Raw genomic sequence first — 115,343 nt, 5'->3', positions numbered from 1 at the left:
CGAAATCGACCCGATGTCGCCAATGGGACTTCAGGGCTGTCTCCACACCTTTCATTCGGCGAAATCAGTCCAGCGCAGATTTGGCGCTCGGTGATGTCGAAAATCAGCCATGGTTTCAAACAGGACGACAGTGCGTGGACCTTTCTGTCTGAAGTCGTATGGCGGGAATTCTCTTACGTCCTCTTGTATTATAATCCGGAAATGACCTGGAAAAATTACAATGACAAATTTGACGACATGCCCTGGCGTTCAAATGCTTCGCGCCTGGAGCGCTGGCAAAATGGACAGACTGGCTATCCGATCGTCGACGCCGGAATGCGTCAGCTCTGGCACATTGGATGGATGCACAATCGCGTACGAATGATTGTCGCGTCCTTTCTAACCAAGCACTTGCTGGTTCCCTGGCAGGACGGCGAGACCTGGTTCTGGGATACACTGGTTGATGCTGATCCCGCTTCGAATTCTGCCGGTTGGCAATGGACTGCCGGTTCTGGCGCAGACGCTTCCCCCTATTTTCGGGTCTTCAATCCAATCACTCAGGGGCAAAAATTTGATGAGACCGGTTCTTACGTTCGCAAATGGTGCCCGGAATTGAAGGACCTGCCGGACAAATACCTCCACGAACCATGGGCCGCCGATAAGTCCATTCTTTCGAACGCCAGCGTTAAGCTTGGCGAAACATACCCCGAACCGATGATCGAGCATTCTGAAGGCCGGGAACGGGCGTTGGACGCGTGGGATACCTTGAAGAAGCAACAGGAAACCGCATGAAAAAAATTGCTATCATCGGCTCCGGTATAAGCGGGTTGGGTGCGGCCTACGCACTCCGGAACACCGCAGATGTAACCGTCTTCGAAGCGCGGTCTCGCGCTGGCGGACACGCGCATACTGTCTCCATAGACTATGACGGTGAGCCCATGGCCGTTGATATGGGATTCATCGTGTATAACGGCCTGAATTACCCGAACCTCACCGGCTTCTTCAATGAACTGGACGTTGCCACCGAAGCGAGTGATATGAGCTTTGCCGTTTCCAATCCTGATGGATTTGAGTGGGCGTCGACGACTAGCGGCATATTCGCCCGGAAAAGGAACCTGCTTCGTCCCCGCTTTCACCGCTTCTGGCGGACAATCCTTCGGTTCAACGACATTGCGCGCGCCGAACTCGCCAATGGCTCAATTCAAGCTGAAAGCCTGGGCTTCTGGCTGGACCAGCACGGTTTCAGTAAGGACTTTCAAGACAACTATATCCTGCCCATGGGCGGGGCGATCTGGTCTACACCCCCGGGCGAAATCCTGCGCTACCCGGCTTTGAGTTTCTTCCGATTCTTCGAAAACCATCGCTTGATGCACCGTGAGCGTCCAAAATGGCGAACCGTTACAGGCGGCTCCAAATCCTATGTCGACAAGATGGTTGATCAACTGGGCGATCGTCTCAAACTCTCGATGCCGGTCAAGTGTATTTCGCCCTTTGGCGAGAAGGTCCGTGTCGAGTTTCAGAATGCGCCGGACCAGGTCTTCGATGATATCATTCTTGCCGTGCATTCAGACCAGGCGTTGAATCTACTCTCGGAACGATGCGACCAACAGCGTTTCCTGCTTCGTTCGATCAAGTACCGCCCTAACGACATCTACCTGCATCGCGACAGCTCCTACATGCCGCGGCGACGGGCCGCTTGGGCGAGCTGGAATGTCATGGGCGACCAGTCTGATGAAACGTCTATTTGCCTGACCTACTGGATGAACCGACTACAAAACCTTCCCGTCGATAAGCCTTTGTTTGTAACGCTCAATCCGGATATCCCTCCCGCTGGCCACCAAACATTTGCGAAGGTGACATTCGATCACCCGCAGTTTGATGCCGCTGCTGACGCCGCGAAACGCTCGCTTGAGCGAAAGCAAGGCGAAGACGGCATCTGGTTTGCCGGTGCATGGCTTGGTTCCGGCTTTCATGAGGATGGATTGAAAAGCGGGCTACGCGCTGCATTATCGCTGGGCGGCGAAGTCGAGTGGGCTGCTGAAGGTGTTGAAACAGTTCCCCTTCCAGCACGCATCAAGCGAAGGGAGGCAGCGGCATCACAAGCGCTGTCATGAACATGCCCCCTGCTCTCAAACTGCACTATGGGCATACGTCCCATAAACGCTTTGCGCCTTTCCAATCTGGATTCCGCTACGGCGTTTTCATGATCGACGTTGACGTCGATCGGCTGGATGAGGCTGAGGACCAATGCAAGCGCTTCAGCATCAACAAATCCAACCTCTTCTCTTTGCGAACAGCGGAGCACGGGAGCTGCGGCCGACAATCACTACGGGCGTGGGCTGAGGCCGAATTTGAGAAGGCTGATATTGATGCCGCTGAGCATCAAATCAGACTGATCACCTTTCCCCGGCATCTGAACTACAAATTTGCGCCTATTTCGCTCTGGGTTGCCTACTTTGAGGGGGCCCCAACCGGTATCATTTACGAAGTCCGCAACACCTTTGGAGAACGTCACAACTATGTGGCCGCACTAGACGGCAAATGGAGTCGGCACAACGCGTCCAAGCAATTTCATGTGTCGCCATTCTTCGATGTGGACGGGACCTACCAATTTTCATTCCAGTTGGCAGACGATGAGCTGCGGCTCGGTATCACGACCATCAAGGATGAAACACCGGTCCATATGGCATCCTTGGCAACGAAAGCAGTCGACGCGACCGATTTGAGGCTCTGGAAAGCCGCCATCGCGCGTCCGGTTTCGACCTTCGGCGTAACTTTTGCTATTCATTGGCAAGCGTTCAAACTGTGGATCCGTGGAGCCAAATATCGTCCCAAGCCACAGGGGCCTCAGCATTCAACGACTGTCGCCAAGGCGAACGGCGAAAGCGGGAATAGGCGTGCAGCATGACCGACCAGAAAAACGTAATCAAAGCGACCGGGGCAACGGTTCGAAATATGAAAGACACACCGGCCAGTTTCAGGCTGGCTGGACTTATGCTTCTGAGAAGCGAGAGAGGGTCGATCCGGTTTGATCTGCCTGATGGCCGTTCAATCCAGTTTCAGGGGCCAGAGCCAGGTCCAAGCGCTGTTGTGGAAGTTCATGACTATGGGTTCGCAAAACGCGCCCTCGCTGGCGGAGACGTCGGATTTGCTGAAAGTTACATGGACGAGGAATGGTCGACGCCTGACCTGACCGCTTTGCTCGAATACTTCTCCGCGAACTTCGAATCTGCGGGGAAACTCGCGGTCGGTGGCTCTGTGGTGAGAGCCATCAACAAAGTGCGCCACATCTTTAACAGGAACAGCCGGTCGGGCGCACGCCGCAACATTATGGCCCATTACGACCTCGGCAACGAATTCTACGCGTCGTGGCTAGACCGCTCGATGACGTATTCGTCGGGCCTGTTTGATCGGCCGAACATGGATCTCGAACAGGCTCAGGCGGCAAAGTACGAACATATCGCAAAGCTCATCGGCGCAGGTCCGAGTAGCCATGTGCTGGAAATCGGATGCGGCTGGGGCGGTTTCGCCGAGCATTTGGCAAAGACCCACGGAAGCCGTGTCACTTGCCTCACCATTTCAGAGGCCCAACGCGAATTCGCGATTGAGCGCATGGAACGAGAGGGTCTGTCCGATCTCGTGGACATTCGGCTTCAGGACTATCGTGATCATGAAGGCCGCTATGACGGGATTGCTTCTATTGAGATGTTCGAAGCGGTCGGCGAATCGTACTGGCCAAGCTTTTTCAACAAGGTGTACGAATGCCTGAAGCCGGACGCGAAGGCCGCTCTGCAGATAATCACGATCCAGGACGATCTGTTTCCCAAGTACCGCAAACGCGCTGACTTCATCCAGCGCTACATCTTTCCGGGCGGCATGCTACCGAGCGAAGCGGCACTGAAGACGAGCTTCACCGATGCGTCGCTCCGCTACGATGGCGTGCACTATTTCGGGCAGGACTATGCCAGAACACTGAAGATCTGGGCTGAAAGATTTGAAGATGCCTGGTCGCGTATTCAAGCTATGGGTTTTGATGAACGTTTCCGCCGGATGTGGCGGTATTATCTAAGCTATTGCGAGGCTGGTTTCAGCAATGGCCGCATCAATGTCGGTCAGTTTCAGGTGTCCCGCGCCTGATCAATAGAGCTCTTCGAGAACGTAATCGATTTGCTGCCCGCGAGCTTTGAAACCAAGCTTCACCCAGCGGTTCTGTTCGTCATACCAAAGGTCCACCGTCAGGTCCGACACCAGCCGGTAATGCGTGGCTTCGACAGACTGCCCGTCGATCGTCAGAACGTCAGTGCCGATCCGCGTAACGTCAGTATCGAGAATCTCACCGTTCTCCGTGGACAATAAGGCAGAGCTATACGCTTCATGAATATTCCAGTGGCTGGAGGCCACGATCCCTGCTGGCGCAGGGCCCTCATAAGCGGTACCGCTGACAGACAATTGACCATTCTTCAGCTCTGCGCTGACGCTTTCCTTGTCGCCGTCATCGTTTGTTTGGCCGCGAACTGCAACCAGCTGGCCGTCTTTCCAGGTTTCTGAAGACGTCAACTCATACTTGAACATGGTGATCGGCCCGAGACCGGCTCTTAGCTCGACATTCGTTGTGGCGGTAAATGAGCCATCGTCTGTGACGTCGAAATCAACTGTGTGGGTTCCGAAATCCTTGCCCTTGCGTAGCACGGAAAAACGAATTCGGTCTCCATCCTCGGGTTGCCAAACGGACGGGGCAGACGCCGCTACAGGCGCACTCATCGACGATGGGGCTGCATCGTCGGCCAAAGCCGGACCACACATTAAAGCGACGGCAGACGCGGAAGCGATCATTCTGATCATGTCAGTCTCCAGAATTTAGTGGACTCTTTCGCAACGTAACAGGTGCATGCACTGTTCCCGCCCGCTGCGGGACGGTGTCGAAGGCCGGGCGTTGCGAGAACAATATCGCCCGGCACGTAGGTGCCCAAGCCGTCTTCAAATACACCCTCAAGCACAACCGTGGCTTCGAGGGCCGAATGGCCGTGCGTGAACAAACTCTGCCCGGGCTTCAGGTGCATTAGCTGACCGCCCGTCGTCGTGCGAGGTGAGTAGTGAACGCCCGATACGCCGCGTCTCCAGGACACTTCGTCGTAGTCGGTGTGAATTAAGCTCAGCGCAGCCTCTATATCGGGATCGAATGATACATCTTCTGAGCCCTGTTCAGACTGTCGGAGAAGCTCTGCCCGGGTAATTTCCCAGAGTTCAGCAGCTTCGTCCCCTTCTGAGGTCATGAGCCGGTGCAGCGTTGCAGCCGTACGCATGGCGGGAGACAGAGCCCCGGCGACATAGTCGAGCATGAAAGCCTGATATGTATCCTGTTGAGTCATTTACGGTCAGCATCCAGAAATTCTAATCAATTTAGTTACGTGTGCGGCTTGCGATTGGATCACTGGCTGCCATGTTGTCAGTCAGATACGACGCAGGTACACGAGACCAGGATTGGAGAACTCGAAATGGTGTTGAATTCTGTCCTAGGGGCAATCGGCGATACGCCACTGATCAAACTTAGGAAGGTATCCGAACAAACGGGTTGCACCATTCTAGGCAAAGCCGAGTTCCTTAATCCCGGACAGTCTGTCAAAGATCGTGCAGCGTTGGGCATCGTCCGCGACGCTGAGCGTAATGGCTTGCTTCAACCGGGCGGGACGATTGTCGAGGGCACTGCGGGTAACACCGGGATCGGACTTGCGCTGGTTGGTAGTGCGCTCGGCTACAAGGTCACGATTGTGATGCCGCGCACTCAAAGTGAAGAAAAGAAGAGCGCCGTCAGACTTCTCGGCGCCAAGCTCATCGAAGTGGACGCAGTTCCATACGCCAACCCCAACAATTACGCCCGCTATTCGGGACGGCTTGCAGAAGACCTCGCCAAGACCGAACCAAATGGTGCCATTTGGGCCAATCAGTTCGATAATGTTGCCAATCGACAAGCGCATTACGAAACGACAGGCCAGGAAATCTGGTCACAGCTAGACGGTAAAGTTGACGGTTTCATTTGCGCGGTCGGTTCGGGGGGAACACTTGCTGGTGTGGCCCAGGCGTTACGAGAAAAGAAGAAGGACGTGAAGATTGGTCTTGCCGACCCAGGTGGCGCGGCACTTTACCAATACTACAAGACTGGCGAGCTCAAATCAGAAGGCACCTCGATCACCGAAGGTATCGGTCAGGGGCGCATCACGAAGAACCTTGAAGGCCTCGAGATAGATCACGCCTATCGGTGCAGTGACACTGAAGCGTTGAACATCCTCTATGACCTCATTCAGGAGGAAGGACTGTGCCTGGGTGGGTCCGCGGGAATAAACATTGCCGGCGCGGTTCGACTTGCAAAGGAACTCGGGCCCGGCCACACAATTGTGACCATGCTCTGCGACTATGGAAACCGTTATCAGTCCAAACTGTTCAATCCGGAATTCCTGAAGTCGAAAGACCTACCGGTTCCCCCTTGGATGAAAGACTGACGACATGACCGACTCTCCTCTCGTTTCTGCTGAGTGGCTGATGGCGAATATCGACGCGCCTGACCTGAGAGTGATTGACGCCAGCTGGTATCCATCCTGGTCGTCACCTTCCAATGCCGGTCGAGAGACATACGCTCGCGGACATATTCCAGGAGCAGTGTACTTCGACATTGATGAGATCGCGGACAGTGAAAGTGATCTGCCGCACATGATGCCGGACTCAGTGAAGTTCTCTTCCCGCGTTCGCAAGCTGGGCGTTGGCGACGGCAACCGGCTTGTCATCTATGATGCAAATGACTTCATCGCGTCGGCCCGGGTCTGGTGGATGTTCCGGCATATGGGGCACAAGGATGTCTACGTGCTGAATGGCGGCCTGCGTGCGTGGCAAGCCGCTGGCGGAGAGCTTGAAGATCTTCCGCCTGTTGTGACGGGTGGTCGTCACTTCACGCCGCGCGTCCGGTCTGATCTGATCAAGACGATGGAACAGATTAAAACGATCAGCACTTCATCGGTCACACCGCTCCTGGATGCGCGCGCAGCTGGGCGATTCAGTGGAGCCGAGGCAGAACCGAGAGAGGGATTGGAGTCTGGACACATTCCCGGCAGCATCAACATCCCTTCCAGCCGCCTTGTTGGTGCGGATGGGAAGCTGGTCACTAACGACATGCTCGACACCTTGCTGGGACCATATAAATCCTCGCACGCCGTAGCGACTTGTGGCTCAGGGGTATCGGCCGCCATCATCGCATTGGGACTGGCTGAACTCGGAAATTATGACGTTGCTATCTATGATGGCTCGTGGACCGAATGGGCTGGACAGTCAGACAATCCGGTGCAGAAGGAACCTGCATGAAGAAGCCTACAAAGCTGATTCATAACAATGCCGGAACCGGTACACGTCGCACCGTCAATCCACCGATCGAGCGAGCCTCGACAGTTCTGTTTCCAGACAGGAAAACGCTCTATTCTGCCACGCCCGGTTATGGCCGGATGGGCCTTGGCGTGCATCGGGAATTAGAGGCGGCAATGTGTACGCTGGAAGGCGCTGCTCATGCTCGGCTGACCCCGAATGGGCTGTCAGCGTGCACGGTAGCGATCGGGTCTCTTGTTGAGGCTGGCGATCATGTCCTCATCTCTGATTCAATCTATGGCCCTACTCGCCGCTTCTGCGAGCGTCGCCTCAAAACGATGGGGATTGATAGTGATCGCTTTTCGCCGAGAAATATTGGCGATCTGCAGTCAAAGCTGCGCGACAACACGAAGGTAATCGCACTCGAATCCCCGGGCTCTCTCACGTTCGAGATTTCCGATACCCGCGCAATTGTAGCGTTAGCGAAATCGCGTTCCATTCGCACGATCATGGACAATACATGGGCTGCTGGCGTCTTCTGCCAGCCGCTCTCGCTGGGCGTCGATGTGTCAGTGCAGGCACTCACAAAATATGTCGTTGGCCACGCTGACGCATTTGGCGGCGCTGTGATGACCAATGATCCCGCGATCTACACGTCGCTGGAGAACATCACTGAGGATTGGGGGATAGCGCTGGCTCCAGATGATGCATACGCAGCGCTGCGTGGCACCAGAACGCTAACCACCCGGCTTCGAGAACATGAAACAACGGCACTCGTGCTCGCTGAGTGGCTTGAAAGCCAAGAGAACGTCACTCAAGTCATTCATCCTGCCCTGCCCTCGCATCCGGATCATGCGTTATGGCAGCGCGATTTCTCCGGTAGTAGCGGTCTGTTCGCCTTCCTGCTCAATGCGGGATCCAAGGACTCTCTCGACGCATTCATTGATGGCATCAAACTATTCAAACTCGGTTTCTCATGGGGTGGCTTTGAAAGTCTTTTCATTCCCTGCGACGACCAGTTGACCCGATTGTCTGGAGACTGGAGCAGATCGAAGGATGGCTACCTGATACGGCTGCATGCTGGCCTGGAAGATGTCGGCGATCTCGTCGCAGATTTGAAAGGTGGATTTGATTCAATGGCGAGCGCAAAAACCACTTGAAATCTCAAAACGAATTCTCTATCTCCCGCCTCTGACAAGCAAGCGAGCTACGACGGTCCCGAAAGGGCGTCAGTACGGGTGAGCCCAACTGTCTTCACTTCATCATCGGCTCCTGGGCCGGTCATGCTTGACGAGGATACTTGGATGACACCGAATCAGTTCGCTTCTGCGACTTCCCATTCTTTGTTGGCCGTGGCTTTTGACACTGGGCTTTATCATTACGTCGATAAGAAATTCGGAGATTATGCGGCTGCGGTCGCTGAACTTATAAGGCCGTAGCGGGCCCTGTAGCGCCCGCCGAACCTTGCCGCGCTTCATACGTTATTGCGTGTGACGCAGTTTCAAAGTTCACCGGCTTGATGCCGGCTAAAAATCCGAATCTCCACCATGTTCAAGACTGACTATGCGCCGTTGGCGCGCCCCGCTATTCTTCCAGACGCTAATAACCGCTCAGGCCTTCCCGCCTTTGCGAGTGTTGGCGACGTCCTTCATGCGTATGAAGGCGATGACGCGATCTTCGTGCTTTACCCGAAGAAAATTGCGGCCGCTGCGCGCACCTTCCTGAATGGTTTCCCCGGCAAGGTTCTGTACGCTGTGAAGGCCAACCCTCACCCAGCCGTTCTCAAAACGCTCTGGACCTCCGGCGTTCGTAATTTTGACGTTGCGTCCACCCGCGAAGTTGAGTTGGTGCAATCCATCGCGCCATCGGCGAAACTCTTCTTCATGCACCCGGTGAAATCACGGGCGGCGATCCGTCATGCATATGCAGCCGGCGTGCGCAATTTCTCATTTGATAGCGCTGACGAGCTTCAGAAGATGTTGGAAGAGACCGGATACCCGGACGACCTGTCATTGCACCTTCGCCTCGCTCTGCCGAAAGGCAATGCCGCTATGCCGTTATCTGGCAAGTTCGGTGCAGACCGTGCCACGGCGGTTGACTTGCTGAAGGCAGCTCGCCCTCACGCCTCGCAGCTGGGCGTGACGTTCCATGTTGGCTCGCAATGCCTGGAAATTGAAGACTATGATCGCGCGCTTTCTTACGTGCGCTCCGTTCTGGACAATGCTGGCATCGAGATCGACTCAGTCGACTGCGGCGGCGGCTTCCCGGTCGCTTACCCTGGCATGAAGCCTTCCCCGATGGCGGACTATTTCTCGGCCATTCGTAACGCACTCACCGTGCACGGATTTGCTGGGCTTGAAGTCCTCGGCGAGCCCGGCCGCGCACTGTGCGCACAAGGCGGGTCTACACTAACCCGCGTGGAGCTTCGTAAGGGCCGCGACCTTTATCTGAACGATGGCAGCTACGGCTCACTTTTCGATGCGGCGCAGTGTGCCTGGAAGTTTCCAGTGAAGCTTCACCGCGCATCCCCCCGACTCGCACAAGCCAATGAAGATTTTCGTTTCTTTGGTCCGACATGCGATAGCCTGGACGTGATGGAAGGGCCGTTCGACCTCCCGGCAGACGTACAGGAGGGCGATTGGATTGAAGTCTGCCATCTCGGCGCGTATGGCCAGGCTTTGTCTTCGCGCTTCAATGGATTTTATAGCGAAACCACCGTCGCCGTAATGGCGTAAGTGGAGCAGCAGGCGATTTGGAGTGCCCGGTCCCGGCATCGGGCATTCTTCGCGTCTGGACCCCCTATTAACCCCTCGTTACAACGCCTCCAGGCAAATGGAGTCCCCTATGGCTGATCAATCAAACCGCAAAGCAGAATTGCTGAGCAAAGTCGTCGAGCACATCGACATGACGTCGTTCGACGCGCGTCCAATCATCGACGCAATGGGCAAGATGTCGTTTTCGTCCCGAGATCTCGCCAGGGCGACAGAGATCTTCAACATGGCGCTGGCGGATGAAGATTGCTCGATCATTCTGACACTCGCTGGCTCGACCTCCGCGGGCGGTTGCATGCATGTCTATCGTGATCTGGTCAAATACGGCTTGGTCGATGCCATTGTTGCCACCGGCGCATCTATCGTCGACATGGATTTCTTTGAAGCGCTTGGATACAAGCACTATCAGGCACCGGAGTCGGTAGACGACAACATCCTCCGCGACCTCTACATCGACCGCATCTACGATACGTTTATTGATGAAGAGGAGCTGCAATCCTGTGATCACATCATCAAGGACATCGCAGACGGCCTCGAGCGTCGGCCTTATTCATCGCGCGAATTTATCTGGGAAATGGGCAAATGGCTGAAGGAGAATTCGAAGAAGAAGGGTTCACTGATCGAGACATGCTACGATCATAATGTCCCGATCTTCGTGCCGGCCTTCTCTGACTGTTCAGCCGGCTTCGGTCTCGTGAAGCATCAGGTCGAAAACCCTGGAAACTATCTTTCAATCGACAGCGTCGCGGACTTCCGGGAACTGACCGATGTAAAGATTGCTGCTGGCAGCACGGGTCTTTTGATGGTTGGCGGCGGCGTCCCAAAGAACTTCGTGCAGGATACGGTGGTTTGTGCCGAGATCCTGGGCAAGGAGTGCGAGATGCACAAATACGCCATACAAATCACGGTCGCCGATACGCGTGACGGGGCGTGCTCGTCGTCTACGCTCAAGGAAGCAGCAAGCTGGGGCAAGGTGCAAACCGTCTACGAACAGATGGTATTCGCCGAAGCCAGTTCCGTCATTCCACTGCTCGCATCCGCCTCTTGGCATGAAGGCAAGTGGAAAAATCGCAAGCCAAGGGAATTTGCGAAGCTTTTCCTCTAGTTCCAGGACTATCGAAACTATGACGCCGGGACAGGGATTGTCCCGGCGTTTTTGTTTGCCCAAAATCCGCGAAAGCAAACCCCGGAGGGAATGGGCATGTCCGATCGTATCTCAATTACAAAGTCCGAAGGCATTGCCGATGTAAAGCTGGCCCGATCAGACAAAATGAATGCGCTGGATGATGCGATGTTCACTGCACTCATCGAAACAACAGAAGCGCTCGCTAAAGATGAGAGCGTTCGTTGCGTGGTTTTATCGGGTGATGGACGAGCCTTCTGCGCCGGGCTCGACATGGGCAATTTCGGCGAAATGGCGCAAGGGCGACGCGGGTCGAGCACGACCGGTCGACAGCCGCTCGTGGACCGGACCCATGGCATAGCGAATCGCGCACAGCAGGCCGTATGGGGCTGGCGCACCCTGCCCGTTCCCGTGATCGCGGCCGTTCACGGTGTTGCGCTCGGTGGTGGTTTTCAACTGATGCTGGGGTCAGACATCCGCATCGCCCACCCCGACACCAAGCTATCAATTATGGAGATCAAATGGGGGCTTGTCCCAGATATGGCCGGTACACCTGTCATGAGGTCGCTCTGCCGAGACGATCGATTGCGCGAGTTGACCTATACCGGCCGCATCTTTACCGCCACGCAGGCTGCCGAATACGGCTTCGTAACGGAGCTATCAGATGATCCTCACACAGATGCCATGAAGCTGGCTAAGGTTATTGCGGACAAGAACCCTGATGCCATTCGAGGCGACAAGCAGATATTCAATCAATTGCAGGACATGACAGACGCCGAGGCCCTTCTGCTGGAGTCAGTGCTGCAGGACAAGATCATCGCGTCGCCAAATCAGATTGAGGCCGTGCAGGCTGAGCTTGGCAAACGTAAACCCCAGTTCACGGATGGACGCTGATCTGCGCAGCGCCAAAGCAATAAGCGAAATTTTGGGAAGGAAGATACGATCTGGCGCGAGTGACGGGGCTCGAACCCGCGACCTCCGGCGTGACAGGCCGGCACTCTAACCAACTGAGCTACACCCGCACAGATCGGTCACCACACTTGGCGGTGAGGCGCCTGATTAGACAAGCCAGTTGCCTCGGTCAAGCACCAACTGCCATGAGTTTGCCACGAGTTGCAGCTAGCGTGGCCTAATCAGTCTTCCAAGCAATGGTCGGAGCATATGAAGCGGTTATTCATCATTGGCGGCGCAGTCATTAGTCTCCTCATCGTCGCGCTGCTCGTCATCCCCTTTCTCGTGCCGGACTCCGTCTACAAAGCGCAGATCGAAAAGTCAGCAGCATCGGCTTTGGGGCGTGACGTTCAGGTTCTCGGGGACGTCTCAATCTCGGTATTTCCAGGAATATCGGCCTCTGTGGAAGACGTAGAAGTCGCCAATCCGGATGGCTTTGCCGAACCGAACATGATCACTGCGGGGGCATTGCGAGGCTCCGTACGCCTCCTACCGCTTTTGTCGCGCCGCGTGGAAATCAACAAGATCGAGTTTGTCGATGCTGACGTCACTCTGACAAAGTTGGAGGATGGGCGCGTCAACTGGATGTTGGGGCCCGATGATGAAGGCGACGCCCCGCGACCGGATAAGGATAGCGCCGGCGGCTCATCTCCAAGCATCGCCAAGATCAGTCTTCAGAACGCATCAATTGTCTATGAAGATCTATCACAAGGCTCTCGCTACGAATTGACTGAGCTTGATGCAGAAACAGCGCTCAGGTCGCTGGAAGCACCGCTGGTCGTCAAAGCGAGCGGTAAATTCCAGCAACAGTCCTTCTCAACTGATCTGATCCTGACAACTCCGAAATCACTCCAGGCCACCGAACAGGCGAATATCAAATTCGATCTCAATTCAGATTTCGGCTTTGTCAGTTACTCCGGCGACGTGGTGACTGGAGACGCAATGTCTGTGTCCGGGGCGTTTTCTGCATCTCTTCCTCAATTGAGCGCTATATCGGACTTTTTCGGTTTGGATTTACCGATCAACATGCAGCCTCTCGGGGCGCTTGAAGTTGACGGCAACGTTTCCGGACCCCTCACTGCGTTGTCATTTGAATTTGAAAAGCTCGCCCTCATCGGAGACGGCCTCAATGCATCTTACTCTGGTGGCATGATATTGGGGGCCGACCCATTGCTTGATGGACGGTCCACAATCACAGTTCGTAATGTTTCCAACCTAGTTAAAAATCTTGGACTCAATCTCCCACAACTGGAACCGCTTCATCAGCTGAACTTTTCCTCTGAATTGACGGGCGCCCTGATGTCCCCTGCTCTGACCGGAGCGGAAATTCGGACGAACAGCCCGACACTCCAGGCCTCGTTTGCTGGTGATATGTCGCTGGCAGGGATGGGAAACGTCGACGGCGATTTCAAACTCGAGTCCAATCAACTGAGAACCCTGATGAGCCAAATTGGCGCGTCTCTTCCAGAAGGCGACCAGCTTAAAGTGCTCAGGGTAGACGGCCGCGCGAAGGGAACCTTTGCAGATCTCGCAATTTCAGACGGAAGTTTTCAACTCGATGATGTCCGGGCATCGGGAAGTGTCGGCGCCGATCTCAGCCGGAGCGTTCCAACCATCAAAGTGGACCTATCCACCGACGATATTGACCTCAGTCCATTTCTTGGCAGCGGTACGTCTTCCCCCGAAGAGACCCCCGCTGGCTGGAGCGATGAGCCGCTAGACTTGCAAGGCCTGAAACTCATCAATGCAGAGATCGACCTTGAGGCTGAAAGCATCAAGTTTGGCGGGATTACGATCTCAGACAGCCTTCTAAGCGCGACGCTTAGCGATGGAGTTCTCAAGTCTGATTTCGAACGGTTTAACGCTTTCGGTGGCGACTGGTCCGGACTGATAAATGTCGACGCATCAAGGTCGTTGCCTCAGTTCGGTTTCAATCTCGATTCCAAAGGCGTGTCGGCGCAATCCCTGCTCGGAACACTGGCTGGGTTTGATGGTATGAGCGGTAACGGCGCCTTCTCGGTCAACGTCACCTCAAACGGGACGACTATAAACCAGATCGTAAATCAGTTGAGGGGCGCAGCATCACTTGATGTGGCAGACGGCGCGCTGAAGGGCATTAATCTTGGCCAACTGGTGCGAAGCGCAAGTTCACTGACGGAGCAACTTGCATCCGGCAACCTTACGCTTGCCAACCTGGGACAAGTCGTCTCGCCGCAGGCCGCTACTGATTTTACAGACTTTGAAAGCGAACTCGCCATCTCCGGTGGCGTGGCTTCAATTCAGAAGCTCGTTCTTGCCAACAATGTTCTAAACGTTTCAGGCGCAGGGCAAATAAACTTGGGAGGTCGCTCCCTCGACATTAAACTGACCCCAGCTATAGACCGTACCGCTCAAGGCGAAGCTTCGACCGTGCAGCTGAACGGTATTCCAGTTCCTCTTCGCGTATCGGGCAACTGGCTGACACCGCAGTTTTCTCCAGATTTTTCAGGAGTCAGAGCAGCGCTACAGCAAAAGGTGCGCGATCGAGCGACTGACGCAATTGCCGGTCAAATCGATGGAGATATCGGAAGTATCATAGCCGGTGCTCTTGGCGGCGACCAATCATCCAACAAGTCTGGCGAAGCCGAAAATAGCGAACCGCTCGAGACTGCCGAAGAGGCCGAAGAAGGAACCGACGTCGAGTCTCGTGAGCAACTCATTGAGAATGCTCTAGGATCGATTTTCGGTCCTAATTGATCAGCCAGCCGCCTTCTTGGACATCAGGTCGACGACACCATTATCGTCGCCTTTTGTTATGTGAGCCCGATCCACCAAGGGTGAAGCGTCTATGATATTGGGCTGAGCGCGATCAGGACCAATGTCTATCAAATGCGCCAGCTTTTCAAGCGGCTGAGGCCTGCTGATCAGGTAGCCCTGCAACTCATCGCAACCAATCTCGATCAGGAAATGCTTTTGGCATTCGGTTTCGACACCTTCCGCCGTGCATTTCATGTTCAGCGCTTTGGCTAGGTTCAGCGTCGCCTTCGCGATCTCGCGGCTGTCCTCATCATGATCGATGTCCTCAACGAAGCTCTTATCGATCTTGATCTTGTCAAACGGGAACCGACGCAAATAGCTAAGCGAAGAAAACCCTGTCCCAAAGTCGTCGAGCGATATCTTGAGACCAATCTGCTTGAGCTGGTTCAGACGATCTAGCGTAAACTCCGTATCCGTCATAAGTACGGATTCGGTGATCTCCAGCTCGAGGCGAGACGGGTCTATTTCATTCGCAGCAAGAGCATTAATGATGGTCGTCACCAAGCTCGCACTGTGTATCTGGAGCGGCGAAATGTTGACCGCGATATGCATGTCCTTCGGTAGGCGACGCGCTTGCGACAGAGCTTCCCGCAAAGCCCAGTCGCCCAAGCGGGTTATGAACCCACTATCTTCAGCATGCTGAATAAAGTTGTCCGGTCCAATTAATCCGCGTGCTGGATGATTCCACCGGATGAGTGTTTCACAGCCGACGATATTGCCTGTCGTTGTGGATACTTGTGGCTGGAAGAATAGCTGCAATTCCGAGTTCTCTACGGCGCGATGCAAGTCAAGTTCCACGGCCCGTCGCGCCTGAGCCCGCTCAGCAAGTTCAGGTGAAAATACGCACCAGGTACGCTTTCCAGACTCCTTCGCCTGATACAGCGCCAAATCCGCATGTTTCAGAAGCGTTTGGATATCCATGTTGTGCTGATCAATCGGGCGTACCCCGATACTTGCGCCACAATGAACGATCGAACCCCAGATATCATAAGGGCTATTCAGGACTTCGCTCATGGTCCGCACCAGATTGATCAGATCATCTTGCTCTGCGACTTCAATGAGGACCGCGAATTCATCTCCCCCGAGCCTTGCTACAACATCAGCGCCCGTAGTTGTTTCATTGAGACGTGTTGCGACCTGGCACAAAAGCTCGTCGCCGGCCGGGTGCCCCATCGTATCGTTCACCCATTTAAAATTATCCAGGTCCAACCACAACAGAGCGCGCGTGCGGCCGTCCTCAATTGGACGAAGTGCTGCTTTTTCAAGGTGTTCGTGCAGACAAGCTCGGTTCGGCAACCCGGTTAGTGGATCAAAGTGCGCCATATAGGCGATACGATCTTCGATCGCCTTTGATTGGGTAATATCGCTGGCGACGCCCCGGAATCCCATGAACTTGCCATTGTCGTCGAATATGGGCTTGCCGGTTAGCTGCCACCAGGTTCCATCCTGACCAGAGACTTCCAGCGCCAAATCGCGAAACCCCTGCTTTCCGTTCAGCGACCGCTGCAGTATCCGTCGCTCTTCAGACGCCTCGAACAGCTCACTAAGGGTGAAACCTGGCGCCATCACATCGAAGTTCGTGGAGTCTCCCAAAGTCGGTATGGGGATTTTGACCAATTCGCCAATTTCATTGGTTTGCCACAGCCAGTCTGACGTGCTCTCTTCAAAATCACGGAGCAGCAGACCAATCAGTTGAGCTTGCTCTTCTACCGCCACGCCGCTCAAGTGCTGCTCAACGAATTGGCGATAAGACCAGCGCGTCGATGTCCAAAGAACAACTGCGTAGACAACTGCCAGCACGGAGAGAAATCCGTTCCTGGGGTCCTGCCCCAGTTGCAGACCGACAATGTAACCGATGGTCGTCGGCACGAGAAATGATACGGCGGCCTCGGGGATGCGCCCGACAAGCAGCACCCCACCGAACATGACACCCGCAATGATAACACTCACGGCCAGCTGACTGGTCGGATCTGTAAAAGGCATGATCAGAAGCGGTAAGATGCCCCAGAGCAGTCCGAGGAAAGATGCAAACCTTGCGTACCGGTCTATGCTCTCCTGCGTGCCTTCAGCCGAATAACGATGTTCAGTGTTCTTTCGACGGCGAGTCTTGGCCGCAATGTGACTGATGACCATGATGGCCGTAGCGATAACGAAGGTCGAACACCAAAGCCCAATCAGGCGATTACCCGGCGTGTTCCAGAATGACGCCACAACGACCGAAGCATTGACGAGGTTTGCGAGGGCAATTGTTGGCGTTAGACGACCGACCGTTTCGAGCTGCTTGGCCCGAATGACTGGCTGCTGTTCCTCGGGGATTTCGACAGGTGTTATGAGGGTCGCAAGCGATCCCTTCTCAGCGTCCGCAATCGGCTGCCGCTCCTTCATCCCCTACTCCTGCTCGATGGTCATCGGAATGCCCGAATCTAGAAAAGAAGCGTGAATATCGGCGTAGGTTAATCGATTAAATTTGATCTATCTGGCCGATTTGGAAACGAGCGACTACGATCAGCAACATGACGAAAACACCCCTCATTCTTTGCCTGGATCAAGGCACCACATCGAGCCGCGCACTGGTCTTTGACCAGACCGGTCAGATCGTCTCGCTCGCCCAGGAAGAGTTTACCCAGCACTTTCCGAAATCAGGCTGGGTAGAACACGACGCTGAAGATATCTGGGACACCACTGTGCGGACAGCCAGGGAAGCGATGCGGCAAGCCGAGAACAACGGTAAAGCCGAGATTGCGTGCATCGGCATCACCAATCAGCGGGAAACAACGCTGCTCTGGGATATTGAAACCGGCAATGTCGTGGACCGTGCCATCGTATGGCAGGACCGACGAACGGCTGACCTCTGCAATCAGCTCAAAGCGAAAGGCCTGGAGACTGAGATCAGCCGGCGCACCGGACTCACAATTGACCCATATTTCTCCGGCACAAAAATCGCCTGGATCTTACGTAATTCTGAGCAGGCGCAACGTCTGGCAAGCGAAGGACGATTGGCATTTGGTACCGTAGACAGCTTTCTCATAAGCCGACTCACCGGCGGCGAACAACACGTCACGGACGAGACAAATGCCAGCCGTACCCTGCTCTACAACATTCAAGATTGTTGTTGGGACGCTGACATTCCAGAGTGGCTCGAAATATCCAGTGTTAAACTGCCCGACGTCAAACCCAGCTCAGCCCGTTTTGGCGATACAAGTGCCGAAATTTTCGGCCGATCAATCCCGATCATGGGTGTCGCCGGCGACCAGCAGGCCGCGGCATTCGGGCAAGCCTGCTGGCACCCGGGAATGGTGAAGAGCACCTACGGAACCGGTTGCTTTCTTCTGGCCAATACAGGCGCAGAGCTCGTTCGGTCGAATAACCGTCTACTGTCGACGCTGGCATGCAGAACCGGCTCCGATGCGCAATATGCAATCGAGGGATCGATCTTCATTGCCGGAGCCGTCAGCCAGTGGCTGCGTGATGAACTACAGATCATCGAATCTGCATCAGAAACCGAAGCCTTTGCGGAGGGGCTCGACTCTAATCACGGCATCTACATGGTGCCGGCCTTTACAGGCCTCGGTGCGCCCCATTGGGATGCTGAAGCGCGCGGCGCAATCTATGGCCTTACCCGTTCGACCAGCCGCGCCGAACTTGTGCGCGCAGCACTGGAATCGGTCGCCTATCAAACCCTCGATCTAAGCGATGCGCTGAAGGCTGATGGTGTACAGCTGAACCGATTAAGGGTCGACGGCGGGATGGTTGGCAATAACTGGTTCGTCCAGTTCTTGTCAGACATTCTGAACGTACCAGTGGATCGGCCGGAGATCATCGAGAGCACGGCTCGAGGGGTTGCGTTTCTTGCTGGCCTGAATGCCGGTATATTCGAAAATACAGATCGGCTCGAAGAGCTGTGGAGCGCCGAGCGAAGCTTTACTCCAGACATAAAAGACTCAAGCCGGGAGATTTACGTATCTGGCTGGAACAAAGCCGTTAAAACCACCCTCTTCAGAGCCAGCCTCGATCGTCACGAATAACTGAAATGGTCGGAGCGGCGGGATTCGAACCCACGACCCCTTGTCCCCCAGACAAGTGCGCTACCGGGCTGCGCTACGCTCCGACTAGCGCTTGCTTAATCGTGCTTATTTTGGATTGCAATCGCTGAAGCTGCGTCACGCAGCTCGCGCGTGTCTGACTGAATCCAGTCGTTGCTTGATATCCTCAAGGTCCGACAGCATGGCTTCAAGCCGATCTCGAGAGGCCCCTGTTGGGATAACGATACGATTAGACTGTTCCGCAGCCGGTACTTCGAAAGCAGCTTGCACGGTTTCTTGCAGTTTTCGGGCAGGGCTTTCGCTTGGCACAGCGTCGCCCGCAAGAGTAAGGATGGCCTGACCAGCCAGCACTTTTTCCACGCCCTGTTCGTTCAACAATTGCTCAGCGCCCTTTAGCGTAAGGCCACGCTCATGAACCAGCAGCTGAATTGCTTTTAGCGCCGTCATGTCTTCGGGCCGAAACATCCGACGTCCATCAGGCCTTTTCAAAGGCTTGAGGTGGCGGGTGAATTTGCCCTCCCAGTAACGAAGCACATGTGTCTGCAAACCAAGTTCGTCAGCCGCCTCGCCAATGGAGCGATAGGCGTCGGCTGATTTTTCGATGCGTTTTGCAGCTGCAGTCATGTGAATTCTCTCTCTAGCTTGTCTCTTCAACCTTGGACTTGAGCATGGGAGAAGGTTTGAACGTCACGACGCGTCGCGCCGAAATCTTGGCTTCAACACCAGTTTTTGGGTTTCGTCCCGAACGGGCGGCCTTCTTACGCACAACGAAGTTCCCGAACCGCGAGAGCTTCACTTCATTTTCATGCTCGAGGCTTTTGCCGATCATTTCGAGCATACGGTCCAGCAAGTCACCTGACTCCTGACGCGTAAGGCCAACTTCGCGAACAATCGCATCGGCCAGTTCTACTCTTGTAACGGTTTTATTAGTCACTGATCAGCTCCTCTGGTTAACAGATAAGGCTGATTTCTTAATGAAAGAATTACAGCCTGAAGAGAGAGGCGCCCCATGAGAAGCCGCCACCCATGGCTTCACTTAGCACAAGGTCGCCAGATTTGATCCTGCCGTCGCTAACCGCAGTATGCAAGGCTAATGGAATCGACGCTGCCGACGTATTGCCGTGCAGCGCGACTGTCGAGACGACTTTGGATTCGTCCAATCCCATCTTTCGGGCCACGCCGTTCAAAATGCGCTGATTGGCCTGATGAGGCACGAACCAGTCGATGTCTTCAACGGTGTGCCCGGTATCATTGAGCACGTGCTGAATGGCGCTCGAGATGTTTGTGACGGCATGTTTGAATACTTGGTTGCCCTGCATCCGGACCTTGCCAATCGTCCCCGTCGACGAGACACCACCGTCTACATACAGCAGGTCGTTTTTGGTCCCGTCGGTACGAATATGGTGCGCTATAACGCCCTCACCTTTCGTCCCATTGTCGGCCTGCAGCACGACCGCGCCGCTTCCATCACCAAAGAGAACGCAAGTGCCGCGATCGGACCAGTCCAGGATACGCGTGAACGTCTCAGCGCCGATCACCAGCGCGGTCTTGAACAGACCTTGCTTTAGCATCGAATCTGCGGTGGCAAGCGCGAACAGAAAGCCCGAGCAGACCGCCTGGACGTCAAAGGCTGCGCCGCCTTGAATGCCCAGCTTGGCCTGAACTGCTGTCGCAGTTGCGGGAAAGGTCTGGTCGGGCGTCGTCGTCGCAACAACAATAAGGTCAACTTGCTCTGCAGAAATTCCCGCATTTTTTAGAGCGTCGCGGGCAGCGGCTGCAGCCAGGTCAGACGTCACTTCATCGTCCGCCGCGATATGCCGCTGCTGAATTCCGGTACGCTCTCGTATCCATTCATCCGATGTGTCGACCATTTTCGAGAGGTCTTCATTCGTCAAAATGCGGGTGGGGAGATAGGCACCGGAGCCTCTGATAAAGCTTGTTTTTTGAGTCATTATTAAACGTTTTCCGGAGATATTCCGAGTTTCGCGACACGGTTCAGACCCGCCGCCACTTCTTCCATATAGCTGCTTTGCGCGAGGTCTGCCGCAAGATTTACAGCCGTCGCAAACCCTTCAGCATCCGTGCCACCGTGGCTTTTCACGATGACCCCGTTCAAACCGAGCAATACACCACCATTCACGCTCGACGGGTTGAGCTTCGCCTTGAGCTTACGTAGCCCCGATGCCGCCAGGGCGGCGCCTGCCTTGGACAGCAAGCTCGAGGACAGAGCTGAACGAATATAAGTAGAGACCAGTCGCGCCGTGCCTTCAGCTGTCTTCAACGCGACATTGCCGGTAAAACCATCCGTCACGACGACATCAACGACACCGCTGGAGATGTCATTTCCTTCGACGAACCCTTTAAAATCGATTCCCAGATCGCGCGTCCGCAACAATTCTGCGGCCAACTTAATGGCGTCGCGGCCTTTCTCCTCTTCGGAGCCGATATTCAGCAAGCCGACGGTAGGCTTCTCCTTGCCGAATACGGCGCGCGCATACGACTCGCCCATTACCGCAAACTCGACCAGCTGCTCAGCATCCGCGTCCAGGTTGGCCCCAACGTCCAGAACGACCGAGCGACCTTTCAGTGTCGGCCAGACCGCTGTCATGCCGGGGCGATGGACACCGGGCATTTTTCGCAATGACATCATGGACATTGCCATGAGCGCGCCAGTATTGCCTGCGGATACGCCAGCGTGGGCCTCGCCGGTCTTTACCGACTCGATCATTCCCCACATGCTCGTGCCTTTCGAGCGACGTAAGGCAGAGGACGGCTTGGCGTCCATGGCGACAACGTCCGCATGATCAATAAGCGTACAGGCGTCTGCCCAGCTCTTTGCCGTCAAAGCCGGTTTCAGCTTTGAGGTCTGACCATGCAGAATGATGTGTGCGTCGGACCGCTTGCTGAAAAACAGGTCCAGACCTTCGATAACCACATCAGGCGCGGCGTCGCCGCCCATGGCATCAACAGAGAGTGTAATGGGTTTCATAATGTCTGATGGGCCAGTGACTCGCGCGGACACTAGCACCCTGCCTTTCCTAAGCAAGCTGCAGAAACCGCTCAGTCTGTCCTTTTTCCAGCGTCGGCAAGACCGGAATGGCCGCTAAGCAATTCGTCATGCGACCGTGCGGAAAGGTCTTGAGCGACCGCTATGATGTAGCGCGCCAGAGTCCGCCTGGATGCCTCTGTCCCTATCTGATTGCGGATGAGCACGCTTTCGACAGCCGTTTCAGGATCGTCCATGCCGATAGCCTCCTGTATGGCGCGCCCTAAACCGAAGAACCTCTCGCCAAATTTCCTCACCTTCCGGGCGATTGAAGCGTCGCCTACGCCGGTCTCTCTCAAGCCAGCGTCCAACCCGTCGAAGACGCGGCGGTAAACGGCTTTGGAAAGAGCCTTTCCACGTTTTCCGCGGGCCTCAAGCTCAGGAAGCAAAACAGACGCATGCAAGGCGATGGCGATGAACCTGTCATCGAGCGTGTCACTCAAGCCTCCGTCAGTGAACAACCAGCGAGCACGACTCGCAGCGACGAGGTCACCGTAAAGTCTCGCTGAAGCTTTGGTGATGCCTGAGCGATTTGGGACTAAACTGCTTACCAACCAGCGCAATTGTGTACTCCGTAACTTGCCAATGGCCTGTCCCGCCCTGTAATCGGGAAGGAAGTAGAAGGAAACCGGAATGGTCAAACGTTCATTCATTGCCAGCCTGGCTGTCGCTTGCCTCGCGACCGGTTGTATCTCGCCGGTAAAGGCCTATCACGGCTATGCTCCGGACGAAGTTGCTCCGAATGCCATTACGCCAGGTGTGGACACACGCTCAACAGTCCTGGCGCAGCTTGGCTCGCCATCGACTGAGAGTATCTTCGACGACAACACATGGGTCTATATTTCGACCGTGCAGGAACGTTTCGCGTTTTATCGCGCACAAATTTCGACTCGTAGCGTGACGGCGATTCGCTTCAGCGAGGACGATATCGTCGAAGAAGTTCTGGAATATGATCAGGAGGACGGCCGCGTTCTCAATTACGCCTCACGCGAAACGCCTACACTCGGTCGCGAACTCGGCTTGTGGGAGCAGATCTTTGGCAATGTCGGCCGCGCAGTTCTTCCTGCGACCAATGAAGCCACACCAGGCAATCCGACCGGCCGCCGCCGATAACTTTAAAGCTTTTGCCGCTTCTGAACGCATAAAAAAGCCCCGGTTCTTCGGACCGGGGCTTTTGTTTGAGTGTAGAGCCGGCGACTAGTGCGCGAGCACAGCCAGCATCAAGAGTGCCACGATGTTCGTGATCTTGATCATCGGGTTTACCGCAGGGCCCGCAGTGTCCTTGTAAGGGTCACCAACGGTGTCGCCCGTCACAGCCGCTTTATGAGCTTCAGAGCCCTTGCCGCCATGATTGCCGTCTTCGATGTACTTCTTGGCATTGTCCCAGGCGCCGCCACCAGACGTCATCGAAATGGCCACGAAGAGGCCGGTCACAATGACACCCAGAAGCATGGCGCCGACAGCGGCTAGCGCTGAAGCAACACCAGCGATTGGCCAAATGACCAGCAGCAGGACGATCGGCGACAGCACTGGAAGCATGGATGGAACAATCATTTCCTTGATCGCAGCCTTGGTAAGGATGTCGACCGCACGGCTATAATCCGGCTTCACTTCGCCCTTCATGATTCCAGGCATTTCGCGGAACTGCCTGCGGACTTCTTCCACAACCGACTGGGCTGCCCGACCAACGGCCATCATGGACATGCCGCCGAAGAGGAATGGAAGCAGGCCGCCGAACAGCAGGCCGACAACCACGTAGGGGTTGGCGATGGAGAAGTTGACCGTCACACCGCGAAGGACACTGCCCTCTGCGGCATTGATGGCAAAGTATTTCAAATCCTCCGAATAGGCCGCAAACAGCACCAGCGCGCCCAATCCTGCCGAGCCAATGGCGTAGCCCTTGGTGACAGCCTTGGTTGTGTTGCCGACTGCGTCCAGAGCGTCTGTGGTCTCACGCACCGAAGCCGGAAGGTCCGACATCTCTGCGATACCGCCAGCATTGTCGGTCACGGGCCCGAAAGCGTCGAGCGCGACAATCATGCCTGCGAGTGCAAGCATTGTGGTTGTCGCAATCGCAATCCCGTAGAGACCGGCAAGATTGAAGGTCAGAATGATGCCGGCCATGATCGTGATCGCCGGAAGCGCTGTCGATTCAAGCGAGACAGCAAGCCCCTGGATCACGTTCGTGCCATGGCCCGACTCAGATGATTTGGCGACCGAACGCACCGGGCGGTATGCCGTGCCGGTATAGTATTCGGTGATGACCACGATCAGGGCGGTGACAACCAGACCGGCCACACCGCAGAAGAACAGATCCATGCCAGTGACGGTCGAAGTCAGGCCGAGCGCTGCGCCAGCCCCCTCCAGAACACCGAAGCCGTTTGGAAGGCCCCAATTGATCGCAACGGCGAGCCCAATCAGTGAGAAGACGCCTGTAGCGATGAGCCCCTTGTAGAGCGCGCCCATGATGTTCGTTGAGCCTTTGCCCAGTTTCACGAACCAGGTGCCGGCGATTGATGCCAGGATACACACGGCGCAGATTGCGAGCGGCAGAAGCATGATCGATCCGAGATAGCCAAGGCCACTAAAGTATATCGCACCAAGAACCATGGTCGCGACGATGGTCACAGCATAAGTTTCGAACAGGTCAGCGGCCATGCCCGCACAGTCACCGACATTGTCGCCCACATTGTCTGCAATAGTCGCTGCGTTGCGTGGATCGTCTTCCGGAATGCCAGCTTCGACCTTGCCGACCATGTCGCCGCCCACATCCGCACCCTTGGTGAAAATACCACCACCGAGACGGGCGAAGATTGAGATGAGCGAGGCACCGAAGCCTAGGGTGACCAGACCGTCAACGACCGACCGGTTGTCCGCGTCATAGCCGACAACACCTGTCAGCAGGCCGTAATAGCCAACAACGCCAAGCAGCGCGAGGCCAACGACAAGAAGGCCGGTTACGGCGCCCGACTTGAACGCCATGTTGAGGCCGCCTGCGAGGCTCTTGCTCGCCGCCTGAGTCGTGCGAACGTTGGCCTGCACAGACACTTTCATGCCGATGAAACCAGCCGCACCCGACAAGACCGCACCGATGACGAAACCTAGCGGCACTTCCCAGTTGCGGAAAAATATTACCAGCAGAACCACAACACCGACGCCAACCATTGCGATGGTCGTGTATTGCCGCTTCAGGTACGCATTAGCGCCTTCCTGAATCGCGGCAGCGATCTCTTTCATCCGATCCGTGCCGGCATCTGCCGCCATGATCGATCTCGACTGCAACCAGCCGTAAAGCACAGCAGCCAGTCCAGCTGCGAGTGCAACGTAAATCCACAGGGTCATATTAGCCCTTCCTCCCTATTTCGCCTTTGATCGAGCATTAAACTGCGACCTTTTGGCTTTTTCATTAGTGTGTCGTCACTGCCAAAGAGCGTGCGTTTAAGCAAGCATCTTCGCGCAAACGGTGATTTCACTGGGAGTGAGCTAGTGCGTGTAACCTTTTACAGTTGGTAAAGGCACGGGCTGACTGGAGCGGTGTAGAGAAAGGCCGTCGCTGTCTTTTGCCTCGCCAATTGGCCAGAACGGCAAGCCCGCGTCGCCGGCGCGTTGCGCAAAGGCATGCATGTTGGCGTTAGGGATTGCGACCAATGCCTGATAGTCATCACCGCCCGTCGCGAGCGCCAGGATATCTTTTGTGCTTTCAGGCGCCCCGGCCCAGGCCACAGCGTCCAGGTCAATTGTTATCGCCAGACCGCTCTCATGAGCCAGATGTTCGGCATCAGCGATCAATCCATCAGAGATATCGATCGAAGCCGACGCAAACTCGGCAATTAGTGGCGCCCATGCAGCACCTGGCAGCTGTGGACGCCGGTACTGGTCCAGAAACGCGCCTTGTGTGCCTGCCAACGCCTCCTGCAGTCCCAGATATGATGCGCCTATTCGACCCGAGAGAACGATAACATCGCCTGACGCCGCGCCGCTTCTCGTCACCGGGCCATTGGTGCCGCAAGTTCCGGTCAACATCAGACTTAGCGTTAATAAACCGCCGGATCGCACAGTGTCTCCCCCAATCAGCGAAATACTCCACCGCTCAAGTTCGGCACCGATACCGTTGCAAAGCGCCTGGAACTGGCTCTCTGAAAAGTCCGGAGGCATTGTAACTGATAGCATCGCCTCGGCAGGCGTTCCGCCTTTGCAAAGGATGTCAGAGACATTGGCTCGAACCAACTTGCAGCCTACCGAGTCCAGAGGGTCAGAGGCCAGAAAGTGTGTGCCCTCGGCGAGCGTGTCCAGTGTGGCGATCTTCACCGTGTCGGCGGCCTGAGCCAGACGTCCAACATCATTCGAAAGCGACATTGCATCCGTAGAGGTCGCAATGGGCTTCAGATAACGATGGATCCAGTTGAACTCATCCATACCTGCCGCGCCCGCTATTCCTCGGGCCGCAAATCCCGGGAAATATTGTCCAGAACCGCATTCACAAAATTAGCTTCTGTCTTGTCAAAGAAGTCATGCGCAAGCGAAACATACTCGTCCAGAATAACCGCTTTAGACAGCTCCTGATGCTTCAAGAGTTCTGAAGTCGCCGCTCTCAGGATCGCACGCGTTGTCGAGTCGAGACGCGAAAGTTTCCAGCCTTTGTTGAGGCGTTTCAGGATGGCAGGATCCACCTTGTCCTGCTGTTCGATCACCCCAGTGACGATCGACTTGAACAGGTCGGGATCGGCCTCTTCGACTGGCTCCTCATCCGGACCAAAGCCCAGACGATCTTCCATAAATTCGCGAATGACGGCTTGTGAACCCTCGTTCGTCTGCTCCATCTGATAGAGCGCCTGGACTGCGGCAAGGCGTGCGCCAGCGCGGCGCGCACGAATGATCTCAAAAGGAACTTTCTGCGTAGTCATCATCCGACGAATTTCTTTCTGAGTTTGATCATCTCTAGACAGGCGACAGCCGCATCCCGGCCCTTATTCTTCTGTTTCCGATCAGCCCGAACGATTGCTTGTTGTTCGTTTTCAACGGTCAGGATGCCGTACCCAATCGCCAGACGGCGCTCTACAGCGAGGTCCATCAGACCGCGCGCGCTTTCTCCACAAACATAATCATAGTGGCTCGTTTCGCCGCGAATAACGCAGCCGAGCGCAATATACCCATCATAGCGCCCACTATCGGCAGCCATCGCAATGATGCCTGGCACCTCAAAAGCGCCCGGGACTTCAATCGTTTCGGCGGTCACATCTTCGCCTTCAAGCGTTTCAGCAACGCCGGCTTCGAGTTCGCGCGTGATGTGATCATAGTAGCGCGACGTGGCGATCAGAATGCGATGAGCCATATCAATCCTCGTTATCGTTCAGGGTCTGCCATCCCTCAATGCTCAGACCGTAGCCTTCCAGTCCAGCGACGCGGGTGGGCTTTGTGTCAGACAGAAAAACCATCTTCCGGATGCCGAGCTCGCGAAGAATTTGTGCACCAACACCATATTCGCGCAGGGGCATAGTCTTATCATCACTGTCGCTCGTTTTGAGGCCAAGCCGCGTTGCCAGCGAATTTGGCCGCATCGTATTCACAAAGACGACGACCCCCGCCTTATCAGACCGGGCAATCAGTTTCATCGCGCGCTCAACCAGATTGGATCGCGGGCCTTTTTGGCCCAGAATATCGGCAAGCACATCCGTCCTGTGAACACGCACGAGCACTTCTTCTTCAGCATTGATGTCACCATGGACCACGGCGATGTGCTCGACACTGTCGATCGTGTTGCGGAAAACAACGGTCTTGAAGCCCTCTCCGTATTCGCTTTGCAGCGGCGCCTCGACGCGGCGCTCCAGATAGCGGTCATTCTTGCGACGCCAAGCAATGAGATCCGCGATCGTACCAATCTTCAGTCCGTGCAACTGGGCGAAGGCAACGAGTTCGGGCAGACGCGCCATGGTGCCATCGTCATTCATGATTTCGCAAATGACACCGGCCGGGTAGAGGCCGGCCATCCGCGATATATCAACAGCCGCTTCTGTGTGCCCCGCCCTGACCAGCGTTCCGCCTTCGCGCGCGATTAATGGAAAGACATGCCCCGGAGACACAATGTCGTGGTGATCCTTTGTCGGGTCGATGGCGACAGCAATCGTTCGAGACCTGTCGGCGGCGGATATGCCAGTCGTCACGCCATCTTTGGCTTCAATTGATACCGTGAATGCCGTCTGCATGCTTTCGCGATTATCTCGCGCCATCATGTCAAGATTGAGCGTTTTTGCACGCTCCAACGTCATTGACAGACAGATCAGGCCGCGACCGAAGCGTGCCATGAAGTTGACCGCTTCTGGCGTCGCATAGCTTGCGGGGATAACGAGATCGCCCTCATTTTCGCGATCTTCGGCATCGACCAGAATGAACATACGTCCATTGCGGGCGTCCTCGATTATCTCATCGATTGAAGAGATGGCTGCGTGAAAATCGTCGCTCATAGTCTACCCGTTTTCTGGAGCGTCAGCCCCAATCATTCGCGCGACGTACCGCGCCAGCATGTCGATCTCAAGATTCACTTTGTCGCCAACCTGTAAATCACCAAGCGTCGTCACCTGCCACGTGTGGGGAATGATGGCCACTTCAAAGCTGCCATCGCCATTGGCTTTGGCGACCGTCAGGGATACGCCATCGATTGCAGCAGAGCCCTTTGTGGCGAAGTAGCGCTCAATATCCTTGGGCGGCTTCACGGTCACGCGATGGCTCTGACCTTCCGGTTCAATCGCTACGATCTCACCAACGCCGTCGACATGACCAAATACAAAATGGCCTCCAAGTTCGTCGCCGAGCTTTAGGGAGAGTTCGAGATTGAGCCGTTCACCAGACTGGCGTTGCCCCAAAGTGGTCCTGGAAAGAGTTTCGGGGACGGCCTCGACATCAAACCAGCTGCCGGAACCACGCGCGCCAAAGTCCACAACCGTCAGGCAAACGCCTGAGTGCATGATAGACGCGCCCATGCTGATGTTGTCGACCGGATATGTGGCTTCAATTCGAAAGCGGCGAAGCCCGTTGCGGTCTTCAACCCGCGCAATCGTGCCCGTGTCCGTCACCAGTCCCGTAAACATGATAAGCCTCCTCGCCGCTCATATATGGAGCGATGATGCTCAGGCCAATCACTCACGTCAGGTCAATCCTTTAAAGGCTCCCAGATTTCAAGGCTGTCGCCCGAAATAAGCTCCCGTTCGGCGAGCGTCCATCGCGATGTATTCGCCATCGTCTCAAGCGCGAGTGGTCCAATCGCCGCAATTCCGTCGCCGCCAATAATGATCGGTGCACGAAACCAGCAAATGCGGTCCACAAGGCCTTCTCGCAGGAATGACGCAGCCAATGTCCCGCCGCCCTCAAGGAATATGCTGTCGATGCCTTCCGCACGCGCGCGCCGGACCAGTTCCGCTGGGGCCACGCGTCCGTTCCCATCGCCAACCGCCCAGTGGTCCACGTCCCGCAAGACCGATGCGCTTGAAGTGTTGCTCGCCGCATGCGCCAGCACGACCCGGCCAGCAGAGGCTGACTGAACCAGGCGAGACGTCACGGGCGTTCGGAGACGACTGTCGGCAACGATGCGCACTGGCTGTCGCTCAGGCAAAGGGACAATACGCGCCGTCAGCAGTGGGTCGTCAGCCAAAACAGTTCCGATGCCTACGAGTACCGCATCATGTTCAGCGCGCATCTGATGAGAGCGAGCGCGTGACTGACTATTCGTGATCCACTGGCTGGTACCGTTCGCCAGCGCGATTCGGCCATCCATCGAGGTCGCAATTTTTAAGGTAACGGATGCGCGCGCGCTCACGAGTCGTCGCTGCCATCTTCCAGAGCAGACGTTTCAATGAAACGGGCAAAATCGCTCGGATCCTTGAAGTCTTTGTAGACGCTTGCGTACCTCACATAGCCGACGGGATCGACCGTCTTGAGCGCGTCCATTACCAATTGCCCGACGTCCTCCGAACTGACTTCGGTTTCGCCGCTGCTTTCCAGCTTTCTGACAATGCCTGAAACAAGTTGTTCGACACTCTCGTCACCGACCGCCCGCTTCCGCAAGGCGATGGTGACTGACTTCGCCACCTTCTCCCGATCAAAGATCGCACGCTTTCCGTCGCGCTTGACGACAACAATGTCGCGGAGCTGCACGCGCTCGAACGTCGTAAAGCGGCCTCCGCACACCTCACAGGCGCGACGGCGACGAACCGCAGTATTGTCCTCGGCAGGCCGGGAATCCTTTACCGCCGTGTTCTCAGCTGTGCAGAATGGGCACTTCAAATTACGCCCCCAGCCCGTTGTAGATCGGGAAGCGCGCCGTCATGGCCTCAACCTCCTCGCGAACACGGGTTTCAACGCCTTCAGACTGTCCCTGAGCGACAGCATCGACAACTTGCCCAATCCACTCGCCGATCTGGCGGAACTCCGCTTCGCCAAATCCGCGCGTCGTCCCAGCCGGTGATCCAACACGGATGCCGCTCGTAATCATTGGCTTTTGCGGATCGAATGGAACGCCGTTCTTGTTGCAGGTGATGAAGGCGCGGCCGAGCGCCTGTTCTGCGTCGCGTCCCGTCACGTTCTTCGGACGAAGATCAACAAGGGCCACATGCGTATCTGTACCATGAGAGACGAGGTCGAGCCCCGATTCCTTGGCAGCATCAGCCATGGCACGCGCATTCGCCACAACGTCGTTCGCGTATTGCTTGAAAGATGGGGTCAACGCTTCCCCGAACGCGACGGCCTTGGCAGCAATGACGTGCATGAGCGGTCCGCCTTGAATGCCTGGGAAGACTGCGGAGTTCACTTTCTTGGCGATGGCCTCATCATTTGTGAGCACCATGCCGCCACGAGGCCCGCGCAGCGTCTTGTGGGTGGTCGTGGTCGCAACGTCGCAATAATCCAGAGGGTTTGGATGCGCGTCGCCGGCTACGAGGCCCGCAAAGTGCGCCATATCCACCACGAAGTAAGCGCCGACTTCATCCGCAATGCTCCGGAATGTGGCGAAATCAATCTGGCGGGGATAAGCGGAGCCACCTGCGATAATCAGTTTTGGCTGATGCTCTCTGGCGAGATCACGAACCTGATCGAAATCAATGAGGTGATCATCTTCGCGGACACCGTATTGGATGGCGTTGAACCATTTACCCGACTGGTTCGGCTTCGCACCGTGTGTCAGGTGACCGCCTGCATCGAGGCTCATCCCCAGTATTGTATCACCGGGCTTGATCAGCGCCTGGAACACGGCCTGGTTGGCCTGACTGCCCGAGTTCGGCTGCACATTGGCAAAATCGCAGTCAAACAGTTGCTTGGCGCGGTCCATCGCAAGGTTTTCGGCGATGTCGACATACTGGCAGCCGCCATAATAGCGCTTGCCCGGATATCCTTCAGCATACTTGTTCGTCAGAACTGAGCCCTGCGCTTCAAGCACTGCTTTGGAAACGATGTTTTCCGATGCGATGAGCTCGATTTCATGTTGCTGACGATGCTGTTCTTTAGCGATCGCTTCTGCCAGCGCCGGGTCGGTGTCTTCCACGCCGGCCGTGAAAAAACGTGACGCATCGAAATTGGTCGATGGGGCTGAATCGGGCATCGGCTGACTCCTATGGCTGAATTGGCTTTCGTTTAAGCCTCATCGCCGCGGTCAGCAAGACAGGGAATGTCTGTCTCGATGTAAGTATCGCTTAAGCGGCCTGTTCGAGACCAAGCTGCTTCCATACAGCGAGAATCGCGGCGACCAGTTCGTCCATCATGGCTTCGTCATGCACCGGTCCCGGCGTAAAACGAAGTCTCTCAGTACCGCGAGGCACCGTTGGATAGTTGATCGGCTGAACGTAAATTCCGAAATCGAAAAGCAGCGTATCAGAGAGTGCCTTGCACTTCTCGGGGTCACCGACCAGCAATGGAACAATGTGGGTGACGCTATCCATAACAGGCAGACCTGCATCGCGGAACTTATCCTTGAGCAGCTGCGCGCTGGCTTGATGTTTCTCGCGCAGCTGAACGCCGTCGTCAGACCGCAATTTGCTCACGCTTCGAAGCGCGCCAGCAGCCATCACCGGACAGGTCGACGTCGTGAAGATAAATCCGGAGGCCATTGAGCGGATCGCATCGATGATCGTCTCATGAGCGGCGATGTAACCACCCATCACGCCATACGCCTTGCCAAGCGTACCTTCGATGATGTCGACGCGGTCCATCAGGCCTTCACGCTGAGCCACGCCTGCGCCTTCAGCGCCATACATGCCGACAGCATGCACTTCGTCCAGATAGGTCAGTGCGTTGAACTCATCGGCCAAGTCGCAAATCTCTTTGATGGGGCCGATGTCGCCGTCCATGGAGTAAACGCTTTCGAACGCGATCAGCTTCGGGCGCTCAGGGTCGTCATTCTCGAGCAACGCGCGAAGATGACCAATGTCGTTGTGACGGAAAATGCGCCGATCTACTCCAGCCCGACGAATACCTTCGATCATCGAAGCGTGGTTCAGTGCATCGGAATAGATAATCAGCCCTGGAAGGATCTTGCCGAGCGTCGAGAGCGTCGCGTCGTTTGCCACATAGCCCGAGGTGAACAGCAGTGCGCCGGTCTTGCCGTGCAGATCGGCGAGCTCTCGCTCTAGATCAACGTGATAACGTGTCGTGCCTGAAATGTTGCGCGTACCACCCGACCCGGCACCAAAATTGTCGATGGCATCATGCATGGCCTGGAGAACGTCATCGTCCTGCCCCATGCCGAGATAGTCATTCGAACACCATACAGTGATATCGCGTTCACCATCTTCGAATCGCGCCGTCGCTTTCGGGAAAGCACCGCGATGACGATGGAGGTCGACAAATACGCGATAACGCCCTTCGTCGCGGATGGAATTCAGCGCGTCTTCAAAAGCCTGAAGGTGTTTCATAATATTATTTCCCTCTTGGGGCGTCTCATTGGGCGACTATATGGCAAACGAAATCCGCTCTTTCCAGACCGTAATTCTACCTATGTGGATTTGTCACACCTGCCATCAGGCGTCATAGCCTGGTGACTGGCGGTCCAGCTTCCGCTTCATTGCTGGCCAGACCAGGTGTTCGGAGAGCGAGCTCATCCCAGACTTCTGACCGGTCATTCCGCCCTGTCTTGCAACTTTCTCCTGCAGATCTTCACCACATTCCAGAACGCCGTTTCGCCCTGCTGAAAGCGCCATGATTTGCATATTGCAGGCTCTCTCCAGGAAGAACATGCGTGTAAACGTCATTGCTGCGGTCGTTCCGCACGTCAGCGTCCCGTGATTGCGAAGCAACATCGAATGCTTCTCGGGCCCGAGGTCCGCAACCAGACGCTCGCGCTCATCAAGGTCCAGCGCAATGCCTTCATAGTCATGATAAGCAACGTCTTCGCGGATCGCCATCGCCGTTTGTGAGATAGGTAACAGCCCCTCTTTCTGGGACGACACGGCGACGCCCTGATCGGTATGGAGATGCATCACCACATTCGCATCTTCGCGATGCATATGAATTGCCGAATGGATCGTGAATCCCGCCGGATTAATGAAGTACGGTGAGTCCAACACGATATTGCCTTCGAGATCGACTTTCACCAGCGACGAAGCGGTAATCTCTTCGAACAACATCCCATAGGGGTTGATCAGGAAGTGATGTTCCGGGCCAGGCACGCGATGAGAAATGTGAGTGAAAATCATGTCGTCCCAGCCATGAAGCGCAGTCAGGCGATAAAGCATGGCGAGGTCGACGCGTGCGGTCCACTCCTCCTCGCTTACTGAATCTCTTAGACTGATCGGCTTCATATCATCTGGCATGGCGTCCTCCGTTCTTTTTTCCATCATACATCAAAACATGCTTCAGACACTAGGCGCGGTTACCGATGACGCTTGACCAAAGCGCTGCACCGTCCGACATGGACGCCATGAAGATCAGTATTGCATTCAGCGCATCGCGCCGACCTGAAGCTCAAGAAGCACTTCAGCGGCTTACCAAGAAATATGGACAGGTCTCAGAAGAGAACGCTGAAGTCATCGTGGCGCTTGGCGGCGACGGGGCAATGTTGGACGCCATGCGACGGCGCTTTGGCGACAAAAAACCTGTCTATGGCATGAACCGGGGTACGGTTGGCTTCCTCATGAATGACTTCGATGAGGAAGACCTGTATCAGCGTATAAACAAGGCCGAGAAGGCCACTGTGATGCCATTGCGTATGGCTGCGACCGACATCCACGGTGAGCTTCACGAATGTCTGGCAATCAATGAAATTTCACTGTTCAGGCAAACGGCCCAGAGCGCCAAGCTTCGTATTCGTGTCGACAGCCGCGAAAGGATGAGTGAACTGACCTGCGACGGCATAATGGTGGCGACCCCAGCAGGGTCAACGGCATACAACCTGTCAGCTCACGGTCCTATCCTGCCGATCGGCGCGAATCTGTTGGCCCTAACGCCAGTGAGCGCGTTCCGCCCTCGTCGGTGGCGCGGTGCCCTTCTTCGTCATGATGCAAAAGTCGAATTTGATATTGTAGAGCCAGAACGCCGACCAGTGGCTGCAGGCGCGGACAATCAGGAAGTCAGAGACATCGCCCATGTGAGAGTGATGGAAGATCGCAGCAAGCCGCTTACCATGCTGTTTGACCCAGGGCACGCTCTCGACGAGCGCGTCCTGCGAGAACAGTTCTCTTTCTGATCAGGTGCCCTGAAAGCCAACGACCTCGCGTTTGGCCTTCTCTCCGCGATCAATCCCCAGCATCAGCACAAGCGCTGACGCAACGAAGATTGATGAATAGGTGCCAATCACCACACCAAAGATCAGCGCAAAGCTCATCCCGCTCAGGACGGTGCCGCCGAAGATGTAGATGCTCAGCAATGCAAGCAGCGTTGTCCCGGACGTCAGGAGCGTGCGCGACAGCGTCTGATTGATCGCAATATCGATCACCTGGCCGAGATCCAGCTTCTTGTACTTGCGTGCCTCTTCGCGGACCCGGTCAAACACGATCACGGTGTCGTTCATCGAATAACCGACAATGGTCAGCAACGCAGCGATAGTAGAAAGGTTGAACTCGAATTGCGTCAGCGCAAACATGCCCATGGTGATGATGACATCGTGGAAAAGCGCCGCAACAGCGCCCAACGCGTACTGCCATTGGAAGCGCACCGAAATATACAGCATCATAAGCGCCAGTGCGACGCCCAGCGCGATCAGACCGCTACGCAGGAGTTCGCCCGAGACCTTCGGCCCGACCGCCGCACTGCTGCGGATGTTCACGCCCGGAAAGGCCGCTTCCAGCGCAGCTCGTACGCTGTTGTTCGCAACCTGCTGAGCTGCTTCCTGGTCACCATCTTCCGCAACCTGGGTCGCGAAACGGATAACAATCACTTCGATGCCTTCGACACCTGTACCGCGAGCCGCGTTCACCTGTACCTCACCGAGGCCCAGTTCACCGACGACGCCGCGAACATCCTGTTCGTTCACATCGACAGGTTGTTCGATTTCGATGACGGATCCGCCCGCGAAATCAATGCCGAAATTCAAGCCTTTGGTGAAGATCATGAAAAAGGACGCCGCAATAAGCACCACGGAGAACACGAGGGCTGGCAGGCGAAACGACATGAATTTCACGTCGGTCTTTTGAGGCCAATATTGCAGAAGCATGTATCCAGCCTCCCTTTAAATCGACAGTTTGCGCGGTTTGGCGAGCCGCAGCCAGACAGCGGTAAACCAACGTGTGACAACGAAGGCGGTGAAAACCGAGGTCACGATACCAATCGCTAGTGTAACGGCAAAGCCCTTCACCGGGCCCGATCCAAGCATGTACAGGATCGCCGCGGCGATAAAGGTCGTAATGTTGGCGTCCAGAATAGTGGATAGCGCTCGCTCATAGCCAGCAATGACGGCCGTATTTGGCGACCGACCCGACCGTTGTTCTTCACGGATCCTTTCAAACACGATCACATTGGCATCGACGGCCATACCGATCGTCAGAATGATGCCCGCAATGCCTGGTAGCGTAAGCGTGGCGCCCAGTCCGGAAAGGGCGCCCAGGATGAGCACAATGTTCGCGATCAGAGATCCGACCGCAAATCCGCCAATCAGGCCATACGCAATGATCATGAAGACGGCCACGAGAACAAGCCCGATGATACTGGCGCGCGTACCAGCCCTGATGGAGTCCGCACCAAGACCAGGGCCAACCGTACGCTCTTCGATAAACCCAAGTTTGCCTGGAAGTTCGCCAGCTTCAATGATTGCCGCAAGGTCCTGAGCTTCCTGCATGCTGAAGCTACCCGTGATCTGGACGTTGCCGCCCCAGATCGGTTCATTGATACGCGGTGCGGACATCACCTTCCCATCAAGAACAATAGCAAACAGCTCGCCGCGATTGTTCGCCGTAGTCCGGCCGAAACGTTCAGCGCCACTGCCGGTCAATCGAAAATCGACAGCCGGTGAGTTGTCATCAGGGTCATAGCCCTGGTTCGCCGTGGCGATATCGCTGCCGGTGACAACAGGTGTGCGGTTAATGAGGTACGAAATACCGTTTTCGTCCTGCACCAGTTCAAAGCCCGGTCGCGGACGGCCAGTCTCAGCGGCGGCGATGGAGGACGGGCTGCTATCGGCCATATTGAAGGTCATGCGCCCCGCACGGCCAAGGATGTCCTTGATCCGGCGCGGGTCGGCCTCGCCCGGCGCCTCAATGACGATGCGTGTGTCGCCTTGCGGCGTAATTGACACTTCGCTCACACCATCAGGGTCGAGACGACGCCTGATGATTTCGATCATCTTGTCCTGAGCGTCGGCGGCCAGAGCCTGCATCGCAGCATCTGAAACCGAAATCATGATCATCGCTTCGCCGCGTTGCTCAATGCTCATGATCTTCTCACCACCAGTGGCGCCGATCGTCGGATTAATCCGACGCAAACGGCGCAGCGCGTCATCCATCTGGTCGGGATTACGAAGACGAATGGGTAGCGTGCTTCCATCCTGCTCGGGCACATCGCGCGTGATTAGCTGGGGATCGTTCAGCACATCCCGGATGTCCGCCTGCAGCGATTCAAGACGATTGGCTGCGACTTCTTCAGGGTCGATTTCAGTCAGCAGGTACACGCCGCCCTGGAGGTCAAGACCAAGGTTTACTTTGCTGGTGGGAAGAAATCCGGGCCACCACGACTGCTCCGCAGCCGCCTTTTGTTGATCATATTCAAGGATCGATTGCGGGTCAGTCGCGCCTGTGTCGCGAGGCTGAATGCCTAGAAAGCCGTCGGAAAAAGCATTGGGCAATGCCAGCAAGCCGCCCCACAGCAGGACAAGACAGATGAGTGCGACTTTCCAGGCCGGAAAATTCAGCATGTTCAGTACCCCTCGTCAGGCAGATCAGGCCGACTTCGTATCGTTCGCGACGACTGGCTCATTCTTGCCGCGAACATCGGCAATCATGCCTTTGACGACACGGACACGCACACCTTCGGCAATATCGACGCTGATTTCCTGGTCCGTCACCTTGGCGACCTTACCGATCAAGCCGCCCGTCGTGATGACTGTATCGCCCTTCACAACGGCTTCGATCATGGCCCGGTGTTTCTTCTGTCGCTGATTCGCAGGACGAATGAGCAGGAAGTAAAAAATGAGGATGAGCGGCACGAAGAAAATAAGCTGTGCCATCAAACCGCCACCGCCGCCGCCCTGCTCTTGAGCCAAAGCGGCCGGCGCTAAAGTTAGCGATGTCAGGCCCAAAGCGGCCAATCTCTTGATCATGTTGTCTCTCCCCGAAAATCAGGCTCGTGGCTATATCTGTGAAGGGCATACTTTGCAAACAAGACACTTCAAGCAATGAGCGCAGTTTCTGAGTAACATCTGTCGTGGCGTTCGCGACAAGCACAGGGAATTGCCTCACGATCTTCACTCCCATGGCGCACGTATTATTTCGCCTCGCCAAACGTTAGTGAGCGCTCACTTGCTTTTTCCGACGATCATGCTATATGATGTTTAACAGAAGGAACTTCGTATGACAGATTCGGCGGTTGAAAAGAAAGTCAGGCGAAGCGCGAAGCCTAAAATCGAGCGCGCAGCCCTGAAGTTATTCGTTCATGACGGTTTTGATGCGGCGACCACACGCGAAATCGCTAGCGAGGCCGGCGTATCCGAAGGCGCGCTATATCGCCATTATAAGGGCAAAGACGAATTAGCGGTTTCGCTCTTCATGACCATCCACAATCGGCTTGGGGAAATGCTCCGTGAAGCGCTAGCGTCCGAAGGGACGATAGAACAGCGCATCAACCGGGCCGTAGAAGCCTATTGCAAACTCGCGGACGAGGACTGGCTTCTGTTTTCCTTTCATCTCGTTTCGCTGAACCGCTATTTGCCAAATGATACCAAACGCGATGACGACCCTGTCAGTATCCTTGAAAGGATCGTCGCGGCGATGATGGCATCAGGCGATGTGCCAAAGGGTGATCCGGCTGTCATTGTTTCGATGTGCCTGGGCGTCGTCATGCAGACAGGTCTTTCGAAGATATACAATCGCATCGATGGCCCGATGTCAGACCGCGTTGACGTTCTGTCAAACGCAGTTCTGGCTGTGTTGATGCAGAAGTGATGCGCCAGTGTTGCGCGGCATCATCTTTACCAGCGTCTATTACGTCCTGTCAGTTATCTACGTATTGGCAGCATTGCCGACCCTGCTCTTTCCAGGACGAGGAGCGACCCAGTTCGTCATCCGGTCCTATACTCGGGCCGTTCGGTATGCGCTTTTAGCCATCGCCGGGATCTCTACCGATATCCGCGGCAAGCACCGCTTACCCGATGGACCATTCATCATTGCAGCCAAGCACCAGAGCTGGGGCGATGGCTTTCTGATCTATCCGGAGGTCCATAATCTCTCATTCGTTACAGGTGACCACCTGGAACGCTTTCCGCTCGTGGGTCGCATTCTGAACAAGCTCGGCGCCATTATAATCGATACGTGCGGTGGCGGTGATCGCAAGGCCAAGTCGCTCGCAGAAGGCATGGTCAAAGCGCGTGCGGAGGGTGTCAGGGTGCTTGTCTACCCTGAAGGCCACCTCGCCGCTCCCGGTACGCATTACCGCTACAAGCCCGGCGTTTGGCACATGCAGAAGGCGATGAACGTTCCTGTGGTCCCAGTGGCAACCAATCTCGGATTGTATTGGCAGCAGCAAAAGCTCGCAAAGACGCCTGGCCGTGCGGTCGTCGAATTTCTCGAGCCGATCCCGCCCGGTTTCGGCAAAGAGGCGTTCATCGAAAAGCTCAGCAACACAATCGAAGACCGGGTACTGGATCTTTATCGTGAGAGCCGCGAAGAGAACGCCGAACCATCGATATTACTGCCAGACCCAAACTGATCTTGAGTGAGATCTTCAGCTAACAGCTGCTGGAACAATGGTGACACTTTCGCCGCAACCGCAAGCATCAGTCTGGTTGGGATTTGAAAAAACAAATTTCTCGTGGAGCATCGTCGTCTCAAAATCGACGACCGATCCGAGCAAGAACAGAACGGCTTTTGCGTCAACGACGATCTGGACGCCTTTGTCTTCGACAACCTCATCCATCGGTCCGGCCGTCTCGACATAGTCCATGACATATTCCATGCCGGCGCAGCCGCCATTTTTCACGCCGACGCGCAGATAACCTGCGCCCTTCTCGGACATGATCTGTTTAACGCGCTCTGCGGCAGCGTCGGTTAGCGTAACGAGTTGTGGACGGGGTCTTCTGGCCATGACGTGTAGATGAGGTCCTGCGTCGAAAATTTCAATCAGAGCATGTTCAACGCAAGCCGGGCTTCGTCCGACATGCGTGATGGATCCCAAGGCGGATCGAATGTCAGTCGCACCTCGACATCATCCACGCCCTCTACCGTGCGCGCCGCATTTTCGACCCACCCCGGCATGTCCCCGGCGACAGGACAGCCCGGCGCCGTCAGGGTCATATCGATGTCGACCTTCCGGTTATCGTCAATATCGACGCGGTAGATGAGACCAAGCTCATAAATGTCGACTGGGATCTCGGGGTCAAACACGGTTTTGAACGAAGCAATGAGTGCATCGGTAAGGCGATTCAATTCATCTTGAGGGATCGGCGAAGTGCTCTCTGAAGCATCCGCCTGCTCAGCGTTCTCTACATTGGGGTCGAGGCTCATATCATCTGCCATGTGTAATCCTTATAGCAGCAATCCACGGGCTTTGTGGAGGGCTTCAATGAATGCTTCCACATCAGCAGTGGTATTGTAGATCGCAAAGCTCGCACGGGCCGTGGCTGTTATACCGAGGTGTTTCATCAATGGTTGTGCGCAATGGTGTCCTGCTCTGACTGCAACGCCGTAACGGTCCAGCAGTTGCGCAATATCATGCGGATGCGCGCCTTCAATGCTGAACGACAGGATGGGACCCTTGCCTTCCGAGAGCCCATATTCAGTAAGACCGTTGATCTTGGACAATTCCGCAGACGCCTGCTCATAAAGCGAATGCTCATGCGCACGGATATCTTCCTTGTTAAATTGTGACAGCCAGTCGATCGCCTCACCAAACCCGATCGCTTGTAGTATCGGGGGTGTGCCCGCTTCAAATTTGTGGGGTGGCTCATTGTAGGTCACGCGGTCCATTTCCACGATCTCGATCATTTCACCGCCGCCCTGATACGGCCGCAGCGCCTTGAGAGCGTCCAGCTTGCCGTAAAGCGCACCAATCCCGGTGGGCCCGTAGATCTTGTGAGCCGTGAGGACGTAGAAATCGCAATCAATGTCCTGGACGTCGATATCGAGATGCACGCCAGCCTGGCATCCATCCAGCAGCACCTGGGCACCAACCTCGTGAGCGAGTCGGACCACCTCCTTCGCATCAACGACCGTTCCAAGCACGTTCGACATGTGGCCGATCGCAACCATCCGCGTTTTGGGGCCGAGTGCCTGGCGATAGGCGTCCATGTCGAGACGGCCATCCTCGAGCAGAGGTACCCACTTCAGGACGGCCCCATGCCGCTCGCGCAAAAAATGCCAGGGCACAATGTTCGAATGGTGCTCTGAAATCGCCAGAACAATCTCATCACCGGAATTAATGCTGTCGGTTATGCCTGAGGCAACCAGATTGATCGCCTCGGTTCCGCCTTTGGTAAAGACAACCGACTCCGGCGAGGGTGCATTCAGAAACGCCTGAATCTTTGCTCGCGCACCTTCGTAAGCCTCAGTGGTCTCATTCGCCAAAGTATGCAGCCCGCGATGGACGTTCGCATAGGCGTGACGCGCCTGATCGCTCATCACATCAAGCACGGTATCCGGTTTCTGCGCGCTCGCGGCATTGTCCAGATAGATCAAGGGCTTTCCATTGATCTCCCGCTGAAGAATGGGAAACTGAGCGCGAATGAGGTCGACGTCGAATGCCATGATGCGCCTAACCTTGTTGACGGAGAAATGCCCGAGCCGCCTCGATCATCGACTCTCTGACAGATGGATGAGCCCCCTCAAGCGCCTCGATGACGAAAGCTTCAATCAACAGTGCGCGGGCTTGATTAGCGGGTATCCCTCTCTGGCGCATGTAAAACAGAGCGGCTTCATCAAGCTGCCCAGATGTGTTGCCGTGCTCGCACTCGACATCGTCGGCATAAATCTCGAGTTCCGGTTTCGCGAAGACTTCAGCACCACTCTCAAGCAGCAGTGCCTGATGCTGCATGTTCGCGTCCGTAAACTGCCCTACTGTTCGTGGGACAAGAAATTTACCCTGGAAAACACCTCGTCCACCTTTGGCGACCGCGCCCTTGGTCAGTTGACGTGTTGTACATGACTCCGCGCCATGACGGACATGACTTGTAAAATCCATGTGGTAGCCGTCGCCGACAAGGTAGGCAGAATTGATCGTCGCACTGGCGTCGGTACCAGCGAAGTCGACATGCGTCTCCACTCGGCTGACCTTTGCGCCGAAGCCGAGCGCAGTCTGCTCAAACGAAGCCCCTTTTTCGAGAGTCGCCGTTGTTGTGACGCCGACAGCCTGGTCTTTAGTCCCGCGTTGAACAATGGTCCGATCCACCGATGCGCCGTCCTGTAGACCAAACTCTAATAAAACCGAGGAAAAACCTGCTGATCCGGCGTACCGCTCAACCGTACTGATGGAACAGCCTGAGCGAACGACGATTGCGAGGCGGGTGAAGGCCAACTCAGCGGCACGTTCGTCGAAGTCGAAGTAAAGCGGCGCAGCCACCTCTGCCGTGACTTCTATCATCAATACGTCGTTCTTGACTGGTTGGCCCGTCATTGAGGCCGTCAGCGCTCCAAGAGGCAATTCCTTGGCTTCACCGACGCCTTGCGCTTTTTCCTTTTCGTAGACGCTTATACCTTCTGGAAGCGACTGCGGAACTTTCCAGTTTTCGCCATCAAATCGCAGAATGGCCGCATCGTCAGGAAAACTAATCTTTTGCTCAGTCCCCGACCGGCCTGGAACGACAAGCTCTGGCACGGCCGCGCGAAAATCGGTCCATTTCCATTGCTCTAGCCGGCGATGCGGCAAACCAGTGCGCGCGAACGCCTGGAATGCGGCGGAGCGGGCCGCATCTGGGTCAAGCGAGCCGAACTTCGCGAAGAGCTGCTCTTCAGCGGTGGTTGGGTGGCGCAATCGGATATCGACGTTGGCTGAGGTCAAGCCGGCTCCCCAAGGATGCCGTCATAGCCTTCCTTTTCCAGTCGAAGGGCAAGTTCCGGTCCGCCTGAAGTCACGATCCGCCCTTTTGCCAGCACGTGCACTTTGTCTGGTTTGATATGATCGAGAAGTCTCTGATAGTGCGTGATAACCAACATGCCGCGATCGGGCCGGCGAAGCGCGTTTACGCCATCCGCAACCGTTTTCAGAGCATCAATATCCAGTCCGGAATCCGTTTCATCCAGAATGGCGAAGCGCGGTTCAAGCATCATCATCTGGAAGATTTCGAGCCGCTTCTTTTCACCGCCCGAAAAACCCACATTCAATGGGCGCTTTAACATGTCTGAATCGATCTTCAGCGTGGCGCCGACTTCACGAGCCTTCTTGATGAAGTCAGGTGCCGATATCTCGTCTTCACCGCGTCGCTTTCTCTGTGCGTTCATCGCCGTGCGAACGAATGTCATCACGGGAACACCAGGAATTTCGATGGGGTACTGGAAGGATAGAAAAATACCTTTTGCCGCCCGTTCTTCCGGGTCCATCGAAAGAAGGTCTTCGCCGTCCAGCGCAGCGCTACCTTCGGTAACCTCATAGCCCTCACGTCCAGTCAGAACATAGGAAAGCGTGGACTTCCCGGCCCCATTGGGGCCCATGATCGCATGGACTTCGCCCTTTGGCACCTCAAGCGTAAGCCCCTTTATGATGGGCTTTGCTTCGTCACCGTCGCCAACGCTCGCGTGCAGATTATCAAGTTTCAACATGCTGCGCATGTAGAGACATCTTGGTCGGATTCAAAGCCCGTTTGTGCGGCGAATGCGCTCGACGGTCAGCGGATATCAGTCAAGCCGAAGAAGTTTTGGCCCGATACAGCCGATTCCAGGTCGACGGGGTTCATCAGCAGCATTCCGATGAAATGCAAGCTCTCTTCTTTGCCGACGAGGACCCGTTTTAGCGCCGTGTTGATAGGAGTCGCTACACCCTGAGGCCCCACAAGGACGAAACTGTCCAGTCCGGGGTCGAAGCCGTAATGCTCAGAGAAATAAGGATTGGCCGCGATGAACGTGTCGAAACGCTGCCAGGTCCACTCAAGATCGGAATTGGCACGGATGACTTCTCCGAGGTACAGGCCAGCAAACATGACCGAATTGTCGCCGCGTCCGTCACTGATCAACGACTCCCCTGCCCTGCCTTGATCGGCCTGCAACCGATTGATCGTGTGGATGTCCTTCAGCCAGTCATCGACGACCTTCAGGCTCTCCAAAGAAAAGTCGAGCTGGGACTTATGAAGACGGTTGGGCAGCAAGATTAACTCATCGCCGGCCGGAGAAAGAAATGTGTCGAGCGCTAAATCGATGTTTGAAACCGTCACATCGCCTGCAGACCAGGCAGCGGGGGCGTGTCCGCTTTGTCCTGTAGGTTGTCCAGACCGAACAATCTTGGCGGCACCCGGACCGTAGCCATTATACGGAATCAAGTATGGTTCTGGCTGTTTCTCAGCGGCGCACCCTCCGAGGAGCAACGCAATTATGATAAACCAGCGCGCCATCTTGTTCCGTCCGACTCAATCAGCTCTCCGCGCCAGTCTATGCGGCGAGATTGATACCGCCAGCCCTAAGCATCGAAATCTCTCATCAAGTCATCCTGCCCCGGCTCAAGCTTGTGCCACCATTGCTGAAACTCACAGCACAGACCATTGCTGTCGAAGCTGGCTTTCAGGATGCCTTCAAGGCGAACCGGGTCGTCGGTTCCCGCGCGCGTAAAAGTATTTTCCCACATCGCCCAGCCAACATTCGGCTCGATTCCGATGACATGTGCGGAGAACGTGCTGTCTTCGCGGACACCAGCCATCTCGTCGATAGCAGAGTGAATGGCAGCGCGTCCTTTTCGAGGCGCATTAAAGGGCGCTTCGAAGAAGACCGCGTCTTTCGTGAATAGCTCAGCGAAAGCCGCACCGTCCATGCTGTCCAGCGTCGCTTTTACCTGCGCCAGCCAATCAGCAAAGGCAGCTTCGTCCATCAACCCACGCTGCCTTCGAGGCTAACTTCGAGCAGTTTCTGCGCTTCCACCGCGAACTCCATTGGCAGGTGTTGCATGACGTCGCGAACAAATCCGTTCACGAGCAAGGCAACGGCCTGTTCTTCGCCCAGACCTCGTTGACGCGCGTAGAACAGCTGGTCCTCTGAAAGCTTCGTCGTGGTCGCTTCGTGTTCGAGCTGCGCATCGAGGCACCGGTTCTCAACATAGGGCACAGTGTGGGCTCCGCAGTCGCCACCGATCAGAAGCGAGTCACATTGAGTAAAATTGCGCGCCTTTTCTGCTTTTTGATGCACTGAAACGAGTCCGCGATAAGTATTGTCCGATCGACCGGCTGAAATTCCCTTGGAAATAATACGGGACCGCGTGTTCTTGCCGAGATGAATCATCTTCGTCCCGGTATCAGCCATCTGACGGCCATTCGTGACCGCAATCGAATAAAATTCACCCACGCTATCGTCGCCGCGTAGAATACAGGACGGGTATTTCCAGGTGACCGCCGAGCCGGTTTCGACCTGCGTCCAGCTAATCTTGGAGCGAGGACCACGGCAATCGCCCCGTTTCGTCACGAAATTGTAAATACCGCCCTTGCCGTTCTCATCGCCAGGCCACCAGTTCTGGACCGTCGAATATTTGATTTCGGCATCTTCCAACGCGACCAGTTCCACAACGGCCGCATGAAGCTGGTTTTCATCGCGCATAGGCGCGGTGCAGCCTTCCAGATACGACACGTAAGCGCCCTTATCGGCGATGATCAGCGTGCGTTCAAATTGCCCTGTATTCTCAGCATTCATCCGAAAATATGTGGAAAGCTCCATGGGACAGCGCACGCCCTCGGGCACGTACACAAATGTGCCATCTGAAAAGACAGCGCTGTTCAGGGTCGCGAAGAAATTATCTGACTGCGGCACTACCGTTCCCAGATATTTTTTCACGAGCTCCGGGTGCTCTCGTAGGGCCTCGGAAATCGACATGAAGATCACGCCGGCCTTCTCGAGTTCCTTTCGAAAGGTTGTCGCCACGGACACCGAATCAAAGACCGCATCCACGGCAACGCGCGAACCGGCTGGCTGAGTTGTCCCTCGAGCATCGGCTGCAGTATCGGCAGCCCCTTCAACGCCGAGCAAGACTTCTGCTTCCCGGAGCGGAATTCCCAGCTTTTCGTAGGTCTCCAGAATTTCCTTCGGCACATCGTCGATGGAATCATACTTTGCCCCGGACTTGGGCGCTGCGTAGTAGTAGATGTCCTGATAATCGACCTTTTCGTACTCGACCTTGGCCCATTCCGGCTCTTCCATGGTCTGCCAACGCTCATACGCTTTCAGACGCCAGTCCAGCATCCAGGACGGTTCACCCTTTTTCTCTGAGATGAAGCGAATGACCTCTTCGCTCAGGCCTTTTGGCGCATACTCGGTTTCGATGTCGGTCTTGAAGCCGGCAGAGTAGTTTTCCGATTGCAGGGCTTTGGCCGCAGCAACCGTACTCGCGTCGATGCCTTCTTTTACTTTGACGTCATCAGCCATGTCAGGCTGTCTCCTTCAATTTGCGCCGGCGCGCTGCTTCCAGCCATGCGTCTGCCGTTAGATCAAAATCTTCTTGTTTGGTCTTCCAACCATAACTGGTGCGTATTGCACACTCCGCAAGAGAGTCCGGGGCGCCCATAGCAGATAGCACCAGCGATCTTTTGACTTTGCCGCTCGAACACGCGGATCCGGACGACACGGCCACCCCCGCCAGATCCATCGCCATGACCTGCGTCTCTGCCCGAAAGCCTTCAATCGCAAAGTTCGACGTATTTGGCAGACGCTTGGCCTGCTCTCCGAATACGGTAACCTGGCCTTCCGCTTTCAAACGCTGCTCCATCGCATCACGCAACGCCGCTAGCCCCTCCATGGCGGGAAGGTCTGTGACAGCCGCTTCAGCGGCAGCGCCAAATCCAGCAATGCCGGACAGGTTTTCCGTGCCGGATCGAAGAGACCGCTCCTGGCCGCCACCATGGAGTTTCGCTTTTAATGGAGCGCCACTTCTGAGCCACAACGCGCCAGCGCCTTGCGGGCCGCCAGCCTTGTGGGCAGACAAGGTGAGATAATCCACACCCAGAAGTGAGACATTGACGGGCAGCTTTCCAAGCCCCTGAACCCCGTCGCAAATGGTCAAACCTCCCGCTTCGCGCACCAGGCTTGCCGCTTCGGTAACAGGCTGAATGACCCCCGTCTCATTATTTGCAAGCATCAGCACAAGAATAGGCGTGCCCGAACGCGAAGTGTCCCATGCCTTCAAGCGATCAGAAAGCGCATTCAGATCAACTTCCCCAGTCGGCAGGACGTATGTCGTTTCAACCGGAACATTCGCGAATCCGGCATTCTTGGCGCTCGCTTCGTGTTCGATGGCTGAAACAATGAGCGTGCAGTCGCCATCCAGTTTGGCGACAGCCCCATGGATCGCAAGCGCGATCGCCTCGGTCCCTCCTGATGTGAAGATGACGTCACTGGCAATACCGCCCACGGCCGTTGCAACCTGGCGCCGCGCGGTTTCCAGGATCTTTCGCGCGGCGCGCCCCGGCGCATGAACGCTCGAAGGGTTTGCGCCAGCATCCAGCGCGACAAGCATGGCACGTCTTGCCTCATCCCTGAGCGGTGCAGTTGCATTGTAATCTGCGTAAATCATAGGTGCCTGTCTAAGATAACACGGGGCGATCTTACACAAAAACTTGCATTTCATTGCTGCTTTCGCCTAAAGCGCCACCTTCCAATGCTCGCAGCGCAAGTCAGAGAGGCGCCTCAAATGGCAGAACTCATCATCCCCGGTCCGGCAGGTCGAATTGAAGCTCGTTACACAGAGCCACCCCAGGAAGGGGCACCCATCGCGCTCATCCTTCACCCGCATCCCCGCGCCGGTGGCACGATGCAGGATCCCATCACCATCCGTCTCTTCCAGATGTTTGAAAAGCGCGGCTTTGGTGTCCTTCGGTTTAATACGCGAGGCGTCGGCCGCTCCCAGGGCGTTTACGACCAAGGCGTCGGCGAACTCGAAGACGCCGCCTATGTGCTCGATTATATGGAAAACCTCACTGAAAGCCCGCGCTTTGTCTGGTGCGCCGGATACTCGTTTGGTGCCTGGATCACGCTGCAGCTACTGATGCGCCGGCCTGAAATCGATGGCTTCCTCGCCATTGCGCCGCCGTGCAACCATTACGACTTGTCGTTCCTGGCCCCCTGCCCGGCTTCCGGCCTGATCATCTCGGGCGAAGCCGACAAGATTTCCGGCCCGAAGGACGTCGAGCGCGCTTTGACCAAGGTCCGTGTGCAAAAAGGTGAAGTCATCGAGCGCGACTCTATCGCCGGTGCGAACCATTTCTTCCAGGGCAAGCAGGATGAACTTCTTGCGCTGTGCGAAACCTATGTCGACCGTCGTCTGATCGAAGATGAGCAAAAGATGCGCGCCGAAGTCGACACCAAGAAAATTCGCGGCCAGGCAGCGATTGCCAATAAAGCCAATGCCGATGAAGACTTGGACGGCGACGACGGCGATATCGACGACGAATAGGTTTTAGTGATGGGTCGCTCAGCGGCGTTTAGCCTCGCTGGGCAGCTCTTCTTTCAGTCTCCTATTCCGTTCTCGACCGCTCCCATGTTAGCAGCGCTCTCGATAATGGAGTTCGATGCATGAGCCAGTACAAATCAGAGTTTCTTCGCACGCTCGAAGAGCGCGGATTTATAAAGCAGATCACTCATCCGGAATCGCTGGATGAGTATTGCCTCAGTGAGACTCCAATCGGCTATATCGGCTTCGACGCGACGGCTGACAGTCTGCATGTCGGCTCCCTGCTTCAGATCATGATGCTGCGCCGTCTGCAGCAAGCAGGCGGAAAGCCGGTCGTCCTGATGGGCGGCGGCACTACAAAAGTTGGTGACCCGACAGACAAGGAAAAGTCACGTCCGCTGCTCACCGATGAGCAGATCGCATCCAACATGGAGGGCATCAAGAAAGCGTTCGAGCCTTTCCTGACCTTCGGTGACGGACCGACCGACGCCATCATGGTCAATAATGACGATTGGCTATCGAAGATTGGCTACGTGGAATTCCTGCGGGACTACGGCGTGCATTTCACAATCAATACGATGATCAAGCAGGAGACGGTCGACCGCCGCCTGCGCAACGAGCAGCCATATACGTTCCTGGAATTCAACTACATGCTGCTCCAAGCCTATGATTTTCTTGAGCTTTACCGCAGACTTAATGTCCGTCTACAGCTCGGCGGCTCAGATCAATGGGGCAATATAGTCAATGGTGTCGAGCTCACGCGACGCGTCGCTGACGGCGAGGCATTCGGTCTGACGTCCTACCTCATCACCACTGCTTCAGGCGGAAAGATGGGCAAGACGGCCGATGGGGCTGTCTGGTTGAACGCTGATCGCAAGTCTCCGTACGAATATTGGCAATTCTGGCGGAATACCGAAGACGCCGATGTTGGCAGGTTCCTTCGCCTTTTCACGGACCTGCCAATCGACGAAATCGAAAAGCTTGAAGCGCTCGAGGGCGCGGAGATCAATACCGCAAAGATCGCCCTCGCTACCGCGACGACGACACTCCTGCATGGCGCCGACGCCGCAGCCGAGTCCGAGCGAGCTGCAGCCGCAGTCTTCGGTAACGGCAGCGTCGATGAAGCTCTGCCAACAACGGAAGTGCCGCTTGTTGACATTCAGGCTGGCATGCTTGTGGCGGCGGCGTTCACAGCGGCGGGCCTGTCACAATCGAATGGCGAGGCTCGACGGCTGATCAAACAAGGCGCGGCAAAAGTGAATGACAAAGCCGTGTCCGATCAGAATGGCGTTCTGACCGAGGCAGACGTTTCTGATGACGGCGTGATCAAACTGTCAGCCGGAAAAAAACGGCACGCCCTGATCAAGCCAATATAGGTCACATCGGCCGCAGGTGGGTTTTGAGGTCTGGAAATTCGGCATCGAACCGCCCCTTGTACTTCTCGCTCAAGGCCACCCGAAGCTCGACTGACCCGTCATCCAGCACAGTCTCTTCGTCCACCGACCCGTGCTCGTAGAGCCATGCGCGCGCAGCGCCGTGTTCGGGCTTGAGTGCGACTCTGAAGCTTGCCAGATCTTCCTGGATAGAGCGCACGATGAGCGCAACGAGGTCGTCAATGCCTTGACCGGTCAATGCGGACGTGACGACGGATGGGGTTTCGTGCAAACCGGACCGCGCAGACATGCCCATGGAATCCTGAATATCCTGCGGTAGGAGATCGACCTTGTTCCACGCTTCAATTATCGGCGGAAGATCCTTGCCCGATTCCTGTTGCAGTCTTTTTAGCACCTTCAAGACATCCTGCTTTCGCTCCTCATCGAACGGACTTGATCGATCGCGAACGTGGATAAGCAGGTCAGCATCCAGCGTCTCCTCAAGGGTCGCACGAAAACTGTCGATAAGGTGGGTCGGCAAGTCAGTGATGAAACCCACCGTGTCGACCAGAGCGCCATCGCTCATCTGGGGCAACTCAATACGTCTGATGGTAGGGTCGAGGGTTGCAAAAGGCATGTCGCGGGCAAAAACATTCGCGCCGGTCATCCTGTTGAAGAGCGTGGACTTGCCTGCGTTTGTATAACCAACCAGCGCAATCACCGGAAAGCCCGCCTGGCGACGGCCATCTCTTTGCAAGGAACGCGTCCGCTTCACATCTTCAAGCTCGGCTTTCAACGATGCAAGCTGTCGATCGAGCATCCGCCGGTCCGCTTCGAGCTGGGTTTCGCCGGGGCCACTCAGAAAACCGCCGCCGCCGCGCTGGCGCTCGAGGTGGGTCCATGTGCGCACAAGCCTGGAGCGTTCATACAATAGCCGTGCCAGTTCGACCTGAAGCTTACCTTCCTTGGTCCGGGCACGAAGGCCAAAGATTTCAAGAATAAGGCCGGTCCGGTCTATGACCTTGGTATTCAGGACGTTTTCAAGGTTGCGTTGCTGCACCGGGCTCAGCGCAGCGTCGATGACGCAGAGCGTGCAGCCCGCCTCCTCGATGTCGGCCTTCAACCGTTCAAGAATACCGCCAGACAGGAGATGCGATGCGCTTGGCTTGCGGATATTTTCGGCACGCAGGAAAGCGAGATTGCATCCCAGCGCCTCGACCAAACCGGTCGTTTCGCTGAGGCGTTCTCGGTCTGGTCGATCAACCAGGTGCGTCCAGGGTATGATGACGCCCGCGCGATCTTCCGCTGGCGTTCGGTCAATGAGCTCTGCGCTCAATCTTGATCCGTTGATTTTTCCTCATCAAACAACTGGACCGGAGCACCCGGTGCAATTGTCGATATGGCATGCTTGTAAACCAGCTGAGGGGGGCGCCCATCACCGCGGAGTAGAACGCAGAAATTATCAAACCACGTAACAACGCCCTGCAGCTTAACACCATTCACGAGAAAGATGGTGAGCGGGGTACGCGACTTTCGGACAGCATTGAGGAAGGTATCTTGCAAGTTCTGTTTTTTATCTGACGACATGATCTTGAGCCTGTTCGCTTTGTTTTTTGCAGGCGCTAACTGCATTATTTGCCATTGGCAAGACCTGCCTTGTTCATCGCCGCCAAAATGAAGCAGTCAGGAGCGGAACGAAGGCAAGAACTTCAAGTCTGCCCAATATCATGCCGAAAATGAGCCAGAACTGCCTCATCTCCTGTCCGACGAGATTCTGAAGGTCAATCAGGTTTCCGGCGTTGGTCAGGCTACCGACTGTGTCTGTAATAGACTCTTCGAATCCCGAGCCGGTGAATGAGAAGAGTAAAAGACCGCAGACTGACGCCATGATGTACGCCACCAGATAAACCCAGATGCCCATAATGGTCCGATCAGACTGGGCGCGCCTGCGAAATGTGAATTGCATCATCGATTGGCGAAAACCCATCCTGAGAAATTCCTGCCCGACCCGTCGGCTGAGCACATAGAGCCGGGCCAGTTTGATGCCGCCCGCTGCCGACAAAGCCGCCCCGCCGATCAATGGCGGTGCAAGCTGTAGCGCAAGCGGAAGAGAGTGCGTCGAAACCGGAGAAACGAGCGCGATTCCGCTGGTTGAGAGCGCCGAGAGCGACCACCCAAGCGCGTTGAACGCCTTGAGCCCCTGCGAAAATGCAAGAAGGGCGAAGATCGTAAGGGCGGCAAAAAATGTCAGAACTTCCGCGTCGACCAGCGTCCGTCGAAACAGCCCCGAAGTCGCCTGAATGATAATAAAAAGGCCCATCGACCCCAGCAACAAGCCCACACTGAGACCGATTGCCCGAGCTTCGCGCGTGACGTCTGATGTCAGGCCGCTCGGATCTACAAGGCCAGTACTGAAGGCACTCACCGCGTCCATAAACGCGATATCTGCAGGAATTCCGCCGATCACCTCAATTGAAAAAACCACCAGAATACAAACAATTGCCACCGCAAGGACCGTTCGAAGGACACGCGGAATTGAGTCGAAAAAGCTCGCATCTGACAAGCTGAATAGATGGTTTCTGTGAATGCCTGGGCCGTCGAGGTTCAAAGCAGCAAGCACCGTTGCAGCAAAGGTGATTGTTGCAACTGCACCCGCGAGATGGAGCACGGCCCGCCAGAGCAGAATTGACGACGGCAATGGACCGTTTCCAAGCGCGCTATGACCGGTTGTCGTCAGGCAAGATACCGCCTCGTGCAGAGCCGTGATGATGCTTTGATTGGGCAAACCAACCAGAAATGGCGGCGCACACATGGCGGCAGAAGCGAACCAGAACACAACCATGAAAGCCAGACCGTCAGAGGGGACTGCCCGCCGTTTTGGTGTACCAGTCAGCACAAGTGTGGAAACCGACACCGTCGACATAATGACGGACGTGGCCAGAAAGGACTTAACTTGTGGGACTTCGCCCGAAATCAGTGCCACAATCGCGCATAGGATCATGGCGCTCGAATAAACGAGGCCGCTGAATGCCAGCATTCGAAAGATCGCGGCGTAATTCATGAGATGAATTCAGGATCTGCCACAGCACGGACGATCAAAAGAAATCCGCACTGACGCGGAAGAACTGTTCGACCTTGCTGGTCATGGACTGCTCATAAAACAGCAACACATGGTCATTGGCCCGCGGCGACACTTCCGGACCGGCAAATATCACTTCTCCATCTCGCAGCACCGCCGCGGCCGTAATGCCTTTGGGGAGATCATCGTAGCCAAGCGCTTTCCCGATGAGCGGAGACGTCTCTAATGTCACGCCCTCAGCAATTTCCGCCGTACCGTCTTCCAGTGATTGAAGCGCCAGGATCCGACCGCGACGCATTTTCATCAGAATTCGGGAGACGGTCAGCGCTTTAGGGTCGAGGACGGCATCCACCTTCATCTCTCGAGCGAGCTGAGCGAGCTCCGGCGCATTGACCAGAGCAAGTGTCCGCTTCGCTCCCATCTGCTTGGCCAGCTTGGAAATCAGGATGTTGGTTTTGTCATCATGGGTCGTCGCGATAACAAGGTCAGCGGTTATCGCGTCGGACTCTTCGAGAATGTTTCGCGTCAGGCCATCGCCATGAATGACGATCGTTCGATTAAGCTCTGACACAGCCCGTTCGGCCTGCCCGATATCGGCTTCGATGACGCGGACTCGAACATCAGACTGCTTTTCCAGACCGCGCGCGACATAGAGCCCAACATTGCCACCGCCGACGACGACGACTTTTCGCATGTCGGTTTCTGGGCGATTGAAGATGCTGTTGAGCCGATTGGACTGTGATTTCAGCACCGCAACATATGCGGTATCGCCAACTTTCAGATGGTCATTGCCTCTAGGAGCGAAGGCGTGCCCTCCCCGGCTGATGCCCACGATGCGGGCATTGAGACTGGGAAACAGGCCTTGAATCTGATCGAGGGCTGTATCCAGGACCGGGCTGTCTGGCAGCACTTCGATACCGATCAACTGAACGTCACCTCGCCCGAAATTCACGCTCATCAGCGCACCGGGCGTCTTGAAGCGTTGCAGAATGGCGTCACCGACTTCAATTTCGGGAGAAATAACCAGGTCGATGCCGAGGCCTTCACGCGAGAAGAGCGACCGCCAGACAGGTTCCAGATATTCCTGGGCGCGCACCCGAGCGATCTTTGTGGGTATGGAAAAGAGCGTGTCGGCAACCTGGCAGATCACCATATTGATTTCATCGAAATAGGTGACTGCAATAATCATATCGCAGCCTTCGGCGCCTGCGTTGCGCAGCACTTCTGGATGCCCTGCGTGCCCCTGGATCCCGCGCACATCGATCTCGGCCTGCACCTGATCGATCAGGCGAGCATCCTGATCAATCATCACGATGTCATGATCTTCGCTCGCAAGTCGACGAGCGATACCCTGGCCTACCCGGCCAGCGCCGCAAATTATTACCCGCATAGCTAAGCTTCCGTACGGTTCGCCGAGGCGTTTACACCAAGAGCCTTCAATTTTCTATGAAGAGCTGACCGTTCCATGCCGATGAACTCAGCCGTTCGGGAAATATTGCCATCGAACCGGGTGATTTGCAGCGTCAGATATTCGCGTTCGAACTGTTCTCTGGCGTCGCGCAAGGATAGCCCAACGAGTTCGGCCGATGCGGACGGACCGTTGCGACCGTCCGGCGTATGGCGCTCTTGGGGCAGCTCATCGACCGACACCGGCCGCTTGGCATCATTGGGAGACAAAATCAGGATACGCTCGACAAGATTTCGAAGTTGGCGAACGTTTCCGGGCCATTCCATCGACTGCAGGACAGCGATCGCTTCCTGGGAGAACGAACGAGGGTTAAGCCCGGTGCTGTCTGCAATTTTCGCTGCAAAGTGGGCGATGAGATCCGGAATGTCATCCCGGCGCTCCGACAGAGGTGGCACTTTGATCGGCACGACGCTCAGACGATAAAAAAGGTCCTCGCGAAACCGCTTGGCCTCAATCTCCTCCTTTAAATCCTTGGTCGAGGCGGACATGACGCGCACATCAACCCGAACATCAGACTTGCCGCCGACGCGTTGAAAGCGCTGCTCGGTGAGCACCCGCAAGATCTTGTTCTGCGTTCCCAGAGGCATGTCGGCCACTTCGTCGAGAAGCAATGTTCCGTCATGAGCCTTCTCAAACAGGCCAATTCGTGTCGGCCGGCCTTCACTGTCTTCTTCACCGAACAGCTCTTGCTCCATCCTGTCTGGAGCAATGTTCGCCGCGTTAACAACCACGAACGGGCCTTCGCTGCGGTTGGAGTGGAGATGGATAAGGCGAGCAGCAAGCTCCTTGCCCGCCCCGGCCGGGCCGACAATCATGACCCGGGAATTGGTCGGTCCGACCTTCCCAATTGAAGACCGGAGATTGGTCGCCGCGTGGCTATCGCCAATCCAGTCGTCGCTACTGCCAACCATGTTGCGCAAGGAGGCATTCTCGCGCTTGAGCGCCGTTGATTCCAGTGCACGATCGACGAGGTGCAGGAGACGGTCAGCCTTGAAAGGCTTCTCAATGAAGTCGTAAGCGCCGCGCCTGATCGCCGCGACGGCGGTCTCTATATTGCCGTGGCCGGAGATCACGATGACCGGAATAAGGGGATCGATGGACTTCAGAAACTTTAGCAATGACAGGCCATCCATGTCACTTCCCTGCAGCCACACATCAAGGATGACGAGCCCAGGCGCACGCATGCGAACTTCCTCGAGGGCTTTTTCTGCGGTTGCAGCGCATCGCACAGCGTAGTTTTCGTCTTCGAGGACCCCTGCGATCAAATCGCGAATGTCTGGCTCATCGTCCACGATCAGAATGTCTGTACTCATTGGTTTGCCTCCGCAAATTCTGGTTCGGCGCTCGCAATACCGTCTGCCTGCTTAGGCAGAATGATGCGTACGAGTGCGCCTCGTTTTCCATCCGCTCGTTCTTGAAGTGAAATTGACCCGCCATGGTCCATGATGATGCGGTTGACGATCGCCAGACCCAGTCCGGTCCCCTTTTCGCGTGTCGTCACATAAGGCTCCAGCAACCGCTCTCTGGCTGCTTCCGGGAAGCCGGGCCCGTTATCTTCGATGACAATTTCGACTGAATCGCCATTGTCCATGGTGGCGACCTCAATCAGACCATCGGTTTCCACGTCCTCAGGGAGCCGGTCAATCGCTTCGGCTGCGTTTTTGATGATGTTGCCGATCGCCTGGCTCAGCAGCCTTTCATCCCCCGTAATCACAAGCGGTCTTACACCGTGCGTAATATCGACCCGGATGTCGGGGCTAACCACATGCTGGGCGAAACCCGACTCTTCAACCAGGGACGCAATATCGAAGCTCTCAAGGGTCGGCTTGGGCATTCGCGCAAAGCCGGAAAACTCTTCAACCATTCGCCCGATGTCGGACACCTGTCGCATGATCGTGTCTGTACACTTCTCGAAGATGACGTCGTCTTCCGGAATGTATTTTGTGTACCGGCGCCTGAGGCGTTCTGCTGACAACTGGATTGGCGTGAGAGGGTTTCGGATTTCGTGCGCGATCCGCCGAGCGACATCCCGCCAGGCCAGCTGCCTTTGCGCATTCACCAGACGTGTCGCATCATCAAAGGTCAGCACCAGACCGCCCGACGTATCCTTTGCCACTTTCAGCCGGAAGTGGCGGTGCCCATTCGGATCTGACACGTCGAGAGACGCATCTATCGGCTGACCCGTGACAAGAGCTTCTTCGGAATAACGCAGAAAGGCAGGCGCGACATCGACGAGGTTTGCGCCCTCGAGTTCTATTTCCGTACCGAGCAGCTGCGCAGCCGACGGGTTCGCCAATGTAATGCAAAGCCCCTCATCGACGCGGATGACGCCGGCGCTGACTTCTGCCAACAGCGTTTCGAGAAACTGCCGGCGATCTTCCGCATCCTCGCGAGCCGACACGAGCGCAGATCGTTGCGCCCCAAGTTGCTCAGTCATGACATTGAATGATCGCGTCAGCGCGCGAACTTCATCCTTGCTGCCTGGCAGTGGGACGCGAATATCGAGATTACCGTCGCGCACGGATTGCGCGGCGCTTGCCAGACGGCCAATCGGCCCTGTGATCCTCCCTGCGGCCTCGAGCGCAAGCCGGACGGCCAACAGAAGCACCAGGATCACGATCTGACCATATGCGATCACGAACAATGCCTGCGACCTGGCACTGACCTCACCTGCCGCCCTGTAGTCTTCCAAAGCCTGTTCCGCCCGGCGCAGGCGCGCAAAAGCTTCCTTATCGAGCGGCTTGGCGAGATACAGATAGGTATTTTCCATCCCATCAAGCGCGATCAGCGATGTCGCGAAGCCATCTGCTTCCTGCAGCGACAGGACGACTTCCCCACGCTCCGCTTCCTCGTAAGCTGATGATGTAGGGCGTCTGAAGTAGCCGCTTCCACTGGTGTTTTCACCAATTGCGAGTGGCAAACCGCCATCATCGATGATGTAGGCAGCCGGCATGTTGCGCACATAGGCTTGTATTCCGAGGTAGGATGAGAAGCGCTCCGGATCGTCTGTCAGGCCTTCCAGGGCGTTGTTGACGTCCGTAGCCATGAGGCGGCTGTCTTCTTCCAGAACGTCGCTGTACTCTTCGACATTCTGGCGCGCGACCGTGGCGGTTTCCTCCACAAGCGTGACGATCCGCTCACCGAACCAGGTGTCGAACCCTCGGGAAATCGCTGCCCACAGAAACAAGGAAACGACCAGCGCCGGAATTGCTGCGGAAATTCCGAATAGAAGCAAAAACCGACGAGCAAGCCGCTCGCCCTCTTCACCTTTTCGCGCCGTCCGTGTTGCGATGTAACGCTGGACGATGATGAGCGCCAAAATGCCGATAATCAGCGCATTGGCGACAAGCAAAACCTGTACGTCGCGATTGACTGGATCGATAGGATCCATGTCGGACACTGCAACAAATGTTACAGTTGCCGCTAGAAATGCCGCGACCAGAAACAGCCACTGGAACAGCGTCCAGCCGGACTGGGAGTTGTTGGACTTCAGGAACCCGACCAAACTCTAACCTCACACACGCGGCTGTGCCCCATCCGCAACACTGAGGATTTAGAGCAACAGAACGACGAAAGGTCAATTATTCGTCTGCGATACCCAGGGAGTTTATACGCGCACGGAGCGTATTTCTGTTGACGCCCAGCAGGGCCGCTGTTCGCAGCTTGTTGCCCGATGTCACCGAAAGCGCGAGCTTGATCAGCGGGCGCTCGACTTGCTCCATGACCTGCTGATGAATCTTGCTGTCGTCCGGCGACGCCTGCAGAAGATCAGCCATAACGAAGCGATGCAACAGGGACTCAATTTCCTTCTCGAAGCTCGAATTGGACGAAATATCCTTCAGCGCTTCAGCCCGCAGCTCGCGTTCGATCTCGCGCTGAGATATCACGGCATCGGGGCTAAGCGCTGCCAGGCGCATAATGAGGTTTTCAAGCTCTCTGACATTGCCCGGCCAGTCATAGGCCATCATCAGATCCATTGCGGCGGGTTCGATTTGCTTGGTCGACAGTCCTTTGCGTTGAGCCCGCAACAGGAAGGCTCTGACCAGCTCTGGAATATCCTCTTTGCGCTGGCGAAGGGGCGGCATGAATATCCGCACCACGTTTATTCGGTAGAACAAATCTTCGCGGAAACGGCCCTCATCAACCAGTTTGGCGAGTGGCTGGCGCGTGGATGCAATGATGCGCGCGCCGCCTGCTTCCCTCATCAGTTTCACAAGTTGAGTTTGCGCTTCAGCTGGCAGATCTCCAATCTCGTCGAGATAGAGCGTTGCCTCTTTATCAAAGGCGAGCCCGGGCTCATCTTCCGTGCCGAACAGATCGCGGCTGATCTGATCAGTTGGCATAGCGGCAAGATCGAGTGCTTTGAACTTGCCGTTCTTGCCGCTGCCGAGTTGATGGATAGCCTGAGCCGCCAACTCCTTGCCTGTTCCAGACTCACCCTCGATCAACACGGTAAGGTCCGTATTCATCACGCGGGAAATGATCCGGTAGACCTCCTGCATGGGGTCTGAGCGCCCTATCAGCGGCAGGCTACCCTCGCCTTCGGTAGCAGCGGCCGCCGCCGCCGTGTCCTTCTTTATCGGTCCTTTGAGCGCACGGCCGACAAGGCTGGAGAGCTGATCGATATCGAACGGCTTCGGAAGATAGTCGAACACACCGTGACGGGCCGCAGACGCAGCGGTCAGGATCGTGTTTTGCCCGCTCATCACGATGACCGGCAATTCTGGCCGCGCCAACTTGATGGAAGGCAAAAGTTCGAAGATTGCTGTGTCGCCGAGGTAGACGTCTGTAACGACGACGTCTCCTTCACCATTGCGTATCCAGCGCTCCAGTGCGTCGGCCGAGCTGGTCGCGCGAACCTGGTAGCCTTCCGTGACCAGCGTCTGGTTCACAACAAGACGGATGCTGGCATCATCTTCAGCGAGAAGGATTGTTTTCTGAGTCATGGGCGTTGGTCCTGTTTCATTGGCAGGAAAACTGAAAAGCGGGTTTGTCCGGGTCGACTTTCAACCTTGATGCGCCCTTCATGGGCAGCGACAACTTCAGAGACGACGCTGAGGCCCAACCCCCTGCCGCCGGCCTTCGTTGAGGAGAACATGTCAAACATCTGTTCACGCTGACGCGGCGCAATGCCTTTACCGTTATCTTCAATGGTAACGCGGATCGCGCGCTGAAGGCGTTTTGCATTGCGTGTCTTGGAGAATGCAAAACCAGTCTCGAAAGCGGTTTGAAGCGTCACCTGCCCCCCTCCATCACTTTCCGCAGCCGCTTCGGCGGCATTGCGGACAATGTTCTGGAAGGCTTCGTGAAGATGATCTTCATCACCAAGTATTTCCGGCAAGGACGGATCGTAGGCGCGCCTCAACCTGATAGCGCCGCCATGCGCTGCCTCCTCGGCAAGCAAGACCTTGTCCAGCAGCTCATGAATATTGAAGCGGTCGCGCCGCGGGGACGAAAAGAGCTCAAACGCGGACAGACGACTCACCAGTCGCTCAATCCGGTGCGCTTCGCTGCGAATAATATCGAGGAGCGGCGCTTGGTCTTCGCTCGCGGATCGCAACAATAGCTGGGCGGCGCCGGAAATGCCAGCAAGCGGGTTCTTTACCTCGTGACCCAGAATACGGCCGAATCCGGAGATGCCAACGGCACCCCCGGCAGGGTCACGTGCAGGCGCCTCGGAAATGACCATGATTGCCCTGTTCGGTGGAACGGGTCGAAGCTTCACATCGAACAAGCGGTTGCCGCCAATGGCAGGCCCCGAGACAGCAACACCATGGGCGCTGACATCACCGTCCTGGCCATAAACCCGGTCCAGCAACTCAAAAAGAGGCGAGTCGTGAAACACGAACTCGCTGAGAGCCTTGCCTCTCAATGTCGATTCTGAATGTCCCAGCACCATCTGCGCTTCGGTGTTAGCCGCCTCGATGCGGCGCCGGTCATCCAGTTGGAGCAAAGCGAATGGAGCCAGATCAGAAAGGTTTAGCGTTGAAATCATGCGGCCAGGCTCCGCTCTTCCAGATAGATATCACGCAGGATGCCGATGAGGCGCTCAGCATCAGGGATCTGACAGACCAGGGCTCTCGTTTCGCGGCGCTCTGCATCGGCCCAGTCGGCATCCAGATGAGCTATCGCCGCCGAGATGTGCTTGCGAACGATACGGGCACCTAACCGCGCTCCATAGAGCGTCAGACTGTCCTCGATTTGCTCAAGCAGGCTATCGAGTTGTGTTTGCCTGTCGGGCGTGTCGAACGATTCACCACGAAGTGCTGCTGAAACAGCGCCCAGTATCCAGGGGCGCCCCATCGCGGCTCGTCCAATCATGACGCCTTCCGCGCCAGACTGAGCCAGAGCATCAAACGCACTGGCAGCGCCATCAATATCGCCATTTGCCAGGACGGGAAGACTCACAGAGTCGACGGTGTCTCGGATCGCCGACCAACTGGCCGTTCCCTTGTAGAATTGACAGCGCGTGCGGCCATGGACTGTGATCATGCAGATACCAGCTCGTTCAGCGTAGCGGGCGATCTCCGGCGCGTTCAGGGTTGTATCATCCCAGCCCAAACGCATCTTCAGCGAGACCGGCCGGTCGCCCGCCCCTTCAAGCGCTGCATCGATAATTGCCTGAGCCAGTTCCGGCTCGCGCATCAGCGCTGACCCCGACTGTCCACCGGTAACCTGACGAGCCGGGCAGCCCATATTTATATCGATCTGATCAACGCCGGCTTCGGCCATTAGACCCGCGCCCGCTCGCATATCCTCTGGTTTGCGAGCTGCCAGTTGCACGATCCAGCGGCCTTTTCCTTCGTGTCGACAGGTACGACGCACCATATCTGGCCGCGCCGAAGCGAGCGCTTCACCGGCGACCATCTCCGACACAACCGCCTCGGCCCCGAACCGCACAGCCTGACGGCGGAATGCGGCGTCGGTCGAGCCAGACATTGGAGCAAGCCAAACACGCTCTGCCAATTTTTTGTGCACTTTACCCATTACAGTTTTCTCACCTAAAATGTTGCATTGCACAATAGGCAAGCACAATTGGGCGCAGCATTTAGCTCGTTCGCTGTGGCCATCCTGCATCAACAGCAGTATTGGCTACCACCATGAAAGTGCACGCCATTATCGTTGCTGCAGGCAAAGGAACCAGAGTTTCTGGGAGCACGCCAAAGCAATTCCGCACTTTGGGACAGCGTCAGGTTTTTGAGTGGTCTCTGAACGTTCTCCATACGCATCCCGAGGTCGACACAATTTGCCTCGTCATGCCTTCATCAGAGGCAGCAACACATATTGCCGACCGTGAAAAGCTAATCATCACAGCAGGCGGTCACACGCGCTCACAATCTGTACGCAACGGATTAGAGTCTCTGGATGCACAAGAGGATGACATCGTCCTCATTCACGATGCGGCGCGTCCTGGTCTCGCACCCGCGCTGATCAGCGCCCTGATATCGTCCCTTGAGACAGCCGACGCTGCGGCCCCTGCCCTGCCCGTAACCGATGCATTGAAGCGGCGGAGCGACGCAGGTCTCGAAAATGTTGATCGGCATGAGCTTTTCCGGATCCAGACACCGCAAGCGTTCAGATTTGGCCAGATTTCTGCCGCGCTCAGCAATACGACAGACGACTTTGTGGACGATCTGGCGGCGATCGAAAGTTTGGGCGCGAAGGTGGCGCTCATTGATGGTGACCGCACGCTGGACAAGATCACCTACGAGAAGGATTTCGACATCATGACGCAACTTCTCGATGTCGGCTCAAGCCCAGTCCGAGTGGGCACTGGTTTTGACGTGCACGGATTTGAACCGGGAGACCATGTCACGATTTGCGGTACGAAGATTCCCCACGACCAGGCACTCGCAGGTCATTCGGACGCTGACGTTGGCTGGCATGCTTTGACAGATGCGATTTTCGGTGCGCTCGCTCTCGGTGATCTCGGTGATCACTTTCCGCCAAGCGACCCAAAGTGGAAGGATGCGGACTCCGGGATATTCCTGTCTCATGCGCTGTCACTTGCAGCCAACGCTGGATGGCAGCTCGACAGCTGCGACATCACCATCATTTGCGAAGCCCCGAAAGTGAAGCCGCACCGGCAGGCCATGCGCGAAGCAACCGCTACGCTCGCACAACTACCCCTCGATCGCATCAGCATAAAAGCGACCACGACCGAGGGGCTTGGCTTCACCGGGCGCAAGGAAGGCATTGCAGCGCAGGCGATCGCAACGCTATGTCGGAAGCCTGCCTGAAAGGACGTCCATGTTTTCTGATCGCATTCGAAATTTGTGCCTGCTCGTAATGGATGAAGCCCGCGAACGGCGGGTTAGAATCGTCACCGCCGAATCCTGCACTGGCGGACTGCTCGCAGCGCTCTTCACTGAATTTTCCGGCTCTTCAGACGTCTTCGAGCGAGGCTTCGTCACCTACTCAAATCGGTCAAAGGAAGAAATGCTCGGGTTGCCCGGCGACATGATTGCGGACTATGGCGCGGTGTCTGAAGCGGTCGCCCGCTTGATGGCAGAAGGCGCTCTGGAGAATAGTCGAGCCAATTTGTCTCTGGCCATCACCGGCATCGCCGGGCCGGGCGGCGGCACCCCGATGAAACCTGTCGGTACCGTCCACATAGCCTGCGCCCGCGAAAACAAGGCGGTGTTGCATGAGGCCTGTTACTTTGGGGACATTGGAAGAGCCGAAGTCAGAATGGCGACGCTGGAGACCGCGCTGAATATGATCCGTCAGCAAATTCCCTAACCGTAACGTCGATCCGCCTCTTCCTTGAAGGCCGTCATGATCTTGGACACGGCAAGGTCCGTATTTGCACGTGCCAGTAGCGACAAGACCGGGTTACGAAACTCATAGTCAATGAAGAAGTCGACGATGGTCGTGCCATCCGAGGCCTCGCTCAGATCCCATCTGTTTTTTAGCCGACGGAATGGCCCTCTAGCGAGATCAACCTTGATCGAATGGCTTTGAGGATCAGCCGCAATGTCGGTCGCAAAGCGTTCGGAAAACCCCTTGAAGCCGACGCGCGCTTCGCCTCTGTAGTAGCGAATGCCGTTAGCTTCCTCGACATCAGAAACCTTTATGTCTCGGATCCACCGGATGAATTCCGGGTACCGCGAAATGTCTGCCACGAGTTCAAATATCTGATCGGGCGAATACGGGATCAGGACTTTCTTGGAGAGTGTCGGCACAATCGGACTAGCTGTTGACTTGCAGCCGGGCCGCTCGCAGCTGTTCGAAATCTTCGCCAGCATGATAACTCGAACGCGTCAGTGGCGACGCGGACACCATCAGGAATCCCTTAGACCGCGCAATCTCTTCATACGACTTGAACTCGTCAGGATGCACGAAGCGATCCACCGCAGCATGTTTGCGTGTCGGCTGCAGGTACTGACCGATGGTGAGGAAGTCGATGCCCGCAGACCGCATATCGTCCATGACCTGCATCACCTCCTCTTTCGTTTCGCCCAAACCGACCATGATGCCAGATTTTGTGAACTGGTTCGGATCTCTCACTTTGACGCGCTCAAGCAACCGAAGCGAATGGTAATAGCGCGCGCCTGGGCGGATTGAGAGATACAGCCGCGGCACAGTCTCCAGATTGTGATTGAACACGTCGGGACGCGCGTCGATGACCTTGTTTTCCCACCCATCCTTACGCAGGAAATCAGGTGTCAGAATCTCGACCGTCGTGCCGGGGGACGCTTCACGAATAGCTTCAATAACTGCAACGAAATGCAACGCTCCGCCGTCTTCCAGATCATCACGATCGACAGAGGTGATCACGACGTGCTCAAGCCCCATTTCAGAAACGGCTTCAGCAACCCGGCGCGGCTCGTCGGCATCGACGGGTGAGGGCTTGCCGGTCGACACATTGCAAAAAGAACAGGCGCGCGTGCAAACTTCGCCCAGGATCATCATCGTTGCGTGCTTCTTGGTCCAGCATTCACCGATATTCGGACACCCAGCCTCCTGGCAGACGGTGACCAGACCTTTGGATCTCACCAATTCCTGGGTCTCGGCAAATCCCTTGCCGGTTGGCGCTTTGACGCGAATCCAGTCGGGTTTGCGCAGGACCGGGGTATCGGGCCTATTGCGCTTTTCCGGGTGCCGGAACTTTGTTTTGCCGTCGATCAAGGTAACCATGGTCTCTAAATGGCCTGCTGCGCCCTACTCATCAAGCCGCATATCCACATGGCAGGGCTGCTCCGTCTGACAGTAGGCGTTTGAATTGAGCACGGAATATGACACTCTAAGTCGAGAAATAATAACAAATTTCCAAGGGTGAGGCCGCATATGCCGAACATTCCAATGGCGATTCCATTTCAGCCGAAACGTGCGCGTACCGATATTTTCTCTGCAATTCTGCGCGCCAAAAAGGAATTTGGCGGATCAAAAATCGCGATCATTGATGGAGATGAGCGCGAACTCTCCTACTCGGAAGTCGTCCGCGCATCGTTTGCACTGGGGTCTGCGCTGAAAGGCATGACCCGAAAGAACGAGACACTCGGCATTATGCTGCCGACGGGTGCTGGGGCCGTCATAGCCTTTCTAAGCGTCTTGGCCGCTGGCCGTACGCCCGCAATGCTCAATTTCACGGCCGGTTCGGCGAATATTCGATCGTCCATGAAGGCTGCGGAAGTCACCAGGATTGTAACGGCACGCAAATTCGTAGACCTCGGCGGGCTGGAACCTCTCATTCAGGAATTAGAGCAAAGCGCCGAGATCATTTATCTCGAAGATGTTCGCGAGAATCTGAGTCTGGGTAATAAAATTGCCGGTGCTCTGGGCCCAATATTCCCGAAATTCTTTCATCCCGGACAGTCCTATAAGAAGACGGGTGTCATTCTCTTCACATCTGGCACGGAGGGTGAGCCCAAAGGTGTTGTTCTAAGCCATGAAAACGTCATTGCGAATGTCGAACAGGTTCGTGCGCACATTGGGCTGAACCCGGAGACCGATTCGGTCTTCAACCCTCTACCGACGTTTCACTGCTTTGGTCTGACAGTGGGAGCCCTCCTGCCCATCATTGCCGGCGTAAAAGCAATCTTCCATCCAACTCCGTTGCAACCAAAGGAAATCGCCAAACGTATTCGCCAGACAGGCGCCACGATCTTGCTGGCGACCGATACTTTCATCTCGCAGTACACCCGCGCTGGCGACGAAGGCGATCTGGATTCGGTTCGTCTGGCCGTCTGTGGCGCTGAGCGCGTAAAGGATGAGACGCGTCAACTGGTGCGGCGGAAATTCGACATCGAAATCCTCGAAGGCTATGGCGCAACAGAGGCGTCCCCAGTGGTCGCCGCCAACCGTCCTGAAATGAACAAGCCCGGCACCGTTGGGCAACTCATGTCCGGCATGGAATGTGAGCTTGTTCCAGTCGAGGGCATCGAAGAAGGCGGCAAGCTGAGAATTCGAGGGCCAAACGTGATGCTTGGCTATATGCGCCCGAACAATCCTGGCGTGATCGAGCCGACCGATAATGGCTGGCACGATACTGGAGACATCGTTGCGATCGACGGAGATGGCTGCATCTGGATTCGCGGACGCGTGAAGCGATTTGCCAAGATTGGCGGTGAAATGGTGTCACTGTCCGTCGTTGAAAACTGTGCCAGTGCGATCTGGCCAGACGACATGCATGCAGCCGCCGCCATTCCTGATGCCCGCAAGGGAGAGCAGATTGTGCTGTTCACCACTGCGAAAAATGCCGACAGAAGCGCCATCATCGCCTGGTCACAATCTCACGGCGTGTCGGAACTTTCTGTGCCCCGAAAGGTCTATCACGTTGAGGAGATACCCGTTTTGGGAACCGGCAAGATTGATTATGGCGCGGTGAACAAGATGGTCCTCGACTACGCCGAAGTCTGAGCAACACCAGGATGACAGTATTTGCCATCTCTTGATCACAATTTGAGTGTTGAAGGACGCCCGCAAGAAAGACCCCAAAGGAATCACTCATGACCCTCAAGAGCCAGGTCGCCGCCCTTCTCGCGATATGTTTCGTCGCGTCTCCCGCAGTCGCCGATTCAGATAGCGACGACAAGCACGTATTGGGCTGGCTGGAACATGTTCGCATCGCAGATCTGGACATTGAACTTGACGCCAAACTGGACACAGGAGCGACGACCTCGTCCATCCATGCTGAAATCCTGTCCAAACCCAATCGAAAAGATTTCGATGACGAGGACGAGAGCCGTGACATCGTTTTCAAAGTCATCAATGAGGATGGCGACGAACGAACCATCGAAACCGAAGTTGTTCGCTGGGCAGCCATCAAAACCAAGAAGGCAGGTGTGATTTACCGCCCTGTCGTGGATCTTGAATTCTGTTTGGGTGGGCGTTTGATCGAAGATGAAGTGACTCTCGCAGATCGCGCACACTTCAACTATGAAACCCTCATCGGCAGAAATATGTTGAAAAAAGCGAGTATCATTGTCGACTCTAGTGAAATTTACACCAAAAAGGCTCGCTGCAGCTGATATCAGCTTATCGAGTCTTTGAGGTCGAAGGGGTCGCCGCGTGAAACGCATTCAATTGTTGATTATTGTAGGAGTTCTGATCGCTTCAGCGCTCGGTATTTTCTTCTACAAGGTCACGCAGCTCGGCTTTCCTGTCGTGCCAGACCTCGATTCGGACACCTGGACACTCGAAGCCAAGGTGTCGTTCCGCGGCGAGGGAGAGCCCGTCACTTTGAGATTGGCGCTGCCGGAATCGGAAGGACAGTTCTCCGTCGTCGACGAGTCGTTCATCGCATCGGGCTTTGGCATCGAAACCACCACCGACGAAACTGGTCGCCGCGCCGTATTTGAGCGCCGTGCTCAGGATGGTAGCGCAGTTCTTTTCTACCGGGCTAAACTCATTTCGGTGGACCGCCGTCTCGGCGCCAACAACGCACGGCCGACGCCAGAAGCCATATCGGACTACCGCCGCTCGGAGCGGCGCCGCGCCATCCAGGAAAACGCGACGCCGCTTCTGGTTGCCCTCGATTCCGTCCTCTCGGAAGCTCTGGAGAAATCCGCGGGAGAACGCAGCTTCATTGCGCAGCTGGCGCGCCTCAGCGCTGATGAAGATGATGACCGTATCACGACCATAATTGAGGGCGGCCCTCCGGAAATCCGCAACGCGTCGGACCGCCTCGTCTTCCTGCTGAATGCGGCAGGAACGCCGGCCCGTCATGTGCAGGGCATCATGCTCAACACTGACACGCGTCAGGCGCCGTTAGAGAGCTGGGTTGAATATTGGCTGAATGATGAGTGGGTCAGCGCCAGCGCAAGATCGGCCGAACCCCTCGACAATTCCCGGGCGCTGCCCATCGTTTATGACCGCGCACCAATCGTCGATGGTGACGGCTTCAGGCGTCTGGGCGTGTCCTGGTCCGTCGCCAGAAACTTTGAGAGCCAACTCGTTCGCGCGATGGAACGCGGACAAGAATACGCGCCCTGGGTGAACGCGACGTCGCTGTTAAGCTTGCCGATCGACCTTCAGCTTGTTTTCCGCGTTCTCCTGCTCATTCCGCTCGGTGCCCTTATCATCGTGCTGTTGAAACAGATTATCGGGATGCCAGCATTCGGAACGTTCATGCCAATTCTGATCGCGCTGGCATTCCGTGAGACGTCGCTATTCACCGGCATGATCCTGTTTATAGGTATCGTCTCTATCGGCCTGTTGTTACGGGCTTATTTCAATCAGCTTCAGCTTTTGCTTGTGCCTCGACTGGCGGCTGTCCTGATCATTGTGACATTCCTGATGATGACGATCGCACTCATTGGCGAAGCGGCTGGAATACAGACCGGGCTTTCAATTTCGCTGTTCCCACTCGTCATCATTACGATGACCATCGAGCGCATGTCGCTAACCTGGGAAGAAGACGGCGCTCAGGAGGCGTTGAAAAAGGCCGCAGGATCATTGGCTGGCGCCGTTCCGGGGTATTACATTCTCACGAGTGAATATATCGAACACATTGCGATCGTCTTTCCGGAATTGTTGCTCATCGTGCTCGCGATCGTCCTGATGCTCGGTCGCTATACCGGCTACAAGGTCACGGAGTTCTTCCGTTTCAAAGTTCTCGCCAATGAGGCTGAACGCGTTGAGGAGCGGTGATGAGACCCTTTACCCGACTCGCCAAAGCCGGCGTTCTCGGCATGAACAGCCGAAATCTGGACTTCATTGCCGCCTATAACCCACGCCGGTACTACCCGCTCGTTGACGACAAGATCATTACCAAGAAGCTCGCCATAGAAGCCGGCGTCACCGTCCCAGAACAATTTGGCGTGATCCGGTATGGCGGTGAGATCGACATCATCGAGCAGATCGCAAAAAAGCGTGCGAGCTTTGTAGTGAAACCCGCTCGCGGCTCTGGCGGCGGCGGCATTATGGTCTTCAACGGGCTGGCAAAAACAGGCCTGCGCCGGATGAGTGGCCAGATAACCCCATGGAACGACGTCAAATATCACATCAGCAACATGTTATCGGGCATGTTCTCGATGGGAGACGGCTCCGATGAGGTATTGATTGAAGAACGGCTGGTCCCCCATTCCGCATTCTCGAAGCTCGCCTTTGGCGGTGTACCAGACGTGCGCGTGATCGTCTTTCGCGGCATTCCCGTCATGGCGATGTTGCGCCTTCCCACGGCCGAATCCGATGGTAAGGCAAACCTCCACCAAGGCGGCGTTGGCGCAGGTATCGACCTTGTCTCCGGCATCACCACGCGCGGCGTACAGCATAACGACGCGGTTGACCTCCATCCCGACTTTGAGACGCCCGTTCGCGACTTCCAGGTCCCTGCATGGCCAGAAATCCTTGAGCTCGCCTCGCGGCTCGGCCACCACATTGGTCTAGGGTATGTTGGTGTCGACATCGTGATCTGCGAACACAAGGGCCCCACCCTGCTTGAACTTAATGCACGTCCGGGCATCGCCATTCAGACGGCTAACCTCCGAGGCCTCCGACCGCTTCTGGTGCCGATCCATAAGATGACATCAATTCCTGAAGACGTTCACGAGCGGATCGATATCGCCAAAGCAAACTGGCGCGGCGAATCGCTCGACCAGTTCATAGCGCCTGGCGAAGAAGCCTAAACGCTACGCTGCGCCTTATCCTTGGCATTCGTGGCTTCGATTGCATCGCGAGCCGCTTTCCATTCTTCGTCACCCCACGCCGTCAGGGCCGCAAAGTTGCCACCGGATGCATTGTACATGGCGCCATCGATCGCAATCGTCTGACCGTTTACATATTCAGCACCGGGCGCCATCAGGAAAACGGCAAGATTGACCAGTTCGTGCATTTCGCCAACGCGCCCCATCGGATTCGCCGCGCCGGAATCCATTCGCTTTGCGCCTTCCTCATCCGGCGCCAGGCGTTTTGACATTCCTTCCGTCGGGAATGGACCAGGCGCGATGGCGTTAAACCTCAATCCATAACGGCCCCACTCTACAGCGAGGCTCTGCGTCATCGTGTTGACCGCGGCTTTGGACATCGCTGATGGCACAACGAATGGGCCTCCATTCCAGACCCATGTGGTCAGAATGGACGCGACATTTCCTTTGCGCTTTTCGGCGATCCACCGCTTGCCTATGTCATGCGTCATATAAAAACTGCCGCGGAAGACGATGTTCGAGATGGCATCAAATCCTCGAATAGAGAGATCCTCTGTTCTCGAGATGAAGTTTCCCGCAGCATTATTGATCAGCCCCGTCAGCGGGCCATGCGATGACCAGATCGCATCATTCATGTCGGTAATCGCTTCAGCGACACGAATGTCACAAGCATGCGGCACGACCTTCCCGCCGTGCAGGTCCATCAACTCGCTCGCTGTATCTTCACAAACGGCACCACGCCGCCCGCAGATATGCACTTCAGCGCCAAGCTTCAGAAAGCCCTCTGCCATCTCTTTTCCGAGCCCCGTCCCGCCTCCTGTCACCAGAATACGCTCGCCTTTGAGCAGGCCATCGCGGAACATCAGCTTTGAGGTGTCCATTTTTTCGTCTCCCTGATTTGAAGAATTCGTATGCGTCGCTGCCTATTTGCGAAACGGCAGACTCGCCAGGCGCCACAAGACCCAAAGCGGCAGCACAATGCTTGCCCCGGCCAAGAGTGGCTTCCAGAAGTTCGTTATGGCCCATATCGCCGCGCCTGCGAGGTTCTTGATCAGATCGGTCAAGGCGCCAAGCACATTCACATCCTTGGCTGCTGGATCGAACTCAAGCGCCAGCAGAAAGAAGCCGACCAGGACGCAAACCACGACGAGTTTGAACCCGCCCCAGATGGACAACCCAAACAGCCTTAGCAGGACAGGCCGTTTGGGCACCTTGGTGGATGTCTTCTTGGTCGAGGCTGGCTCGACAGGCGTTACAACAGGTTCTTCACCAGTTGCTGACACCTCTTATCCTCCCCTGATAACGAGCCGCTCAGCTCGCTTCCTTCTGAACGACAGTACGGTGCGGATATGGAATGGAAATGCCCTGATTGTCGAATTCTGCCTTAACCTGCTTGATCATGTCGAATTTGAGCGGCCAGTAGTCAGCCGTATTGCACCACAGCCGCGCCTGGATATCGACAGAGCTGTCACCAAGATTCACGACTTTGATGAACGGTTCGGGATCCTGAAGAATGCGGTCATCGCGGTCGACAAACGATCTGATGATCGCAATCGCCTTATCCATATCGTCGTCATAATCGATGCCATATGTGATATCGCAGCGTCGCGTCGCGAAACCCGAATAGTTCTTGATCGCCCCGTCGATCGCCTGGGTGTTCGGAACGATGATTTTCACATTGTCGGTTGTAGCAAGGATCGTCTGGAACAGATTGATGTCCTTTACCGTGCCGGCTTCCCCATCAATCTCGATATAGTCGCCCAGTTTATAGGGCCGGAACAGCATGATCATGACGCCGGACGCGATGTTGCCTAGCGCGCCTTGCAGCGACAGGCCGATGGCCAGCGTCAGTGCACCGAGAATGGCGACAAAGCTCGTCGCCTGCACCCCAAAGACTTGCAGCGATGCAATGAAGACGGCCGCTGTCGCGAACCAACGCACCACAGAGCCAAAGAAACTGCCCAGCGTTTCGTCTACGCCGGGGCGTTTGCTGATCTGTTTGCGCACTAGGTTCGCGAGCCAACCGGCAATCCGCAGACCGATAATCAGGACGAATAGCGCGCCAACGACCTTCAGCGCACCTGAGAGAATGATCGGCCAGTATTCGGCCCACAAGGCCGCATAATCGAGGTTCTGGAGTTGCTCCATGATAAGTGTCCTTCTTGCGTAAGGATTTGTTTCTATGCGCTAAACTAGAGGCGCCATCCGGAATTGCCACCACGATCACTGACATCTCGTCTCAGCGTCCGGGCGTCCGCGAAATATACGCTCTGAGTACTCGTCACAAAAATGGAAGGGGACTGCGCGAAACAGGCTGTAACAGCTTCATCAAGAACATTGAGTCCACCTGTAAGCGTTCCAAGCGACGGCATGATCATCTGCTCTCCATCAGTGACAAAGCATTTTCGCCGAACGCTGCGCCCCCGCCCGCCTATTCGCGCGACGGGATGCAGATGGCCAGCAATTTCACCGCGTTCGCCAGCCGGCTCGTGCCTGAAGACACATTCGCCGATCCGCAGCGTGTTTATGCCTGTGCCACCAAGATGGGCTGGCGGGTCAGGGTCATGATTTCCCTCGACCCAGAACCACTCACAGCTGTCTGTCAGCCGCCGGATACGCGCGACATCACAAGCGGCAAGCCGTTCTTCTGATGATGCATCGTGAAAACTGTCGCCGAGCGAAATCACCCGCTCTGGCCTGAACTGAGCCGTCAACCGTTCGACGATGCCGAGTGTCGCGCCTGTATCGTATGGCGGCAGGAGCTGGCCCCTGCGCGCATAACTCGAGCCTTTTTCCAGGTGTAGATCGGAGACGATTAGCGTCTTCTGCGCATCCCACCAGAGCGCGCCTTCCGGCGTTGGCTGAAACATATCGCCGCCAAACCATATGAAGGTCTGCTCATTCATTTTTCGGGCGGCGCTTGGCATAGCCGGAAACTGACCGGGGTCGCCCGCGCCGTCAAGCGGCGCGGCGCTTCTAGATGTGAAGAACTTTGCCGTAAGCGGCGAGCACAGATTCGTGCATCATTTCGGACAGTGTTGGGTGCGGGAATATGGTTTCCATAAGCTCGGCTTCGGTAAGCTCCCCCTGCCGCGCAATGACATAGCCCTGGATCAATTCTGTCACTTCAGCGCCGACCATGTGAGCGCCCAGCAACTCGCCTGTCTCGGCATCGAAGATCGTCTTCACCATGCCGTCACCGGCACCGAGCGCGATCGCCTTGCCATTGCCGATGAACGGGAACTTGCCCACCTTCAGCTTGCGCCCTGTCTCTTTGGCTTTCGACTCTGTTAGCCCAACGCTTGCGACCTGCGGATGCGAATAGGTGCAGCCTGGAACATTCGACGCATCGAATGGATGGGCTTCATTTCCGCCTGCTATGCCCTCGACGCAGATCACGCCTTCATGGCTGGCCTTGTGCGCGAGCCATGGCGGGCCTGTCAGGTCGCCAATCGCATAAAGCCCTTCAACGCCAGTGCGGCCGAACCCATCGACAACGACATGCGTCTTCTCGACTTTAACGCCAAGCTCCTCGAGGCCGAGATTCTCGACATTGCCGACGATACCGATCGCGAGGATGACGCGATCCGCTTCAATCTTCTCCGTCTTGCCGCCGACAGACACTTCAGCGGTAACGCTGTTCTTGTCTTTCTTCAGCGATTTGACCTGCGCGCCCGTGTGAAACTTCAGCCCCTGCTTCTCAAACTGCTTGCGCGCCATCGCCGAGATTTCTTCGTCCTCGACCGGCAGGATGCGGTCCAGCGCTTCGACGACGGTCACATCGCTGCCCAGCTCATTATAGAAGCTCGCAAACTCGATCCCGATGGCGCCGGAGCCGATCACAAGGAGTTTCTTCGGCGTGACATCGGGCACCATGGCCTCGCGATAGGTCCAGATCAGTTTGCCGTCCGGCTCGAGGCCTGCCTGAGGAATGGCACGGGCGCGGGCACCCGTTGCAAGCATGACATGCTTGGCCTGATAGTCCTTTGACTTTCCGTCCTTGTCCTTGACGGTCACGACCGGCGCAGGCTTGCCCTTCTTCAGGCTCGCTTCGCCCATAAGAACGTCGATCTTGTTCTTTTTCATCAGATGACTGACGCCAGACGAAAGCTGTTTCGCGACGTTGCGCGAGCGCTTCACGACGGCATCAAGATCAAAATCCGCCTTGTCGATCTTCAGGCCGAAATCCTTGGCATTCTTCGCCAGGTGCAGCACTTCGGCAGAGCGAAGCAGCGCTTTGGTCGGAATGCAGCCCCAGTTGAGACAGATCCCGCCAAGGCTCTCGCGCTCGACAATGGCGGTCTTCATGCCAAGTTGTGTCGCACGGATGGCCGACACGTAGCCACCCGGGCCTGAACCAACAACAATCAGGTCGTAATCAGCCATAATGGCCTCCAAAATCTAAAGCAGCATGCTTTCAGGGCTTTCGACGTAGCGCTTGAACGCTTGCAGCCATTTTGCGCCTTCCGCGCCGCCGATGACGCGGTGATCGCAGGTCAGCGTCACGGTCATCACGGTCGCCGGAACGATCTCGTTCTTGTCATTGACGACAGGCCGCTTCTCACCGGCGCCGACAGACATGATCATGCCTTCGGGCTGGTTGATGATCGAGGCGAACGTCTTGATGCCGAACATACCGAGATTGGAAAGCGAGAACGTCCCGCCCGTATATTCCTGCGGCTTCAGTTTCCGTTCCCGGGCCCGGGCGGCAAGATCTTTCATCTCCGCCGCAATGGTAGCTAGACCCTTCTTCTGGGCATCAAAGATGACGGGCGTAATCAGGCCGCCATCAATGGCGACAGCAACAGAGACGTGTGCCGACTTGTGATAGGCGATGCCATTGTCCGAATAACTCGCATTGCAATCAGGCTCAGCCATCAGCGCCAGCGCGGACGCCTTGATGAGCATGTCATTGACCGAGATCTTTACGCCCTCTGGCGCAGCCTCATTGATGCCGGCCCGCGCCGAGAGCAGCTTGTCGAGCTTGATGTCCACGGTGAGCGGGAAGTGCGGCACCTGCATGAAGCTTGTCGTCAGCCGCTTCGCGACAGTCTTGCGCATGCCATCGAGCGGTTTCAGCTCATAACTATCGGGCGCGTAAATGCGATCATCCAGCACTTGTGGCAGAATAAGACCGTCAGGCGCGGCGGCCGCTGCACCCGTCGATGAACCAGCAGTCTGGCCAGGTTTCGCGCTCTCGACATCCTTCTTCACGATCCTGCCATGAGGTCCGGACCCTTTGAGAGAGCCGAGATCAATGCCGCGCAGCGCCGCAATCCGGCGCGCGAGTGGGCTCGCCTTGATCCGATCGTCACCGCTTTCGACAGAGGCGAGCTTCATCGGCGTTGATGCGAGTTCCTTGGAGACATCCTTGCCCTGCGCCGACCGCGCCTCGGGCTTCGCGTCAGGTTTCGGCGCTGGCTTGGCATCGCTCTCCACCTTCTTGGAAGCGTCGGCCTTGGCTTCTTCCTTCTTCGGCTCTTCCTTCTTGGTCTCGGACTTTTCGGGAGCATCGCCTTTTGGCGCTTCGACACTATCAACGTCCTCGCCCTCTTCAGCCAGCACGGCGATGACAGAATTGACCTTCACGCCTTCGGTACCGGCATCGATCAATATCTTCGCGACGGTCCCTTCATCCACGGCCTCGACTTCCATCGTTGCCTTATCGGTCTCGATTTCAGCGATGATATCGCCTGAGGACACGGTATCACCTGGCTTCACCAGCCACTTGGCGAGCGTACCCTCTTCCATCGTCGGGCTCAGCGCGGGCATTGTGATGTTGATGGCCATTACATGCCCTCACAGACTGATTTGGCGGCAGCGATAATATCCGCCGTTCCCGGAAGGCTCATCGCTTCCAGATTTGCAGCGTAAGGAAGCGGCACGTCTTTCTGATGGACCCGGGTCGGCGGCGCATCCAGATAGTCGAACGCCTCGTTGACCACGGTCGCACAGATTTCAGCGCCCACACCCATAAACCGCCAGCCCTCTTCGCACGTCACGATCCGGTTGGTTTTCTTCACGCTCTCGATCACCGTATCGGTGTCGAGCGGGCGGAGCGAACGCAGGTCAATCACCTCGGCATCAATGCCGTCCTCGGCAAGCTTTTCAGCCGCCTGAAGCGCAAAGCCAACCATGCGGGAATGAGCAACCAGGGTGACATCCGCCCCACTGCGGCGAACCCGGGCCTTGCCGATCGGGAGAACGTAATCCTCGATTTCAGGGACCGGGAAGCTCTCGCCATAGAGAAGCTCATGCTCAAGGAACACGACCGGGTTCGGGTCGCGAATGGCCGCCTTTAGCAGGCCCTTGGCGTCAGCAGCATCGTAAGGCGCAACGACTTTCAGACCCGGAACATTTGAATACCAGGCGCTATAATCATGGCTGTGTTGAGCGCCCACGCGTGACGCGGCACCGTTAGGCCCACGGAACACAATCGGACAACCCATCTGACCGCCCGACATGTAAAGGGTCTTGGCAGCTGAATTGATGATCTGGTCAATCGCCTGCATGGCAAAATTGAACGTCATGAATTCAACAATCGGCTTGAGGCCACCGAATGCCGCCCCTACGCCGAGTCCGGCAAAACCATGCTCGGTAATCGGCGTATCGACGACGCGCTTGGCACCAAACTCCTGAAGAAGCTCGCGCGTGACTTTGTACGCGCCCTGATATTCCGCAACTTCTTCACCCATAACGAAGACGGTTTCGTCGCGGCGCATCTCTTCCGCCATCGCATCGCGCAACGCGTCTCGTACGGAGGTGTCGACGAAGCTCGTGCCTTCCGGCACTTCAGGGTCTTTCAAGGTCGATAGTTCAGGCGCGGGCGGCGCTTCCGCTCCCTCCGCTTGATCATCAGCGCTGTCATCATCGCCGTCTGCTTCCGGCGCCTCTTTCGACTCGGAGGCTTCCGTCTTGGCCGGCGCCTCACCGTCAACATCCGACGCGCTTTCTCCGTCTTCGGCCAACCTTGCGATGACCGAGTTCACCTTGACGCCCTCAGTGCCTTCATCGATCAGGATTTTGGCCAGGACGCCTTCGTCGACGGCTTCGACTTCCATCGTCGCTTTGTCTGTTTCGATTTCAGCGATGATGTCGCCGGACGAAATCGTGTCGCCTTCCTTCTTGAGCCATTTGGCCAAAGTGCCCTCTTCCATAGTGGGCGACAGCGCGGGCATTAGGATATCAATTGCCATTATACTGACTCCACCTCACGAAGAACGTCGGTCCACAGCTCGCTTGGGTCAGGCTCCGGGCTGTCCAGTGAGAAGTCAGCGGCCTCTTTCACGAGGTCCTTGATTTCCTTGTCCAGCGCCTTGAGGTCGTCCTCAGTCGAGAGCTCTTCTTTCAGGATCTGTGCTTTCAGCCCGTCGATAGGGTCATGATGGGTGCGAATGTCATCAACTTCTTCGCGCTTTCGATACTTGGCAGGATCGGACATGGAATGGCCGCGATAGCGATAGGTCTTCATTTCAAGAATGTATGGCCCTTTGCCCGACCGGGCGTATTTCACAGCCTTCTCGCCAGCGGCCTTCACCGCATAGACGTCCATGCCGTCGACTTCTTCGCCTTCGATTTCAAATGAAATGCCACGCTTGAAAAGTTCAATTTCCGCCGATGCACGAGCCACACTTGTACCCATCGCGTATTGATTGTTTTCAATCACGTAGACGACCGGCAAATCCCATAGGGATGCCATGTTGAACGATTCATAGACCTGGCCCTGATTGGCCGCGCCGTCGCCGAAATAGGCAAGGCAGACATTGTCCGTACCGCGATACTTGTTGGAGAAGCCGAGGCCAGTCCCGATCGGAACCTGCGCTCCGACGATGCCGTGCCCGCCATAAAAATTCTTCTCTTTCGAGAACATGTGCATCGAGCCGCCTTTGCCTTTGGAGTATCCGTCGGCCCGGCCTGTCAGTTCTGCCATGACGCCCTTTGGATCCATGTCGCACGCCAGCATGTGCCCGTGATCGCGGTATCCAGTGATAACCTGGTCGCCCTCTTTCAGGCATGCCTGCATGCCGGTGACAACGGCTTCCTGCCCGATGTAAAGGTGACAGAAACCAGCAATCTTACCCATACCGTAAAGCTGTCCAGCGCGCTCTTCGAAGCGTCTGATCAACAACATGTCTCGGTAGAATTTAAGCGCTTCGTCCCTGTTAAGCTTACTTTTCTTGGTCGAGCTTTTGCTCTTGCTAGGCGCTTTCGCCATGTGACCTCCTGCTTTGATACACCGGTTATGTATCCAGAAGCGGGGGTTCGTCCAGTTTTAGCACCTATGTCAAAATGCAGGTGCGTCTGCGTCGATCATCAGGACGATTTCATCAGGATACACAAACCCAAGGTTTTCGCGCGCTAGAAGTTCCACAAGATCGGCATCAACTGTGCCGGGTGTAAGGCGCGCAATATCCGCTCGTAGGGCGTCATTTGCCTTTTGAAGCGTTGCAAGTTCAGCCTGCTTGTCAGTCAGCCTGGCCTGCATATCGCTCCAGTGGCCGAGCCCCTGCTGTCCCGCAAAAGCGTGATAGGCGAAGTATGCGGCAAGAGCGCTTAATGATGCTGCTACGTATTTCGGCGCCACAATCGACCCTCTGCTGAAAGCGAATCAGCAGTGGAATCGATTACGGTTAACAAAAGCCTAATCAGGCGTTGATCAGTGCGCGCCCTGCATAAAGCGCAGCAGCACCGAGCTCTTCCTCGATACGGATAAGCTGATTGTATTTGGCGAGACGGTCAGAGCGCGACAGGGACCCGGTTTTGATCTGTCCGCAGTTCACAGCGACAGCCAGGTCGGCAATCGTGGCATCCTCAGTCTCACCTGAACGGTGAGACATCACAGCCGTGTACGCATGGCGATGAGCAAGCTCCACCGCGTCCAGCGTTTCGGACAGCGTGCCGATCTGATTGACCTTGATCAGAATGGAATTCGCCGCACCGCGCTCAAGTCCCATCGCAAGGCGCTCAGGATTGGTAACGAAGAGATCGTCGCCGACCAGCTGGCAGCGGTCACCGACAAGATCAGTAAGGGTCTTCCAGCCATCCCAGTCATCCTCGGCCATGCCGTCCTCGATGGAGATAATCGGATAACGGTCAACGAGATCACCAAGATACTTCGCCATTCCTTCGGCATCGAGAGTCGTGTTTTCGCCGGCCAGGACGTATTTGCCATCCTTGTAGAATTCAGTGGACGCCGCATCGAGCGCCAGCGCGACTTCGTCTCCCGGCGTGTATCCAGCCTTTTCAATTGCCTTCATGATGAAGCCTACCGCCTCGTCAGTTGACGCGAGATTAGGGGCAAAGCCGCCCTCATCTCCTACGGCAGTATTGTGATCGGCGTCGTGGAGCAGCTTCTTCAACGCATGAAATACTTCCGCGCCAATCCGCACACTATCGGCGCAGCTTTCGGCGGCGACAGGCATGATCATGAATTCCTGAATATCGATCGGGTTGTCGGCGTGCGCGCCCCCGTTGATGATATTCATCATCGGCGTTGGCAGGATGCGCGCATTCGTCCCTCCGACATAGCGGTAGAGCGGCATACCACAACTCTCGGCTGCGGCTTTGGCCACCGCCATGGAGACACCAAGAATCGCATTTGCACCGAGGCGCTTCTTGTTGTCGGTGCCGTCGAGCTCGATCATCAGACCGTCGATCAGACGCTGTTCGGTCGCATAGATGCCAACAAGCTCATCATTGATTTCGCCGTTCACAGCTTCGACTGCTTTGTGGACGCCCTTGCCACCATAAGCATCTTCGCCGTCGCGCAGCTCATGGGCCTCATAAGCCCCGGTCGAGGCCCCCGATGGCACGGCAGCGCGACCGGTTGAACCGTCTTCAAGTGTCACGTCGACTTCGACAGTCGGATTGCCCCGGCTGTCCAGAATCTGACGGGCATAAATATCGACGATCTCGCTCATGGCGCATTCCTGTGTAGCTTGGCAAATGTAAGTGCGCCCCCGGAACTGGTCCGAGGGCGCCTTGTCGGTAATTCTTGTTGCTGGAAGGCGCAAGCCTTTAGCCGGACTTAGTAGTCCTCTTTTGGCTCCAGCACCTGACGACCACGATACACGCCGGTCTTCAGGTCAATGTGATGCGGGCGGCGAAGCTCGCCGGAATCCGCATCTTCGATGTAGGTGTTGTTGTTAAGCTTGTCGTGCGCACGGCGCATGCCACGCTTCGACGGCGTTGTTTTTCGCTTTGGGACTGCCATGGTCGTGTTCCAGAAGTTTGCGAACCAAACGGTCCGCGTGAATCCAAACCGCGCGTATACTTGCGTGACTCGCCGATTGCAACCCGTCAGACGAGGCGCGACTGTACTTTTGCGGCTTCGATGAAACTCGCAAATAGAGGGTGCGGCTCAAACGGGCGGGATTTCAGTTCCGGATGGAATTGTACGCCAATGAACCAGGGATGGTCGTCGAGTTCGATTGTCTCAGGCAACAGGCCATCCGGCGACATGCCTGCAAACGAGACACCTGCTTTTTCCATCGCCTCGACATATCCCCGATTGACTTCATAGCGGTGGCGGTGCCGCTCAGAAATTTCTGTCGTGCCATAGATCTGCGCGATCTTGCTGCCCTCTTTCAGACGAGCCGGATAGGCGCCGAGGCGCATCGTTCCGCCCTTGTCCGTATTTTCATCGCGCTGAATCTTCTCGTTGCCTTTGATCCACTCCTCGATGAGGCCCACCACAGGCTCATCCGTTGGTCCGAACTCCGTCGTCGAAGCGTCTCCAAACCCTGCCAGGTGTCGAGCTGCTTCCAACACTGACAACTGCATGCCGTAGCAGATTCCGAAGCAGGGAATTTTCCGTTCGCGGGCAAAGCGCGCTGCACGCATCTTGCCGTGCGCGCCGCGCTCTCCGAACCCTCCGGGCAGAAGGACGCCGTGAACCCCTTCCAGAATATCAAGCGGGTGGTGCTCATCGTCGAATTGCTCAGAATCGATCATCCGAACCTTCACGCGCACCTTGTTCGCAAGCCCACCGTGCACCAGAGCCTCGGAAACAGACTTATAGGCGTCTGGAACGTCGGTGTATTTTCCGACCAACCCGATACACACTTCGCCATCGGGGTTATGAATGGTCTGAGCAATCTCGTTCCAGCGCGTGAGGTCTGGCTTTGGCGCATCCTCCATCCGGAAGTGCCAAAGCACTTCGGTGTCCAGACCCTCTGCGTGATAGGCTGCCGGCACATCATAGATATGGCCAACATCCCTCGCTTCGATGACACTGGAGGGGCGGACATTACAGAAGCTCGCAATCTTGCCCTTCTCGGTTTCCGGGATCGGGCGGTCGCAACGACACAGCAGGATTTGCGGTTGAATGCCGATCGATCGAAGCTCCTTGACCGAGTGCTGGGTCGGCTTGGTCTTCATTTCGCCAGCGGCCGGAATGTAAGGCAGCAGCGTCAGATGGATAAAGCAGGCGCGCTCCGGGCCGAGTTCCTGGCCGAGCTGACGAATCGCTTCGAAGAATGGCAGGCCTTCGATGTCCCCCACGGTGCCGCCGATTTCGCAGAGGACGAAATCCACACCCTCGCCCGGATCGGAAAGGACGAATTCCTTGATCGCATCAGTGACGTGCGGAATGACCTGGATCGTGGCACCGAGAAAATCGCCACGGCGTTCCTTCTCGATGATGTCCTGATAAATGCGCCCCGTAGTGATATTGTCGGACTGACGCGCCGAGACGCCCGTAAAGCGCTCATAATGACCGAGATCGAGATCTGTCTCCGCACCATCATCGGTGACGAAAACCTCGCCATGCTGGCGCGGCGACATCGTGCCGGGGTCGACGTTGAGATAAGGATCAAGCTTACGCAGGCGCACCTTGTAGCCACGCGCCTGAAGGAGCGCGCCCATCGCGGCAGATGCAATGCCTTTTCCCAGCGAGGAAACCACGCCGCCCGTAATGAAAATATAGCGGATCATGGGATATCAGTTTGCCCGATTCGCTGCGCGCCGCCATCAGGGCACGCACTTGTTGTTACTGAGGCTGCTCTTCTTCCACAGCTTCTTCGCCTGTGCCGGTCTCCGCGTCCGTTTCCGGAACATCGGCCGCGAGCGGATCATCCGCCTGCGTGTCGGCAGCCAGAGGGTCAGAAGTTTCTGGCGTCACACCGAATGTGTCAGACCCCTCATCGTCAAGCAAAGGCGCTGTCGGATCGTTTAGGACATCCAGTGGGTCTCCAGGGGATGACTGACCCGTCGCGTCCTCTTCCAGCTGCCTCTCGATCGCAGAGCGATCGTCGCCCAAATGACGTGTCGCGAATGTCGTCAAGACCAGGCTGGTAATGAAAAAGATGGCGCCAAAAATGATAGTGGTACGAACCAGCGCACCGGCAGCGCCTCGTCCAGACATCAGTCCACCGCCACCACCGCCGCCGCCGCCGCCAACGCCAAGTGCTCCACCTTCGGAGCGCTGCATCAGCACGACAACGACGAGAACGATGCTTACCAGGATATGGACGACAAGGATGACGGTCATTTATGTCTCTTCCGGAATGCTTGACGCGCCGGATAAGCCGTTAGGGCCTCCGCGCCAAGCCCCCTAACTCACAATTGGCTTACGCAAGCGGCGTAGATGGCGAGAAAATCCGCGGCTTTCAAGCTCGCTCCGCCGATGAGGCCACCATTTACGTTCGAAAGTGCCAGCAGGCCGGCTGCATTCTCAGGTTTCATCGAACCACCGTAGAGGATCGGTGTGCCTGCGCCCTGCGCACCAAAGCGGTTTTCCAATGCCGCACGGATCGCGTCATGGATCTCGGCGACCTGTTCAACCGTCGCGACTTTTCCTGTCCCAATCGCCCAGACAGGTTCATATGCAACGACGAAATCGGTGCCCGACGCTTCATCAGGGATCGACACGGCCAACTGATCACTGACGACATCAAGCGTCTTGCCCCCTTCTCGTTCGTCCAGCGTTTCGCCAATGCAGATAATCGGCGTAATGCCAGCTCTGAAGGCTGCTTTCATCTTGGTTGCGACAATCTCACTCGATTCGCCATGATCAGCGCGGCGCTCCGAATGACCAACGATGACATAGGATCCACCCGCGTCAGCGACCATCTCAGCGGCGGTGTCCCCAGTATGCGCTCCCGACGATTCGCTATGGCAGTCCTGCCCGCCCAGTTTCAGCCGCGAAGTGCTCTTTTCGGCGGCCATGGACGCAAGAAGGGTCGCCGGTGGACAAATGAGACAATCAGCCTTGTCCTGCAGCGACGACAGTCCACTTTCCATCTCACGCATGATGTCGAGTGAGGCCAGAAGACCGTTCATCTTCCAGTTCCCAGCGATAAGTGGCCTGATCATACAGTGTTCCCCATCTTGCAACTACCAGCGGCCTCGCCTAGCAAGCAGTTCGGTACGAGACAAGACAAACGGTGAGGTCATCCGCAAATGCTGACCCTGATCAGGAATATGCTCCGCACGAAACTGGCGGGACTACTTTTCCTTCTACTTATTATAGCCATGGGCGCATGGGGCGTGACGGACGTGTTTTCCGGTGGCATCGGCAACAATATGGCCGTGGCCGGAAACACCAGGCTCACTGAAGCCCAGCTTGACCAGGAGATTGAGCGGGAGCTGCGCACGGCGACTGATGACCGTGGGCGTGCCATCAGCAAGGCTCAGGCGGTCGAACAAGGTATTGTCGATCAGATTTACCAGCGAGAACTGTTCCGCACCACGATGATGGCCTACGCGGACAAGCTCGGCGCAACCGCCACCGATAACGCCGTGCTAAAGATCATTCGCGAGGATCCTTCCTTTGCCAGTGATACCGGTAATTTCGACCCTGCTCGCTTCAATCAACTGCTGCAGGCCAACGGCTTTTCGATTCCGATGTTCGAAGCCTTCCTGAAGCGCGACATGACGATTTCCCGGCTGACGGGCGCGTCACAGACGGCGCTTCAAGCCCCGCAACCGATTGCGGCCCTGCAAGCCGCCTATAATGGCGAACTGAGAAAAGCGTCGTGGTTCATTCTGCCTCGTTCCGCATTGCCACCTGCTGAAGATGTCACAGACGAAGACCTGCAAACCTATTACGATCAGCAAAAGCAAGCCTTCGCTCAGCCGCAAAGACGCGCGGTCAGCCTGATCCAGCTCAAGCTGGAGGATTTCCTTAACCAGGCCGACCTCACCGAGGAAGATCTGCGCGCTTACTATGAGGCCGTCAAAACGCAGCAATATGCGGGGCCTGACACGCGCACCTGGACCGAATTCACCTTCGCCACAGAGGCGGAAGCCCGTCAGGCTCTTGGCCGGATTGCTGGCGGCGCCACTGCGTCTACAATTTCAGGTCTGGCTAATTCCGCTGAACGTTCAGGCCCTCAAACGAGCATGGCGAGTGCAGCCTTGGCGGAACGTGTGTTCGGCCCCTCGGCTCAACCAGGTGGCATTTTCGGGCCAGTACAGACGGGTAATTTCTTTACAGTCGCTCGTCTAGAGTCGATTCAACCGGGTGAGGTTGAGGCGTTCGAGACGGTCCGTGATGACATCACCGATTCCCTGTCACGGGAGCAAGCGATTGGCCTGTATTATGACTCACTGAGCCGCCTCGATAACCTCATCGGCACAGGTGCCGGTATCGAGGAAATCGCTGCAGAAATGGGCACACCTGTGTTGAGCTTCGTCGCTGTCGACCGTTCCGGGGTGACTGAACTTGGCCTTGCGCCATCAATTCTGCGAGCCGATCCGGAGATTCTCACACGCGCATTCGACCTGACCGAGGGCGCCAAGACCGCCCGATTTGGTCAGGATGAGACCGCCTACATGCTCCGCGTCGATGCCATCGAGGAAGCTCGAACACCTGAATTTGACGAAATTCGTGATGATTTGCGGACAGTGGTTCAGGCACAGCGCAACAGCGAATTGCTCGGCAATAGCGCTCGGCAGATCAAGTCCGATATTGAAGCTGGAACTATGACATTCGCTGACGCTGCTGCAGAGTACGACAGCACGATCAGCTCGCCGGATACGGCGTTTACCCGCCGAACCAACAACGCTTCGGCCATTCCACCGCAATTTGTGGCAGGCGTTTTCTCGCTCGCCGAGGAAGGCGACATCTACATCGCGCCAATGCAGAACAGGGACGAAGTGGCGATTGTGCAGCTCGTCGCGATCGACCGCGCTTCTGCCGAGGAAATGAATGCCATGGCGACCGCTTCGGGACAGCAGATTGTGCAACAGCTGGTCAATGATGTGTTCGAGGCCTTCGCCACCGAAATCCAGAAAGACGTCGAGCTTGAAGTGAACCAGCGGTCACTGGAAAGCTACAAGTCCCGGGTGAACCCAGATTCATGACACGCGACCGCCTGATCGTACGACGGCGGATCGGAGATATCGAAACGCCAGTCTCAGCCATGCTGAAGCTGGACCCGGAACAGGCTGGCTCGTTTCTGTTTGAGTCTATCCATGGTGGAGAACGCCTCGGTCGATACTCCTTTCTGGGCGTTCGGCCGCTGAAATGGTTCCGAATCCATGACGGCGTCGCCGAAGTTGCCGAAGATGCGGACTTCACGAACGCTGAACGTCTGGACATGTCCCCGATAGAAGCACTGAGGCACTTCGCCGAAGCTGGTCGAGCCGACACCGACGAAACCGGACTTCCCCCCATGGCGTCCGGAACCTTTGGGTATATCGGTTACGATATGATCCAGTACGTCGAACCCGTGACCATTTCGGCGCCCGACCACTTACATGTACCGGATGCCTTGCTCGTCATTCCTGGCGCTGTTCTTGTCTTTGATCACCTCTATCAGGAACTTCTCCTGATCGCCCGTCACCCGGACGGTGATGAGGCGTCAGCAAACAAGCTGCTGGATGAGATAGAGGCGTCGCTGGAGAAGATTGCTCCCCTTTCGCCTCGAGAGAACAAGGCTGATGATCTCAACTTCGTTTCAAATACGAGCAAGGCGCGCTATTTTGAGATGGTCGAAGCCGCGATCGAATACGCGAGAGCCGGCGACACTTTTCAGATTGTACCGAGCCAAAGGTTTTCGGCTCCGTATAACCGCAGATCAATAAGTCTCTACCGCGCCCTGCGGCGCCTGAACCCTTCAGCCTTCATGTTCCACATGAACCTCGGCACGGTGCGCCTGGTCGGCTCCAGCCCCGAAATCCTCGTTCGTGTGCGCGACGGACGCGTTGCCATCCGGCCAATCGCCGGCACCCGCCCGCGGTCCGGCGACGCCGTAGAGGACGCGCGGCGGGCTGCAGACCTGCTCGCAGACGAGAAAGAATGTGCAGAGCACCTCATGTTGCTTGATCTTGGCCGAAATGACGTTGGCAGGGTTGCGGCCTATGGTACTGTTGAGGTCAGTGAGCAGTTCATCGTCGAACGCTATAGCCACGTCATGCATATCGTCAGCCACGTCGAGGGTGACCTGCGCGAAGGCCTCGACAGCGTCGACGCCCTGCTCGCTGGCCTTCCCGCTGGCACAGTCTCTGGCGCCCCGAAAATCCGGGCCATGCAGATCATCGATCAGCTGGAGGCATCCCGCCGGGGCATTTATGGCGGCGCCGTGGGATACTTCGGCTGGAACGGCGACATGGACACCTGCATCGCGCTCAGGACAGCCGTGCTGAAGGACGGACAGATCCACGTTCAGGCCGGAGGCGGCGTGGTGCTGGATAGCAAGCCGCAATACGAGTTTGACGAAACGGTCCATAAGGCAGGCGCCCTGAAACGCGCCGCAGAACTCTCAGCCATCTATGAGTTCGACCAATGATCCTCGTCGTCGATAACTATGACAGCTTTACCTGGAATCTTGTCCATTACGTCGAGCAGGCGGGCGGGAAGACCAGGGTTATCCGAAATGACGAAATGTCTGTCGACGACGCGCTCGCCCTGTCGCCTGCGGGGGTCGTCTTGTCTCCAGGTCCCTGCACCCCCCTGGAAGCGGGCATTTGCGTAGACCTCGTCAACGCCGCCCCTGACGATCTTCCGATACTAGGCGTATGCCTTGGTCATCAATCGATCGGCCATGCGATGGGTGAGCCCGTGGTCCATGCGCAGGCAATCCTTCACGGCAAGATATCGCGTATCAGGAACGCCCGGACCGGTCTGTTTGAAGGTCTCCCAGAGGAATTCGATGTGGTTCGATACCATTCGCTCGCCATACCGATGGACAGATTGCCAGATGCGCTGGTTGCTGACGCCTGGACATCAGATGGGGAAATCATGTCGGTACACCACAAGACACGGCCGATATTCGGCGTGCAATTTCACCCGGAATCCATCAAGACCCAATATGGGCACGAACTGATCCAGAACTTCCTGAAGCTGACATGATCGATAACCACCAGCCAGGGCACCGCGACCTTGCATTGGATCTCGCGATACTGTCCAAAATACCCCAACGCCTTGATAGTTGAGCTCTTGTCCGAATGACCGTCTCTGCCCTTGCCGATTCCATCAAAGCACTCGCTCGAAGCGAAGAGCTGCAGCCAGACGCGCTGGAGGCGGCGTTCAATACGCTGTTATCGGGCGAGGCTGCACCGGAACAGGTCGGCGCTTTTCTGATGGGGCTCGCCGTTCGGGGCGAAACGTCAACTGAACTCTATGCTGGTGCCCGCGTGATGCGCCAACATGCACGGACGGTCGATGTCGCCGGACCAACGCTTGATACATGTGGAACAGGCGGCCTTCCCTGGACGTCGCTCAATACATCCACGGCCAGCGCGATCGTGATTGCAGCAGCTGGCGGAAGAGTCGCCAAGCATGGCAATCGATCTGTCCCCCCAAAGACAGGCTCCGCCGACGTTTTAGAAGCGCTGGGCGTTGAGCTGGACATCCCAAACGCGCGTTTTGAAAAATCCATTGAAGATGCCGGCGTCGGCTTCCTGTTTGCCCGCAGCCACCATTCCGCGATGCGCCATGTCGCGCCCATCCGGTCGACGCTCGGCATTCGAACGATTTTCAACCTTCTTGGGCCGCTATCCAACCCGGCCAATGCCACGCATCATATTCTCGGCGTTTACGAACCAAGGTGGCTGATGCCAATGGCGGAGACGCTGCAGAAGCTCGGCGTCGTAAAAGCCTGGGTTGTCCATGGCGTGGACGGCGTCGACGAACTGTCCATCTCGGGGAAATCCAAGGTCGTTGAAGTCACACCCGACGGCCTCAGATCCATGACAGTGACACCTGACGATGCAGGGCTGGAAACCAGTCCATTGGGAGCGCTTGAAGGCGGAACGCCAGAGCAGAATTCAGCTGCGATACGAGACTTGCTGGAGGGCCGACATGGGCCCTTCCGGGACATGGTCTTGCTCAACGCCGCCGCAGGTCTGCACGTGCTGGGCTTGTCGGAAGATCTGAAATCTGGCGCTACGAAGGCCGCCGAGGCAATTGACAACGGCGAAGCGCTGAAGACGCTGAACAAGCTCGCCGCGATCAGCCATGGGATAGCATCTGAATGACCACTGCCCTTGATCGGATCATCGACTATAAACGGGGCGAAGTGGCGACGCTGAAGGCGAGCCGCTCCGTCAATGACTTCATGATGGCGGCCCAGGATGCTGACGCCCCTCGAGGGTTCGAAAAAGCGCTGGCGAACACAGTTTCAGAAGGCGCAAATGCGCTGATCTGCGAGTTGAAGCGCAAATCTCCATCGGCGGGCGTCATCGAATCAGGCGCCGATCCGGTCAAAGTCGCACAAGACTATGAAACAGGCGGCGCGGCTTGCCTGTCTGTCCTCACGGATGGACCGAGTTTTGGAGGCTCGCTCGACGACCTGACAGCGGTCCACCAAGCCGTCGCGCTGCCCATCCTTCGCAAGGAATTCATCATAGACGTCATCCAGGTTGTCGAGGCCCGTGCCTACTCTGCAGACGCCATCCTCGTCATTCTGTCGGCCGTCGATGATGCCTTGGCTCACGACCTCCTGGGGGCGGCATCGGACCTCGGAATGGATGCGATCGTTGAAGTTCATGATGAGGCAGAACTTCATCGGGCGAATGCTCTGCCTTGCACGCTTGTTGGCGTGAACAATCGCGATCTCAAGCGGATGGTCACCGACCTTTCGACAACTGAAACGTTGGCGCACATACTTGCCCCCGAAAAGACACTGATCTCCGAAAGCGGCATTTCGACTCCGGAGCACATCATAAGGCTGCAGGACACGGGGGCACAACGCTTCCTGATTGGGGAAAGCCTCATGAAGTCAGATGATCGAGTGACAACTTGCAAAAATCTGCGAAACGCTTCCACAAGTTGACCCGAAACGAGAACGCATGTAGAACATATGTGAACAACTCTAGTCGATTCGGAGAGCCATCGTGCTGACAACCAAACAGAAAGAGCTCCTTCTCTTTATTCACGAGAGAATCAAACAGGATGGCGTTTCACCGTCTTTCGACGAAATGAAAGAAGCCCTGAACCTCGCCTCGAAGTCCGGCATTCACCGCCTGATTACCGCGCTGGAGGAACGGGGCTTTATCAAGAGACTGGCCAACCGTGCCCGCGCTCTGGAGGTCCTGAAGCTTCCTGATTCAGCAACCCCGTCCGCGCCTCCACGAGGCCGCCAGGTCTTTCGTCCAAGTGTTGTCGGAAGTGCAGCGCCGAGGCTTGCCGATCATACGATTCCCGTTCTTGGCCGCATTGCTGCGGGTGTGCCGATTGAGGCAATTCAGCATGAAACCTCTCGCATCCGGCCGCCAGATGATTTGCCGGAGGGCGATGATCACTTCGCTCTGGAAGTCAAAGGCGACTCCATGATCGACGCCGGCATCCACGATGGCGACCTCGTTATTTTGAAGCGCACCGATGACGCTCATAGCGGCGATATTGTCGTGGCCTTGATAGATGAGGAAGAAGCAACGCTGAAGCGTCTGCGCAAGAAAGGCGCTTCGATTGCGCTGGAAGCGGCGAACACCGCCTATGAAACGCGGATTTTCGGCCCTGATCGTGTGCGCATCCAGGGCAAGCTCGTTGCGCTGGTTCGCCGGTACGACTAGTCGGCATTTCCGGCTATTGAAGGCACGGCGACCAGGGACGTCGACCGCATCGGGGCTTTCGTATTGAAATTTTCCCGAGTGCGGATCGGTAGACCGACACTGGTGCATCTACTGCCGTAAACGAAAGAACGCCGTCGGAGATACATGTCTGGCTGATTGGGGACGTGGTAACGACCACGCGCACGGCTTCACAATCCGATTGCGATATCGCTTGACCGCTGATCAGAATGGGCCCGAGCTTGGTGTTCAGCATGCACGCTTGCCCCGAACAATCGCCCGCCGGTTCCAGGTCGGCGTATCGAAGAGGCGGCAACCCATCTCCATCCGTCAATTTCATTCTTTGAACCACATCCTTATCCTCGGTGACAAACACATCGCCTGACGCTGAAATGTGCAGGATCTGGATCGGTGAATAAACAAAAGCCAGAAACGCCGAGACAGCAGTAATCCCGACCGCGACGGATTTCCTGATCACTCCATCCATCAAGCAGGCGAGGGCAATCGCGACGACGAGGCAGAGGAACGTAATGTCTGGCATTGCGCGGCCGAGCTGGAAGCCGTCTCCACCACCCGCCGCAGCCCAGGCCGCGATGTCCTGAATGCGCTCAAGGGACCACCCGAAAACACTCAGGAAGATGTCAGACAAACCAAGGGGCCAGGTCAGCAATGCCAAACCTGCAGCCGGCGCACTCACAAACGTGAAAATAGGCATCGCCAGCAAATTTGCCGCAAGCCCCAAAGGCGCAAGTCGGTCAAAATGGTAAAGTGCAAACGGTGCCGTGGCAGCAGCCCCCACAACGGATGTCAGCACAAGCGACTTCACCACCATGCCGATTCCTCCGCCAAACTGACCGCGATCGCGGCGATACCTCGTCCAGGCTTCGAAGCTCGCGATCAGACCTCCGGTGGCCGCAAATGACATTTGAAAACCAGGTGACATGACACTTTGCGGCTCAAGAATGAGCACAAGGATCATCGCAATCGCAAATGACCTCAGACTGAGGGGCGAGCGATCCAGTACGATTGCTCCAAAGAACACCGCTGCCATGATAAAAGCGCGCTGGGTCGAGATGCTCGCTCCGGACAACACCAGATACGCTGCGGTTGCCACAATCGCTGCGAATGCAGCGATCTTCTGAACCGGAAACCGGACAGCCAACCACTCCCACAGCGACAGGCCCCGGCGGAAAGTAAAGTAAACCAACCCTCCGACAAGGCCGAGATGAAGCCCCGAAATAGCCAGAAGGTGCGCCAGTCCCGACTTCCTCAGCGCCTCGACATCCTCTGATGGCATAAAGCTGCGATCCCCAGACGTCAGAGCCGCAGCAAATCCACCCGCGTCGGTAGCCGCCCTCGCCACGACATGTTTGGCAAGCGCCCGCCGCCATTGCGCGACCTGGCTGGACAACCCATCAAAACCGTGCCGGACACCACTCAGTGCGCCGGCTCTGCATCGCCCTTGCACATAACCAACCGCGCCAAGACCATCGAAATAGGCTTGGCGGCTAAAATCATAATCACCGGCAATGGCGGGTTGTGGCGGTGGGCGCAGCACGCCCCAGCATCTTACAAAACGCCCGGGTTCGACGTTCAATGACAGCGCGTGGGTCATGCGAACCTGGTGCGGCAGATCAGCGCTCACCTCGCCGCCAATTGCTGTCACATCAATGCGCAAGCGGACGCCGTTCGATCCCGGCTCAACGTCAGCAACCCACCCTTCGATCATTGTCGGCCCGATCGTCCGACTGATCACAGGAGACGAGCGCCACTCGGTCTGCACTTTGCCAGCGAGCATACCCGACACGGCTCCGACCGCCAGGATAACGATCAACTGAACGAAATTCGGCAATTGCAACCGGCGCAGGACCGTCGCCAGGACAGTCACACCGGCAAAGCCGAAACCAATCATGAGTAGCTGGGGCTCAAAAGGAAGCGAGAAGTATGCCGCTGCCCCGGCACACATGCCGAGTGCGAAGTAGACGGGTCCCTTCAGAATTCGGCGTGCCTGGATTCGGTTCTCGTCCGCCTCCTGCCCTAGATCAGTATGCCCCTTGCTTGAAGCCACCGGAGCGTGTTGATGGCCCTCAAACTGTTTGGAACCCTGAACTAGCGACCCAAAGTCTGACGTATGACGACGATTACCCGTTTTGCCCCCTCCCCAACCGGAATGCTGCACATTGGCGGCGCCCGCACTGCCCTTTTCAACTACTTGTTTGCGCGCCGCAACCAGGGAAAGTTTCTTCTGCGCATTGAAGATACCGACAAGGCACGGTCCACGCAGGAAGCAGTAGATGCCATCCTTGACGGAATGAGCTGGTTGGGACTCGAAGCCGGTGAAGAGCCAGTCTTTCAGGCAGAGCGTGCTGATCGTCATGTTGAATGCGCGGAACAGATGATAGCGGCGGGCAAGGCATTCCGGTGTTACGTCACGCCCGAAGAGCTTCAGCAGCGCCGCGAAACGGGCGAGGCAGCCCGCGCCAGCGCCAAAGAAGAGGGAATTAGCGAGGCGGAAAAGAACGCCAGACTGGCCAAAGCCAACGAATTGCTCGCGCCGTTCAGATCGCCGTATCGCGATGGCTCTGCGCCCAAAGATGCGAATGTCCCCTCAACCGTTCGATTGCGCGCGCCAGATGACGGAGAAATCGCTGTGGCCGACAAGGTCCAGGGCGACATAAGCATCCAGGCCAAGGAAATCGACGATCTTGTTCTTCTTCGCGCTGATGGCTCTCCAACCTATATGCTTGCTGTCGTGGTGGACGACCATGATATGGGCGTTACGCATGTGATCCGGGGCGACGATCACCTCCGCAACACGTTTCGCCAGGTGCCAATCTACCAGGCAATGAATTGGGATGTGCCGATCTTCGCGCACGTACCCATGATCCACGGCGATGACGGCGCCAAGCTGTCCAAGCGCCACGGCGCTCTCAGCACGACAGCCTATCGCGATATGGGCTATTTGCCCGAAGCGATGAACGCATACCTCCTGCGACTTGGGTGGAGTCACGGCGACCAGGAAATCTTCACACTGGACGAAGCCGCCGAGGTCTTCTCCCTTGAGGCAATCAATAAGTCACCGGCACGTCTTGATCTCGCAAAGCTCAATGATGTGAACGCCCACTTTATCCGGGCATGCGACAATGATCGTCTGTTTGCATTGTTAAAGCCATGGTTAAAACAACTTGCCGGGGATGCGCTAACTGCCGCGGTACAGGACAAGATCCAGACAGCGCTTCCAACGATGAAGGACCGGGGTTCCACCTTACCCGAGCTGGCCGAAGCTTTCAGGTTCTTCTGGACCGCAAACGCCGACAATCTGAACAAGAAGGCGAGAAAAGCCCTGTCAGGTGACCGCCTCGAACATCTCGCTCGATTGCGGGAAGTCATTGCCAATGCTACGGAATGGAGCGATACCGCATTGCAGCAATTGCTGACGTCTTATTGCGATCAGAATGACCTCTCGTTTGGTCAGATCGGACCGCCGATCCGCGCCGCACTGACGGGCGGATTACCTGCACCGGACCTCGCTCCCGTCATGGCCTGGTTGGGTCGCGACGAGACGATCGCACGGATAGATTTTCACCTCGCTTCATCTGAAGCGCAGGACGAGTAACGAAGGAAAAAGAGGGCTGATATGGAAAACAAGACAAAGCCGGCGGGCACCGCGAAATTTGAGCTCGAAGGCAAGACCTACGACCTACCTGTTCTAAGCGGCACACACGGCCCGAATGTCGTCGACATCAATAGCCTCTACAAGCAGGCGGGCGTATTTACTCTGGACCCTGGCTTCACCTCGACGGCCAGCTGCGAGTCACAGATCACATTCATCGATGGTAATGAGGGCATTCTGCTCCATCGCGGATACCCCATCGATCAGCTTGCCGGCCAATCTGGCTATCTCGAAGTCTGCTATCTTCTGCTCAATGGCAAGCTGCCTAATCAGGCCGAATTCAAGACATTTGCGCGTGAAATAACCGAGCACACCCTGCTCCATACGCAGATGGATCGCTTCTTCGAGGGTTTCCGCCGAGATAGCCACCCGATGGCGATGCTGACCGGTACGGTCGGCGCACTTTCTGCTTTCTATCCAAGCTCGATGGACAGCGCAGACCCGGAAGAGCGCCGTCTCGCGTCAATTAGACTGATCGCAAAGATGCCGACGCTCGCCGCACGCGTTTATAAATACTCGATCGGCCAGCCTTTCGTGAATCCGCTCAATGAGTTGTCGTACGCGGAGAACTTCCTGCGCATGTGTTTCTCGGTTCCGGCTGAGGACTACAAGATCAGCTCCACACTCTCCAAAGCGATGGATCGCTTCTTCATCCTCCATGCGGATCACGAGCAAAACGCTTCCACGTCGACTGTGCGCCTTGCGGGCTCGTCAGGCGCGCATCCATATGCGGCCGTAGCGGCGGGTGTTGCTTGTCTCTGGGGGCCGAGCCATGGCGGCGCGAATGAAGCTTGCCTCAATATGCTTCATGAAATCGGCACCATTGATCGCATTCCGGAATTCATCGAACGCGCCAAAGACAAGGATGACCCGTTCCGCCTGATGGGCTTTGGTCACCGCGTCTACAAGAATTACGATCCACGCGCGAAAGTGATGCAACAGACCGCTCATGAGGTACTGGATGAACTCGGCGTGCGCGATACGCCGGTTCTGAAGGTCGCCATGGAGCTCGAGAAAATTGCGCTGGAAGACGACTACTTCGTCCAGAAGAAACTCTATCCGAACGTCGATTTCTACTCAGGCATCATCCTCGATGCGATGGGCTTCCCAACCGAAATGTTCACCGTGCTCTTCGCACTGGCCCGGACCGTTGGTTGGGTATCGCAACTGAACGAAATGCTGGACGATCCGACGCAGCGTATTGGCCGTCCTCGCCAGATCTACACCGGCGAAGCCATGCGTGATTTCGTGCCGGTTTCGCAGCGCAGCTGATCAAGCCAGCGACAGGATTGCGTCCGCCGCAATCTCAGCTGAATTCTTATCGCCCTCTCCCATTCGGGAGAGGGCTTTGTTTTGTGCCTCCACCTGAGCGGCCCGGGCCTTGGGGTCATCCAGCATTTGCTCAGCGATGTCGGCCATCAATTTGGCATCAAATGTGGTCTGGACAAATTCCGGCGCAATCTCGGTGTCATCTGCGGCCACATTGAGAAGTGTGACATGCTTGGGCTTGAACAGAAATCCGCGCGCCAGAGCCCACGTGACCCAGCCTGTCTTATACCCCACGAGAAATGGGATGGACTGCATGGCGAGTTCGCTTGTGACCGTACCGGAACAGGCTAGCGCATAATCTGCCGAAGCCATGACATCGAACCGGTCAATGGAACCCGGGCTTACTTTGGACCACGTACCCACATTTGGAAAACTCGCCTCAAACTCACGGCGAACAGAGGCTGCAGGATGGATGACAATTTCAGTCTCTGGTCTTCGTTTTTTGACCTCTCGCGCAGCCTCAACCAGCTCCGGCGCTACATTTTTAATTTCGCTGGGACGGCTGCCAGGAAGCACGAGTAAAACGTCAGCGTCTGGCGCAATCTGCAAGGCCTCCCTGCCCCTCTTCCTGAACCCTTCATATCCCCGGGAAAGCGCGGGATTACCCATCACCGTTACCGGCAGGCCAAAGGGCTCATAGTACGGCACCTCCATGGCGTGGATGCAAACGAGGTGATCAACAACGCCAGCGAGCGTTTTTGCTCGACCTGCGCGCGTTGCCCAAACCTGAGGGCCCACGACTTTGACGATCTTTGTATAGGGTGCCCGGGCCTTGATCCGCTGTGCTACGCGAAGGGTAAAGCCCCATGAATCCACCAGGACGAGAATATCGGGCGCGAAGGACAAAATTTCATCGGCGGCCTGATCAGCCAGCGCTACTACTTTTTTGTAAACTTTCAGGCCCTCAATCAGGCCAATGACCGACAGCTCCGACACATCGATCTCGGAGCGAACCCCTCGGGCCGCCATATCTTCCTTCCCGATCCCGCGGATCACGGTGTCAGGGGCGTTCTTGCGGATTTCATCAATTATTTCAGCGGCTAGCAGGTCTCCGGAGGCTTCAGCCGCTACGATGAAAACTTTCGTCATGCTGGGCCTCAATCCCATGCGGGCGTGAAGCCGTACACGAATACGCCGTGTTGCTTACACAGCGCTTCAATGTCAGCGCGGTTCAGCAGCAAAGCCCCGCCTTCTTCGACCCCAATTCCGACCAACCCGGCCTCGACCGCCTTCTGAACAGTTGCCGGGCCAATCGTCGGCAAGTCGATGCGACGCTCCTGAATTGGCTTGGGTCGTTTGACCAGGACGCCTTTCGGTTCGCGAGAGCTGCCCCTCAGCTCGGGCTCCAGATCAGCGACCCTCTGCAACATCCTGTCGGTGCCTTCCTGCGCTTCAACTGCCAAAATCAGCCCATCGCAGACGACGGCTCCCTGGCCAATATCCAAGCGCCCGATTTCAGCGGCAATGTGTGCGGCCTTTTGCATATCCGCAAACGCATCGTCCGAAGGGGGCGGGCCGAACAGGAGGCCGGAGCCCGCCTTCAAATCGGATGCAGCATCTTCCGCCGCGATAATCTTGAAGCCTTCGGTTTCCAGCTCATCTACGATGACCCGCAATAGCGCATCATCTCCGTGCCGGGCTGCCTTGAGCACCTTGGGCAGCAACCGGGCGCCCCTCAGGTCCAGTTTGATATCTTTGAAATTCGGGCGTTTCACGATCCCGGCAAAAACAATTTCGCTGCAATTGGCTGCTCTGAAGCGTTTGATCGCCTTGCCGATCTGACCAATGCCGACCGTTTCACCAGGAAACTCTGCGAGGCGAGGTTCTTCGAAGCCCGCGAGTTTCAGGATGTATACTTCATCGCCGTCGGCGACACGCGCCTGCGCTATGCTGACCGGCAAATCACCCAGTCCGGCGATTATACCTAGTTTTGCCATTGGTTGATTACTCCGGCAAACACAAGGATCGGCTCTTGCCGGACCTGATAAACTCAATCACCTCAACGAGTTCAGGGCAATCGCCGTAAGTTTCTTCAGCGTCGGTAACGCGCTCACTGAATGTGCCTTCCTTGGCAAACAGCATGCGATAAGCTGCGCGAAGATCGTGGATCGATTTGCGGCTGAATCCACGCCGTTTCATGCCGACAATGTTCAAGCCGGCGAGATGAGCATGGTTTCCGATAACCGAGCCATACGGAATGACATCAGCAACAACGATTGCGCCACCCCCAACAAAAGAATGCCGGCCGATCCTGCAGAACTGGTGGATTGCCGCCAAGCCTCCCATCCAGACCTGATCACCAATAACGATGTGACCGCCGACCTGAACGCCGTTTGCAAAGACGCACTTATTGCCGACATGACAGTCATGAGCGATGTGTGAATTCACCATGAGAAGACAGTCTTCGCCAACCGATGTCAGTCCTCCATGCGCTGGAGACCCTCCATGCACCGTCACATTCTCACGCAGAATGGTTCGGGCGCCGATCGTGACACGAGATGTGCCGTCATCCTTGAAACCGAGTATTTGCGGGGCGCAGCCAATAACCGCCCCTGGGTAAACCTCAACATCAGCGCCAAGTTCTGTCTGACCCATCACTGTCGCGCGTTCATGAATGTGACAGCCGTCAGCGAGGGTGACCTTCGGCCCTACATAAGCGAAAGCACCGATCGTCACGCCTTGGCCAAGTTGCGCGCCGTCTTCCACAATCGCCGTCGGATGAATGTTTGCTTGTGTCACTTCTTTTTACTCACTTCGATTTGGCGATTGAGCCAGGCGACTTCTTTCATCCATTGACGCAAGGGCTTCGCCGGTATCCCACCCCAGGTTTCTCCGGCGGGTATTTCCCTGAACACTCCGGCAGAAGCCGCGATCTGGGCGCCTTCCCCAACGACTACATGATCGGCAATACCGACGCGCCCCCCGAGCATCACACCGTCACCGATCGTGACCGTGCCAGAGATGCCTGCAAAGGATGCCATCAAGACATTGCGCCCCACCACGACGTTGTGTGCGATCTGGCATAGATTGTCGATCTTGGTATGTTCGCCAAGGATCGTGTCATCGAACGCACCACGATCAATGCATGAATTTGCGCCAACGGTCACGAAGTCCTGCAGGATCACTCTTCCAAACTGAGGCGCATCGGTCGCTCCATCCGGGCCCGGCATGACGCCGAATCCGCTCTCACCGATCCGTGCCCCGGAGTAGATTTTTACAGAATTGCCTACCAGCGCACTCTGCACGCTCGCATTCGCTCCGATCTGGCAATCGCGCCCCACCTGGACGCCCGGCCCAATCACCGCGTGAGGACCGACCACTGTGCGGTCACCGATCGCGGCCCCTGCACCGATCACCGCAGTCGAATGAACGCGCGCAGATTCATGGATGCTTGCCGCTCCATCATCTGGCCCCGTATCAAACCAGTTTCGATACCGAATGAGTGAATGGGCAGCCACATAATGCGCATAGCGCGGAAGCGGCACAATGAGCGGGGCCACGCCGGGTGGTAGCGCATCCGCAAACTTCTCAACAACGAAACACGCTTGCGCATTCGGGCTGACATCGGATGGGGTCGGGGCCTTCGACCCTTCATAGTAGGAAACCTCGGATGGCCCTGCAGAATGCGATGCGGCGACGTCCTGTATCAGGACGTCGCCGTCACCTTCAAACTTAGCGCCAGTCAGCGAGGCGATTTCGGCGAGCGAGATCGGACCAATATGGTCGTAGAACCGGCTATCGACCGCCATCAGTCTTTACTGCTGTTGCGGCTGGGTCGGCATCTTCTGACGAACCACATTTACCGTTGGCAGTTTTGCATTCATTTTCGAGATGACGAGATCTGTCGCATCGACAGATGCGCCAGCCCAAACAGCGTCAGAGCGGTCAAGCATGACGTCGGCGCCCTTTTCTGTCACCACTTCCTGAAGAACAGGCTGCATCGCAGTGAAAAAGTCGCCCCAAGCCTTGCGCTCTGTGGCTTGAAGTTCCGCTGCAGCGATCTGGCGCTTACGATTAAAATCTTGCGCCTTGCGGGCATAGGCCTCGACTTCGGCGCGAAGCGCTGCATCGGCGCTAATCGCTTCCATTGTCATATTGGCGGTCTTCGCCTCAAGCGCCTGACCTTCAGCAGCGATGCTTTCAGCGGTTGGCTTCAGTTCATTCTGCATCGTGGTCTCGATGCCGTTCACCTTGCTGATGATGTCTTTGCCACCTGCGCTGTCACGCATGATCTTTGCCTGGTCGATAACAATGACGTTGGTACCTTGAGCCACCGCAACTGGTGCCGTGACCGCTGCGCCCGAAACAAGCATCGCAAGTGAAGCCATTGCGGCTTTAAAGAGTTTCATTCGTTCCTCCTGAGAACTTTAGAATCGTGTCGACGTGCTGAACCGGAATGTCTCGGTTCTGTCGTATTCCTCCTTGCGGAGGATGTGTGAGAAATCAAACCGGATCGGTCCGAAGGGTGAGTCCCAGCCCACTGAAAGACCTGCAGAGGCACGAAGCCCCATGCCGTACTTGTAGAGTTGCGCTGTGGCAGTGCCGTCATTGTTCACAAACGCGGACGGTTCTCTGACATCGATATCGTCGAGACGTCCCACTGAACCAGCCTCCACAAACAACGCAGTATCAATACCATATTCCTCGGGCAGGAAGTTCGGCAATGTCAGTTCCGCTGTGCCCTGATAGTAGGCCTTGCCGCCGAGGGCCCGGCCCCGTCTCAAACCAACCGTATTGCCATCTGCGTCCACCGTACGGAAGATTTCCCGTGGCCCGAGACCCGCGACGTCAAAGCCGCGGAATGAACTGCCGCCCCGGAAGAACCGGTTGTTGATACGGATGCCGTCGTCTTCGTTAAACGGCATGATGTAACCACCTGAGAGGCGGACGCTCGCACGTACACCCTTGAACACGCCCTTATAGGTCGCTGCAGACGCTTCTGTGCGAAGGTATTGGACATCGCCGCCAAGGCCGGCCACATCCTGGCTGAATGACATGTCAAAGCCGCCCGTCGGCTCAATGGGGTCATTTCGACGGTCCCAATTGAAGGTATATCCCACAATCGAAGATATTTCCGACCGCTCCTGACGACAGGCAGCAAAATCGCGCGCCAGGTAGAGCGGCGAACACGATTCCACGATGAGCGCATCGGCCGGAAGCAAATCACCGTCCGACGGGAAGGCTATACGGTCAAACGATGTGTCGTCACTTGGATCGTCGGGCGTGCCGTTATCATTTTCGACCGTAATTACGGTCCGCGAACCGTCCGGATTGATGACCACTTGACCAAGATTAAGGTCCAGTGAGTCCGATTGAAGACGATATCTGAGCCCCAGATTTGTGTTCTCGGTCAGAGGGAAGCCGAGGTTAAACCCGGCACCAACTGTATCCGACGTAAAACCACCGAGCCCGATATCCCCGAAATCCGAACGGGACGAGAAGATGTCGATACCCGCTGCGAGATTACGATCCAGAAAGCGGGGCTCCCGGAAACGCAAATCGACATATTGTTGGCGCTGCGAGGCCGAAACCCGCGCGATAACCGACTGGCCACGACCGCGAAGATTTCGCTCCGAGACACTCACGTCGAAGAGGAAGGCATCAACAGAGGAGTAACCCGCCGCGAAAGACAACTCGCCCGTTGGTTGCTCCTGTACCGCGACATCGACAACAGTCCGGTCCGGCTTGGAACCAGGATTCTCGGTGATCTCGACTTCCTTGAAGTATCCCAGCGCACGAACGCGGTTACGCGAACGGTCAAGAAGCACGCGGTTGAACGCATCTCCTTCCGAAACGCGCAGCTCGCGCCGGATGACCCGGTCGAGCGTCCGTGTATTGCCAACGATGTTGATCCGTTCAACGTAGACACGCGGTCCCTCGTCAATTCCGAAGGTGACATCGACCGTATTCGTATCCGGGTTCGGTCGGAGATCAGGCGTGATGTCGACAAAGGCGTAACCCGCGATACCGGCCGCATAAGTCAACGTATCGATCGAATTCTCAATCTGGTCGCCTCGGAATAGATCACCCTTTTTCATGGAGAGGGTTGCGCGCAGAGCGTCAGCGTTAAGCTTGTCCAGTTCCGTTTCCACCTTGATGTCACCAAGGTTGTACTGGTCGCCCTCCTCCACCGTATAGGTGATGTAGAAGTCTTCCTGATCTGGCGTCAGGTCGGCGACCGCGGACACGACACGAAAATCGTAATAACCATTGTTCTGGTAGAATTGGCGCAGCAATTCACGGTCATATTCCAGGCGGCCGGGATCGTAGTTGTCGTTGGAGCTGAAAAACCGCCACCAACGCGATTGGCGCGTGACGATTTCGCTGCGCAGCCGACGGTCCGAATATTCTTCGTTGCCGATGAAGTTGATCGCCCGCACACCGGTGACCGGACCTTCATTCATGACGAACACGAGATCGACGCGGTTCTGTTCAAGCGGCTTGTACTGCGGCTCAACGGTAACGGCAAAACGACCAGACTGGCGATAGAGTTCGAGTATCCGCTGAACGTCGGCCTGAACCCGCGCCGCCGTGAAGATGCCGCGCGGCGCGACCTGAATTTCTTCGCGCAGCTTGTCGTCATCCAGCGCGCGGTTACCTTCAAAAATAACGCGGTTAATAATCGGGTTCTCAACGACGCGCACAATGAGATCCGGGCCGGACTTCTCAAAAGAGGCGTCGGCGAACAGACCTGTTGCAAAGAGCGTCTTCAGCGAGAGATCGATACGCTCGGAGTCAAACGGATCACCCGGCTCGACGAGCAGATAAGACTGCACCGTCCGGTCTTCGATGCGCTGATTGCCTTCAACCAGGATGGAGCGGATCGTTTCGCCTGGTTGCACGTCCTGTGCGTTTGCAGTTGGCGCTGAACCCGGTGCCAAGGTCGAACCAAGGGCAGCTGCGAGACTCATCATGGACACGGCGAATACTGATCGCATTTGGGTACTCTCGAATTACTTTGAAGATCGGCTATCAGCCTTGGGCGGAGTTGAACAGTCCTGTTTCCAGTACATCGCCCCACGTGATAAACACGAACATTCCCAGCAATAAGACCATTCCTGCCATCAGAGCACCCTCCTGGATACGCGCCGGAAGAGGTTTTCCGGCTATGGCTTCATAGCAATTGAAAACGATGTGGCCACCGTCGAGAACAGGAAATGGAAGTAAATTAAAGAAACCAATTCCTACAGACACGGCCGCGCAGATGGTCAGCATGCTCCAAAATAGCGATTCGACCCGCTGCCAGAACGGCACGCGATCATTGCCCATCGTCTGATTCACGATCCGTCGGCTGACATCGCCAATCGCCACAGGCCCGCTTAGAGAGCTCAACGCTTCCTTGCCTGTCACCATGCGCCCGATCATGTCAGTCGTCATGACGAGCGTTGACCATGTCTGGGTGCCGCCCTTCGCCAGCGCTTCCGCAGGATTGTAGGTTATGTGATGCGCGCCATCGGAGACTTGTTGCAGCGTGACACCGATCGTTCCAAGCTGCTGCATCTGGCCAACCGCGTTCTCCCGCAGCTGACGCTTTGGTGTCACCGTCAGGTCAACTGTGTCCGCGCCGCGTTCAACTGTGACAGGAAGAGCCGTGCCGCTCGACATCGAAACGATCATTTGCAACTGGCCAGGACCGGTAACCGGCTTTCCATCCAGCGATACGAAGACATCACCCGGCTCGATTCCCGCCTCTGCGGCGGCACCATCCTCAATAACGCTGCCAACCCCGATGCGCGATTCATAGGTCCCATTGGCCCAGAAGAATGCAGCGAAGATAATGGCCGCCAGAAGGAAATTGGCCGCCGGTCCAGCGGCGGCAATAATGGTCCGCCCCAGCACACTCACTTCGTGGAATGGTTTGCCGACCGGGCCCTGCTCAACTTTGCCAACGTCACCTGGCAGCTGGCTCTCACCGACAAATTTGACGAATCCGCCAAGCGGTATCCAGTTCACCCGCCAACGTGTGCCGCGCTTGTCCTTGCGCTCGAAAATCGGTTTGCCAAAGCCGACCGAAAATGACTCAGCAGCAGCTCCGAAAAAACGACCTGCGAGGTAATGGCCATACTCATGAACAACGACGACGATGCCCATCATGAAAATGAGGCTGATCAAGAATATCGGGCCTTGGCTCAACATTTCCATCATTGCGCTTCGCTCCTCGATCGGGCGTTCAGGCCCTCAATCAATTCATGACACCGATGCCGGCCTTCCTGATCCAGCGCAATGACATCGGACAGGCTGAATTCTTCGCCTGAACCAGTCGTCTGCGCAATATCCAGACCAAGTGCTTCTTCCACAACTGAACTTATGTCGGTAAATCGGCATTGGCCCGCCAGAAACGCAGCGACAGCGACTTCATTGGCGCAATTCATCATGATGCTGGCCGACGGGCCGACATTCAAGGCTTGCCGGGCCAGCCGGATAGCTGGAAACCGCTCATCGTCCACCGCCTGGAAGCTTAGCTGACTAATGTCGAGAAGATTGAGACGCTTGACGTTGGTCGCCGTGCGCCGATCCGGCCAGCTCAACGCATGAGCAATCGGCGTTTGCATGTCTGGCGTACCAAGCTGAGCAAGCGTTGATCCGTCTCGATATGCGACAAGCGAATGAATGATCGACTGAGGATGCACCAGAACGTCGATCCGCGCTTCCGGGAAGTCAAAGAGGTACGACGCCTCTATGAGCTCCAGAGCCTTGTTCATGAATGACGCACTATCTACGGATATCTTGCGCCCCATCGACCAGTTCGGATGCGCACAAGCCTGATCGGGCGTCACATTCGCCAGTTTGGTTCGCGGCGTCGCGAGGAAAGGTCCGCCCGATGCCGTCAGAATGAGGCGCTCAACGTCTTCCGGGCGCTCGAGCACCTGAAAAATAGCATTATGTTCGGAATCCGTAGGCACGATGGCCGCACCATTCTTGCGCGAAAGCGCCGACAAGAGCGGCCCGGCGCAGACCATGCTTTCCTTGTTCGCCAAGGCAACGCTGTTGCCGGCCGCAAGCGCCGCATAGGTCGATTTCAGCCCCGCAATACCAACGATTGCCGCGAGCACCCGATCCACAGGCAACTGCGCCACATCGGCGAGCGCGTCCGAACCGCTCATCGCCTCGATGCCGGTCCCCGACAGTCTCTCTTTAAGCGTCGCGTACTGCGCGGGATCCGCAATGACGGCACGCCTTGCATTGTATTCGATCGCGAGCGTCGCCAGGCCCTCGCAATCGGTGTTGGCCGTAAGCGCTTCGATCGCAAAGGCTGGGTCAGCCGCCGTATCATTGGCATGCCGGACGACGGAAAGTGCTGACCGACCTACCGATCCCGTCGCTCCCATGATCGTCAAACGCTTGGTCAAAGTCAGGACTCCAGGCCCAGCAGACCCGGAATGTCCGCTACCAGGGTCAGTATCAGAACTGCAGCAACACAAGCCATGCCCAATCCGTCAACGCGGTCCATCACGCCGCCATGTCCCGGCAGAAAGCCGCTCGTATCTTTCACGCCAAAGCGCCTTTTCAGCGATGATTCAAACAGATCGCCCCACTGAGCAGCGATCGAGATGCATATACCTGCTACCAACCATGGCATGCGAGGCGCATCGAGCAGGCCCGCTGCGATTAGCCCGCACAGTCCGCTGCACAGGATTGCGCCAAAAGCGCCGCTCCACGTTTTGGATGGCGAATCCTTCGGCGACAATGGCGGACCACCAAAGCCTCGGCCGGCAAAATATGCCCCCGAATCCGATGCCCAGACCGTGCCCATCAGGATCAAGGCCGCAGCCTGGCCATTCCAGTCCCCTGACCTCAGCAAATACAGACCAAGCGGCAATCCTGCAGAATAGATCAGTCCGAACGCGCTGATGACCTTTTCGCGTAGATTAGCCGGATGCAGCGCGCCCACGATCAATGAACAGACCACCGCTGTCAGCAGCGCCACCTCCGGGTCAAAGTAGATGGCTGCGATCAATGGCAATGCAGCAAAAATCGCTTTGACGGGCATGATTGGCGACGCCGTCATTCGCGCCCATTCATATCCCATGACCGCCGCAAACAGAGCGCACGCCCAGCCAAGCACCGGCCCGCCATACGAAACCACAAGAAGCGCAAACGGAATGAGGAGTGCCGCTGAGATCAGCCGCAGAATGAGTTCCCGGCTCTTATGGCTTGCTGGCGAAGAGGCGACCATATCAAGCCGCCCCTGATTTCAAACCACCAAACCGTCTTTCCCGCGACGAAAACGTTTCCATTGCGGCAACGAGTTCTGCCTCACCGAAATCCGGCCAAAGCACGTCCATGAACAGCAACTCAGCATACGCCGCCTGCCAGACAAGGAAATTGCTCAGCCTATGTTCTTCGCCCGTCCGGATAATGAGATCAGGGTCGGGGTATTGATGTGTGTCGAGCGCGGAAGACAGCATATCCTCGGTGATATCTGCGGCGTCCATGTCACCGGCGCGCACCTGGACAGCAAGCTCACGAACCGCCCGCGCGATTTCCTCGCGCCCGCCATAGTTGAAGGCTATTCCAAGATTGAAGGCGCTGTTGTCGCGCGTATCATTCACGGCCTTGTCGAGCAGCTCCAGGATGTCATCAGGCAATCCAGCGCGGGTTCCGAACACGGATATCCGCACACCTTCCCTTTTGAGGCGCGCCAGGTCCTGCTTCACAAAGGTTTTGAGCAACCCAAACAGAGCACTCACTTCCGAGACAGGTCGTCTCCAGTTCTCAGTCGAGAACGAGTACACGGTAAGATAGTCCAGGTTCAGCTTCTGCGCCGCCTTGACGGTTCGGCGAAGTGCTTCAACGCCGCGCTCATGGCCGACAGCTCTGGGCAGTCCATGCCGGGTCGCCCAGCGTCCATTGCCGTCCATGATTATTCCGATATGCCGCGGCATGTCAGTCGCATCCGTATTCTTAGCGACGGACTGCGAAGAGGAGGCGGAACTTGCCGTCAAACCTGCATGATCTCCGCTTCTTTGTTCTTCACAACTTCGTCCACGCGGGCGATGTGGGCATCCGTCATTTTCTGAACGTCATCGGCCAATCCGCGAGCAGCATCTTCGCTGATCTCACCGTCTTTTTCAGACTTCTTGATTTCGTCCATACCGTCGCGGCGCACGTTGCGCACAGCGACACGGGCCTGCTCGGCATATTTGCCTGCCACCTTGGTGAGCTCGACGCGGCGCTCTTCGTTCAGCACAGGGATCGGGATCCGGAGGTTTGTTCCATCCGTCACCGGGTTCAGTCCAAGACCAGATTCCCGGATTGCCTTGTCGGCGGCGCCAACAACTGACTTGTCCCAGATATTGACCGCAATGGTGCGTGCATCGAGCACTGAGACCGAGCCGACCTGGTTGAGTGGAACTTCAGAGCCGTAAGCCGGCACCATGACCGAGTCGAGGAGGTTGACGGAGGCGCGTCCGGTTCGAAGCCCCGCAAGGTCCGATTGAAGTGACGTGATTGCGCCGTCCATCCGGCGCTCAAGATCTTTTTTGTTCAAACTCATGTCTCTATTCTCGCATGTTATGAAATGACCGTCGACGTACCTTTGCCGGTCAGCACATCTTGCAATGCACCCTTATTATGCAGCGAAAATACGACAATCGGAATATTCGTGTCGCGCATCAAGCTCACAGCTGAGGCGTCCATGACGCGAAGGTCGCGAGCGAGCACTTCCTGATATCCCAGCTGATCGTAGCGCTCGGCGCTGGCATCTTTCTTTGGATCGGCAGAGTAAACGCCATCGACCTGCGTACCCTTGAACATTGCGTCGCAATTCATTTCGGCCGCTCTGAGCGCTGCGCCAGTGTCGGTCGTGAAGTACGGGTTGCCAGTGCCGGCGGCGAAGATAACGACCCGGCCCTTCTCCATATGCCGGATAGCACGGCGGCGAATATACTGCTCACACACAGTGTTCATCGGAATAGCGGATTGAACGCGCGTGGGTACGCCGATCTGTTCAAGCGCACTTTGCATGGCCAGCGCGTTCATGACCGTTGCTAGCATGCCCATTGAATCGGCCTGCGCGCGCTCCATACCATTCGCGGCGCCAGCAAGGCCGCGAAAGATGTTACCGCCGCCAATGACGAGGCAAAGCTCGACGCCGGTTGCTTTGAGCGCAGTGGCTATTTCTTCTGCAAAAACAAGGCAAGTCGGCATATCAATGCCGAACTCGGATGGCCCCATCAAAGCCTCACCCGACAATTTAAGGAGAACACGTTTATAAACGAGATCGTCTGCGGGTTCGGTATTAGACGCCATATCAAACTCCTGAGCCGGATTGCTGGTAAAGGATTCCCGGCTGCCTGTCATGGGCAGCCGGGCTCTTTTTAGGTGCAAATTCGGTGGCTTAGGAGCCGGAGGTCATCGAAGCAACTTCTGCTGCGAAGTTGTCTTCAGCTTTTTCAACACCTTCGCCGAGCTTGAAGATCACAAAGCCGATCAGCTTCGCGCCCTGCTCTTCAATGAACTGACCAACTGTCTGGTCTGGATTCATCACGAAAGGCTGCTCAACAAGGACGACCTCCTTGTAGAATTTTTTCAGACGACCTTCGATCATCTTTTCGATGACATTGTCAGGCTTGCCGCTTTCACGGGCCTGATCAGTCAGAACCTGGCGCTCACGCTCAACCAGGTCCGGGTCGAGATCAGCAACCGTGGCAGATGCAGGGCTGGTTGCGGCAACGTGCATCGCAACCTTGCGGCCAGCGTCTGACGTCTTGTCGGCATCGGCGCCTTCGAGGGCGACGAGCACACCGATCTTGCCCATGTTCTCGGCTTCCGCGCTGTGCACGTAAGCGGCGACCTGGCCATTGGGCGCTTCGATTTTTGCCGTGCGGCGCAGCGTCATGTTTTCACCGATGGTCGCAACCAGCGCAGTGATCATGTCACCAACCGTGCCTTCACCGGCTGGCGAGGGAGCATTGGTAACAGCTTCAACGCTGCCATCAGTCGTCATCGCAACGTCGGCAATTTGCTTGAGCGCGGTCTGGAACTTCTCGTTGCGGGCAACGAAATCGGTTTCAGCATTCAGCTCAACAAGCACGCCAGACTTGCCGTCGTCAGAGACAACAGCGGCGACAAGACCGTCGGCCGCAGCGCGACCAGACTTCTTGGCAGCTTTGGAAAGGCCTTTGGCGCGCAGCCAGTCGACGGCGGCTTCCATATCGCCATCATTCTCGACGAGCGCTTTCTTCGCGTCCATCATACCTGCGCCAGTGCGGTCGCGCAGGTCCTTGACCAGTGCGGCGGTAATCTGTGCCATCTCGAAGATTCCTTCTAGAAGTGTTTGAGTTTAGCTTTCGGCCTTGGCTTCTTCTTCGCCGGCTTCAGCTGTTGCTTCATCTGCGGCGGCGACATCTGCTTCAGCGAGCAGGTCCACATCTTCGGACTCGCCGAGGTCGATACCGAGACCGGCGGACGACTCAGCCAGACCGTCGATCACAGCGTCTGCAACGAGGTTACAGTAGAGCGCGATGGAGCGAGCGGCGTCGTCATTGCCCGGGAACGGGAAGTCGACATCGTCCGGATCGCAATTGGTGTCGATCACTGCGACGACTGGAATGCCGAGCTTCTTGGCTTCCTTGATCGCAATCGATTCCTTGTTGGTATCGATCACGAACATGAGGCTCGGAAGGCCGCCCATATTGGCAATACCGCCAAGCGCGCGCTGAAGCTTGTCGCGCTCACGTTCGATGTTCAGAAGCTCTTTCTTGGTCAGACCCGACCCATCACGGTCAGAAAGAACCTCATCGAGTTCGCGCAGACGCTTGATCGATTTCGAAACGGTGGACCAGTTGGTCAGCGTGCCGCCGAGCCAACGATGGTTCATGTAATACTGGGCGCAACGCTGGGAGGCTTCAGCAATTGGCTGAGCGGCCTGACGCTTGGTACCAACGAAAAGAACGCGGCCACCTTTTGCAACTGTATCGCGAACCTGAACGAGTGCCTGGTGCAGCAGCGGGACCGTCTTGGACAGGTCCATGATGTGGATGCCGGCACGGTCGCCATAGATGAATTGCTTCATCTTCGGGTTCCAGCGGTGGGTTTGGTGACCGAAGTGAACGCCAGCTTCGAGCAGCTGACGCATCGTGAACTCAGGAAGAGCCATGTCTAATTTTCCTTTTCCGGTTGACCGGCACGGACACTATCGGTCTCAAACCATAGAGACCAACACCGGATAGTCCGCGCATCGGGGGTTATGCGGCTGGCTTATACAAAGTTTGACGCACTTAGCAACCGTGCTTGTTCAGGCCGCTTTCGTGTCCACCCTGGTGACACCAGAGGCCATCTTGAGGGCGCGGAGCGCCTCAAGGCCGGTGGCATACGTTTCAGGCAGTTTCATCATGACGAGCGTGCCGTCTTCGAGCGGAATTTCAAAGAAAATATCACCGCGATCCGCGCCCGGAGCCGTCTCCAGTCTCTTGGCGACGGCGGCGAGTTCATGATAGTTCGCACCGCGCGACAGGCGCACAAGCAATGCCTTGGCCTTTTTGCCGATGCGCGCCTTCTCAATTGGCTTCACATTCTTGGCTGAGAGACGAATTTCCTCGTCCTGCCGCCGCACGTTCACGGTCACGCAGACACTGCTCGCCGGGGCCAGCATGTCTCGGTAGTTTTCCAGAACCTCCGGCATGACCATGAGTTCGACTTCGCCTGTCGGGTCCGAAAGCGTCAGGAAGGCGAACTTGCCGCCGGAACGGGACAGTTTCTCCACCCGCCTGCGCACGACGCCGATCAGCTCCAGCGGTCGCCCATCCATCGCAACATCAGCGATATTCGCAGATAGCGTGATCCGCCCCTCCTCCAGGCTTTCGAGCACGTCATCAAGCGGGTGTCCGCTGAGATAAAAACCGACCGCAGCAAATTCTTCATCCAGCTTTTGCTGACCATTCCATGCCGCGGTCTGCGGCAGCGTTGCGCGAATGGCTGGCTCCGCATCGCCGAACAGGCCGCCCTGCCCACCAGCCCGGTCTTCTGCCGCCGACACCGCCGTTGCGGCCAGCAACGGCGCAGCGGCCAGCGCATTGGCTCGATTAGGTTCGAGGGAATCGAAGCCGCCCGCGCGCGAAAGCTGTTCGAAGCACTTCTTGTTGACCGACTTCGGATCCACGCGCTCTGCAAAATCATGAAGGGACTTGAACGCACCCGCCTTGGCGCGCTCGGCCTCGACGTGCCGCATCGCTTCCAGCCCCACGCCCTTGAGGGCGCCGAGCGCATAGACAAGCGCTCCATCTTCGACATCGAAATCAGCCGTAGATCTGTTCACGTCAGGCTGGATAAGCGGCACTTCCAACCGCCGCGCCTCCTGAACAAACGCCGCCAGCTTGTCGGTGTTGTGAAGGTCCAGGCTCATCGAAGCGGCCAGAAACTCCACGGGGAAGTGGCGCTTCAGATACGCCGTCTGATAACCAATCAATGCGTAAGCCGCAGCGTGAGACTTGTTGAAGCCATAGCCAGCGAATTTTTCCATCGTATCGAAAATTTCGTTCGCCAGCGGCGCTTCGATTCCCTTCAGCTCCTTCGCGCCCTTCAGGAAGCGCTGCCGCTGGGCGACCATCTCCTCGACCTTCTTCTTACCCATGGCGCGGCGAAGCAGGTCAGCCTCGCCGAGCGAATAGCCGGCTATTTCCTGCGCCATCCGCATGACCTGCTCCTGATAGACAGGGACGCCGTAGGTCGCGTCCAGGATCGGTTCGAGGTCAGGATGCTGGTAGCGAACGTTTTTCGGGTCTTCCTTGCCCGCGACATAGACCGGAATGTTGTCCATCGGGCCCGGGCGGTAGAGCGAGATGATCGCGATAACGTCTTCCAGATCGTTCGGGCGGACCTTGCGCAGCGTATCGCGCATGCCCTGCCCTTCGAGCTGGAACACGCCGAGCGTGTCACCGCTCGCCATCAGATCATACGTGTCCTTGTCGTCGAGTGTCGCCCATTCAGGGCCGACATCACGGCCGTCACGCCGGATGAATTTCAGCGCCCGATCAATGACCGTCAGCGTCTTCAGGCCGAGAAAGTCAAACTTCACCAGGCCGGCCGACTCCGCCCATTTCATATTGAACTGGGTCGCCGGAAGATCTGACCGCGGGTCATTGTAAAGCGGAACAAGTTCGGTAAGCGGCCGATCGCCGATCACGACGCCGGCCGCGTGTGTACCGGCATTCCTGTACAGCCCCTCTAGAGCCAGTGCCGTTTCCAGCAGCTCACCAACACGCGGATCCTGAGCAATTTCGTCCTGAAACTTCGGCTCTTCGTCGATCGCGTCTTGAAGCTTCGGCGGATTGGCCGGGTTGAACGGGATCAGCTTCGCAAGCCTGTCCACCTGGCCATAAGGCATCTGCATCACGCGGCCGACATCGCGCACCACAGCCTTGGCCTGAAGCGTGCCAAACGTGATGATCATCGCCACGCTGTCGGCGCCGTACTTGTCCCGCACGTATCGGATCACCTCTCCGCGGCGCTCCTGACAGAAGTCGATGTCGAAGTCAGGCATCGAAACGCGCTCAGGATTGAGGAAGCGTTCGAAGAGAAGGTCAAACCGAAGCGGATCGAGATCGGTGATGGTCAGCACCCAGGCAACGACAGAACCCGCACCAGATCCCCGTCCTGGACCGACCGGTATCCCGTTATCTTTCGCCCATTTGATGAAGTCGGAAACGATGAGGAAGTAGCCGGGAAAACCCATCTTCTCGATAATGCCAAGCTCGTATTCGAGACGCTCCTCGTAAACGCTGCGCTCAGCATACAGTTTCGGGGCCTCGGCGAGCCGCATGTTCAGACCATCTCGGGCCTGAATCTTGAGTTCTTCAATCTCAGACCGTGATCCGTCGCCGAAGTTCGGCAGGATCGGACTATGCTTGCGGGCCCGCACGCCGCAGCGTTTTGCAATCTCGACCGTGGACGCAATCGCCTCCGGCAGATCACTAAACAGCTCCACCATTTGAGCCGATGTCTTGAGATACTGCTCGGGCGATACGCGCTGGCGGTCATCCTGGCCGAGATACTCACCATTGGAGATACACATCAGCGCATCGTGCGCCTTTGCATCGTCCGGCTTCATGAACCGCACATCATGCGTGGCGACGAGAGGTAAATTCAGCTTGTAGGCCGCTTCAATCAGCCCGGGTTCGCTATTGGCTTCATCGGCCTCGCCATGCCGCGTCAGCTCGACATAGCAGCGCCCCGGATACGCTTCGGCAAAAGCCGACAATGTAGCCTCCGCCTCCGACTGTTTCCCTTTGAGAATGTATTGAGCGGCCTCCCCTTTTGAACCGCCCGTCAACAGGATGAGACCGTCCGTTTTCTCGAACAGATGTTCGCGCTTCAGGCGCGCAACGCCGTCTTCAGCTTCCAGATAAGCAAGAGACGAAAGCTCCATCAGCCGGAGGAAACCAGCGTCGTTCTGTGCATAGAGCGTGACTTGCGTGATCCATTCCTGATGAGCGCCATCCGTCACATCGAAACAGCAGGCCATGATGGGCTGGACACCGGCGCCGGACAGCGCTTCGGAAATCTCCAGCGCACCGAAAAGGTTGTTCCGGTCCGTGACAGCAATGGCTGGAATGAAGTTCTCTTCAGCCCACTTCTGCAGGGCTTTCGGCGTAATCATGCTCTCGAGCAGCGAGTAGCTGGTTCGAACGGCAAGATGGATGAAGAGAGAATCAGACAAGGGCAGCTCCAGACACAGACCTTATCATGCCCCGCAATGGACCTGAACCGAAGGCGTCACCCGGTAAAGGTTGTGAGTTTCCCGTCCTGCAATGTCAGCACGCGGTCCATATGGCGGGTCAGCGCCATATTATGGGTCGCCACAAGCACAGCAGCACCTTCACTTCTCGCGATCTTGATCAGGCTTGCAAAGACGCGGTCGGTGGTCGCCGGATCGAGATTGCCGGTCGGCTCATCCGCGATCACCAGCTTCGGGTCATTGGCGAGTGCTCGCGAAATGGCAACGCGCTGCTGTTCACCCCCGGACAGTTGACCCGGCTGGTGGTTCCCGCGATCGCTGAGCCCCATTTCGCCGAGCATTACCAGTGCTTTTGCGCGGGCGACCTTGCGCTTCACACCATTCACCATGAGCGGCATGGCGACGTTGTCGACCGCGTCGAATTCAGGCAGCAAATGATGGAACTGGTACACGAATCCAAGCTTCTCACGGCGCAGCCGCGTGCGACCGGAATCGGACAGTTTCAAGACGTCCTCGCCATCCAGAAGCACTTGTCCACCTTCGGCGCGCTCAAGCAGACCCGCCGTGTGGAGCAATGTGGATTTGCCAGAACCGGACGGCCCGACCAGCCCCACAAGTTCGCCCCTATTGAGGGTGAGATCCGTCCCGTCGAGCACCTTCAGGACGGTTGGACCGCTCTTGTACTCCCGCACAATCCCGCGAAGCTCCAGAACAGGCGTTTCCACTATTCGAACCTCAGCGCTTCTACAGGATCAAGGCGCGCAGCCGACCAGGCCGGCCAGATCGTGACCAGAATGGACATGCTCATGGCCCAAAGAGTGGTGAAAAGGGCCTCGCCCCAATCGAGTTCTGCCGGCAGCCCCTGCAACCCATACGTCTCGGCATCGAATATTTCGCCCTGCCCGGGGATCAGGAAGTTAAGCAGCGCCTCAACGGCCCCGATGTTCAGGACAATCGTGATCCCCAATATCAGACCAATAAGCGCGCCGGTCAGTCCAAGGATCGCGCCGATCATGATGAACGTCCGCATGATCGCGCCGCGCGTCGCACCGATCGTTCTGAGGATGGCAATGTCGCCCGTCTTATTCTTCACCAGCATGACCACACCCGTAACAATGTTGAGCGCGGTAATCGTGATGAGGATAAGCATGATCATGCGCATCATCCCGCGCTCGACATTCAGCGCATTGAGATAACCAGCGCGCTGCTGTTTCCAGTCCTGCAAGTAATACTGCTGGCCGATCTTGGCAGCGATGTCCCGCTTCGCCTGATCGGACTTCATCGGATCATCGAGGCGCACGTCGAGCAATTGATACTCTCCGCGTTTATTGAAGAAGAGCTGCGCCTGTTGCATCGGCATCAGGACGTAGAGCTTGTCGAGCTCAACGCTACCGGTCGAGAAAACATCGCCAACCGTGTAGGACTTGCTTCTTGGCGTCACGCCGAACGGGCCCGACACCCCTTCTGGCGCGATCAACTTGATTTGGTCGCCAGGGCGTATGCCGAGATCAGAGGCCAGGAAGGCGCCGATCAGGACAACGTCCCCTCCATTGCGACCCTCGCCGAAGCCAGCCGCATCTGCCGTAGACTGCCCGCCCTCCAGATAAGGCAGGTTATCAAGGTCTTCTGACCGCACGCCGCGCACGACTGCGCCCGTTCGCGCAAACTCACTCGTTGCCAGCACTTGCTGCTCGATAATGGGTGAGGCGCTTTCGATACCCGGAATCTCAAGAATGCCGTCCGTCAGGTCCAGGACATCCGCCTCGGGGTAGCCATCCACAGACACAAAGACATGGCCCTGCCCGCCGAGCAGAGCGTTCAGCAGCGTCGAGCGGAAGCCCGCCATCACAGACATGATCACGATAAGGGCCGTGACGGCCAACATGATGCCGAAGAATGAGATGATTGAAATCAGCGACACACCACCATTCTGGCGTTTGGCGCGCAAATAGCGCCATGCGAGCGCACGCTCGACTTCGCTGAATGGGGCTGACTTCGCCATTAGTCGGCGGTCACTTTCGCGATGGCATCCGCTAGTGTCAGATCGAACTTTTCACCCGTCTTGCGGTTCTTCAATTCAACCTGCCCGGCTTCGACACCGCGCGGTCCTATCACAATCTGCCAGGGCAGACCGATCAGATCCATTCGATTGAATTTCGACCCCGGTCGCTCATCGGTTTCATCATACAGAACGTCGAGGCCTGCGTCGCCGAGCGCAGTGTAAGCAGCATCAGCGGCGTTCGAAACAGCCTCGTCTTTCGGCCGCATGGAGATCAGGCCTACATCGAACGGTGCAACCGCTTTGGGCCATACGATCCCATTCTCGTCATGGCACGCCTCAATAATTCCGCCGACGAGCCGCGAGACACCAATGCCGTAGCTGCCCATCTGAACGGGCACGTTCGCGCCATCTGCCGTCTGCACGGTCGCGTTCATCGCCTTGGAATACTTCGTCCCGAAGAAGAAGATGTGGCCCACCTCGATGCCGCGGGCCGACACCTTGCGGTCATCGGGCACGGTCGCAAACGCCGTCTCGTCGTGCATTTCTTCCGTCGCCGCGTACAGGCTGGTGCGTTTTTCCACTTCGCCAGACAGGTCCGACTCAAAATCCAATTCAAGGCCGGGCGCGCCCATATCGAGCAGGTCACGGTCACAGAATACGGCGCTTTCGCCCGTATCGGCCAGAACGATGAACTCATGGCTGAGGTCACCGCCAATCGGCCCGGTATCGGCCTGCATCGGCACAGCCTTCAGGCCCATCCGGTCGAATGCATTCAGATAGGCGCAGAACATACGGTTATAGCTGGCGCGGGCATCATCCTCGGTCAGGTCGAAGGAGTACGCGTCCTTCATCAGGAATTCGCGGCCACGCATGACACCAAAACGCGGGCGGATCTCATCGCGGAATTTCCACTGCGTATGATAGAGATTCAGCGGCATCGCCTTGTAGCTCTTCACATAAGAGCGGAAGACGTCGGTGATCAGCTCTTCATTGGTCGGCCCAAACAGCATCTCGCGGTCATGCCGGTCGGTGATGCGCAGCATCTCCTTGCCATAGTCATCATACCGCCCGCTCTCCTGCCAGAGCTCTGCCTGCTGGATCGTCGGCATCAGCATCTCGATTGCGCCAGCGCGGTTCATTTCCTCGCGCACAATCTGCTCAATCTTCTGCAGCACTTTGAAGCCAAGCGGCAGCCAGGTGTAGATACCCGCCCCGTTCTGACGGACCATGCCTGTGCGAAGCATCAACTGGTGAGAAACGATCGCCGCGTCAGAAGGAACATCCTTGGAGACGGGCAGAAAATATCGGGAGAGGCGCATAACTTCCTAATCTGTCGGTATCAGGGTTTCGCAGCTTTGTTATTTGGGTGCAGAGATATTGGCTAGTGGCTTGATGCAAATAGGCATCTCAAAGCGGCCGTCGACTAACCGCCATAGTTCTGCAGGAGCGGTATC

Annotated in this window: 108 protein-coding genes and 2 tRNA genes (2 of these 110 only partly in view); 32 read left to right on the top strand and 78 right to left on the bottom strand. The window is 56.5% G+C overall.

Annotation, left to right across the window (positions count from 1 at the left end; all coding sequences use genetic code 11):
- The 4 genes in view from WNY37_RS11485 to WNY37_RS11470 are tightly spaced (each overlapping or abutting the next) and all read left to right on the top strand, a layout consistent with a single transcriptional unit that may run on beyond the window.
- A protein-coding gene (locus WNY37_RS11485; RefSeq protein ID WP_342973529.1) for a deoxyribodipyrimidine photo-lyase crosses the window boundary here: on the top strand, positions 1-771 show its 3' portion. It extends 702 nt beyond the left edge of the window; only the last 771 of its 1,473 coding nucleotides appear in the window; its start codon lies off the left edge, out of view; it ends in the stop codon at positions 769-771.
- On the top strand, positions 768-2,093 hold the full coding sequence (locus tag WNY37_RS11480; RefSeq protein ID WP_342973528.1) for an FAD-dependent oxidoreductase: 1,326 nt from the start codon (positions 768-770) through the stop codon (positions 2,091-2,093). Before WNY37_RS11485 ends, WNY37_RS11480 begins: the two co-directional genes overlap by 4 nt.
- The gene (locus WNY37_RS11475; RefSeq protein ID WP_342973527.1) at positions 2,090-2,887 is read left to right on the top strand and encodes a DUF1365 domain-containing protein; all 798 of its coding nucleotides are present in this window, start codon (positions 2,090-2,092) and stop codon (positions 2,885-2,887) included. Before WNY37_RS11480 ends, WNY37_RS11475 begins: the two co-directional genes overlap by 4 nt.
- Positions 2,884-4,116, top strand: a complete 1,233-nt coding sequence (locus WNY37_RS11470) for a cyclopropane-fatty-acyl-phospholipid synthase family protein (RefSeq protein ID WP_342973526.1) — start codon at positions 2,884-2,886, stop codon at positions 4,114-4,116. Before WNY37_RS11475 ends, WNY37_RS11470 begins: the two co-directional genes overlap by 4 nt.
- Here WNY37_RS11470 and WNY37_RS11465 read toward each other — a convergent pair whose 3' ends face one another.
- Entirely contained in the window at positions 4,117-4,821 is a 705-nt protein-coding gene (locus WNY37_RS11465; RefSeq protein ID WP_342973525.1) for a DUF6134 family protein, read from the bottom strand.
- Positions 4,818-5,348: a cupin domain-containing protein gene (locus tag WNY37_RS11460; RefSeq protein ID WP_342973524.1), complete on the bottom strand. Its 531-nt coding sequence runs from the start codon at positions 5,346-5,348 to the stop codon at positions 4,818-4,820. Before WNY37_RS11460 ends, WNY37_RS11465 begins: the two co-directional genes overlap by 4 nt.
- Before the next feature lie 126 nt (positions 5,349-5,474).
- Here WNY37_RS11460 and WNY37_RS11455 point away from each other — a divergent pair, with 126 nt between their 5' ends.
- The 6 genes from WNY37_RS11455 to WNY37_RS11430 all read left to right on the top strand — a co-directional run bounded on the left by WNY37_RS11455 (position 5,475) and on the right by WNY37_RS11430 (position 12,114).
- Positions 5,475-6,476, top strand: a complete 1,002-nt coding sequence (locus tag WNY37_RS11455; protein WP_342973523.1) for a cysteine synthase A — start codon at positions 5,475-5,477, stop codon at positions 6,474-6,476.
- A 4-nt stretch (positions 6,477-6,480) separates the two neighbouring features.
- Positions 6,481-7,329 carry a sulfurtransferase gene (locus WNY37_RS11450; RefSeq protein ID WP_342973522.1) on the top strand — a complete coding sequence of 283 codons (849 nt, stop codon included), beginning with the start codon at positions 6,481-6,483 and terminating at the stop codon, positions 7,327-7,329.
- A complete protein-coding gene (gene metC / locus WNY37_RS11445; protein WP_342973521.1) occupies positions 7,326-8,486 on the top strand; it encodes a cystathionine beta-lyase in 1,161 nt (386 codons plus the stop codon). Before WNY37_RS11450 ends, metC begins: the two co-directional genes overlap by 4 nt.
- 387 nt (positions 8,487-8,873) lie before the next feature.
- The gene (locus WNY37_RS11440; protein WP_342973520.1) at positions 8,874-10,061 is read left to right on the top strand and encodes a type III PLP-dependent enzyme; all 1,188 of its coding nucleotides are present in this window, start codon (positions 8,874-8,876) and stop codon (positions 10,059-10,061) included.
- Positions 10,062-10,158: 97 nt separating this feature from the next.
- Positions 10,159-11,202 (top strand): deoxyhypusine synthase, encoded by a 1,044-nt coding sequence (locus WNY37_RS11435; protein WP_342973519.1) that lies wholly within the window; start codon positions 10,159-10,161, stop codon positions 11,200-11,202.
- 96 nt (positions 11,203-11,298) lie between these two features.
- Complete coding sequence (locus tag WNY37_RS11430) at positions 11,299-12,114, top strand: crotonase/enoyl-CoA hydratase family protein (RefSeq protein ID WP_342973518.1); 816 nt, start codon at positions 11,299-11,301, stop codon at positions 12,112-12,114.
- 51 nt (positions 12,115-12,165) lie between these two features.
- Here the strand turns inward: WNY37_RS11430 and WNY37_RS11425 are convergent.
- Positions 12,166-12,242, bottom strand: a tRNA-Asp gene (locus WNY37_RS11425).
- A gap of 139 nt (positions 12,243-12,381) precedes the next feature.
- Between WNY37_RS11425 and WNY37_RS11420 the strand changes: the two genes are divergently transcribed.
- Positions 12,382-14,907 (top strand): AsmA family protein, encoded by a 2,526-nt coding sequence (locus WNY37_RS11420; protein WP_342973517.1) that lies wholly within the window; start codon positions 12,382-12,384, stop codon positions 14,905-14,907.
- On the opposite strand, the gene WNY37_RS11415 is transcribed toward WNY37_RS11420, so the two are convergent.
- Positions 14,908-17,352 carry an EAL domain-containing protein gene (locus WNY37_RS11415; protein WP_342973516.1) on the bottom strand — a complete coding sequence of 815 codons (2,445 nt, stop codon included), beginning with the start codon at positions 17,350-17,352 and terminating at the stop codon, positions 14,908-14,910.
- A 128-nt stretch (positions 17,353-17,480) separates the two neighbouring features.
- On the opposite strand from WNY37_RS11415, the gene glpK reads away from it, so the two are divergent.
- A complete protein-coding gene (glpK, locus tag WNY37_RS11410; RefSeq protein WP_342973515.1) occupies positions 17,481-18,992 on the top strand; it encodes a glycerol kinase GlpK in 1,512 nt (503 codons plus the stop codon).
- Positions 18,993-18,998: 6 nt separating this feature from the next.
- Here the strand turns inward: glpK and WNY37_RS11405 are convergent.
- The 6 genes from WNY37_RS11405 to WNY37_RS11380 form a co-directional block, all read right to left on the bottom strand.
- A tRNA-Pro gene (locus tag WNY37_RS11405) sits at positions 18,999-19,075 on the bottom strand.
- 52 nt (positions 19,076-19,127) lie between these two features.
- Entirely contained in the window at positions 19,128-19,634 is a 507-nt protein-coding gene (locus WNY37_RS11400; RefSeq protein WP_342973514.1) for a MerR family transcriptional regulator, read from the bottom strand.
- 13 nt (positions 19,635-19,647) lie between these two features.
- A complete protein-coding gene (locus tag WNY37_RS11395) occupies positions 19,648-19,944 on the bottom strand; it encodes an integration host factor subunit alpha (RefSeq protein ID WP_342973513.1) in 297 nt (98 codons plus the stop codon).
- A 49-nt stretch (positions 19,945-19,993) separates the two neighbouring features.
- Positions 19,994-20,962, bottom strand: a complete 969-nt coding sequence (locus WNY37_RS11390) for a beta-ketoacyl-ACP synthase III (RefSeq protein WP_342973512.1) — start codon at positions 20,960-20,962, stop codon at positions 19,994-19,996.
- Between the two features lie 2 nt (positions 20,963-20,964).
- The gene (plsX, locus tag WNY37_RS11385) at positions 20,965-21,999 is read right to left on the bottom strand and encodes a phosphate acyltransferase PlsX (RefSeq protein WP_342973511.1); all 1,035 of its coding nucleotides are present in this window, start codon (positions 21,997-21,999) and stop codon (positions 20,965-20,967) included.
- Between the two features lie 71 nt (positions 22,000-22,070).
- Positions 22,071-22,499: a ubiquinol-cytochrome C chaperone family protein gene (locus WNY37_RS11380; RefSeq protein WP_342973510.1), complete on the bottom strand. Its 429-nt coding sequence runs from the start codon at positions 22,497-22,499 to the stop codon at positions 22,071-22,073.
- Positions 22,500-22,689: 190 nt separating this feature from the next.
- On the opposite strand from WNY37_RS11380, the gene bamE reads away from it, so the two are divergent.
- Positions 22,690-23,169 carry an outer membrane protein assembly factor BamE gene (bamE, locus tag WNY37_RS11375; RefSeq protein WP_342973509.1) on the top strand — a complete coding sequence of 160 codons (480 nt, stop codon included), beginning with the start codon at positions 22,690-22,692 and terminating at the stop codon, positions 23,167-23,169.
- 84 nt (positions 23,170-23,253) lie between these two features.
- Here bamE and WNY37_RS11370 read toward each other — a convergent pair whose 3' ends face one another.
- From WNY37_RS11370 to WNY37_RS11320, 11 genes are all read right to left on the bottom strand, one after another.
- Positions 23,254-25,398, bottom strand: coding sequence for a sodium-translocating pyrophosphatase (locus tag WNY37_RS11370; protein WP_342973508.1), 2,145 nt, complete (start codon positions 25,396-25,398; stop codon positions 23,254-23,256).
- A gap of 141 nt (positions 25,399-25,539) precedes the next feature.
- On the bottom strand, positions 25,540-26,472 hold the full coding sequence (thiL, locus tag WNY37_RS11365) for a thiamine-phosphate kinase (RefSeq protein ID WP_342973507.1): 933 nt from the start codon (positions 26,470-26,472) through the stop codon (positions 25,540-25,542).
- 14 nt (positions 26,473-26,486) lie between these two features.
- The gene (gene nusB / locus WNY37_RS11360) at positions 26,487-26,963 is read right to left on the bottom strand and encodes a transcription antitermination factor NusB (protein ID WP_342973506.1); all 477 of its coding nucleotides are present in this window, start codon (positions 26,961-26,963) and stop codon (positions 26,487-26,489) included.
- Positions 26,960-27,388, bottom strand: a complete 429-nt coding sequence (ribH, locus tag WNY37_RS11355) for a 6,7-dimethyl-8-ribityllumazine synthase (protein ID WP_342973505.1) — start codon at positions 27,386-27,388, stop codon at positions 26,960-26,962. Before ribH ends, nusB begins: the two co-directional genes overlap by 4 nt.
- 1 nt (position 27,389) lies before the next feature.
- Positions 27,390-28,517 (bottom strand): 3,4-dihydroxy-2-butanone-4-phosphate synthase, encoded by a 1,128-nt coding sequence (ribB, locus tag WNY37_RS11350; protein WP_342973504.1) that lies wholly within the window; start codon positions 28,515-28,517, stop codon positions 27,390-27,392.
- 3 nt (positions 28,518-28,520) lie between these two features.
- Positions 28,521-29,141, bottom strand: a complete 621-nt coding sequence (locus WNY37_RS11345) for a riboflavin synthase (RefSeq protein WP_342973503.1) — start codon at positions 29,139-29,141, stop codon at positions 28,521-28,523.
- A gap of 62 nt (positions 29,142-29,203) precedes the next feature.
- Positions 29,204-29,866, bottom strand: a complete 663-nt coding sequence (locus WNY37_RS11340; RefSeq protein WP_342973502.1) for a RibD family protein — start codon at positions 29,864-29,866, stop codon at positions 29,204-29,206.
- Positions 29,863-30,333 carry a transcriptional regulator NrdR gene (gene nrdR / locus WNY37_RS11335; RefSeq protein ID WP_342973501.1) on the bottom strand — a complete coding sequence of 157 codons (471 nt, stop codon included), beginning with the start codon at positions 30,331-30,333 and terminating at the stop codon, positions 29,863-29,865. Before nrdR ends, WNY37_RS11340 begins: the two co-directional genes overlap by 4 nt.
- Position 30,334: 1 nt before the next feature.
- Positions 30,335-31,642, bottom strand: coding sequence for a serine hydroxymethyltransferase (gene glyA, locus WNY37_RS11330; protein ID WP_342973500.1), 1,308 nt, complete (start codon positions 31,640-31,642; stop codon positions 30,335-30,337).
- A 91-nt stretch (positions 31,643-31,733) separates the two neighbouring features.
- Positions 31,734-32,951, bottom strand: a complete 1,218-nt coding sequence (gene hemA / locus WNY37_RS11325) for a 5-aminolevulinate synthase (RefSeq protein WP_342973499.1) — start codon at positions 32,949-32,951, stop codon at positions 31,734-31,736.
- A gap of 105 nt (positions 32,952-33,056) precedes the next feature.
- Positions 33,057-33,848, bottom strand: a complete 792-nt coding sequence (locus tag WNY37_RS11320; protein WP_342973498.1) for a class II aldolase/adducin family protein — start codon at positions 33,846-33,848, stop codon at positions 33,057-33,059.
- 65 nt (positions 33,849-33,913) lie between these two features.
- Between WNY37_RS11320 and WNY37_RS11315 the strand changes: the two genes are divergently transcribed.
- A complete protein-coding gene (locus WNY37_RS11315; protein ID WP_342973497.1) occupies positions 33,914-34,720 on the top strand; it encodes an NAD kinase in 807 nt (268 codons plus the stop codon).
- On the opposite strand, the gene secF is transcribed toward WNY37_RS11315, so the two are convergent.
- The 3 genes from secF to yajC are packed head-to-tail and all read right to left on the bottom strand — an operon-like array spanning position 34,721 to position 37,783.
- Complete coding sequence (secF, locus tag WNY37_RS11310; protein WP_342973496.1) at positions 34,721-35,686, bottom strand: protein translocase subunit SecF; 966 nt, start codon at positions 35,684-35,686, stop codon at positions 34,721-34,723.
- 15 nt (positions 35,687-35,701) lie between these two features.
- On the bottom strand, positions 35,702-37,378 hold the full coding sequence (gene secD / locus WNY37_RS11305) for a protein translocase subunit SecD (RefSeq protein ID WP_342973495.1): 1,677 nt from the start codon (positions 37,376-37,378) through the stop codon (positions 35,702-35,704).
- A gap of 24 nt (positions 37,379-37,402) precedes the next feature.
- Positions 37,403-37,783, bottom strand: coding sequence for a preprotein translocase subunit YajC (yajC, locus tag WNY37_RS11300; protein ID WP_342973494.1), 381 nt, complete (start codon positions 37,781-37,783; stop codon positions 37,403-37,405).
- Between the two features lie 250 nt (positions 37,784-38,033).
- On the opposite strand from yajC, the gene WNY37_RS11295 reads away from it, so the two are divergent.
- The gene (locus WNY37_RS11295) at positions 38,034-38,624 is read left to right on the top strand and encodes a TetR/AcrR family transcriptional regulator (protein ID WP_342973493.1); all 591 of its coding nucleotides are present in this window, start codon (positions 38,034-38,036) and stop codon (positions 38,622-38,624) included.
- Positions 38,625-38,631: 7 nt separating this feature from the next.
- Complete coding sequence (locus WNY37_RS11290) at positions 38,632-39,387, top strand: 1-acyl-sn-glycerol-3-phosphate acyltransferase (RefSeq protein ID WP_342973492.1); 756 nt, start codon at positions 38,632-38,634, stop codon at positions 39,385-39,387.
- A gap of 15 nt (positions 39,388-39,402) precedes the next feature.
- Here the strand turns inward: WNY37_RS11290 and WNY37_RS11285 are convergent, their stop codons facing one another.
- From WNY37_RS11285 to WNY37_RS11245, 9 genes are all read right to left on the bottom strand, one after another.
- A complete protein-coding gene (locus WNY37_RS11285) occupies positions 39,403-39,762 on the bottom strand; it encodes an iron-sulfur cluster assembly accessory protein (protein ID WP_342973491.1) in 360 nt (119 codons plus the stop codon).
- 35 nt (positions 39,763-39,797) lie between these two features.
- Positions 39,798-40,193 (bottom strand): SUF system Fe-S cluster assembly protein, encoded by a 396-nt coding sequence (locus WNY37_RS11280; RefSeq protein WP_342973490.1) that lies wholly within the window; start codon positions 40,191-40,193, stop codon positions 39,798-39,800.
- Between the two features lie 9 nt (positions 40,194-40,202).
- The gene (locus WNY37_RS11275; protein WP_342973489.1) at positions 40,203-41,420 is read right to left on the bottom strand and encodes a cysteine desulfurase; all 1,218 of its coding nucleotides are present in this window, start codon (positions 41,418-41,420) and stop codon (positions 40,203-40,205) included.
- 7 nt (positions 41,421-41,427) lie between these two features.
- Positions 41,428-42,486 (bottom strand): SufD family Fe-S cluster assembly protein, encoded by a 1,059-nt coding sequence (locus WNY37_RS11270; RefSeq protein WP_342973488.1) that lies wholly within the window; start codon positions 42,484-42,486, stop codon positions 41,428-41,430.
- A gap of 179 nt (positions 42,487-42,665) precedes the next feature.
- The gene (sufC, locus tag WNY37_RS11265) at positions 42,666-43,427 is read right to left on the bottom strand and encodes a Fe-S cluster assembly ATPase SufC (RefSeq protein ID WP_342973487.1); all 762 of its coding nucleotides are present in this window, start codon (positions 43,425-43,427) and stop codon (positions 42,666-42,668) included.
- Positions 43,428-43,492: 65 nt separating this feature from the next.
- On the bottom strand, positions 43,493-44,212 hold the full coding sequence (locus WNY37_RS11260) for a hypothetical protein (protein ID WP_342973486.1): 720 nt from the start codon (positions 44,210-44,212) through the stop codon (positions 43,493-43,495).
- A gap of 65 nt (positions 44,213-44,277) precedes the next feature.
- Positions 44,278-44,682: a nuclear transport factor 2 family protein gene (locus tag WNY37_RS11255; protein WP_342973485.1), complete on the bottom strand. Its 405-nt coding sequence runs from the start codon at positions 44,680-44,682 to the stop codon at positions 44,278-44,280.
- Positions 44,682-46,223 carry a Fe-S cluster assembly protein SufB gene (gene sufB, locus WNY37_RS11250; RefSeq protein WP_342973484.1) on the bottom strand — a complete coding sequence of 514 codons (1,542 nt, stop codon included), beginning with the start codon at positions 46,221-46,223 and terminating at the stop codon, positions 44,682-44,684. The genes WNY37_RS11255 and sufB overlap by 1 nt, the downstream gene beginning before the upstream one ends.
- Position 46,224: 1 nt before the next feature.
- Positions 46,225-47,367: a cysteine desulfurase family protein gene (locus WNY37_RS11245; RefSeq protein ID WP_342973483.1), complete on the bottom strand. Its 1,143-nt coding sequence runs from the start codon at positions 47,365-47,367 to the stop codon at positions 46,225-46,227.
- Positions 47,368-47,484: 117 nt separating this feature from the next.
- Here WNY37_RS11245 and WNY37_RS11240 point away from each other — a divergent pair, with 117 nt between their 5' ends.
- A complete protein-coding gene (locus WNY37_RS11240) occupies positions 47,485-48,246 on the top strand; it encodes an alpha/beta hydrolase (protein WP_342973482.1) in 762 nt (253 codons plus the stop codon).
- A gap of 119 nt (positions 48,247-48,365) precedes the next feature.
- The gene (tyrS, locus tag WNY37_RS11235; protein ID WP_342973481.1) at positions 48,366-49,619 is read left to right on the top strand and encodes a tyrosine--tRNA ligase; all 1,254 of its coding nucleotides are present in this window, start codon (positions 48,366-48,368) and stop codon (positions 49,617-49,619) included.
- Between the two features lies 1 nt (position 49,620).
- Here the strand turns inward: tyrS and hflX are convergent, their stop codons facing one another.
- The 9 genes from hflX to WNY37_RS11190 form a co-directional block, all read right to left on the bottom strand.
- On the bottom strand, positions 49,621-50,952 hold the full coding sequence (hflX, locus tag WNY37_RS11230; RefSeq protein ID WP_342973480.1) for a GTPase HflX: 1,332 nt from the start codon (positions 50,950-50,952) through the stop codon (positions 49,621-49,623).
- Positions 50,949-51,203, bottom strand: coding sequence for an RNA chaperone Hfq (gene hfq, locus WNY37_RS11225; protein WP_342973479.1), 255 nt, complete (start codon positions 51,201-51,203; stop codon positions 50,949-50,951). Before hfq ends, hflX begins: the two co-directional genes overlap by 4 nt.
- Before the next feature lie 73 nt (positions 51,204-51,276).
- On the bottom strand, positions 51,277-52,677 hold the full coding sequence (locus WNY37_RS11220; RefSeq protein WP_342973478.1) for a hypothetical protein: 1,401 nt from the start codon (positions 52,675-52,677) through the stop codon (positions 51,277-51,279).
- Positions 52,678-52,711: 34 nt separating this feature from the next.
- A complete protein-coding gene (gene trkA / locus WNY37_RS11215; protein WP_342973477.1) occupies positions 52,712-54,085 on the bottom strand; it encodes a Trk system potassium transporter TrkA in 1,374 nt (457 codons plus the stop codon).
- 2 nt (positions 54,086-54,087) lie between these two features.
- Complete coding sequence (locus WNY37_RS11210) at positions 54,088-55,476, bottom strand: sigma-54 dependent transcriptional regulator (protein WP_342973476.1); 1,389 nt, start codon at positions 55,474-55,476, stop codon at positions 54,088-54,090.
- Positions 55,473-57,668: an ATP-binding protein gene (locus WNY37_RS11205; protein WP_342973475.1), complete on the bottom strand. Its 2,196-nt coding sequence runs from the start codon at positions 57,666-57,668 to the stop codon at positions 55,473-55,475. Before WNY37_RS11205 ends, WNY37_RS11210 begins: the two co-directional genes overlap by 4 nt.
- A gap of 76 nt (positions 57,669-57,744) precedes the next feature.
- Complete coding sequence (locus WNY37_RS11200) at positions 57,745-59,109, bottom strand: sigma 54-interacting transcriptional regulator (protein ID WP_342973474.1); 1,365 nt, start codon at positions 59,107-59,109, stop codon at positions 57,745-57,747.
- Positions 59,106-60,158, bottom strand: a complete 1,053-nt coding sequence (locus tag WNY37_RS11195) for an ATP-binding protein (RefSeq protein WP_342973473.1) — start codon at positions 60,156-60,158, stop codon at positions 59,106-59,108. Before WNY37_RS11195 ends, WNY37_RS11200 begins: the two co-directional genes overlap by 4 nt.
- Entirely contained in the window at positions 60,155-61,102 is a 948-nt protein-coding gene (locus WNY37_RS11190; protein WP_342973472.1) for a tRNA-dihydrouridine synthase family protein, read from the bottom strand. Before WNY37_RS11190 ends, WNY37_RS11195 begins: the two co-directional genes overlap by 4 nt.
- A gap of 161 nt (positions 61,103-61,263) precedes the next feature.
- On the opposite strand from WNY37_RS11190, the gene WNY37_RS11185 reads away from it, so the two are divergent.
- Together WNY37_RS11185 and WNY37_RS11180 are read left to right on the top strand one after the other, a co-directional pair.
- Positions 61,264-62,403 carry a bifunctional 2-C-methyl-D-erythritol 4-phosphate cytidylyltransferase/2-C-methyl-D-erythritol 2,4-cyclodiphosphate synthase gene (locus WNY37_RS11185; protein WP_342973471.1) on the top strand — a complete coding sequence of 380 codons (1,140 nt, stop codon included), beginning with the start codon at positions 61,264-61,266 and terminating at the stop codon, positions 62,401-62,403.
- A gap of 10 nt (positions 62,404-62,413) precedes the next feature.
- Positions 62,414-62,905 carry a CinA family protein gene (locus WNY37_RS11180; protein WP_342973470.1) on the top strand — a complete coding sequence of 164 codons (492 nt, stop codon included), beginning with the start codon at positions 62,414-62,416 and terminating at the stop codon, positions 62,903-62,905.
- On the opposite strand, the gene WNY37_RS11175 is transcribed toward WNY37_RS11180, so the two are convergent.
- On the bottom strand, positions 62,902-63,348 hold the full coding sequence (locus WNY37_RS11175) for a type II toxin-antitoxin system RatA family toxin (protein ID WP_342973469.1): 447 nt from the start codon (positions 63,346-63,348) through the stop codon (positions 62,902-62,904). The genes WNY37_RS11180 and WNY37_RS11175 overlap by 4 nt on opposite strands.
- 7 nt (positions 63,349-63,355) lie before the next feature.
- Positions 63,356-64,303 (bottom strand): lipoyl synthase, encoded by a 948-nt coding sequence (gene lipA, locus WNY37_RS11170; RefSeq protein WP_342973468.1) that lies wholly within the window; start codon positions 64,301-64,303, stop codon positions 63,356-63,358.
- A 150-nt stretch (positions 64,304-64,453) separates the two neighbouring features.
- Here lipA and WNY37_RS11165 point away from each other — a divergent pair, with 150 nt between their 5' ends.
- The 4 genes from WNY37_RS11165 (at position 64,454) to WNY37_RS11150 (ending at position 69,234) form a co-directional block, all read left to right on the top strand.
- Positions 64,454-66,025 (top strand): AMP-binding protein, encoded by a 1,572-nt coding sequence (locus WNY37_RS11165; RefSeq protein ID WP_342973467.1) that lies wholly within the window; start codon positions 64,454-64,456, stop codon positions 66,023-66,025.
- Positions 66,026-66,114: 89 nt separating this feature from the next.
- On the top strand, positions 66,115-66,636 hold the full coding sequence (locus tag WNY37_RS11160) for a RimK/LysX family protein (protein ID WP_342973466.1): 522 nt from the start codon (positions 66,115-66,117) through the stop codon (positions 66,634-66,636).
- Between the two features lie 40 nt (positions 66,637-66,676).
- Entirely contained in the window at positions 66,677-68,257 is a 1,581-nt protein-coding gene (locus WNY37_RS11155) for a UUP1 family membrane protein (protein ID WP_342973465.1), read from the top strand.
- Positions 68,257-69,234, top strand: a complete 978-nt coding sequence (locus WNY37_RS11150; RefSeq protein WP_342973464.1) for an alpha-L-glutamate ligase-like protein — start codon at positions 68,257-68,259, stop codon at positions 69,232-69,234. Before WNY37_RS11155 ends, WNY37_RS11150 begins: the two co-directional genes overlap by 1 nt.
- Here WNY37_RS11150 and WNY37_RS11145 read toward each other — a convergent pair.
- From WNY37_RS11145 to tpiA, 14 genes are all read right to left on the bottom strand, one after another.
- Positions 69,231-70,133: an SDR family oxidoreductase gene (locus WNY37_RS11145; protein ID WP_342973463.1), complete on the bottom strand. Its 903-nt coding sequence runs from the start codon at positions 70,131-70,133 to the stop codon at positions 69,231-69,233. The genes WNY37_RS11150 and WNY37_RS11145 overlap by 4 nt on opposite strands.
- A 42-nt stretch (positions 70,134-70,175) precedes the next feature.
- Positions 70,176-70,535 carry a hypothetical protein gene (locus tag WNY37_RS11140; protein ID WP_342973462.1) on the bottom strand — a complete coding sequence of 120 codons (360 nt, stop codon included), beginning with the start codon at positions 70,533-70,535 and terminating at the stop codon, positions 70,176-70,178.
- Between the two features lie 28 nt (positions 70,536-70,563).
- Positions 70,564-71,400, bottom strand: a complete 837-nt coding sequence (locus tag WNY37_RS11135; RefSeq protein ID WP_342973461.1) for a mechanosensitive ion channel domain-containing protein — start codon at positions 71,398-71,400, stop codon at positions 70,564-70,566.
- 44 nt (positions 71,401-71,444) lie between these two features.
- Complete coding sequence (pdeM, locus tag WNY37_RS11130) at positions 71,445-72,122, bottom strand: ligase-associated DNA damage response endonuclease PdeM (protein ID WP_342973460.1); 678 nt, start codon at positions 72,120-72,122, stop codon at positions 71,445-71,447.
- Between the two features lie 106 nt (positions 72,123-72,228).
- The gene (gene lpdA, locus WNY37_RS11125; RefSeq protein WP_342973459.1) at positions 72,229-73,638 is read right to left on the bottom strand and encodes a dihydrolipoyl dehydrogenase; all 1,410 of its coding nucleotides are present in this window, start codon (positions 73,636-73,638) and stop codon (positions 72,229-72,231) included.
- A 15-nt stretch (positions 73,639-73,653) separates the two neighbouring features.
- Entirely contained in the window at positions 73,654-75,042 is a 1,389-nt protein-coding gene (locus WNY37_RS11120) for a pyruvate dehydrogenase complex dihydrolipoamide acetyltransferase (protein WP_342973458.1), read from the bottom strand.
- Entirely contained in the window at positions 75,042-76,448 is a 1,407-nt protein-coding gene (locus WNY37_RS11115; protein WP_342973457.1) for a pyruvate dehydrogenase complex E1 component subunit beta, read from the bottom strand. Before WNY37_RS11115 ends, WNY37_RS11120 begins: the two co-directional genes overlap by 1 nt.
- A complete protein-coding gene (gene pdhA, locus WNY37_RS11110; RefSeq protein ID WP_342973456.1) occupies positions 76,448-77,467 on the bottom strand; it encodes a pyruvate dehydrogenase (acetyl-transferring) E1 component subunit alpha in 1,020 nt (339 codons plus the stop codon). The genes WNY37_RS11115 and pdhA overlap by 1 nt, the downstream gene beginning before the upstream one ends.
- Before the next feature lie 69 nt (positions 77,468-77,536).
- Complete coding sequence (locus WNY37_RS11105) at positions 77,537-77,836, bottom strand: septum formation initiator family protein (protein WP_342973455.1); 300 nt, start codon at positions 77,834-77,836, stop codon at positions 77,537-77,539.
- A 61-nt stretch (positions 77,837-77,897) separates the two neighbouring features.
- Positions 77,898-79,172: a phosphopyruvate hydratase gene (eno, locus tag WNY37_RS11100; RefSeq protein WP_342973454.1), complete on the bottom strand. Its 1,275-nt coding sequence runs from the start codon at positions 79,170-79,172 to the stop codon at positions 77,898-77,900.
- A 107-nt stretch (positions 79,173-79,279) separates the two neighbouring features.
- Entirely contained in the window at positions 79,280-79,465 is a 186-nt protein-coding gene (gene rpmF / locus WNY37_RS11095) for a 50S ribosomal protein L32 (protein WP_084393744.1), read from the bottom strand.
- An 86-nt stretch (positions 79,466-79,551) separates the two neighbouring features.
- Positions 79,552-81,186 carry a CTP synthase gene (locus tag WNY37_RS11090; protein WP_342973453.1) on the bottom strand — a complete coding sequence of 545 codons (1,635 nt, stop codon included), beginning with the start codon at positions 81,184-81,186 and terminating at the stop codon, positions 79,552-79,554.
- Between the two features lie 55 nt (positions 81,187-81,241).
- On the bottom strand, positions 81,242-81,742 hold the full coding sequence (gene secG, locus WNY37_RS11085) for a preprotein translocase subunit SecG (protein ID WP_342973452.1): 501 nt from the start codon (positions 81,740-81,742) through the stop codon (positions 81,242-81,244).
- A gap of 68 nt (positions 81,743-81,810) precedes the next feature.
- Complete coding sequence (tpiA, locus tag WNY37_RS11080; protein ID WP_342973451.1) at positions 81,811-82,566, bottom strand: triose-phosphate isomerase; 756 nt, start codon at positions 82,564-82,566, stop codon at positions 81,811-81,813.
- Between the two features lie 87 nt (positions 82,567-82,653).
- On the opposite strand from tpiA, the gene WNY37_RS11075 reads away from it, so the two are divergent.
- From WNY37_RS11075 to lexA, 6 genes are all read left to right on the top strand, one after another.
- Entirely contained in the window at positions 82,654-84,558 is a 1,905-nt protein-coding gene (locus tag WNY37_RS11075; protein ID WP_342973450.1) for a SurA N-terminal domain-containing protein, read from the top strand.
- Complete coding sequence (trpE, locus tag WNY37_RS11070) at positions 84,555-85,985, top strand: anthranilate synthase component I (protein ID WP_342973449.1); 1,431 nt, start codon at positions 84,555-84,557, stop codon at positions 85,983-85,985. Before WNY37_RS11075 ends, trpE begins: the two co-directional genes overlap by 4 nt.
- Entirely contained in the window at positions 85,982-86,548 is a 567-nt protein-coding gene (locus WNY37_RS11065) for an aminodeoxychorismate/anthranilate synthase component II (RefSeq protein WP_342973448.1), read from the top strand. Before trpE ends, WNY37_RS11065 begins: the two co-directional genes overlap by 4 nt.
- Positions 86,549-86,643: 95 nt before the next feature.
- Entirely contained in the window at positions 86,644-87,675 is a 1,032-nt protein-coding gene (trpD, locus tag WNY37_RS11060) for an anthranilate phosphoribosyltransferase (protein ID WP_342973447.1), read from the top strand.
- Positions 87,672-88,472: an indole-3-glycerol phosphate synthase TrpC gene (gene trpC / locus WNY37_RS11055; RefSeq protein WP_342973446.1), complete on the top strand. Its 801-nt coding sequence runs from the start codon at positions 87,672-87,674 to the stop codon at positions 88,470-88,472. Before trpD ends, trpC begins: the two co-directional genes overlap by 4 nt.
- Before the next feature lie 61 nt (positions 88,473-88,533).
- A complete protein-coding gene (gene lexA / locus WNY37_RS11050; RefSeq protein WP_342973445.1) occupies positions 88,534-89,211 on the top strand; it encodes a transcriptional repressor LexA in 678 nt (225 codons plus the stop codon).
- Between the two features lie 13 nt (positions 89,212-89,224).
- On the opposite strand, the gene WNY37_RS11045 is transcribed toward lexA, so the two are convergent.
- The gene (locus WNY37_RS11045) at positions 89,225-91,120 is read right to left on the bottom strand and encodes a ComEC/Rec2 family competence protein (RefSeq protein ID WP_342973444.1); all 1,896 of its coding nucleotides are present in this window, start codon (positions 91,118-91,120) and stop codon (positions 89,225-89,227) included.
- A gap of 219 nt (positions 91,121-91,339) precedes the next feature.
- On the opposite strand from WNY37_RS11045, the gene gltX reads away from it, so the two are divergent.
- Together gltX and gltA are read left to right on the top strand one after the other, a co-directional pair.
- Positions 91,340-92,824, top strand: coding sequence for a glutamate--tRNA ligase (gltX, locus tag WNY37_RS11040; protein WP_342973443.1), 1,485 nt, complete (start codon positions 91,340-91,342; stop codon positions 92,822-92,824).
- Positions 92,825-92,845: 21 nt separating this feature from the next.
- On the top strand, positions 92,846-94,153 hold the full coding sequence (gene gltA, locus WNY37_RS11035) for a citrate synthase (RefSeq protein ID WP_342973442.1): 1,308 nt from the start codon (positions 92,846-92,848) through the stop codon (positions 94,151-94,153).
- On the opposite strand, the gene WNY37_RS11030 is transcribed toward gltA, so the two are convergent.
- The 19 genes from WNY37_RS11030 to WNY37_RS10940 all read right to left on the bottom strand — a co-directional run.
- Positions 94,154-95,299, bottom strand: a complete 1,146-nt coding sequence (locus WNY37_RS11030) for a lipid-A-disaccharide synthase (protein WP_342973441.1) — start codon at positions 95,297-95,299, stop codon at positions 94,154-94,156. It abuts the gene before it with no gap.
- 8 nt (positions 95,300-95,307) lie between these two features.
- The gene (lpxI, locus tag WNY37_RS11025; protein WP_342973440.1) at positions 95,308-96,147 is read right to left on the bottom strand and encodes a UDP-2,3-diacylglucosamine diphosphatase LpxI; all 840 of its coding nucleotides are present in this window, start codon (positions 96,145-96,147) and stop codon (positions 95,308-95,310) included.
- Positions 96,148-96,154: 7 nt separating this feature from the next.
- Positions 96,155-96,949 (bottom strand): acyl-ACP--UDP-N-acetylglucosamine O-acyltransferase, encoded by a 795-nt coding sequence (lpxA, locus tag WNY37_RS11020; protein WP_342973439.1) that lies wholly within the window; start codon positions 96,947-96,949, stop codon positions 96,155-96,157.
- Complete coding sequence (gene lpxD, locus WNY37_RS11015; protein ID WP_342973438.1) at positions 96,946-97,959, bottom strand: UDP-3-O-(3-hydroxymyristoyl)glucosamine N-acyltransferase; 1,014 nt, start codon at positions 97,957-97,959, stop codon at positions 96,946-96,948. The genes lpxA and lpxD overlap by 4 nt, the downstream gene beginning before the upstream one ends.
- 6 nt (positions 97,960-97,965) lie before the next feature.
- Positions 97,966-98,559 carry an OmpH family outer membrane protein gene (locus WNY37_RS11010; RefSeq protein WP_342973437.1) on the bottom strand — a complete coding sequence of 198 codons (594 nt, stop codon included), beginning with the start codon at positions 98,557-98,559 and terminating at the stop codon, positions 97,966-97,968.
- Between the two features lie 18 nt (positions 98,560-98,577).
- Positions 98,578-101,148, bottom strand: coding sequence for an outer membrane protein assembly factor BamA (bamA, locus tag WNY37_RS11005; protein ID WP_342973436.1), 2,571 nt, complete (start codon positions 101,146-101,148; stop codon positions 98,578-98,580).
- Between the two features lie 34 nt (positions 101,149-101,182).
- Positions 101,183-102,322: an RIP metalloprotease gene (locus WNY37_RS11000; protein WP_342973435.1), complete on the bottom strand. Its 1,140-nt coding sequence runs from the start codon at positions 102,320-102,322 to the stop codon at positions 101,183-101,185.
- Between the two features lie 29 nt (positions 102,323-102,351).
- The gene (gene dxr / locus WNY37_RS10995) at positions 102,352-103,560 is read right to left on the bottom strand and encodes a 1-deoxy-D-xylulose-5-phosphate reductoisomerase (protein WP_342973434.1); all 1,209 of its coding nucleotides are present in this window, start codon (positions 103,558-103,560) and stop codon (positions 102,352-102,354) included.
- 2 nt (positions 103,561-103,562) lie between these two features.
- The gene (locus tag WNY37_RS10990; protein ID WP_342973433.1) at positions 103,563-104,387 is read right to left on the bottom strand and encodes a phosphatidate cytidylyltransferase; all 825 of its coding nucleotides are present in this window, start codon (positions 104,385-104,387) and stop codon (positions 103,563-103,565) included.
- A 1-nt stretch (position 104,388) separates the two neighbouring features.
- The gene (locus WNY37_RS10985) at positions 104,389-105,156 is read right to left on the bottom strand and encodes an isoprenyl transferase (protein ID WP_342973432.1); all 768 of its coding nucleotides are present in this window, start codon (positions 105,154-105,156) and stop codon (positions 104,389-104,391) included.
- A complete protein-coding gene (frr, locus tag WNY37_RS10980) occupies positions 105,153-105,707 on the bottom strand; it encodes a ribosome recycling factor (RefSeq protein ID WP_342973431.1) in 555 nt (184 codons plus the stop codon). The genes WNY37_RS10985 and frr overlap by 4 nt, the downstream gene beginning before the upstream one ends.
- Before the next feature lie 17 nt (positions 105,708-105,724).
- Positions 105,725-106,462: a UMP kinase gene (gene pyrH, locus WNY37_RS10975; protein WP_342973430.1), complete on the bottom strand. Its 738-nt coding sequence runs from the start codon at positions 106,460-106,462 to the stop codon at positions 105,725-105,727.
- A gap of 88 nt (positions 106,463-106,550) precedes the next feature.
- Positions 106,551-107,465 carry a translation elongation factor Ts gene (gene tsf / locus WNY37_RS10970; RefSeq protein WP_342973429.1) on the bottom strand — a complete coding sequence of 305 codons (915 nt, stop codon included), beginning with the start codon at positions 107,463-107,465 and terminating at the stop codon, positions 106,551-106,553.
- Positions 107,466-107,495: 30 nt separating this feature from the next.
- The gene (gene rpsB, locus WNY37_RS10965) at positions 107,496-108,311 is read right to left on the bottom strand and encodes a 30S ribosomal protein S2 (RefSeq protein ID WP_342973428.1); all 816 of its coding nucleotides are present in this window, start codon (positions 108,309-108,311) and stop codon (positions 107,496-107,498) included.
- A gap of 138 nt (positions 108,312-108,449) precedes the next feature.
- Positions 108,450-111,869 carry a DNA polymerase III subunit alpha gene (dnaE, locus tag WNY37_RS10960; protein WP_342973427.1) on the bottom strand — a complete coding sequence of 1,140 codons (3,420 nt, stop codon included), beginning with the start codon at positions 111,867-111,869 and terminating at the stop codon, positions 108,450-108,452.
- Between the two features lie 56 nt (positions 111,870-111,925).
- On the bottom strand, positions 111,926-112,612 hold the full coding sequence (locus WNY37_RS10955) for an ABC transporter ATP-binding protein (protein WP_342973426.1): 687 nt from the start codon (positions 112,610-112,612) through the stop codon (positions 111,926-111,928).
- On the bottom strand, positions 112,612-113,889 hold the full coding sequence (locus WNY37_RS10950) for a lipoprotein-releasing ABC transporter permease subunit (RefSeq protein WP_342973425.1): 1,278 nt from the start codon (positions 113,887-113,889) through the stop codon (positions 112,612-112,614). The genes WNY37_RS10955 and WNY37_RS10950 overlap by 1 nt, the downstream gene beginning before the upstream one ends.
- Positions 113,889-115,208, bottom strand: a complete 1,320-nt coding sequence (proS, locus tag WNY37_RS10945) for a proline--tRNA ligase (RefSeq protein WP_342973424.1) — start codon at positions 115,206-115,208, stop codon at positions 113,889-113,891. Before proS ends, WNY37_RS10950 begins: the two co-directional genes overlap by 1 nt.
- 104 nt (positions 115,209-115,312) lie before the next feature.
- A protein-coding gene (locus WNY37_RS10940) for a DUF1467 family protein (protein ID WP_342973423.1) crosses the window boundary here: on the bottom strand, positions 115,313-115,343 show its final stretch. It continues 212 nt past the right edge of the window; 31 of the gene's 243 nt are visible here — the last part of the coding sequence; the start codon falls outside the window, past its right edge; it ends in the stop codon at positions 115,313-115,315.

It is taken from the genome of Henriciella sp. AS95 (assembly GCF_038900055.1).
Lineage (GTDB): Bacteria > Pseudomonadota > Alphaproteobacteria > Caulobacterales > Hyphomonadaceae > Henriciella.
Note: the sequence above shows the minus strand (reverse complement) of the source record. Positions and strands in the feature narration are given on the sequence as shown.

Coding starts and splice junctions, on each gene's coding strand:
- WNY37_RS11480 (WP_342973528.1), top strand. CDS start 768: ATGAAAAAAATTGCTATCATCGGCTCCGGTATAAGCGGGTTGGGTGCG.
- WNY37_RS11475 (WP_342973527.1), top strand. CDS start 2,090: ATGAACATGCCCCCTGCTCTCAAACTGCACTATGGGCATACGTCCCAT.
- WNY37_RS11470 (WP_342973526.1), top strand. CDS start 2,884: ATGACCGACCAGAAAAACGTAATCAAAGCGACCGGGGCAACGGTTCGA.
- WNY37_RS11465 (WP_342973525.1), bottom strand. CDS start 4,821: ATGATCAGAATGATCGCTTCCGCGTCTGCCGTCGCTTTAATGTGTGGT.
- WNY37_RS11460 (WP_342973524.1), bottom strand. CDS start 5,348: ATGACTCAACAGGATACATATCAGGCTTTCATGCTCGACTATGTCGCC.
- WNY37_RS11455 (WP_342973523.1), top strand. CDS start 5,475: ATGGTGTTGAATTCTGTCCTAGGGGCAATCGGCGATACGCCACTGATC.
- WNY37_RS11450 (WP_342973522.1), top strand. CDS start 6,481: ATGACCGACTCTCCTCTCGTTTCTGCTGAGTGGCTGATGGCGAATATC.
- metC (WP_342973521.1), top strand. CDS start 7,326: ATGAAGAAGCCTACAAAGCTGATTCATAACAATGCCGGAACCGGTACA.
- WNY37_RS11440 (WP_342973520.1), top strand. CDS start 8,874: ATGTTCAAGACTGACTATGCGCCGTTGGCGCGCCCCGCTATTCTTCCA.
- WNY37_RS11435 (WP_342973519.1), top strand. CDS start 10,159: ATGGAGTCCCCTATGGCTGATCAATCAAACCGCAAAGCAGAATTGCTG.
- WNY37_RS11430 (WP_342973518.1), top strand. CDS start 11,299: ATGTCCGATCGTATCTCAATTACAAAGTCCGAAGGCATTGCCGATGTA.
- WNY37_RS11420 (WP_342973517.1), top strand. CDS start 12,382: ATGAAGCGGTTATTCATCATTGGCGGCGCAGTCATTAGTCTCCTCATC.
- WNY37_RS11415 (WP_342973516.1), bottom strand. CDS start 17,352: ATGAAGGAGCGGCAGCCGATTGCGGACGCTGAGAAGGGATCGCTTGCG.
- glpK (WP_342973515.1), top strand. CDS start 17,481: ATGACGAAAACACCCCTCATTCTTTGCCTGGATCAAGGCACCACATCG.
- WNY37_RS11400 (WP_342973514.1), bottom strand. CDS start 19,634: ATGACTGCAGCTGCAAAACGCATCGAAAAATCAGCCGACGCCTATCGC.
- WNY37_RS11390 (WP_342973512.1), bottom strand. CDS start 20,962: ATGACTCAAAAAACAAGCTTTATCAGAGGCTCCGGTGCCTATCTCCCC.
- plsX (WP_342973511.1), bottom strand. CDS start 21,999: ATGAAACCCATTACACTCTCTGTTGATGCCATGGGCGGCGACGCCGCG.
- bamE (WP_342973509.1), top strand. CDS start 22,690: ATGGTCAAACGTTCATTCATTGCCAGCCTGGCTGTCGCTTGCCTCGCG.
- WNY37_RS11370 (WP_342973508.1), bottom strand. CDS start 25,398: ATGACCCTGTGGATTTACGTTGCACTCGCAGCTGGACTGGCTGCTGTG.
- thiL (WP_342973507.1), bottom strand. CDS start 26,472: ATGGATGAGTTCAACTGGATCCATCGTTATCTGAAGCCCATTGCGACC.
- nusB (WP_342973506.1), bottom strand. CDS start 26,963: ATGATGACTACGCAGAAAGTTCCTTTTGAGATCATTCGTGCGCGCCGC.
- ribH (WP_342973505.1), bottom strand. CDS start 27,388: ATGGCTCATCGCATTCTGATCGCCACGTCGCGCTACTATGATCACATC.
- ribB (WP_342973504.1), bottom strand. CDS start 28,517: ATGAGCGACGATTTTCACGCAGCCATCTCTTCAATCGATGAGATAATC.
- WNY37_RS11345 (WP_342973503.1), bottom strand. CDS start 29,141: ATGTTTACGGGACTGGTGACGGACACGGGCACGATTGCGCGGGTTGAA.
- glyA (WP_342973500.1), bottom strand. CDS start 31,642: ATGCCCGATTCAGCCCCATCGACCAATTTCGATGCGTCACGTTTTTTC.
- hemA (WP_342973499.1), bottom strand. CDS start 32,951: ATGAAACACCTTCAGGCTTTTGAAGACGCGCTGAATTCCATCCGCGAC.
- WNY37_RS11320 (WP_342973498.1), bottom strand. CDS start 33,848: ATGCCAGATGATATGAAGCCGATCAGTCTAAGAGATTCAGTAAGCGAG.
- WNY37_RS11315 (WP_342973497.1), top strand. CDS start 33,914: ATGACGCTTGACCAAAGCGCTGCACCGTCCGACATGGACGCCATGAAG.
- secF (WP_342973496.1), bottom strand. CDS start 35,686: ATGCTTCTGCAATATTGGCCTCAAAAGACCGACGTGAAATTCATGTCG.
- secD (WP_342973495.1), bottom strand. CDS start 37,378: ATGCTGAATTTTCCGGCCTGGAAAGTCGCACTCATCTGTCTTGTCCTG.
- yajC (WP_342973494.1), bottom strand. CDS start 37,783: ATGATCAAGAGATTGGCCGCTTTGGGCCTGACATCGCTAACTTTAGCG.
- WNY37_RS11295 (WP_342973493.1), top strand. CDS start 38,034: ATGACAGATTCGGCGGTTGAAAAGAAAGTCAGGCGAAGCGCGAAGCCT.
- WNY37_RS11285 (WP_342973491.1), bottom strand. CDS start 39,762: ATGGCCAGAAGACCCCGTCCACAACTCGTTACGCTAACCGACGCTGCC.
- WNY37_RS11280 (WP_342973490.1), bottom strand. CDS start 40,193: ATGGCAGATGATATGAGCCTCGACCCCAATGTAGAGAACGCTGAGCAG.
- WNY37_RS11275 (WP_342973489.1), bottom strand. CDS start 41,420: ATGGCATTCGACGTCGACCTCATTCGCGCTCAGTTTCCCATTCTTCAG.
- sufC (WP_342973487.1), bottom strand. CDS start 43,427: ATGTTGAAACTTGATAATCTGCACGCGAGCGTTGGCGACGGTGACGAA.
- WNY37_RS11260 (WP_342973486.1), bottom strand. CDS start 44,212: ATGGCGCGCTGGTTTATCATAATTGCGTTGCTCCTCGGAGGGTGCGCC.
- WNY37_RS11255 (WP_342973485.1), bottom strand. CDS start 44,682: ATGGACGAAGCTGCCTTTGCTGATTGGCTGGCGCAGGTAAAAGCGACG.
- sufB (WP_342973484.1), bottom strand. CDS start 46,223: ATGGCTGATGACGTCAAAGTAAAAGAAGGCATCGACGCGAGTACGGTT.
- WNY37_RS11245 (WP_342973483.1), bottom strand. CDS start 47,367: ATGATTTACGCAGATTACAATGCAACTGCACCGCTCAGGGATGAGGCA.
- WNY37_RS11240 (WP_342973482.1), top strand. CDS start 47,485: ATGGCAGAACTCATCATCCCCGGTCCGGCAGGTCGAATTGAAGCTCGT.
- tyrS (WP_342973481.1), top strand. CDS start 48,366: ATGAGCCAGTACAAATCAGAGTTTCTTCGCACGCTCGAAGAGCGCGGA.
- hfq (WP_342973479.1), bottom strand. CDS start 51,203: ATGTCGTCAGATAAAAAACAGAACTTGCAAGATACCTTCCTCAATGCT.
- WNY37_RS11220 (WP_342973478.1), bottom strand. CDS start 52,677: ATGAATTACGCCGCGATCTTTCGAATGCTGGCATTCAGCGGCCTCGTT.
- trkA (WP_342973477.1), bottom strand. CDS start 54,085: ATGCGGGTAATAATTTGCGGCGCTGGCCGGGTAGGCCAGGGTATCGCT.
- WNY37_RS11210 (WP_342973476.1), bottom strand. CDS start 55,476: ATGAGTACAGACATTCTGATCGTGGACGATGAGCCAGACATTCGCGAT.
- WNY37_RS11200 (WP_342973474.1), bottom strand. CDS start 59,109: ATGACTCAGAAAACAATCCTTCTCGCTGAAGATGATGCCAGCATCCGT.
- WNY37_RS11195 (WP_342973473.1), bottom strand. CDS start 60,158: ATGATTTCAACGCTAAACCTTTCTGATCTGGCTCCATTCGCTTTGCTC.
- WNY37_RS11190 (WP_342973472.1), bottom strand. CDS start 61,102: ATGTCTGGCTCGACCGACGCCGCATTCCGCCGTCAGGCTGTGCGGTTC.
- WNY37_RS11185 (WP_342973471.1), top strand. CDS start 61,264: ATGAAAGTGCACGCCATTATCGTTGCTGCAGGCAAAGGAACCAGAGTT.
- WNY37_RS11180 (WP_342973470.1), top strand. CDS start 62,414: ATGTTTTCTGATCGCATTCGAAATTTGTGCCTGCTCGTAATGGATGAA.
- lipA (WP_342973468.1), bottom strand. CDS start 64,303: ATGGTTACCTTGATCGACGGCAAAACAAAGTTCCGGCACCCGGAAAAG.
- WNY37_RS11165 (WP_342973467.1), top strand. CDS start 64,454: ATGCCGAACATTCCAATGGCGATTCCATTTCAGCCGAAACGTGCGCGT.
- WNY37_RS11160 (WP_342973466.1), top strand. CDS start 66,115: ATGACCCTCAAGAGCCAGGTCGCCGCCCTTCTCGCGATATGTTTCGTC.
- WNY37_RS11150 (WP_342973464.1), top strand. CDS start 68,257: ATGAGACCCTTTACCCGACTCGCCAAAGCCGGCGTTCTCGGCATGAAC.
- WNY37_RS11145 (WP_342973463.1), bottom strand. CDS start 70,133: ATGGACACCTCAAAGCTGATGTTCCGCGATGGCCTGCTCAAAGGCGAG.
- WNY37_RS11135 (WP_342973461.1), bottom strand. CDS start 71,400: ATGGAGCAACTCCAGAACCTCGATTATGCGGCCTTGTGGGCCGAATAC.
- pdeM (WP_342973460.1), bottom strand. CDS start 72,122: ATGTTTCAGCCAACGCCGGAAGGCGCGCTCTGGTGGGATGCGCAGAAG.
- lpdA (WP_342973459.1), bottom strand. CDS start 73,638: ATGGCTGATTACGACCTGATTGTTGTTGGTTCAGGCCCGGGTGGCTAC.
- WNY37_RS11120 (WP_342973458.1), bottom strand. CDS start 75,042: ATGGCCATCAACATCACAATGCCCGCGCTGAGCCCGACGATGGAAGAG.
- WNY37_RS11115 (WP_342973457.1), bottom strand. CDS start 76,448: ATGGCAATTGATATCCTAATGCCCGCGCTGTCGCCCACTATGGAAGAG.
- pdhA (WP_342973456.1), bottom strand. CDS start 77,467: ATGGCGAAAGCGCCTAGCAAGAGCAAAAGCTCGACCAAGAAAAGTAAG.
- eno (WP_342973454.1), bottom strand. CDS start 79,172: ATGAGCGAGATCGTCGATATTTATGCCCGTCAGATTCTGGACAGCCGG.
- rpmF (WP_084393744.1), bottom strand. CDS start 79,465: ATGGCAGTCCCAAAGCGAAAAACAACGCCGTCGAAGCGTGGCATGCGC.
- WNY37_RS11090 (WP_342973453.1), bottom strand. CDS start 81,186: ATGATCCGCTATATTTTCATTACGGGCGGCGTGGTTTCCTCGCTGGGA.
- secG (WP_342973452.1), bottom strand. CDS start 81,742: ATGACCGTCATCCTTGTCGTCCATATCCTGGTAAGCATCGTTCTCGTC.
- tpiA (WP_342973451.1), bottom strand. CDS start 82,566: ATGATCAGGCCACTTATCGCTGGGAACTGGAAGATGAACGGTCTTCTG.
- WNY37_RS11075 (WP_342973450.1), top strand. CDS start 82,654: ATGCTGACCCTGATCAGGAATATGCTCCGCACGAAACTGGCGGGACTA.
- trpE (WP_342973449.1), top strand. CDS start 84,555: ATGACACGCGACCGCCTGATCGTACGACGGCGGATCGGAGATATCGAA.
- WNY37_RS11065 (WP_342973448.1), top strand. CDS start 85,982: ATGATCCTCGTCGTCGATAACTATGACAGCTTTACCTGGAATCTTGTC.
- trpD (WP_342973447.1), top strand. CDS start 86,644: ATGACCGTCTCTGCCCTTGCCGATTCCATCAAAGCACTCGCTCGAAGC.
- trpC (WP_342973446.1), top strand. CDS start 87,672: ATGACCACTGCCCTTGATCGGATCATCGACTATAAACGGGGCGAAGTG.
- WNY37_RS11045 (WP_342973444.1), bottom strand. CDS start 91,120: ATGATTGGTTTCGGCTTTGCCGGTGTGACTGTCCTGGCGACGGTCCTG.
- gltX (WP_342973443.1), top strand. CDS start 91,340: ATGACGACGATTACCCGTTTTGCCCCCTCCCCAACCGGAATGCTGCAC.
- gltA (WP_342973442.1), top strand. CDS start 92,846: ATGGAAAACAAGACAAAGCCGGCGGGCACCGCGAAATTTGAGCTCGAA.
- WNY37_RS11030 (WP_342973441.1), bottom strand. CDS start 95,299: ATGACGAAAGTTTTCATCGTAGCGGCTGAAGCCTCCGGAGACCTGCTA.
- lpxI (WP_342973440.1), bottom strand. CDS start 96,147: ATGGCAAAACTAGGTATAATCGCCGGACTGGGTGATTTGCCGGTCAGC.
- lpxD (WP_342973438.1), bottom strand. CDS start 97,959: ATGGCGGTCGATAGCCGGTTCTACGACCATATTGGTCCGATCTCGCTC.
- WNY37_RS11010 (WP_342973437.1), bottom strand. CDS start 98,559: ATGAAACTCTTTAAAGCCGCAATGGCTTCACTTGCGATGCTTGTTTCG.
- bamA (WP_342973436.1), bottom strand. CDS start 101,148: ATGCGATCAGTATTCGCCGTGTCCATGATGAGTCTCGCAGCTGCCCTT.
- WNY37_RS10990 (WP_342973433.1), bottom strand. CDS start 104,387: ATGGTCGCCTCTTCGCCAGCAAGCCATAAGAGCCGGGAACTCATTCTG.
- frr (WP_342973431.1), bottom strand. CDS start 105,707: ATGAGTTTGAACAAAAAAGATCTTGAGCGCCGGATGGACGGCGCAATC.
- pyrH (WP_342973430.1), bottom strand. CDS start 106,462: ATGGCGTCTAATACCGAACCCGCAGACGATCTCGTTTATAAACGTGTT.
- tsf (WP_342973429.1), bottom strand. CDS start 107,465: ATGGCACAGATTACCGCCGCACTGGTCAAGGACCTGCGCGACCGCACT.
- rpsB (WP_342973428.1), bottom strand. CDS start 108,311: ATGGCTCTTCCTGAGTTCACGATGCGTCAGCTGCTCGAAGCTGGCGTT.
- WNY37_RS10950 (WP_342973425.1), bottom strand. CDS start 113,889: ATGGCGAAGTCAGCCCCATTCAGCGAAGTCGAGCGTGCGCTCGCATGG.
- proS (WP_342973424.1), bottom strand. CDS start 115,208: ATGCGCCTCTCCCGATATTTTCTGCCCGTCTCCAAGGATGTTCCTTCT.